Raw genomic sequence first — 115343 nt, 5'->3', positions numbered from 1 at the left:
CGACCATATGATAAATATCATAACCAACGGCAACAATTCCTGCGCCAACCCCCAGTAACCTCCCTCCGATACCAAATATCAACTTTTGAACCATGGGCGCACGTAATAACCGAAATCTGGACGAAGCACTGGCAAACAGATTGAACTGCTTAATCCCGGTTTCCACAATGCCGAGGCTGGCACTTGTCAGGCCTACCACTCCGGCCCAGAACTTGGCATGTGCTTCACTCTGGTCGGCCGTCAGTGTTTTCTTATTTTTTAAATCAGCAGTAGTCCACAGCGCGGCGACCTGTAGCACAGCGGAAAACACTCCGATGGCAAACGGCATTGCATCTCCCACCCGGCTGACGCCACGCCTGACCGCGCCCTGCCACTGGCTGAACTGCTGCGCTTCAACGTCGGCTGAAAGTCGCAACAGCTTGGCCAGTTCGGCGGCGCGCTCTTTTGGCGGCAGCGCCTGCAGCGCGTGAACTTTGTTGATATCGACCATGACCAGGAAGCGTTTAACCTCCACACCCTCCATCGGCAACCCGCTGACTCTCAGCCGTCTTAGCTCCTGGCGTACGTGGTGCCGCAGCTTGTCGCTGTTCGACCTGCCGGCCAGCCCGCTTTCTTTTGCCAGTTGCGCAACCACTTCAGTAACAAAATGCTTGTAGGTACCGGTTTTTTCCAGCGTGACATACGCTTTGTTGGTCAACACGCCCATTGCCACCAGGCAGGCAAACACCTGTTTCGATTCCATCGAGTGAATAACTAATCGGGTCACCACTCCTGAAAGCATACCCACCGCCGTCGAAACCGCACCGAGCGCGCCCTCTCTGTAGTTAGCAAGTCCGATGTTAAAGGCGTCCGCCGCCCCACTCCAGGGGATGGTTACCCAATCGGAAAATCCTTCAACGGATTTCGTTAATTTTTCAGCTAAAACATCCTGATTCAGCACCAGCGTGCGGGCCAAAATATTGTTAGGGTCGGTGGGTAGGCCTGACAATAAATCAGTGAAATGACGAATAACGCCCGTTTTATCCTGCATACCTGTAATGCAATAATTGATGGTCTGCACGTACGCTATGCCACTGCTCAGCTCTGCGGTATCAAAGTTGTGCCTGAAGTATTTCAGCAACCCTTCGCTTTTAATCCATTCGAGATACATTCCGGTACGTAGGCTGACGATACGCTCATTGTATTGCACCAGTGCCTGGCTGAACTTCTGCTGGAAGGCCGCCATTTTATCCGGCTCGTAATACTGTTCATATTCGGCCCATTTTTTAGCTACCGTACTGTTCATATTCCTGTCGGCAAGCGGCGTATACATATTATCCGGCAGGTCGCTGTTGGCACTGTAGCCGAAGGGACCGTGTAGCACCACACGCTCTTCACTCTCGCTTTTCTCGATATAATCACGTTCAAACTGACGCATCATCGCCTCTTTCAGGCCGCTAATTGCCGAAGCCAGTGCCAATTCGCGTTTATAAAGCGGATTGTTGTAGACCTGATCCTGTAAATCATAATCAATCAGTGCAGACAACTCCTGGAGAATCGCCGGGGGATCCTGTAGCAGCAGGATCGCGCCTTTACCTGCATATAGTGAATCGGCCGCCAGTCGGATATTTTCTCCTGCTATTGGGGTGGCATTTTTCCATGGTGATGGGCACCACTTTTTAATCTTACAACTTCCAGCTTTAGCACTGTACTCCGCCACAATGTCGCTTAATCCGGAAATCGGCAGCGCCTGCTCCGCCTTACCGCTGGTCACCCACGCATCCATATCAAAACGCTGCATATACTGGCTGCGATAAGCGGCATCCTCATGCTGTTTACGCACCGCGTCCGTCCACGCCACCTCAGACCAGCTAAACCAGAACAAACCGTTTTTCATCCCAAGCGGCTTCACCGGCAGCGTCACCAGCGACGCTGCCGCCAGTTCTGTGGGTTCGCTGATGCACGGTTTCACCTTGCCGCTGACAATATCCGGCGGCACATCACCATGCTCGGGGAGTGGGTAGTAATAGCCGTCGGCAGTGGCGAAATAACTTTTCCAGTACTGGCCAGATTCAGCCCAGATATACAGGAATCCTTCGCGCAGCAGTCGCGCGGTCCATGCGGTTTCCCCCTGGGCCGCAAGCGGTGGCGTCAGGGTGGAGGGCAGTTGAGGTAACACGTCATCCTGTGACATCACCGCCGGGCGCACGGGCAACAGAGGCAGACCGTGGCGGGTACAAAACTTACAGCCTTTTTTCGTGTTCATTTCAGAAGATGCTCCCTGCATTATTATTCTGATTTCCTGTCATATCGCTAAAAACTGAGGTTTATTCCTCTCGCTGATTTTTCGCGGCCTGAACTTTCGCGCGCAGCCGTTCTACCGCATTCATCTGGCGATCATATAGCGCGTTATATTCATCCAACGGTTGGTTAGCCAGCACGTAACGCCAGATATGTCGGGGATTATTTGCCGCACTGACGTTTATCGGGTCATTCGCGTCCACGACACAGTCCGCTTCCACTTCTTCAGACCAGCGCGGGATTTTACAGGTACGCATAACGACAAAGCGCGTGATACTGCCCAGCAGGTGCAGCGGGAACATTAGTGCTGTGATGAACCACATGATGCGTGACTCTATGCGCATCATATATTGCAGGCCAAACAGGTAATTCTCTCTTTTCTCCGCCACCGGTGGGCACAGCACGATAATGTCCGCTAAGTCTTCCAGACAGTCATCTACTTCCATATAGCTACGCACGAACGCCCAGTTTTTTACCAGCTTGCGGCGTGTGCTGGAGAACCCCAGGCTGAAGGTATCGATAACCGTTTTGCCATCGTCGGCAAGAATATGACCGTCAATGCTCCATTCCGGCATTGAGCCATAACCTGCACGGCCACGGGTAAAGAACACATCATTCCATGGAACCGACAGGATAGTGCCGTCCACCTTAAATACGTGCACCATTTGCGTTTTGCGGTTTAAGCGTACCGGGTAGTGGGTCCAGGTGAAAAAGGATTTGCGTAAAAAACCATATAGCCAGACTGATATTGCTGAAAAGGCTGTAATTATAAATAAGCATGTAAACACCCTTGCCAATGCATCTTCTGTATTACTTGGATTAAAGAAAAGTATATAAAAAAAACCAATCACGGATAAAGAAAACACAGAAAACATTATCACAGTAAAAAACTCAAGCATTCCTCTATCGCTGTAGTATTTATCTACTAATTCCAAATAGGTTGAATTCATCTTAATCACGACCGTATCATCCAGTGCTACTGCACCCGATGATGCCATACCTGAAAAATCCTGACGCAACTGATATTTGATATCTTCTTCATTGAGAGGCCGATTGAGCTTGAATGGATTATAAAGACCGGTGTAATTCATCTGTTATGTTCCTGATTCCAATGCTTTGCCAAATGCGTCAATTTCAATCGCACTGGTTGGCCATATTTCTGGCATATTCAGAAGATGCTCCCTGAGTTGTTACTCCGCACTCCGGTCATTTCCTGTCAGCGGGAGATTACTCCGCTCGCTGATTTTTCGCGGCCTGAACTTTCGCGCGCAGCCGTTCTACCGCATTTATCTGGCGATCATATAGCGCGTTATATTCATCCAACGGTTGGTTAGCCAGCATGTAACGCCAGATATGTCGGGGATTATTTGCCGCACTGACGTTTATCGGGTCATTCGCGTCCACGACACAGTCCGCTTCCACTTCTTCAGACCAGCGCGGGATTTTACAGGTACGCATAACGACAAAGCGCGTGATACTGCCCAGCAGGTGCAGCGGGAACATTAGTGCTGTGATGAACCACATGATGCGTGACTCTATGCGCATCATATATTGCAGGCCAAACAGGTAATTCTCTCTTTTCTCCGCCACCGGTGGGCACAGTACGATAATGTCCGCTAAGTCTTCCAGACAGTCATCTACTTCCATATAGCTACGCACGAACGCCCAGTTTTTTACCAGCTCGCGGCGTGTGCTGGAAAACCCCAGGCTGAAGGTATCGATAACCGTTTTGCCATCGTCGGCAAGAATATGACCGTCAATGCTCCATTCCGGCATTGAGCCATAACCTGCACGGCCACGGGTAAAGAACACATCATTCCATGGAACCGACAGGATAGTGCCGCCCACCTTAAATATGTGCACCATTTGCGTTTTGCGGTTTAAGCGCACCGGGTAGTGGGTCCAGGTGAAAAAGGATTTGCGTAAGAAACCTAAGAACCATCTAGCCATTATTAATGGTAAAATTATTGCAATAATAAGTAAAAATAACTCAATTAAATCATCTGGCCGAGACATTGGATTAGAAAATAGTAAACAAATCACAGAAACTGGAGTCAGGAAAAAGGAAGAGAACATAACAATTGTAAAAAACTCAAACATCCCTCTATTACTGTAATATTTATCTACTAATTCCAAATAGGTTGAATTCATCTTAATTACGACCGTATCATCCAGTGCTACTGCACCCGACGCTCCCAAGCCTGAAAAATCCTGACGCAACTGATATTTGATATCGTCATCACTTAAAGGTCGATTAAGCTTAAAGGGATTATATAGACCAGTATAATTCATCTTCTATATTCCTGATTCTAACGCTTTACCAAATGCCTCAATTTCAATCGAGCTGGTTGGCCATATTTCTGGTATATCACTCTCTCCCATGGGTACATTGCGCCACAAACAGCTCATCAGCCAGCGTTGAATTTCATTTTTAATGTTGAGTGAAAGATATATTGCAGATCCTAGGATCAGTGCAACAGCAATAACAATCAAAATTGGCGAAAGTGCCACACTGAAAATAGCACCATAGGTTAAGATACCGCCACCGGCAGCAGAGAATAAGTAAGCAACTCCGATTTTTATATGACCTTTCTTAATTTCAGAGTAGGAGTTTGCCAGATCAAACACCACACCAATAATTCCAGCGGCTCCCCCCAACCATTTAACACTCCTAATCATAGTCATCATATTTCGCTCAACGCGTCCTCCCATCGCCACCCTGATCTGTGCCCGCCATCTGATTTCCTTGAAGTTCGTCAGCACGCGCTCAATCGAATCAGCCACCGAGCCTGCCGCCATCAGTATATTTCCGGCAAAACGCGAGGTACTTTCCACGGTAAATGCTTTCGGCAGGCCGGCATGATTGAGAGCAAATATCTGAAAGGCCCCTGATATCACGCTTCCGGCCAGCGGGATAGCTTTCATCGTCGATGCGGAAAGGGAGGACGGTGAAGTGGCTTTCAGCCGTGCCAGCCGGCTTCGGAAGGTATTGGGGAAGATTGTGGCTTTCACTTCTTCAACCGAACGCAGCGTCTTTGCCACTGCGGGTGCAGCTTTGATACCTGCGGCTTTGGCCGTCGCCACTGCATCCAGATCCACCAGTGTCGCAAAGCTGCTGGTCTGCATTCCGCTCATTTTCATATTCATTGCTTCAATATGGCGAACTTCAATATCGACATAGTGACGTAGTTGATCGATACTCGCCCGGCCGCTGATGCCAAATATCTCAGCCAACTCGCCCACCACCGCCGTGACAAAATGCTTACGTTCCGCGGTCAGCGTGATGACATGCACCCGCTTATTTGCCACCACCGCAAAGGAGACCAGTGCATCCACAGGTTTGGAATTAATAGCCTTTTCAGTCAGGGAATACACGGCAGCACTCAACGCATTCTGGTATTTCTCTAGCACCAACTGAGCTGCACCGATTTTCTGGTCAAAAATATCCTTAAAGCCATCGGCAGGCCTGTCCCAGGGAAGAGCGTTAATATCAATAGAGGCTTGTGTCGTGGTATTCACCTGCTCTGCATAAGCATCATTGTTAAATACCGCCGCTCGTGCCAGAACATTGCTTTTATCAGTACATACTCCGGCAATTTTTAGCTGAAAGTATTTTGAGACAAGTAGCTTATCCTGAGAACCATTAATACAATCGGTGACTGACTGTACATAACCAATTCCGCTGGCCGGGTCGGTGGTATCAAAGTTATGAAGGAAATAGTCACCCAGAATGCAGCCATCCATGCATTCTATGTACATATGTATCATCGGCACAATAATGTTTTCGTCGTATTGCTTTAACGCGGCATTAAACGCATCCGTGAACGCATTTTCTTTGGCCTTGTCATAATATTTGCCATATTCAGCCTCCCATTTTTTTTCAATTTTCTGGCTGAGCTGCTGAATATTTCTCATGCGCAGCCTCTCCTCCATGGCCGAAGAGCCGTGTATAAAAACACCATTGGCTTTGAACGACCCCACTCCGGCATTAATTTCTTCCACCTGGTTGTTAAAAACGATACTCCTCTCATACTGAGCGCAGATACTCTCTTTTAGTCCCTGAACGGCGGCACTCAGTGCAAGCTCTCGTGTGTAGCGTGGATTTTGGTAGAGATTTTGATTGATACGGTAGTTTGCCAGCCAGGATATATCCTGAGCGACGGCAACCGGATCCTGTAACAGGATGATGGCACCTTTGCCCGTATACAACGTCTCGGCTGCCCGTTGCAGATGGCCGCTTTCTCCCGTCCTGACGGTTTTCCACGGCGCGCGGGACCATTGCGGCAGATCACTGCGCTGCGCTTTACTGCTGTACTCCGCCACAATGTCGCTTAATCCGGAAATCGGCAGCGCCTGCTCCGCCTTACCGCTGGTCACCCACGCATCCATATCAAAACGCTGCATATACTGGCTGCGATAAGCGGCATCCTCATGCTGTTTACGTACCGCGTCCGTCCACGCCACCTCAGACCAGCTAAACCAGAACAAACCGTTTTTCATCCCAAGCGGCTTCACCGGCAGCGTCACCAACGATGCTGCCGCCAGTTCTGTGGGTTCGCTGATACACGGTTTCACCTTGCCGCTGGCAATATCCGGCGGCACATCACCATGCTCGGGGAGTGGGTAGTAATAGCCGTCGGCAGTGGCGAAATAACTTTTCCAGTACTGGCCAGATTCAGCCCATATATACAGGAATCCTTCGCGCAGTAGTCGCGCGGTCCATGCGGTTTCCCCCTGGGCCGCAAGTGGTGGCGTCAGGGTGGAGGGCAGTTGAGGTAACACATCATCCTGTGACATCACCGCCGGGCGCACGGGCAACAGAGGCAGACCGTGGCGAGTACAAAACTTACAGCTTTTTTTCGTGCTCATTTTAGAAGATGCTCCTTGCGTTGTTACTCTGCACTCCGGTCATTTCCTGCCAGCGACTTTCATCCCAGGAATGGGTTTCATTGCGATATAAATCAGGATATTGGCTTGCCTGCTGTAAAAATACGGACATATTTCGCGCAGCCCAGAACCCTTCAGGCTGAGTCAGGCCATGCAGTGCAAACGCAATACGATCTTCATCAGTGGAAAGACCGCACTTCGCTGCCTGCATCATTAACGCTTCCAGTCGACGGCTGATCTGCTGACGCTGCTGCATATCTGCATACGATGGCAACTGCAGCAGCGCCTGGTTTATCAGCCCGCAATGCGCTATTTGATGCAGGCTGATAGCTGCGGTGTCTGTCGGCTTAACGGCCGCCTGATCAGTGAACTCGAGAGTATGCCAGCCACCTTCCAGCCAGAACGTCCAGCATGGGATATCCCTTGCCGAAAGCAGGTTAGATAACTGCCATGGACTTAGCATCCAGTGCAGGTGAAACAACACTCTGGGATCATAAAAGCGCAAAATATGGCCATGGTGCCTGACATCTTTAAAGTAGAGAGCGTTGACCAGTGCGCTTTGAATCTGCTGAGGCGAAAGAGTGCTGGAAACCAGCAAACTGCAGACTTGTGGAGTACGAGATCCGGCATGGACGGAGAGGTCTGCCATAAGCGTTTTCCACTCCTGCGAAGGCATTTCACTCAACGGTACCAGCCAGGGATAAAGATGAGCCTGTGGAGCCAGCATCGGCAATACCAGCTCAATCACCGGCCATAAATCGGGTAATTCAGGGACCTGCTGACGGTCAATCACCGCATATTGATGCGTTCCTAAAGCCCGGTGTGGAGAGATATATTCAATCGTCATAACCGATCCTTAGTTAAGTGGCACTGTGGCATCACCGTTACTTGCCGCATCCGCGGCTGCAGACTCACAAGCGGTGAATTCCGGGAAGGGCATCGCCATTTTTGCCGCTGCGGCATAATCAAACTCGGCGCTCTTAACATTAAACTGTCCACCCGTGCCGAGTTCAATTTTGCTCGGGTCAATCGTTAAAGAAGAACCACCGCACTGCAGCGTGATTTTCCTCTTCGCCGATATAATGATTTCATCGCTGGTACTGCTAATGGTGAGAGCTTTGCTGGCGATGAGATCCAGAGCATTAGTCTGAGCCTGAATTTCCACTTTGCCGGTCGCGGCAACCAGCTTCATGCCCATCTCATGGGCGAAGGCGACAAAGCCTTTTCGCGCGGCCAGTACCATGCGTTTAAGTGCGCTGATTTCAGTGTTTCCACCGGCGGTAATTATCTGATTGTGGTTGGCACTCAATTGGATGTGCTGAGGGGTAGATAACGCTATCCCGGCAGGGGCTCCGGCGACAATCGCAGGCTGCTGCAGCTGATCTACGGTCTGTTGCAAAAACTGCTGCTGTGTACTGTTATCCATCGGATCAATCTGGGCCGTCTCTAACAGCCCAGACAGGGATTGTGCCAGCGACAGCGCATCCGTTAACTGACGCTTGATTTCATCCATATCCAGCTGCTTCGCCATTGCCTTTGGCTGTAACTGCGTGGTCAGCAGCACCCCTTTACCGCCACGGATCGCAACCCACTCATCGCTGCGCAGTTCAGCACCTTCGCCGCGCGCCTGCCGTTCGTCATCAACCAGATGACCGAGGTTGAGCTGACTCTTGCCGCCGTATTCGGTGCTGAGCTTGATGTGCTCCTGGCCGCGCGTGTCGTCGAGGCGAAGCTTGTTATTGGACGGCGTGCGCAGCACGTTGCGCTTGTAATTGCGAATGGTGACGTGGTCGGGGCGGGATGAATCATGCAGCACGCCGGCGATGTACGGACGATCCGGGTTGCCGTGCTCGAAGCCAATTGCCACTTCGGTACCGGCCAGCAACGGCAGGTGCAGACCGTAGGTGTCGCCGGCAAACGGGCGCGACTGGCGCACCCATAAACTTTCGAAGCCGCTTTCCCAGCCCGCGCGGTCAAACAGCATGCTGACGCGATAGCGTCCGTCGCGGTCGATGTGGCCGTAGATGTCGTTGCTGGTGGTGCTGGTGATGCGCGCCGGTAAGGTGCCTGCCATCACCGGGCGCGGCGCCGGTTCCGGGCGATAGCTGTAGCGCCCTTCCGCCGGGATGCCGTGAAAGAGGGTTTCCATGCTGCTGTCACGCGCCGCGCGGCACAGCAGCGAGGTGATGACCACGCCGCGGTGAAAAACGTCTGCCGCGTTGCTGCCGCTGACGCGCACCACCACGCCGGGCATCAGCGTCGCGCAACTGGATTTGCCGCTGAGCTGCGTCTGGCGGTTGAGGTAGCGCTCGTGGCGCAGCCGGGCGTAGAACGCCCCGCTCTCGGTTGTTGGTGTTGCGCTATAAACCTCTCCCACCTGCAGATAGTTATCCGCCCAGTGATAGGCTTCGCCGTAGGTGGTGTCGTCGCCGCCGGTGACGTCGGCCTGCGCGTTCATGTCGGCGGTGGCGTCGCGGTAGTTGTAGTCGCGGGTGCTGACAGTTTTCTCCACCACGCGGTAGCGGCTTTCCATGTCCCATACCGACTCCACGCCATTATCGTGCAGGCCGGACGGCGGCACGGCGGCCAGCGTCAGACTGGTCTGGTAACCCTGCGGGCCGTCGTAAAATTCCACCACGTCGATGTTGAGGCGCGTGTCGGTGGTGAAGCGGAACCAGATGCCGACTTCCGCCAGCAGACGCGAGACGAAACGCAGGTCGTCCTCATCGAACTGCATCACCTGCTCGCGCTTCGGGTAGTTGCGGCTGAGATTAAACACAAAGTCCTGGCCGCGCATGCCGTGGCGGTCGCGCAAGATGGATTCGACAATCTGCGGCACCGATGCATCCTGCCAGATGGCGTTCTGTCGGGTGCGCGCCAGCAGCGCCAGGCGCGGCTGCAACCGGATGGCGTAGCGCGCTTCGTCGGCCGACACGCCGAGCATATCGAAACCGGTTACCACGCCCTGCACCACGCGCAGCGGTTCGGCTTTGTGCTGCAGGCCAGTAAGGCTCTGCGGCGACGGCTGCAGGGTCAGCGACGCGGTTTTCAGCAGCATCGCTTCGCGGCTGATGTTTTTATCGCTGCTGGTGAAGATGATTTTCCAGCTGAACGGGGCGCTCAGCGCTTCTGTACCTTCAAAACTGAGTACGTCGAGAGGGGATGTATTGTCCGTGACCTTCAGCAAATTATGGTTGTGGCTGAAGAAGGGAATGGCCGTTTCGCTCATGGTTAAATCCTTTTAAATACCGTGTACAGGAACCGTTGCTCAATCAGAACGTAAAGCTCACTTCGCCTGCTTCGTTAGTATCCCGCGTCAGGCTGTTGCTTAAGGTGCCGCGGGCGCGCTGCTGCAGCAGATTCAGCAGCCAGTGATCCGGCTGGATTTTGGCCTGCGCGGCGGCTTCCAGCGCCTGCGCGCAGAACGGGTTGAAGCGACGCAGAAGAGCGGCTGGCTGACTGTCCATAGTAAAATGCTCCTGATTAGGGGCACGCTACCGCCCTTCGCCGTAAACCAAGGCGCATAAGGCAGCAGGAAGGATGTAAGTGATTTGTGGCTGCACCCGCGCCGAGCCACAAACCAGTTTCTGAACATGAGGGCGGCCCGATGGCCCGCCCATGCAGCGTCAGTGCGGATTACGCTGTCGCTCGCTCATTCCACGAATCCGAGTGAATGATGTTGCCGTCTTTGTAGGTCCAGGTGATTTTTTCGTAGCGCAACTCAATCTGCTCCAGATGGTTGTGCTTCTCTTTCGACGGGTCCTTAACGTCGTGCATCAGCGGATTGACCTTCACCACCTTCACGTTTTCCAGTTTGGTGTTGAAGTACTCCACTTCCTGACCCGCGTCGCTGATGCGGTACCATTTGAACTCGGCTTCTTTCAGCGTCTGGCCGGTGGTGACCGCCTTGTAGAGGTATGGGCTGGACGAGTCGATTTCCTTGGTAAACAGGAACGGCGTGTGAATGCGCGTGCCGGTCAGCTTGCCGGTGTTGTTGTCGGTCGGGATATACAGGTTGTGTTCCTGCGCCACGATTTCGATGCTGCCTTCACGGTCCTGCACGTCCACCGAGCCCTTGATGTCCGCACCGCCGTCGTCCTTCAGCCACAGATAAACCGGAATTGCCATGTGTTACTCCTTTTTTTCATAATTGCCGTCACCGTCCTGTGATGACGGAGGGATTGCGTCTGCTGCCTGACAGGCGTCGGCCTGCGGCACCAGACTGATTTCTACCCGCCGGTTGGCTGCGCGGCCTTCCGGAGTGTCGTTACTCTCAATCGGGCGGCTCTGACCGAAGCCCTGCACCGCAAGGCAGCTCTCGTCTACGTCGCCGGTGTCGCGCATCCAGTCGCGCACGGATTCCGCGCGCCGCTGCGACAACTGCTGATTCTTCTGCGCGTTGCCGGTGCTGTCGGTGTGGCCGCTGACCACAATCAGCCAACCCGGCTTCGCCTTGATGCCGACCAGCGCGTTCACCAGCACTTTGGTTGAGCCGGTTTTCAACTCGGATTTGCCGGAGTCGAACAGCGACAGGCTGTCGAGGCGAACCCGCGTGGGCTGTGGTTTGGGCTTCTCTACCGCAACGGGTTTGGGTTCAGGAGTCCAGGTGCTGATAGCGTGCAACACCGGCAGATGTAGATGCCCGCCCTGATACAGCCCGAGGCCAAGGCGCAGTGGCGCGCCCTGACGCGCGTAGCCGTCGAGCAGGCCCGCGTCTTCGCGCAGTACGCTGACCGCCGCCAGCTTCGGTGCGTAGTCGGTCATGGCGATGCGGTTGTAATAAGCGAGATCAAAGGCGATACGGCGGATCAGCGACTGATTGTTCCAGGCCACCGCGCACAGTGCGATAACGGCGGCAGCAACAAAGGCGTTGAGTGCCACGCGCAGCGCCCGCACGCGCGGCGTCAGGCCTCGGCCCTGCGGCAGTTGCGGGAGAATGAATTCTGGAAGAACTGGCGCGGCGTGCGCACCCGCGCTGTTGATGGCGGTGTGCTTTAACAGCCAGGCGTGCCAAAGCGAATCGTTATCGCCCGATGTGCCGGATTGCAGATGCAGCATCAGTGCGCCGGGCACAACCGGTGCAACATCGCTGTGCGCTTGCGTCAGCACGCGCAGTACGTTTTCACGCGTCCAGTCATCCAGCGTGTTGAGCAGAATTTGCTGCTGCATTGCCACACTGCCGCCCGATTCCAGCCATTCGGTCGTGCCACGCGGCGGGGTGTCATCCAGCCAGATTTGCGGTGGGTTGTTCGCCAGCTGCACCAGCCACAGCGGCTCGGCGCACTGCGTCATGTCGCCGGCCACGCCGAGGTTAAGCAGCAGCGGTAGCGCCTGGCGGGTTTCACGGCGCAGCAACGCAATCTGCCAGCGCAGCGCGAACAGCTGATTTTCCAGCGCTGTCGCGTCCTGCTGTTGCTGCGGGCTGATGCTGAAGCAAATGGACATCTGGCGGCCCCAGTCGGGACGCAGTTGCAACAGCTGGCGCACGCTGTGCTGGAGGTCGCTGCTTTCGGCAACGCGGATAAAGCAGCCGTGCGGCAGGATGCGCACCGGTTTGTCAGCGGAAAGAGCGCTCTCGCTGCAGCACAGCACCACCGGCTGGCGGTACGCGGCGTCGGGTAAATCCGTCCACCCATCCTGCGCAGCCTGATGGCGGCGGCGCGACTTTTTCAGCAACACGATGCCGCTCGCCAGCATGATTGCCAGCAACAGCAGCACAGCAGTGCTGCGCGATATCGGCAGAAACAGCAGGCACAGCACAGCGGCAAGTCCGCAGATCCAGAGCGCCAGCAAACGCAGAAGCCACGGCGTCATTCTTTGACTCCGGGCAGCAGCGTGGTGATGAGATGGTCAAGCCAGTGATTCAGCCCCCACCACAGCGCCACCAGCAGCAGCGCGGTCAAGCCGAGGCGCATCGACCAGTTGCTGAGCCAGCCGCCGCGCAGGCCGCCGTTTGCCACAGAAAGCAAAGGCACATCCGCCGCGCGTGTGAAAGCAGGCACGCGTTTAGTCAGCGCGTTCACCAGTTGCTGACGCGCAGGGGTATCCGTAGATACATAGCCGCCGAGAAAGCCCAGCATCATCACTCGGTGAAAACAGGTCAGCACCATTTCGTCGGCTTCTGGCTGCGTCAGCACCCGCTGCATGCGGTCGCACAGCGTTTCGCCCGCGTCCATGGTCTGTAAAAAGTGGCCCTGCAGTGGCATGTGATACCACTGCACACAGGCGTCGTCCTGCACGCCGCGCCCTTTCACCGCCTCGTCCAGCAGCGCACACTGCGCCAGCAGGATGTCGTGACAGCTTTCGCGGCTGACGCCCGCTTCACGCAGCGTGAGCTGTACGCGTTCGGCGTCATTGACACAGCGCTGCCACAGCGCCAGCCCTTCGCCGTCGGCAAACTGCGGGCTGTGGCGCAGGCTGATCACCTGCAGCCAGGTGTTCTGCAGCAGCGCATCAATATCGATAGTTTTTGCTTTAACACTCATGATTTCAGCACCGCGAACAGTTCAAGTTCCGGATCACCCAGCGTGCCGGGGACATAAAACATGCAGTTGCCGCTTTCGAGCATGGCGCGCGCCGCCGGGTGCGACAGATCCAGCGAGAAATACTGGTTCTCCAGGCGCAGCGGGATCGCCGCCGGCACGTGGCTCAGCGGCTTGAGTGGAATACCGAGCTGCGAGCTGTTGACCAGCGCAATCACGTCATCCGGGCTGCCGACTTTGCACTGACGCGGGAATTGCTCCTGCAACTGCGCCACCGGCAGCGGCGAGCGCACCGAGAGGTAAAAATCGGCTTCCTCGCGCAGACGCGGGTCGTTGAGACGTGCCTGCCACTGACGCAGACGGCTGTCGTGCGTCATGTCGATTGCCACCATGCGCGACGGCAGGCTGGCTTCCAGCAGGGTGCCGAGCAGGCTGAACAGCGGCGGGAAAACGTCGTTGAGGTTTTCGTGGCGATAGGCCGGGATAGCGCTGACCTGATGTTCGAGCGAGAAGGTCAACAGACTGCCGGCGAGGCGCGCCAGTTCGGGATAGAGCCGTTCAGGCGGGCTTTGCGGATGGCGCTGAAAATCGGCCAGCAGCGGCTCGGCGCTGTTGAGCGCGTTGAGCAGCCAGAACAGCGAGACGTCGGCGACGGCAAAATCGGCCATGCGCTGGTTGCTTTCGCGGCGCATGGACATTAATCGCACCAGACGTGCACGTAATTGTGTGACCAGCATTTCCAGCGCGGTCATCAGCCACGAGCTGGCCTGCATCGTCAGCAACGGCGGCAGGAATTGGTTGTCCAGCGTCCAGCCGCCCTGCGCGTCCTGCTGCAAACGGGCCACCGGACAGGTCAGCCAGTCGCTGTTGTCCTGATGCGCGTAGCGCAGCGTCAGTTCCGGCTGCAGTACCGCAATCTGGCGAGTATCATCCCCGAACAGGTTGCGGATATCGCGCCAGCGCTGGCGAAAACGCACTGGGCGCTCGGCGATGTCCTCTTCCTGCAGGCAGTTGCCTCCGCTGGCGTACAACTGCGGCAGAGCCAGAACAACCGTCACTTCCTTCTGCTCCGCCTCCAGCGTGAGCGTCGGCGGCAGCGGATCGGCGTTGTGAGTATCAACCAGCGTGCCGTCGCGAAAGCGCAGGTGCAGATGGCGCGGCTTGAGCCGGCCAAGCTTCAGCGCCTCTGGCTCAAACTCCGCCTGAAACACGCCCCACGGCTGATTCAGCCCCATACGCGCGATGCACTCGCTGTGCCATGCCTGCCAGGCGGACTGCTGCTGGAAGTGCTGAGGCGAAATCATGGTGCCCCGGCCCCAGAGTGGTTGTTCTGTTTTCATCCTTGAGTTCCGCCTTACGCTTTAGCTTTCGGCATCTGAGAAACCAGCGACAGGTTCACGTCCATGCCTTCCACCTGGAAGTGCGGGATGCGCGAAAGCAGGAAGATGTACGGCAGATGCGCGTTGATGCGGCTGTTGGCGGTGGCATCCGACATTGTCTGATTGTTCTGCCAGACGTTGAGAGCGCTCAACGCCGATAGCGGGTTGAGGTTGATTTTTTCAAACAGCGACGCATAAACGCCACCCACAGCCGGGCGATCCAGCAAGGTGGTTTCACCATTGGCATGGGTTTCATTCTGAACTGACATAAGTATTTCTCTCTATCTATAGTTCGTTACGGGGATGATCAGGCTTGTTCGGTGGCTAACGCAGACAGTTCGCCGCGCAGTACGTCGCTAAGTGCCGGATCTTTCAGGATGGCTTTCAGCCCTTTGCGGAAGGTGACGTTGTTCAGCAGGTTAGATTTGAGGTTGCGCAGCAGGTTGTGCATAGCCAGCATGGCGGGCAGCTGTGGGATTTGGCGAGCAACCTGCTCCGGCTCGAAGTCTTTCCTGTCACAGAAGATAAGCTGCAGGCTATCTTCGCTGCCGTTGGCGGCCGGGGTGTTCGGCACGGAGAATTTCACTTCAGGCGCGCTATTGAAGTTATTTTTGTTAACGTTGATTTTTTTGCGCTCAGACAGCGGACGATCTTCGGCGCTGTTGCTGAAATCGCCGGTGACTACAAGTTGGAGAGGAAGCTCGGTTTTCTTGGCTGCACCGCCGGTGTGCAGATCGAAACGCAAATTTAAAGGTGCTTTAGGGATTTCGTTTTGATAAGAGTTACTCATACTTACTCCTTGTAAAGATGGTGCGAACAGCACGCGTAGGCACACTTTTCCTCTGTGTTACCGCGCAAATATATAGCAGGTCACACCACTAAAGCAACGAAGCGATTTATATCTTTCTAGTTGTTTTATATACTAATTTTCCTATAGTTTGAGTTAAGTTATTGAGATGAATTGCAAAAGAGGTTGGGATTAGTCCTAAAATTAGAATTGATTTTTTGAGCCATTCATTACAAGAGATACATTTGCGCATATCAATAATTCAATCTGGCTAACTGTTAACGACATCTGACTTTATGAAGCTCAAATGCGCCAACCGGCGATCTGCATGGACGCTGTGAGAAACACGCTATGTCGAGAAACATTATCTTAGTGATGATGTAACCAGTGTTGCCCGCAACCTATGCAGGACAGAGGCTGCGGTACTTAGCGGAATGCATTTGCTGGGGTTTGGCAGAAAGGCAAGTGGCTTATGGACCGATGAAGAAACGCAGATGCTACGTTTTAACTTTGCGCGTGGAGATGGCGGGGCAGCGGCACCGAGGAGAAGATAATGCCCTGCTGAAGCAGCGTGATGACTTGTACCGGACGGCGCAGAAAGCCCATCCTGAGCGGTGGTCAGGGAGAACGAGAAACTGGCAGCCGAAAGGCCCGGTAACACTGAATCCGGAGCGGACAAAACAGGCCGTTTAAATTAACCAGGGGTGCCAACTACCTTGACATTTACCGCCGGAAAAAATGACGATCCCGGCGCGAGGCCGGGATTAGCTTTATTTCACGATAACTATTTTTTAAATTGTTCAAAAACAAACTGATAGGCTTCTTCTTTAGAAGACGATGTAGCAATCGTATAAGGAGAGTCTCTTTCTACATAACACACGTCCCATTGTTCGTCTCTTTGCACGACACAGGTACAATCGCTACTCCTTAATCCATCTAATGAGTAGCTATTCTCATTAACCTCTAATAGAGATAATTGAGTAATCAGTTCATCACGAGTCATTTATCTCCCTTTTTCATATAGTCATTATCCAAGTACCATTGAACTGATTTCGGCAATTCATACTGAACTCCAGTCCCTTTTTGCCCGAATCATGGCGAAATCTTAGATTTAGGAACATCAGGAATAGGCTTAATGATCTCATATTAAAAATAAGGTCTTGTAGTTTCATAGGATGGCACACCAACAGTCGATACAAAACTTCCTCCAGAATAGCCGTGTCTATCAACGATTTCTCCAGTAGGCAATGTTACTTTCTCAACCGGTCCATACGCCCCATGGTTCGGCGGCCAGATTCTCAGCGTTTCCTGAACTTTTACTATACTGCCCAAAATTAGACGACTCCCGCATCTGCTGACTTTCCGCAATATTGGCCTTGATACGTGTCCAAGATCATTAAGCCACATCACTGAGTCGGATACAGGCCTAACAGGGGCCAGCCGAACCCACTTCCCCAGCTCACCATCAAGGGCCGCTGGCTGGAGGCGCTGGGCTTTACGACCGGGCAGAAGATCGAAGTGATCACCGGCCAGGACAGTTGATCATCCGCCTGGCGAATGAAGTTTAACTGGCTGAGTTATAAAGTAAAATCCCGGCTCATTGGCCGGGATTAATTAATACTCAGAGTGGTAAATAACAATATAGTTATCTCCAAGTTCTTCTTGAAGAAGATAAGTCAACTTATAACCATCATCAATAAATCGTTTTTCTTCCTCTTTACTTTTAAAACCAGATGACGCCGGATCATCCATATTAAGTATGGCATCGTATCGTTCAGCCCATTCTCTGAGACTGTATTTCAACTCCGATGATATCGGTAGTTCTTCAGGAGATATATCTCCAAAATCTTCCAGAGTTGTCCCCCACAATGGATGACAATGGTAGTCAGCCATCAATTTTATTTTTTTCACTTTACTGAACCTCGTAAGTTAGCACCCACAATATACCCGTTATTCCCTACAGTAATAGCAATATTGTATTTATTACCATTTATCATCGCTTCATATATTGGCCGACCAGTTCCAGACCCTTGGTAACCAACTATTTTACCATCTGTGACAGCTTTCATTACTACATCAGGAATTCGTGCTTCTGATACACCTATTTGTGCAAATTGACTTCCATGTTCTTAGACAATATGTTGTAGCCCTGAACTAGAATTACCCTTCTCAAGGAAAATGATCTTTCCACTATTATCCTTTGCAGCACCCACCACATTTTCTGGTGTAAATTTAATACCCTGAGTTGCCATCTCTTTAAATAAGGATTTAGTTGCAAAACTATTTTTTGCTATCAGGAAAAGATCTTTACCCAACATTCCCAGCGATGCCACTGCTGCCTGATTCTCAGGATCTGATGCAAACGCTGCAAATTTCGTCCAGCCAGGACTGTTTACATCAATGTTCCCCAGATCTTGTCCGTTCCACTGCTGAACGTAAGCTTGGCTTCCTCGCTGGACATCACATCCACACCGGGAAGATTCCCCAGCCAGCCCGGACGAGCCGCCATATCCGAACCACCCTGAGCGATATCCTTATCAACAACCTGTGCTTCAAGTGGATTATCTTTTAGTTTCTGATCGGTATCGCCGCTTTGCTTGTCGCTGACCTGTTTCCACTTATCGATAACAGCTTGGCAGTCACCACCGGATTTCCGGCAATTGGAAAGCTCTTTATCAAAACTCAGTGCCTAACTGGCACTCAGCGAGTTATTCTCAACCTCATTCTTCGCCGTATTCGCCCCACTGCCAACACCAGACAGGCTACCGCTTGCCAGTCCACCTGCTGTTGAACCGGCTATCACCACCAGATTATCAATTATCTGTTTTTGTTCTTCCGTCAGGGCTTCCGTCTTTATACCCGGGTAGAAAATTCGGGTAAAGATCACTGCGGTTGCACCGCCTGCAGCACCCGACACTGCATCACCTCCCTGCGCTCTGGCAAGAAATGCCCCTAAGGCACTGTGCAGTATCGTGCGTAATGCGACATTATCATTGTCTCCGCCGCTGATTTGCTTGACCAGATTGGCCAGATACGGTGCCGCTGCGCCCGCAGCCGCGCCCTCAACATTTCCCCCTAACAACCCAGATAAGGCGCTGGTAAAGGAAATCCCTGCCGTCCAGTATTTTCCACCAATTCCGTAATCCTGCTCAATCTGTTTAAATTCCGGCGTGGCACTAATTTGTTCGGGCGTTAACCCTGCGGTGGACAGTCGGGTGCTGATTTCCGCTTCTTTGTCTGCCATGGCAGCGGTTGCAGCCGCTGCCATCCGGTGTTGTGGGGGGCGGTCTGGGGTTCCATCGCAACCCGTCAAGGGTTGCGATGATAAGGCAATACAACGCATTCCCAAGTCGAACGCTATGAGCGCGCCCGCTTTCAGGCGGTGTCGCTGCAAGGTGCCTGGCTTACCGAAGCCGGGTTTACCGACAGGATGCTGTTAAAAATACGTGTCATGCCCGGCTGCATGGTTATCACCGCCCAGAACACCCGCGAACTGTGGCACTGTCTCGAAAGGCTGAGCATTGAACCCTTTGACCCGGACGCGGCGGCCAACTGGATCAAGCATTACCCCGGCGGCCTGACGTTTGCTGAGTAATAACCCCCTTATCCTCCCCCTCGGTGCGGGGGCCGGGATGCAACTAAGTCCATAACTCCCGCCCATCAGATGTTAACCACACCACTCCAGCAGGGGCCTTAACTAAAAACCACATGCCATAATCATCTAAATCATCATCCTCATCATCAGATGGATATTGCGGCCAAGCCGTTTGTAATATTTCTAATTGCTCCTCAATCGTACCAGACCAAAATGTACCATTTGCAGCTAGTTTGATTTTATTTTCATTTAATAAGCGTGCCAAAACATCAAAAAAAACATTCTTTTTAAATAAATAATCATCTGAGAACTCAGAACAAGCGATGCAAATATGCTGCCATATAGCCCCCATGGATAGACCATAGGAGCTATTTACAACCGATGAATATATCTTATCAATATTTTCCATTACTTAAATTTAACCTCCACCCGTTTTCCACCGTTTATTGATGGAGTCATTAAATCTATAGTCCATTTGGCACCGGTTTGTTGTACTGATGTTGAAAAATCTCTCAATGTCAAAGTACTACCGGAAGAGGAACCTTCTGTTATTTTTACCGAATATACAGTTCCCTTACCTGCTATAACCTTAGCAGATGGCATATTTTCTGATCCTGTTAGCTGTTTGAAATAAGTCATAACATTCGCGTCAGTAGCCCCTTTGAATACAGGGGACGCGGCGGCCAACTGGATCAAGCATTACCCCGGCGACCTGACGTTTGCCGAGTAATAACACCCTTATCCTCACCACCGGCCCGCACCGGGGATTTTTGTTTTCGCGCGGAGGTGTCGGAGTGTAGCCCTGACCGGGTGGTTTTGGGGGCACGGCCCACTGGCGGTGGCCGCAAAACATTTCCTGTCCGGTCAGGCTGTGTAGATATACAAGGAAAAAAATCCCGCCAAGTGTGGGCGGGGTTTCTAATTAACCTTTGCAGCGACTGAATGCTTACCGTAACCCTGCACCGATTTCGGCAGGGGAACTATCGACAGAAAGAATGACATCTTCAATACCATCATCTTTCGTCCTTCCCCATGCTTCCAGTTTTTCATGGCGTGTTGGTGAAATAGTGATAACGTCATTCACACAATGGATGCCACATTTTTTCATATCTTTGAACAAAGCTTTTTTGGTCTTATAGCCATATTTTTCCATCAACATAGCTATCCAGGCCGAATACTGTTCTTCACCTTTTTCAGGGTCAAAAAAAGAACCATATTCCGCCATAGTTAATGTTCTGCTATTTGATAATGCTACTAATATAGTTTCGCCAATACACCCATTCTCTACACTTGGCTGTAAAAGATGGGAAGGGAAAAGAGGATCACATCCGACCATCCCTAATCCTGATTGAGTTTCAATAAGTAGAAATTTATCAGTACAGTAACAGCTAACCCAGTAGTCCTGATTTTTATTAAATTTCATTATTTCACCTGTGTTACCTTAACTGTTACGCCTTTGTTCTTACCATACTCAATGGCCCTGTTAATCGCTGTCCATTTGTAGTCCCCCCTGAATTTAGTCTTACTGCTTGATAGTGTTCTCTGGTTAAAATACAACCAAAGGAGGCTCATCATGAAGAAATCGCGTTTCACTGAAACTCAGATCCTGCTAGTTCTAAAAGAAGTTGAAGGGGGTCGGCATGTTAAGGATGTGTGCCGCGAAAACGGCGTGTCGGAAGCCAGCTATTACAACTGGAAATCTAAATACGGCGGTATGGAGTCTTCTGATATCAAACGAATGAAAGAGCTGGAAGAGGAAAACCGCCGATTAAAGCAGATGTATGCCTCCTTGAGCTTAGATCATGAAATCCTTAAGGATATTGTTTCAAAAAAACTTTAGCGGTACCCGAAAAGCGTGAGTGGGTGCGTTACGTCATGACGGAACATCAGACCAGCGAACGACGCGGGTGCCGGATTATCGGTATAAGTCGAAGCCTGTTGCATTATTCTCCGAATACGGCACGGGATCTGCCCGTGGTCGAGGCACTGCAAAAATTGGCGCATCAGTATCCGGCTTATGGTTTTGGCCTCATGTTCAATAAGTTACGCCAAGCAGGATTACTGTGGAATGCAAAACGGGTTTACCGGGTCTACCGATTATTAAAACTGAACCTTCGGCGTAAAGGAAAAAAACGCTTACCTAACAGGCATCCACAGCCGTTGGTTATTCCGCATAAAATGAACCACTGTTGGGCAGTTGATTTTATGAGTGATGCCTTGGTCGACGGGCGGCGATTCAGGTTATTTAACGTCGTCGATGATTGTAATCGGGAAGCGCTGGCAATCGAGGTTGATTTGAATATACCGGCTCATCGCGTTGTACGCATCCTGGAGCGGTTAAGTGCTGAAAGAGGCTATCCGACATTTATACGCAGCGATAACGGGCCAGAACTTACAGCCACTGCTTTAGCCGAATGGGCAGAGTTGCACGGCGTGATACTCGATTTTATTCAGCCAGGCAGGCCAATGCAAAACGGATTTATTGAGCTATTTAACAAAACGTTACGAACAGAAATACTCGATATGTATCTGTTCAGAACACTGTCAGAAGTCCGTGTGCTAACAGAAGACTGGCGCGCAGAATATAACGAAGAACGTCCGCATAGCTCACTGGGTGATATGCCACCCGTTATCTATGCGAGGCAAAAACTGGCCGGAGATCCTCATTGGCGGTGGTACTAAAAACGGGAGGGACTACACCAAAGGGAATCTATCATATGGATTTCCCTGCTCTCTTGCGTACTTGAAAAAATAATCTGCTAATTATTCAAGTTTCACTACTATCACCTCCAACTTACTTTATTGGCTTAATGAAGCCTTCCTTCACCAATTCATCAATACTCATCGGCAATTGATACTGAGTCCCCATGCCCGGTTTTCCAAACCAAGGAGCTGCGCTTCCAGAGGTTACATCTGGGATCGGCCTTAAAACCTCATACTGCCGATATGGTGATTTCAAACTTGAGTCAGGCAAGGCGCGTTGATCATCCGGCTGGCTGAGGGGTGATCGGCGGGTAAAAAGATCCCGGCTCAGGAGACTGGCCGGGATCGTTGTTTACTACGGATCGGATGGGGGAGATTTGCGAGCTTTACGTTCGTCTATTTTAGCGAAGAGCCATGAACCCAGCCCTCCCGCAGTGCCCGCGATAGTACTTACAACGATGACATCTATAATTACTTCTCGCGTTAAATTCACCTTACCATCAAAAATCAAATCAATACCAACACTAGCTATAAAGAAAAAAATAAAACAACAAACAACAAGATAAACAATACTTAAAAATAAAAGCCTCAAGTTTATTTTCTGTTTTTTATTTTTCAGCATCATTAGAGTCCTTCTTATTTATTTTATCTTTAACTTTATTACCAATAAATTCACCGCCAACAGAACCAATAACATCACTAACAAAGCCAGAGCCAGGGCCTAAAACTGGTTTCAATACAGGCGGTGCAACCACACCAACCACACTACCAAATCCCCAACCAGCTCCTGTACCAGTTAAAGCACCTTTGTCAGGTCCATCAGTAAAGAGCGCTCCACCTGCCGCGATCCCTGCGTTCTGCCATATATTCCAGCCTGGTGCCAGTGCTCCTGTAATGCCGGCCGAGACACTTCCCCAGTAATCCCAGCCTTTATTTTCGTTGCCTGGTTTACTCAGATCGAACCACTGATAAGTACCGTTGGCGATTTCCGCTATTACTGCACCGCCCACCACTTTACCTACCGATGCCGCTGGCCCTAAATAAGCGGCTCCCGCTATCAACACACCATCTTTATATCCATTCACGATAACTTTGGTGATATTGGCACCCTCCGGTAATTCCCCCGTCACCAGCTTATCAGAGGCATACTTAATTTGCTCTGGTGTTGCCGGATTCAGCACTTTGCCGTTTTCATCAGTAAGATTGGTATTATTTACCAGCGATCCCTGGGCCTGGACATTATTCTGGAAGCCGGTACCGAAGCCTTCCAGACCACTCAGCGAGTTATTCTCAACAACAATCCCAACTCTGTGGATGAAATTTTATCCTATCTTCACTCTAAAATCCTTTTAGTTTAAATAGCCTGGCAATAACAAAAACAGCACCAGTGAAAGTACCAATCACACAACCAATTTTAATGATTTTAAGTATATCGGCTTTTGTCAAATCGAAAGATCCTGTTAGCATCCAAACTAAAACGTCTATAGAAAAGGCGATACACAGGAAACTAACCACAATCCCCAGCATACAGGCGATAAATAGAATCAGCAGGTTTAATATTTTCTTATTGAAGGGTTTCATTTCAATTTATCCTCAATGATTGGTTCGAGTTTTTTCCCACCATACTCAGAAGAGAAAGATGCTCCTATGTCGCCAAAACTGCCAGGAATGTTACTGGGTGTTACTTCTTTTGATATACCAAAATCGCCTTTAATTTCAGTATATTTTTGCAAAGTCGGATTAAACTTCGGATCCCGACCACCTTTCCACCAGTTTGCCCCGGCATTAACTCCCCATGAGAGTCCTTTACCAATGCCATAGCCGATACCAGAACCAGCACCATTGATGAGCGCACCAGACAGTGGATCTTTGTCATCAATCCAGTTACCCAGCGCACCACCTGCCGCATTCCAGCCAACGGTACCCGCCAGGCCATTACCCATGCTGATAACATTTACCCAACCCGCTATCACTGCATTCGCCGGATCTATCGTGCCATCCGCCAGATAACTGATACCTGCATTCGCCCCAGCACCCAGTTCCCACATAGCCTGAGCACCACCCGGTAACAGGGTAACGCTACCTGTCGCTAATGCGGCTGCATAAGCTTTATTTTCAGCCTGCCCCCGCTTACAGGCTTCACCAGAAGGATTATCACTACAGGAGAGAACATCAGCACCATGCTCCCTGGCTTTTTCCGTCTGGAGCCATTCACTGCCACCCAGCAGATTATTCTCAACAGCCACCTTCCCGGCCGCCGCGGCCTGTACACCGGCCATCGATGAGTCGTTTAATACTCCTCCGGCCAAGCCCGCTGCCAGCGTACTTAACGCACTGATATTGGCTTTTTGCTCATTCGTCAGGTCCGCTGCCTTGATGCCCGGGTAAAGCTCAGCGCTGATCACCCTCGCCGCCGCTTCACCTCCGGCACCGCCTTACGCCCCTGCAGGCTGGATATGGGTCTGTGGATAGACGCTGTTGATGGCATCCGGGAAGTCCTTCAGACCGTCCACGCAGGCAATCAGGATATCCTGAAGCCCCCGGTTCTTCAGCTCTGTCAGCACACTGAGCCAGAACTTCACCCCTTCCTTTTCGGCCAGCCACATACCCAGCAGCTCTCTCTGGCCTTCGGTGTTAATACCCAGAGCGAGGAACATGGCTTTGTTAATCACGTTGCCGCTGTGACGAACCTTTAAAAAAATATAATCAATAAAAACAATTTGATATAGCTCATCTGGAGGTCGATTTCGCCACTTAATGACCTGCTATTTAACCGCATCGGTGACTTTAGATATCAGCGTAGGTGACACGTTAGCGTCGTATATCTCTTTGAACGTGGCGACGATTCCCCGCGTGGTCATGCCTTTGGCGTACAGGGATAAAATCTGGCTATCCATCTTCGTGATGCGCGTCTGGTTTTTCTTTATGAGCTGAGGCTTGAAGGTGTTTTCGCGGTCACGAGGTGTGCTCAGTTCAATCTCGCCATCGTCGCACAGTAGTGTTTTGGATGAATAACCGTTGCGGGTGTTGGAGCCTGTTTTCGGTGCATTTTTCTCATGGCCCAGATGGTCAGTTACGCTGTTTCGACGGTAAGCTTCGTCAGCATACGAGTAAACTGATTAAGATCGGCTTCGGTTTTAAGGTCTTTAGCCAGTTCGGCCGCAAGTGCCTTGAGTTTCTTTTCGTCCATAAATTGCATGTCTCCATTGTTGGAGTGAAGCTATCAAAAACAGGCAATTACACAATTTTAATTACAGTCTCAAAATCCCAACCGCGAGAGGTTGGGATTCATTTTAGTCTTTAAGACTATGATAAAAATCGAGAACACTTTTTAAATCAGTATTCCATTCCGATATTTTCATACCATCTTCATTATGTGTTGTTCGCGGTTGAGTAAAACTATTTATAGTTTGAGGAGTGAACCCAGGACACTCATCTAAAAATAAAATGCTATTTTGAACGAACACATTATTACCCGAAAAATATAACACCCAAGTTAATATAAAATTCGTATTCTCAGGCTCATACATTGAAACAGCTAAAGTAGCATGCTTTTTATTTGCCAGTCCTTCTTCAAGAGAACTTAACCAGTTATCTTTGTAATCACTTATATTCCAGTAAGATAGAGGTATATTCATCGTTTCTGAAAAATCATCAATGATTATTGATGCAGGCAAAACGCATTCGCCCTCGATATCTACCTGTGTATTTTCAGGAAAAATCCCAAACATATATCAGTCCTTAATCCTGTTTAGATCACCATCATATGTGCCTATACGCTTACCTTTGCGGTCAAACATTTTCCAACCATTGGTAACATTATGACTGTCAACATCAGGCGTGATATACGTTTTACCGTCAAAGAATGCAGGTTGCCCATGAGAATTGAATGGAACTTTAGGCACCGGGATTTTTTGGTCAAAACCTAGTTTTCCGGCCGCTTCTTGAAGTTCTTTCCCTTTAAGAGCTAAATAAGTCAAGTCATCTTTATTCGGCCCGTCCGGGATCGGCGTCGTCGTGGTATTTCCGCCTATATCCGGCGCACCATCGCTACTACCCGTATTGCTTGCGCCCTGCCCGCCACTCTGATCCGGCGTAACCAGTGATGTTCCCTTATTCTGGTCTGGGGCCGGATTTTCCAGCTTGCCACCGGTCGGATCTTTATCCGCTATCGGTAACTCCGTATGTCCCGGCCCACGGCTGCCGTCACGCACCGCGCACTGCTCGCGGGTGCCTTCACAGCTTCCCCCCATCTCCTCGTCGTCGTCTTTACCGCTTACCTGACGAACGCCCTGACCTACCGCGCCGGCGACGGCTGCCGCTTCACCACCTACAACCACAGGGGCCGCCGGTGGTGGGGCCATGAAGTTATTCTCAACAGCCACCTTCCCGGCCGCCGCGGCCTGTATACCGGCCATCGATGAGTCGTTTAATACTCCTCCGGCCAAGCCCGCTGCCAGCGTACTTAACGCACTGATATTGGCTTTTTGCTCATTCGTCAGGTCCGCTGCCTTGATGCCCGGGTAAAGCTCAGCGCTGATCACCCTCGCCGCCGCTTCACCTCCGGCACCGCCAACCGCCCCTGCAGAAAGGGAGCCACCTTGCAGATAGGCAATCAGGGCACCGGCCAGCGCATGACCTGCCAGGTTAGCGGGAACATTCACCTCTCCCTCTTTCGTCGTCGCGATTTTCACCGCTTCCGACAGATAAGGGGCCAGTCCTCCGGCCAACGCCGCACCACCATTCCCTCCGGCTAATCCTGCCAGCGCTCCGCTGATCGCCGTGGCCGCCGTCCAGTAAGTACTACCATTACCATATTTTTGGTCAACTGCAAGATTAGCAGCATCCATCAGCTTTTTCTGTATGTCTGGCGAAGCAGACTGATAATCTTTGTCCGCCAATAGGTTATTGGCAGCTTCCTCTTTGGCCTTCAAGATGAGTTGATCGCTTATCATCACGATCGTCTGCCCGGTGACCTGTTACGTAAGTTGACTTACTATTGCTGCCATCAGGATTTTTGGCATTATCCCGAGAGGCACTGAGGGGCCCCCGACACGCTACCGCCCTGCCGTGGCTTTCGCCTGCAACCCACGCATCATAGCAGCAGCGTCAGCCGCTGCCATCCAGTGTTGGGTTGCGATGATAAGGCAATACAACGCATTCCCAAGCCGAACGCTATGAGCACGCCCGCTTTCAGGCGGTGTCGCTGCAAGGTGCCTGGCTTACCGAAGCCGGGTCTACCGACGGGATGCCGTTAAAAATACGTGTCATGCCCGGCTGCATGGTTATCACCGCCCAGAACACCCGCGAACTGTGGCACTGTCTCGACGGGCTGAGCATTGAACCCTTTGACCCGGACGCCGCCGCCAACTAGATCAGGCATTACCCCGGCGGCCTGACGTTTGCTGAGGAATAACACCCTTATCCTCCCCCCCGGCCCGCACCGGGGATTTTTGTTTCCGCGCGGAGGTGTCGGGGCATGGCCCTGACCGGGTGGTTTTGTCATACCGTCGGCATGACGGTACTGACAAAACATTTCCTGTCCGGTCAATGAAGCTTTTTCTGGCAACCTCACTGCTCACGCTGAAGGGTCGCTGGCTGGAAGATCTCGGCTTCAACACCGGCTATCCCGTTATCGTCACCCTCGAGCACGGGCGGCTGGTGATTGAGGCGGAGCTTAGGATCTGACCGGTAAAAACGACGATCCCAGCTCAGGGGCCGGGATCGTTTTTAACTTTAAATAGGCTCACTTGTTTCTAAAACTGCTTCTTCATATCCTTCAAGATTACTACTTAACCAGTTTTCGTCCTGACGCTTCACATGAAACTTAACCACTGCACCAAATTCATCATGAGAAATAATCACATTTAATTTCTTAACCTGATTATATTTCTTCCAGCAAGACAATATCTTCTCACAAAACAAAAAAGAGTAATCGAGATACCGTTCGGATACATAATCATCAATGTGAAAAGAGTTTACGAAACATTCAACTCCTGTCCTATCAGGAAAATTATCTAATCCTTGGTAATTTTTATAGAGAGAGCGTAAAAAAATACAGCCGTCATCCTCTACAAAACCGCCATTAATCCATGACTGCAAATCATCAGGAAGAGATAACTCCCTCCAATCTGCAAACCTCATTTCCTTTTCCATTAATTGATTGCACTTCATTTCTTCTCTCCTAAATACTGAGTCATCCCTTTATTGATTTCCTTCCTAAATGATGGATCATTCAATAGACTATTTACCGACTTAGGCGCATCGGGGAACGAATCCGTCTTGGGATCATAAAGATATTTATTATCCTTATTATCTTGATAATGTAGTTGCCCCGGTGCCGGATTTTCTACATCTATTCGTTCCTTACCGGCACCTTTCCATATAGTTTTACTGGAGGTCTGAACTCCATTAGCCCCCAACATATGCCCCTCAGTCAAATACGCCAAATCATCCTGACTCGGCCCATCCGGGATCGGCGTCGTGGTGGTATTTCCGGCCGTAGACGGTGCGCCATCGGTTTTTCCGGTATGGCTGGCTCCGTTCTTGTCCGACTGATCCGGCGTCGTCAGCGTGGTGGCCGTGTTCTCTGTCGGGGCCGGATTTTCCAGCTTGCCGCCGGTCGGATCTTTATCCGCTATCGGTAACTCAGTATGTTCCGGCCCACGGGTGCCGTCACGCATCGCGCACTGCTCGCGGGTGCCTTCACAGCTTCCCCCCATCTCCTCGTCGTCGTCTTTACCGCTTACCTGACGAACGCCCTGACCTACCGCGCCGGCGACGGCTGCCGCTTCACCACCTACAACCACAGGGGCCGCCGGTGGTGGGACCATGAAGTTATTCTCAACAACAACATTTCTAAATAATGATAATCTTATCTATTCAAGAATACATATATAACTGATGCAATATATAAAGCGCGGAGCAACCATAATAAAATACCAGCCAGCCCACCGATTTTTCCTTTTAAGAGTATGCTAAAAAATCCTTTTTGCCCCTCAACTACCCCGTTGAAACAACCAGCATATTTATAAAAATATAACGCGGTAAACCAAGTTATCACAATCAATGGAAAGTAAACGACTCCTTCACCATCACGGATAAACTTTAGGGCATATGACAGCGGGAATCCAATAAGTAATGCTACTCGCCCCCAAGACAAACTAAAGGAACTTTTTCTAAGGAAAAATATGCCACTAAAATACTCGTTCATACCTACCGGGGAGTTTAGGGGTATCTTGGTACTTCTAGCATAATGATAGAATGACATAAAAAAGATTGCCATTGATAGCGTGATCGTGATGATGTCGGGGTTCATTTTGCTTTATCTTGGCCGAAGTTATGATGATAGAATTCAGTTCCAGAAGAACCATTGATGTCCATTTTTTCGCCGGCAACATTGGTTGACACGCCACTCCATCCCCACGCAGGTCCCACTCCGAAACTAAAACCAAAACCATCTTTTCCATAAGAGACTTCGCTAGAAATAACCCCAAGTCCTGAGCCTATGGAGCTATTTTTTTCGGAATCAATAGTCCCAGGGAAATATGGTCCAAACTGAATCCCTATCTGCCCAGAGATGCGTCCACCGACAGCTAATGTTTCCCCACGATTAGCTGAAATCTGGTATGGGTCTATACTCGTATCAAAGTAATAACCAGCCCCTGCACCTCCGGCCACTTCACCTTTTACATATGGCTTAACTTTATACTCTGTTCCCCAAGAAGGCCCTTCGCCAGTAGCAATTCTATTCAACCCTTCCTGAGTTTGCTCCTGTGTCAGATTATTGTCTACCGCATACTGATTCCAGGAGGCAACTGCCTGTCCGTAATTCATCATTCCATTTGGCAGGATCAGCGCATTATTCTCCACAGCCACCTTCCCGGCCGCCGCGGCCTGTACACCGGCCATCGATGAGTCGTTTAATACTCCTCCGGCCAAGCCCGCTGCCAGCGTACTTAACGCACTGATATTGGCTTTTTGCTCATTCGTCAGGTCCGCTGCCTTGATGCCTGGGTAAAGCTCAGCGCTGATCACCCTCGCCGCTGCTTCACCTCCTGCACCGCCAACCGCCCCTGCAGAAAGGGAGCCACCTTGCAGATAGGCAATCAGGGCGCCGGCCAGCGCATGACCTGCCAGGTTAGCGGGAACATTCACCTCTCCCTCTTTCGTCGTCGCGATTTTCACCGCTTCCGACAAATAAGGGGCCAGTCCTCCGGCCAACGCAGCGCCACCATTCCCTCCGGCTAATCCGGCCAGCGCTCCGCTGATCGCCGTCGCCGCCGTCCAGTAGGTACTACCAATACCATATTTTTGGTCAACTGCAAGATTAGCTGCATCCATCAGCTTTTTCTGTATGTCTGGCGAAGCAGATTGATAATTTTTGTCCGCCAATAGGTTATTGGCAGCATCCTCTTTGGCATTCAATATCAGCTGATTGCTGATATTGCTTACCGTCTGCGCTGCAACCTGTTGCGCCAGTTGTACTACCGCCTGGTCTTTCTCTATTTTGTCCTTATCAAAGATTTTATCGATATGGCCGTTGGCATCGTCGGTATTGCGACTGAGCGTGCTGATATCCTGTGTCTGCTGACTGGCGTTACGAACTGTAATACTGCCTGCACCAATTGCTGAACGCGTCGTCCCCGAGGCATTGCCGGAGTTGTTGACAAACGTCGGCAAGGCCATCCCACTGTTTTGCATCACTGGGGTTTTGCCGTCCATTTTATTGCTGCCATCAGCATTTTTCGCATTATCCCGAGAGGCACTGACGGAGATCCCTGCGCTGCTGGCACTATAGTCCGCTTTGTTTTGAATATCGCTCCAGCCTAGGCTAGCCGTCGACAGCGCATTTTTCTCGGCCTCCGCCGTGGACGCGATAACAGCCCCGTTAAGTTGGGTATGATTACCAACATAAACGTCAAAACCCTGTGCACCGGCAAAGAGTCCGCTCTGGTCACCCACGCTGGCGTACTCGCTGTTTATTTTTGACTTGCTCATGCTCAGCGAAGCCGAGCCGGTCATGGTGCCAAAGGTGAAACTCAGCCCCCCGCTGATACTTTGCTGCTGGCTGGTATAGTTATCGGTGTCCTGCAGACTGGTGATCGTTAAGTCTCGTCCCACATTGGCGGTGATTTTATCGCCCATTGCCTGTGCGCCGGACAACACAGTATCGCGACCGCTGCTTAGGGTCAGGGTATCTTTGCCATTGATACGGGTGTTGACGTAATCGGTGGTATCACCATCTGCCGAACCTTTGGAGAGATAGCCGCTGGCCTGAAAACCGATACCGGTTTCTTTGCCTACCGAGATATGCACGCCACCGCTCCAGCCACTGGCGCTGTTGCTACTGGTTTCCTGACTGGTATCAGTCGCCGCCTGCAGAAGCAGATCATTTTTCGCGGCCAGGGTCACTTTATTACCGGTTACCCCGCTGCCGATGATATTCAGATCACCGCTTTGTCCCCGCGCCCCGGTCGCCACGATATTAACGTTACTGCCACCGCTGAGCGTGCTGCTACTGGCCTGACGTTGCGCCAGTTCAGAAGTCGAGGTGTTTTTACTGGCCCCGACATTCAGTTGGATCTGTACGCTGCCGCCGTAATCACCGTTTTGCAGCGCCTTGGCCTGATCGGCAATGCCGCCGGATTGTTTGGCTGCCCAGGCATCCTGGACCGCTGCCATACCGTACAAGGCACCCAGGCGGGCATCCCCGGAATCACTCGCCTTTTTGACGCTGCTGCCAATGGACAACAACGCATCCGTGATCGGACTGGACAACGACAGCGTCAGACCGCTTTGCTTCTGTTCATAAATCTGCTTGCGGGTCAGCATATCGTTGCCCGTATCGATAGTGACCGCACCGCCAACCACGTTCAGATCGTTTTTGGCAATGACATCCGACCCGCTGATATGCGCTTTCTCACCGGCAATCAGATTGACATTACCGCCGGTGCTGCCAATGGCGCTGCTGCTCTGGCTTTCGGTGGTGCCGTTCTGATTGATCTGCTGCCGGGTCGATTTGCTGCCAAAGGTTACGCCCAGGCTACCGCCACTAAACATGCCGCTGGTTTTCTTCTCATCGAGACGATAGCTAGACTGCTGTTCAGTAGCGGCGGTGATATTCAGGTCTTTCCCCGCCTGCAAGGTCACGTCCCCGCTGCCGACGACCGACGAGCCACTGACACCGATATTCTGCCCGGCAACCAGCGAGACATTACTGCCACTCAGCTGTGAGCCCTGTTCTTGGGTGCTGAAGTCCTCTTTGACGGTATGGGTGGTGGTTTTCGAGAACAGATGACGCGATGTTTTACTCTCTTCGTCATAGCTGTAGTCACTGGCAGTGGCCGAGTTAACGTTAATATCCCGTCCGGCATTTAGCGCCAGGTCGCCGCTGGCAGTGACGCCCGCTGCCTGGGCATTGATATCCTGACCGGCTTGAATATGCGTTGCCGCACCGCTGGTGATCTCGGTGCCCTGCTGGCGCACTGACTCGCTGATATGTTCACTGTGGCTGTCATGGTTTTCGCTGTAACTACTGGTTTGCTGCGCGGCGAGATTGACATCACGGCCAGCGCTGAGGCTGGCGTTGAGATCGGCGGCCAACTGCGCCGCCTGTGAGTTGATATCGCGCCCGGCACTCAGCGCCAGGTTGCCGCCGCTGCTTAGGGTGCTGCGGGTGGCATTATTGCTGTCGTTCTGGCTATTGGCAGTGGTCTGATGGCTGCTTTTATCCATCGCAGCAAGCGTGATATCACGCCCGGCGGACAGGCTGGCGTCACCGGTGGCAGTCACTGCGCTGGCTGCCACTGTCAGATCCTGTCCGGCACTAGCGCGCAAGTTGCCGCCGGCACTGACGCTGCTGGCCTGGCTGTCACTGGTGTGCGTATTGCCGCTGGCAGTGGTTTTGGCAGTGCTTAAGGCATTGCCCTGGATATTGATATCATTGAGCGCCACCAGTTGCAGGTCACTGCCTGCGGTCAATTTGGCCCCGGTGTTATTGATATTGTTACCGGCAGACAGGGACAGTCCCTTACCGGCAGAAATAGTGGCCATATCGCCAGTGAGAGTCTGGCTAAAGTTCAGTTGGGTGCCGCTGTTTTTGCTGCTCACCGGCGCGGCGGTCCACTGCTGTGCCTGGGTGATATTGTTGATATTGCCGTTAAGCGAGGTCAGCGCCACTGTCTGGCCACTAATCGAGGCGCCAATATTGTTGATATCGCCCAGTGAGCTCAGTTGCAGACTGCCGCTGGACGCAATCAACCCGGCATTGAGGTTATCCAGGGTGCTGCTGCTTTTTGCTACCAGTTGAGTCTGTGCCTGCAAGGTACTGCCGGCATTGACGATATGGCCAGCATCGAGATTCACCGTACTGCCGGAAATCACGCTGCCAGTCAGCGCCTGGGTATCGTTGGCGGCCAGGTAGAGTTTGGGAGCCAATACGGTCTGGCCATTGACGGTGGTTTTTTCCCACCAGACAATACTTTTGCTCAGGGCTGCCACCTGCTCGGGCGACAGGCTGACGCCCAGTTGCAGGCCCAGTCCCTGCTGCTGGTCGGCAGCGTTATTAATCAGATACTGCATCTGTTGCAAGTCGGACCCGGTGCCACCCACATAGCGCTGCCCAGTCTGGCTAAGCACCGCATTGCTGACATAACGGGTATCAAAGGCGGCATCGCCGAGGAATTTATAGTCGTAATTCGGCGTCAGGTTCAGGCGCTGCAAGAAGTAGCTCGATCCAATAAACTGGCTTTCGTCGGTATAGACCGGGGCTGTTTCAATTCGCGGATTGCCCGGTGTGCCCGGTTGCACTACCGGGTTCACCACCGTGCCTTGCGCCGGTACGCTGCCAGCAACCAGGGTCGGAGCGACGCTATGTTGGGCGTTCAGTTGACTGACCGTGGAGAGCGATGACGGAGAGCGCGCCAGGTAATCATTTAAGGCGCTAAACAGCGACGGATCGGTTTTGCCGATACCGCCCAGCTGTGGGTTGGTGGTGATCAGATAACGACTGGCCGGATCCTGACTGGCTACAAACAGGCCGTTATTGCTGGTAGGTAACGGGTAATCCGTCAGCGAGGCCCCCTGATTGCCAATTTGCATCAGGGCGTTATTGATGGCATCCGTCCATTGGCCCGAACCCACCACCAGATTTTGACCGGCGGCCAGTTGCTGGCGTTGAGCGCCTCCCACCTGTTGCAGCCCTGCGGTACCGCTTAACGTTGGTGCGCTAAGGGCATGAGACAAATTGCCCGCATTGGCGGTGGTGGTGGTATTGCTGATATTATTACTAAAACTGGCGTTAACGGCGCCGCCTGCCTGGATCACCGAGCGATATTCGCCGCCAATAGTTGAGGTAGTTTCGTACTCAGGTGCACCGGATAAATAAAAGGTAAATGTTGCATCATTGGTAAAATCATCATAACCATTACTACTGCCCTTACGTACCAAGTAATGCTTGCTGCCTAATTTAGTATCAAATACATAGGTCAGATATTCACTTTGTACTGAGTTGGTATAAGACTGATTATTAAGCGACCCGCCGGATAACGTCATATTTTGGCCGGACAACATATTTCCTGCGATATTGTCCAGGGTGCCAGCGTTGACATTCAGGTTATTATTCGCGGCGATCCGCCCGGCACCACCCTTAGCAGTTACGACCACCGTTGATGTGCCGACCAGCAGCCTTTTTTCTTTGCCGCTATTGATTGGCTCCATAAAGGTATTGAAAACATCAGTACCGTTATTTTTACCGTTGCTCCCCTCATGATGCCAGGTGGTGGTGGTCTCCAGTTCGGCGGGATCGAAATCTGCCTTTACAAGCTGTATCGAATTGGCGGACCCAGACGCCTGACTATCCCCGGCCTGATACGAACTCGAAGTACTCAACCCATCACGCTGATTAAGCAAATGACCAGTATTAATGGTGATATCACCGTTGGTGGTTTCAATATTCCCTGACGTGTTAATTACTTCATTATTGGCATTTCCCGCCACGTCTTTTTGCAGCCACAGGCTGTTGCCTGCCAGAATATCGCCGTGATTATTGTAAATACTGTCAGCCAGCAGTTGCAGGGTGTTGCCGGCATACAGCAGGGCGCTATTGGTCAGTGGCCCGACAGCGGACATCAGCAGATTACCGGCGCTGCCGACAAAACCGCTGTTGATCAGCTGACCGTGGCTGTTCAGACGGATATCGCCTCCCGACTGCACGCTGCCGTTGCCATTCAGGGTCAGGGTATTGGCTTCCACCGCCACCGTGCCGCCTCCGCCGCGCAGCTGGCCGTTATTGACAAAATTACCCGTCGCGTTCAGTTGAATGGCGTTGCCCTGCAGGGTGCCCAGCACATTGAGGTCGCCCTGGGTGCTCAGCGCCAGGGTTTGCCCGGCGGCCAGCGTGCCGGTCTGCGTTAGTCCGCTCCCCAGTTGCAAGGTCATATTGCCCAGCGCCAGCAAACTGCCGGACTGGTTGAGCGCCGGGGTCACCAGCGTCAGATCGCCGGCGCTGTACAGGTTACCGCCCGCCTGGTTGTCGGCGTACTGTACATTCAGTCCCAGCGCCTGACTGCCCAGGACGGTACCATTATTATGCAGGACGCTGCCGTTCAGTTGCAGACGGTCCCCCTGCAACTGGCCGCCATTGCTGATTTGGTCGACGTAAAGAGCACTATCTCCCAGTCCGCTGAGAGTCCCGCTGTTACTCAGTGTATTGCCGCTTAAGGTCAGTCCCTGCGCCTGTAGCACACCACTGTTGCTCAGTGTGGGAGCCGACAGAGTCAGCCGATCCCCGGTCAACAAACGGCCCTGATTGTCCAGACTATTGCCCAATGTCAGCAGGCTAACACCATCGCCCTGCAACAACCCCTGGTTTACCAGCGTCTGCGCGCCGATATCCAATGTTCCCTGGCTGCGCAGCGTACCGCCGCCAGCGTTACCCACACCGTCTTGTATCCGTGCCTGCAGACTTTGCTGCCCTTGCAACACCCCGTTATTCCACAGCGTGCGGGCGGTCAGCAGCAGGTGATTGGCTTGCAACGTACCGCTGTTACTGAGGCTATCGGCGTTGAGATTAGCGGTGCCGCCACTGAGCAATGACCCGCCCTGCAACAGCTGCAACTGCCCGCCGAGCGTAGTGGTCAGCCCGCTGACGCCGCTGATGGCACCGCGACTGCTCAGGCTGCCGCCCTGCAGGGTCAGATTATCCGCCGACCAGTTGCCTTGATTAGTCAGGCTGGCGGCTTGCAATACCGCCAGACCACGAGAGACCAGACTGCCCTGCGCGCCGGTATTCAGTGCACCACTCAGTGCCAGCGAGGCGCGGGAAGCCGTCTGTATTGCCCCATTGAGATCCAGCTGGTTGGCATGTAAATCCGCACTGTCCGCCTGCCAGGTGCCGTTGTTGGTCACCTGCCCGGCAGTCACCGACAGCGCGTTCTGGGTCAGCAGTTTGCCGGAGGTGGCGTTGGTCAGGTCCTGCTGCAGCTGCAGCGTTAACCCTTGCAGGCCAATCAGATTACCGCTGTTATCGACGCCCCCCGCGTTCAGGGTCAGAGTGTTGCCCTGGATCTGCCCTTGATTGCTCAATCGGGTGGTGGTTAGCGTAGCGTCTTGATTACTGAGTAGTTGCCCGCTGTTTTCCAGCGTGGCGGCGTTCAGCGTGGCATTGGCCGAAGTCAGCAGGCTGCCGGTATTCGTCAGATCGCCCTGCATACGAGCATTTAGCCCACCGCTGCCCAGCAACGTACCGCTGTTATTAAGTCTATTGCCGCTCAGGTTCAGTTGTGCACCCTGCAAACGCCCCTGGTTTTGGGTGTCACCGGCCTGCACCGCCAGTAACCCGCCGGCCAGCACCTGCCCGGAGGCAGCGTTGCCCAGTGAATCCGTCGTCAGGTTGGCGTCACCATTGCCTTGCAGCAGACCATAGTTGCTGATGCTGCCCGCATTCACCCCGAGGGTTTGTGCCGCCAGTGTGCCGTTATTGACCAGGGTGGGCGCAGTCAGCGTTACGCCACGACTGGCGGAGATCACCCCCGCCTGCTGGTTGTTCAGGCCGCCGCTGGCCTGGATATCGAGATCACCCGCGGTGATATTGCCCTGATTGACCTGGGTCTGCCCGGCCAGGCTCATCAGGTTTTGCGCCGCCAGACTGCCCTGCTGTTGCAGCGTCTGCGCCTGAATATGCAGGCCGTTATCGGCGGTGAGACTGCCTCGGTTAGTCAGCGTCGTGGCGGTCACCGTGATATCCCTGGCCCCCAGCGTCGCGGCGTTGTTAAGGGTATCCCCCTGCAGCGTCAGCGTCCCCGGCGTCAGCAGCTTGCCGTTTAAATCGGCCTGCTGGCGGGCATCGATCCCCAGCGCAGTTTTGCCCTGGGTCTGTGAATTCTGCGCGGTGGTCAGTTGCTGCGTGGTCAGCGCCAGATTGCCGTCTGAGGAGAGAAAACCGCCCAGGCTGGCCACATTGGCATTAAGCCGGATATCGCCCTGGCTGGTCTGTTGTGATCCGCTGCGGCTGGTCAGCGTGGTGGCCGTCAGATCAGCGCCCTGCGTTCCGCTCAGGGTGCCGCCCAGATCTGCCCGCGCCGTATTGAGGGTCAGCCGGCCGTCCGCCAGCAGCGAACTGCTGTCGCCGGCAGTCAGGCCGTCGCGCAGCGTCAGGGTCAGATTGCCCTGGGTGCCGGTCAGCCCCTGATTGTTAAGCTGATTGAGTATCAGCGTTTGGTCGCTGCCCGACTGCGCCGTACCGTTATTATTCAAGGTTTCGCCGGTCAGTTGCTGGCTGCCCAGCGACTGCAGCAGCCCCTGATTGCTCAGGGTACCGAAGCTGAACTGGCCGTTGCGGTTAGCCGCCAGCGTGCCGTCGTTGCTAAAATCGCCGGAAGTGAAGCTCAGATCCCGTCCGGCAATCAGACTGCCGGACCACTGGCCAGCGGTGGCGGTCGTCTGCACATCGTTTTGGGCCGAGGTTTTGCCGCCCACCGCCGCATTCAATTGGTCAGCCGTAATCGCCAGATTATTCCCGGCATGGGTGGCCCCGTCGAGCTGCTGTTGCGTTGCACTCAGATGCATATCCCCGAGGGAGGAAAGCTCGCCGCTGTCGGTTAGTTGCAGCGCCCCCCCGCTGGCTTCCAGCGTCTGACCATCCAGCGCTCCTGCCAACTGAGCCTCATGGCGGGCGACCAGTGATAAATCCTGGTCACTGTGAAGACTGCCCTGGCTGCCGACATTCAGGTCATTGGAGGTCAGAGCGATATTGCCTGCTGTGGAAAGCTGGCCGTTTAGCGTCTGTTGCCCGGCATTCAGTCGGATATTACCCAGGCTGGACAGGCGCGAAGCCTGGCCGGTGGTGACGCCATCGCTGTCGAGCGACAGACCGTTTTTCCCGGTCAGTACGCCGTTAAAGGTCAGTTGACCGCCGCCGAGCGTCAGTTGGTCACCGGCAAACAGTGCCCCCTGCTCTGCGACGGTGGCGGTGCCGTCAACCTGTAACCCCAGCGACTGCTGTGAGCCAATCAGCCCCTGGCTATCGAGAGTGTTGGTGTGGATCTGCTGTGCGCCGCCGGACTGTAAGCGGCCGCTATTGGCCAGGTCCGTGGTCGTCAACATCTGGCTGCCCTGAGCCTGCACCAGTCCGCTGTTGGTCAGAGTCTGTGCCGTGAGTTGCGTATCCCCCGCTGCCGCCAGGGTACCGTTATTGGTCAGTCTCGCCGCATTGACGCCGAGATTACCGCCAGCCGTCAGGCTGCCGTTCCACTCTCCCCCGTCCCCCGCGCTGGCCTGGATATTGCCAACCGCATAGACCTGGGCGCTGGCGACGGAACTGAGATCACCGCTGCCCAGTTGCAGGTTTTGCCCGGCGCGCAGATTACCGCCGAGCATCGCGCTATCGCGGGCCTGAATATCCGCATCGTTCCCCGCCTGGATCTGCGACCCGGCCAGGGTGGTCAGTTGCCCGAAGTGACCGCCAAGCCGCTGATCAGTGGACAGCAGGCCGCCAAGCTGCGCGTTGTCCGCATTAAGTAGCAGTTCACCGCTGCCGGCAATACTAGACCCTGCCTCGGTAGTAAGAGTACCAAAGGTCAACTGGCTGTTCTGTCGGCCGGTGAAGGTCCCGGCCAATGCCCCCTGATCGGCAGCCACGGTCAGCGCTCCACCGGCATCAACGCTGCCCGTGCGACTCTGCGTAAAATCACGGGTAGCCACCAGTTGCAAAGCGCCTTGTGCGTTGATCGCCCCCTGATTATGCAGGCTGCCTGTCGTAAGCTGCTGCGCGCCGTTTGCCTGAATATACCCGCTGTTATCCAGCGTGCTGGCCTGCAGACTTTGACTGCCCAGCGCCTGCAGGGTACCACTGTTGCTCAGATGCTGGGTGCTCAGGTGGGCATTGCCGCCCGCGGCCAGCGTGCCCTGGTTAGCAAAATCACCGGTGTTCAGTTGCAGGTCTTTTCCCGCCGTCAGCGAGCCTTGCCACTGGCCGCCGCTGGCAGTGGCATTGATATTACCGGCTGCCGAGACCCGTGCCGGGCGGTCAGACGTCAGTTGTGTGGCATTCAGTTGTAGCTGGCCACCGCTGGTCAGCTGGCTGCCCTGCACCGCCAGCTCGCCCTGGCTGTTAAGCGCCATATCGCCGCCCGACTGCTGCGCGCCCTGCAAGGCGATAGCCTGGGCATTGGCGGTCAGTTGCCCCTGAGCGGTCGTATTGGCCAGCGTCAACTTGCCGCTGGCATCCAGTTGGATATCGCCGGTGGCGGCACTGAGATTGCCGAGATTGACCCCAACGCCCTTATCGCTGGAGACCAGATGGATACGGTTGGCATACATGCCGCCCAGCGCCCCGGTATCAATAGCGACCACCGGCTGTGCTGCACCGGCGATTGGCGTGGCATGTCCCTGGGCATCCAGATGATTGGCTCCCAGCGTGACCTGCAGATCCCTGGCGTAAATCCCGGCGTTGATTTGTGCCGCACGGGACACCAGCGAAAAATAGTCGCTCTGGCGGGCATCCAGCCCCTGACCTTCAACGGTGATCGCGCCCTGGGTGACTTCCAGCGATTGCAGCGATCCATCGGCCGCCAGCACCGGCTTGCCGGTGGTTAGCGTGGCGTTGGGCGTATTGAGAAAGCCGCAGCCGTTACAGGTGATACCAAAAGGGTTGGCAACCATCACATTGGCAGCAGGACCAGCGACTTCCAGATAGCCATTAAGCTGTGAGGGGTTGGCAGCCACCACTTCGTTGATAATGCCGCGGGCTTCCTTGCCCGCCTGCAGATTTGGGTTGTTCTGGATCAGACCGCCCAACTGGGTGGGGGTCAGTTTGCCGCTGGCATTATTGAGGATCAGCCCCTGGCTGCCGACGTTAAAATCGTTGTACTGATTATGGGAGATCCCCGCCTGATTGGGCGTGGCAATATTAATCACCGGCACGCCGTTGGCCGCCTGATCCAGCGAGGTATTGCCATTGGCTACCGTCACTCCGGCGGCCAGCGCCGGCATCACCGGTTGCCACACCAGCCAGGTCATCAGACCATAACTCAACCAACGTTTCCAACGCGCTACCGGCAGGGGTTTATTTACCTTCATCCTTGAATGTCCTGTGTTATTTTACAATGTTATCGCCAGGCGGTAATACACCGTCACGCGGTCCGGAGTAAGTGTCGCTGGATAGCTCAACGGCCAGCCGACGGTAAACTGCGAGGCGATGTGGCCGTTGCTGCTGGCCAGACCGATGGCAGCGCCCCACAGGGTACCGGCGGCGTTGCTGTCGTCGTTATCATGTTGCAGATAACCACCGTCCAGCGCCGCCACGCTGCTGATCTGTCCCAGTCCTGGCAAGCTGCCGACCTGCGTATCCAGTTCGTTACGCCAGTAGCCGCCGCGGTCGCCGGAAAGATATTGTTCCTTGAAGCCACGCACCGAACTTTCGCCACCCAGAGTCAGGCGCTCGCTGCCATACAAACGATCGTCGCTCCACTGGCCGTAGAGGCTGCTGAGCCAGGTAACGCGTTGTATCAGTGGCAGGTAATAGCTGCCGGACAGCGTCCATTTGGAGAATTCCGCGCGCGGGGTATCTGCTGATTTTCCGGCATCGTCTTCGCCGCCCAGCCAGGGCACACCGCGACTGAAGGCCGGATTTAAGGTGGCGTAACCGCCAGCGATTTTCTGACTGTGATTGATGCCGGCGGTCCAACTGCTCAGACTGCGTGAGCTGCTCTGCAGGGCGACATCGTTAAGGTAGTTACGGTCAAGACGATGGTTCACACCCAACGACGCGGCGGTTTTCATCTGCCCGTTACGGAACAGCACCCGGGATAGGGTCATGCGGTGCGACTGGCTGTCGCCGCTGGAGCGCCAGTCATAACCCTGTGACTGCAACGTGCTGAGGTAATTGCTGTAACTGTAGCTGTAGTCCAAGTTCCAGTAGCCGTACGGCACACTGACCCCGGCCTGCACACTTTGCGCATCGTGGTCACTGGCAAAATCACTGCTGCGCGCCCCACTGACAAACCACTGGTCGGCCAGCCCCAGCAGGTTGTTGCCGGTGAGTGAGCCGTTGACTTGTCCAACGCCGGTGCGCTTTTGCCCGCTGTTATCAAAACCCAGGCTGGCATTGAGGGGAAACTGCGGTTTGGCCGTCAGGTTAACAATGGAATAGCCGGGCTGGCTGCCAGGCTGGATTTCTACCTGCACCGGGATGGCACGCAGCCGGTTGATTTGTTCCATGCCCTGCTCAATATCGCGCAGGTTAAGGATATTACCGGTCAGCCCCGGAAAGGCCATCGTCAGCGTACGGCGAGGCTGGTTGTCCATATGAATGGCTTCCAGTTTGCCTTCCATCACTCGCAGCGTCAGCGTGCCCTGCGACAGGTCCTGCTCGGTAAGAAAAGCACGGCTGGTGATATAGCCCTCGGCGATATACCAGTCCGAGACCTGTTTGACCAGGGCATTGATTTGCGCAATGCCGTCACACTGATGGACATAAGGCTGGATAAGCCGCTGCTGCACGCGGGCAGGCATATGATCCGCCCCGGTCAGGGTGATGGTATCCAGGGGGAAACAGGTGGTGGAGGTCGGGGCCGGGGTCGCGGGTGACGTCTGGGTCGGAGTCAGGCTGCGCTCAAGTTCCTGGCGCTGCTGCTGGTTCTGTTGTAGCAACTGACGCTGTTGCAGTTCGATGCTATCGCGTTCGGCCGGGCTTAGCGGCGCAGCCTCGAGGCGACTGGACTGAAAAATACATAAGCCAGCCAACAGTATCACCCCGTTCCGCAACCTTGACGACAATGGCCGCAGCCCTGTCGTCGTCGATATTAGTCGTGAAAATCCTTTAATCACACTCATCTTTTTTCTGCGCTAAACGCGCCCCTTCCCTGGTGATGAAATTAATTTATTGATAAATATATAAAATAATCTAAAAGTCAGTTGTTCACTGCTTAGCCACTGACAGCCTATCGGCTGAACAGTCAAAAACTTTAGGCTGCACATTAAAATTTTTATAATTAAATCCGTGATGGTAGTCACGTAGGGAAATTATTAATTAAATTAATGAAGCACAGAGATCACGGGCAAGGAGAGGAAAACCGCAGCTTCTACCAGGCGTTGGGGGCGGGAGGTAGCAGCGGTGATTACGCAGGAAGGTGCATTTATCGAAGATAACCGTGGTGCCTATTCTATGAAAACCGAGAGGAAGGCGGTTATGTGTATTGCCTGAGCGAAGGTGAGAAAAAATTGACAGAAAGAATAAAACACTCTAAAACCTGCACGGAAAATTAGGATTATTCACCCTAAGAACTTAGCTTATGCCTACGAGCTCAAAGCTAAAACCTGAGGATGTAAACTCCTATTTTGGTAAAGTTACTTACTATTTTACTGTCAGTAAAGGCAAAACCGGTTTTAAGACAAAAGGGATTGGATGATGAAATGGGGATGTATTAAGTGTGGGACGGAAATTCCACAAGACAGGGAATTTTGCGATGTGTGCGAGGAACGGCAATTTAAAAAAATAAGGGGTTTTTTAGTCCTTCCATTTGCTAGTTTATTCTTGATGGGGTTTATTTTCCTGGTTGAAATAACAGGATTTTTTAAAATCATCACTCTAAATTACAATAACTTAACTGAAAATGGCAAGCTCTATTTTTTAATTTCAATGTTTATTGATTCGGTAATGTTTTTATTTATCACCTATATAATATCTCTTTTTATCAAAAAGAAAAAAACACTGCCAAAAGCCTATATAGGCTTAATCATAGCTACCATCGCAACTATGTCATTCAAATTGTATTTATATTTTATTCTACTGTCACCGTCATCTATTGGTTACAACGAACTTGTACCAATATTTAGGAATATACTATCTGCATTTATTTGGCTCCCTTATTTTCTTGTCTCAGAAAGGGTTAAGAGAACCTTTGTTAATTAAATTTTACAAACGTGAGGCCTGGCATTATTGATGATACCCATTCAGGCTCACCGTGAGGACTGGAGATGTCTGCCAGAATGGGGCCACTCCAGTCAGCTACGTTGACGACCCATCACAGCCCACGCTCAGCAAAGGCATTCCGTGGGTGGCACCGGGGGATTTAAATGGAAATACTCAGCTAAAAAATCAACGCAGAGCTTTAACCGAGTCGATGTGGATGGTTTGATGGTGTAAACCGCCCAGATATTTGCACTTTGGGCATATTCCGGCAGCAAATGGATTAACAGTCCCCGATCGATATATTTCTGCACGTCCCAGCGCGAACGACAAATAATACCTTGCCCCGCCAGTGCCCAGTTTAATACCGCTACACCGCTGTTGGAGGATAACGAACCTTTTACTCGCACCTTGCGGGCTTCTTCACCTCTCGTCAGGTGCCAGACGCCGAACGGACTGTTCCTTTCCTGGATAACCAGGCACTTATGCCGGGCCAAATCCTCTATTTCTACAGGTATACCCTGTTCTGCTAGATAACCGGGAGCAGCGCACAGAATGCGGGCGTTATCCGCCAATTTTCTGGCGATATAAAGCTCTTTGATATCATTTCCAATGCGGATTTCGATATCGATTCCTTCGCCAATCAAATCCATGACACGATCGGATAACGTCAGTTTACAGGTTATTTGCGGATATCGGCGCGAAAATTCCGCCAGCGCCGGAGCCATATGCTGTTCGCCGAAACCAAATGAACACCCGATATTCAGATGGCCCTGGATATGCTTATCGGTATCAGAAAGGCTCGAAATAAATTCACTCATGGTATCCAGCACGCCCATCGCCCCGTCACGGGCCTTTTCGCCATCGGGCGTCAAGCTGATCTGCCGGGTGTTGCGTAAAAACAGCCGTACCCCGAGCCCCTTTTCCAGCAAATTAATTCGTTTGCTTACATAGGCAGCAGAAAGCCCCAGTTCAACTGCAGCGGCAGCAAAACTTTGCTTTCTTACGACGGTCAAAAAAACGTTTAAATCATCAACCAATGGCCATGTATGGGGTGATTTATTGTTTAGAGGCATAAATTTTCCGCGGCTAATCAAAAATATCTGGGTATTACTTAAACCAGCATGCCACGGCACCCAGATCATGGCAAACGACTCCCGCCGTGCCGCCGTCGTTTATGCCAGGAAATTAAGCAGCTCATCCAGTGTGCGCCGGGGGATCTCTTCCTGTGGACTATGACCGCATGGTAGCGCATTCCCCCACACATCCAGCGCCTTCTCTCGCCAGGTTTGCTCCACGTCATACAGTTGGCCGACTGTGCCCTTCGCGCCCCATAAGGCCAGCACCGGGGCAATAATGCGTTTCTCGCCATCCGCTTCATCGTCAGCGAGATCAATAGTCGCGGCCGCACGATATTCCTCACAAATGGCATGCAGGGTTTGCGGATTGGCGTAACAACGCAAATATTCGTTAAAGATCTCGGGGTCGGTGGCCCCCGGCGTTTTCAACTGTCCGTTGATATGCTTTTCTAAAAAGAAGGCCGGATCGGCGGAAATCAGTTTTTCAGGTAACGGCGCAGGTTGAATCAAAAAGAACCACCAAAAATAACGGGTGGCAAAGGTCTTATCCGTGCGGGCATACATGGTCGCGGTGGGGGCGATATCGATAAACACCACTCGGGTCACCGCCTGCTGATAGTCCAGCGCCAGGCGATGCGCTACCCGTCCCCCGCGATCGTGGCCCACAACCGCAAAACGGTTGTATCCCAACCCGGCCATCAACAGCATCATATCCCGGGCCATTTCGCGTTTTGAATAAGGACGGTGATCCGCATCGCTTTCCGGTTTGCTGCTATCGCCATAACCCCGTAAGTCGGGCGCGATAACGGTAAAGTGCTCTGCCAATTCCGGAGCCACTTTCCGCCAGGTGACATGAGTTTGCGGATGTCCATGCAGTAATAACAGCGGTTCGCCTTTCCCCCCAATGGCAGTACGCAGTCGAATACCGTTGCCGACATCAATATCACTGAGGGTAAAGCCGGCAATAAAGGGGGACGGCCCAATTATTTCAGTCCCTGCTGTCATAATAACTCCTCTTAATCACACGGAAAGCGGGTATGGAGTGGCACATGATGCCTCGCTCAGCCCTTACACCCTAACTGCATTGCTTATTACGGATATCGCTCGCCAGTTCATTTCTACCCCGATTATATTGCTTAGGCTATCTGTCTTAATCGTCGTGAGAAGTTAAAGCTTAAGCCAGGGATTTGCCGTGAAATGACGCTGTTCGAAATGCCGTATATCCTCTTTAAATTTAAGGGAGTAACCAATCGCGTCCAGACCTGCCACCAGCATCTGTTTTTTGAGATCGTCGATCTCAAAGGGCATTATGTCATCGCCTGCCATAATGCGCTGGCCCACCAGATCCACGGTTATCCGGTGATCGCCACTATCGGTCGCCGCCTGCTCAATGCGCTGTAGGTACTTTTTGTCCAGCGTAATGGTTAGCACGCCGTTACGTTGGCAATTGTCGTTGAAAATACCGGCAAAACTGCTGCCAATCAGTGCGCGGATCCCAAGTTTCATTAATCCCCATACCGCATGCTCCCGGCTTGAGCCGCAACCGAAATTCGGTCCGGTCACCAAAAACGCGGTCGGGCGCCAGGCAGCCTTGTTGAGGATAAACTCAGGATTTTCCGACCCGTCGGCCAGGAAACGCTGATCAAAAAAGGTGCCCTTATCCAGCCCCTGGCGGTCGATGCCTTTGAGAAACTGTTTAGGCATAATGACATCGGTATCGATATTAGCGGCCAGCATCGGCGCGACAATACCCTCAACACATGTAAAAGGTTCCATTTTGTTATGCCTCTTGAACGAAACGTCGGACATCGACGATATGACCGGCGATAGCGGCGGCGGCGACCATCGCCGGGCTCATAAGATGGGTTCTCGACCCTGCGCCCTGCCGTCCGGCAAAGTTACGATTAGTGCTGGACGCGCAGCGATCTCCCGCTTTCAGCACATCCTCATTCATGGCCAGACACATTGAGCAGCCCGACTGACGCCATTCGAAACCCGCATCGATAAAAATTTGCGCCAGCCCTTCGTGTTCGGCTTTATCTCGTACCTGGGTCGACCCCGGCACAATCATGGCGCGAACCCCGGGCGAGACTTTACGTCCCTGCACCACCAGGGCGGCGGCGCGTAAATCTTCTATGCGCCCGTTGGTACATGAGCCGATAAAGGCGTGGGAAATGGGAATGTCCTCAAAGGACATGCCAGGCTTGAGGCCCATATAGTCCAGCGCAAATTCTATATCACGGCGTTTTTGTTCCTCGGCAATACTGTCCGGATCCGGTACGCTACCGCTGATGCCACCTGCCTGGTCCGGGCTTATTCCCCAGGTGATGCGCGGCTCAACGGCAGTGCAATCGAGGGAAATTTCTTTATCAAATACCGCCATATCGTCGCTTTTAAGCTTTTGCCATTGCGCCACGGCCTGAAGCCAAAGGGCATTTTTGGGTGCGCGGGGCGCAGATTCGATATAGGCGAACACCTTCTCGTCCGGCGCGCTAAAAGCACCGCGCGCGCCGGCTTCCACGGCCATATTGCACATTGTCATACGTCCTTCGACGCTGAGGGCGCTGTAGACATCACCGGTAAATTCGATGGCATAACCGGTGGCGCCGTCCGCTCCCAGTCTTTCAATCAACAGCATGATAATGTCTTTGGCGGTCATGGCTTGCATCGGTACACCGATAATGCTGACCCGCATGGTTTTCAGCTTTTTATAGACCAGGGTTTGTGTTGCCATCAGATGTTCAATTTCCGACGTGCCGATACCGAAACCGAGCGCACCAAACGCGCCGTAGGTACTGGTATGGCTGTCCCCGGCGGCAATCACCATCCCCGGTAGCACCCAGCCCTGTTCCGGAGCCACCACATGCTCAATGCCCTGGCGTTTATCCATAACATCAAACAGCTCTATGTCGAAATACTTGCTGTTTTCGCGGAAATAATTGACCTGCAATTCACCGCCGGCATCCGTCATTGCCGGCGTTCGTAGCGGACGCGTAGGATTGACATGATCGACATTGAGCAATAATGTCGCCGGATTCCATACCCCGCGCCCTGCTTCACGCAATCCGCTGAACGCCTGGGGGCTGGTGTACTCATTCAAAATAGAACGATCGATATAAAGCAGTACATTGCCTTTGTCATCCAGCGTTCGAACAGTATGAGAATCAACTAGTTTCTCATATAGTGTTTTATGCTCGCTCATGGTTACTCCCGTTATAGCACCTGGTCTGCTTATGCTGGCAAAATGATCGTACCGTTATATTATCACCCTCTTCAAGGCTGTTAGTTAATTTAAAAAACACAATGTGTGTTTCAATAAATCACGATATGTGTTTTATTGATTTTGTGATGTCGTAATATATTTTAGTTAAGTTAATTAGATCGATATCACAGAATAAAAATATCAATTATTCAATAGGCTGTGCTGCGTGAGGTATTCAATAGTCTACAGGTCCTTTAATATCTGCACTGCTGTCATCTTTGAGCTGCATATACGGAGGGATTGGCATACTATACCTTCCTTATTTTATTGAATAGTTTACTACGATTATATATATCCCTGCAGTGATGATTAACACTGAGATAACATCGATTTAAAAATAAGCATCATAAATCGACTCTGCATTCACATCACCACTAATAAACAGCGCTAATTTATTTGCAAAGGTGTAATTAATATAAATCTCAGGATTACCAAGAATCCGAGCTACGGCAAGCATAATAATTAAAAAAATATCGTTTTTGCAGCCCTACGGGCAAGTGATTGAGTTCATACGGGAAGCCAGGCCTCTCGGAATGTGACATCCCCGCTCCGGGCAGAGGCTCCTACCTAAGTACGTCGTATTTTATCGCCCCGTAGCGGCTATCAGAAAATCAATAAGGGCCTTCACTCTTTTCGTTTTACCCGCGTTTTTTGGGTAATAGAGATACACTGGTGGATAGGTTTTCCAGTAGCTCTCCATCACGGGTATAAATTGCTCCCGATCGGGCTGTAACCGCCAGATGGGTTCAAACAAGCGCCCAATTCCCAACCCGTTACGGATCCCGTCTGCCATAACGTCAATATCGTTGCTGATCAACTGCCCGGGCATCTCAACGGTCAACTGCTCTCCGCGATCGTTCAGGATCAACGGAAGGATGCGGTTGTTAGTGATAAAACGGTAACCAATCAGTCGGTGATGACTGAGATCTGCCGGCACCTCAGGCATCCCATGCCCGGCGAGATACGCTGAAGATGCATATAACCCTTCACGAAACTGTTTCATTAACGGCCGTGCCACCACCCCGCCTTCCAGAATATCGCCAAAACGAATCCCCAGGTCAAAACGCTCTTCGATAATATTCACGGTACCGTCGTAGATCGAAATTTCCAGCTGTATACCCGGATATTGCTGACAGAACGCTGCCATTGCAGGTTTAAGAATTAACAAGTAGGCAAAACGCGAGAGCGTAATTCGCACCACACCAGAGGGTTCCTGATTCTGATCGCGAATGCTTTCCAGCGATTTTTCCAGCGACTCAACTGCAGCGGCGGTCTGTTCCAGCAACAGCTGTCCGGTTTCCGTCAGCTCAATACGACGGGTCGTGCGCACAAAAAGCGGATGGCCAATATGTTCTTCCAGCAGCTTAAGCGCATTGCTGACGGATGGCGGCGTGATTTCAAGTCTCCTCGCAGCGGCCGAAATATTGCCTTCACGCACAATACTCTGAAAGATACGTAACTGATTATAAAGAGCGTTATTCATAGTTTCTTCCTGAAGAAATACTGGCCTGATTATTAAGTACAGCCTAAATATGCTTAAGTCAATGGCCCTCTAATCTTCCTGAAATGCAGCTTTTATACTTTAGTCTCTTTCTACAACGATCTGAGTTCAGGAGACTATGATGCGAATTTTATGTCTGGATATCCCCGCCACTGGTGCATCGTTGGAAAAATATGCACCACACCTTACTGCTGAAGCGCTGCACGCCTGGGGATTGTATAAATCCGGCGTCATCCGTGACATCTACTTCCGTCAGGACAGACCCGGTGTCGCTATTTTTCTTGAATGTAACTCTGTTGATGAAGCGATGAGCGCAATGGCCGAATTCCCGCTGGCAAAAGCGGGCTTATTAAGCTTCGAGATCATTCCGCTTAGCTCCTTTGTTAACTGGGAAAATCTTTTCGCCGCTGAATTTAAAAATAAAAAGTGAGTTCTGATATGAAACCTGCTGATAAACCCGTGCTGTGTGTCGTCTCCAGCCATCCAATTAAAGGCGCATCCGGTGTACCGACCGGTTTTTTCATGGCAGAGCTGACGCATCCGCTCAAAGTGCTGGAAGCCGCCGGACTGAAAACGACGATCGCCAGCATTCGCGGGGGACAGCCGCCGGTGGATGGGTTCGACCTCAGCGATCCTGTCAATGCATGGTTCTGGAACGAAACCGATTTTCAGCAGCGTCTGGCATCAACGCCACCGTTATCTGAGCTGAACGGTGCCGATTACAGCGCCGTTTTCTTTGCAGGCGGGCATGGCACCATGTGGGATTTCCGTGACAACCCGGATGCCCAGCGCATCATCCGCGAAGTGTATGAAAGTAATGGGATTGTCTCAGCCGTTTGCCACGGGCCTGCGGCACTGGTTGACACAAAACTCAGTAGCGGCGAATACCTGGTGAAAGGGAAAAACGTGGCTGCCTTTACCAATAAGGAAGAAGAAGAAGTTCACACCACAGATGTGGTTCCCTTTCTGCTGGAAACCGCACTTCGCGAGCATGGCGCACTTCATCATGAAGCCCCAAACTGGTCTGAGAACGTGATTACCGACGGACGCCTTATTACGGGGCAAAACCCCGCTTCAGCGTACGGTGTGGGCGTGGCGCTGGTGAATGCGCTTAGCCAGACAGCTTAAGTAATTCATCTTTTATTTCCCCCTTTGCTCACCCTCTTTGGCCGGTTTAAGTAAGCAGCATTCCGGCCTTTTTAAGGAGCTGAATATGAAAACACTTCCTCCAATAGCGCTGGGCACATGGTCCTGGGGCACAGGCTTTGCCGGTGGCGACACTGTCTTCGGCAACCATCTTTCTGATACTCAGATGGCAGAGGTATTCACCACAGCCATGAGTAAGGGCCTTAATCTCTGGGATACCGCAGCGGTATATGGGATGGGCAATTCTGAAGCAGCGCTGGGATCTTTAGTCCGTCAGTTTTCCCGCGAGGACATGATTTTATCGACCAAATTCACACCGCAGATTGCCAACGAACAGTCAGCACAGCCTGTCAGCGACATGCTTGAGGCAAGTCTCGTGCGCCTTGGTGTGGAAGAGATTGATATCTACTGGATCCATAATCCCCTCGACGTCGATAAATGGACGCCTGGACTGATCCCACTCTTACAAAACGGCAAGGTAAAACGCGTCGGTGTCTCCAACCACAATCTGGCGCAAATCAGACGCGCCAATCAGATCCTTAACGCCTCCGGTTATGGCATCAGTGCGGTACAGAATCACTATAGCCTGCTCTATCGTGTCTCAGAAGAGGCAGGGATCCTTGATTATTGCCGAGAAAATAACATCACCTTCTTTGCGTATATGGTCCTGGAGCAAGGCGCGCTGAGTGGTCGTTATGATTCAAATAACCCTATGCCTGCCGGGAGTGGCCGGGCCGAAAGTTATAACGCAGTGCTGCCGCAGATTGAAAAATTGACCTTCGCCATGAAAAGAATGGGGGCAGAGAAGAATGCCAGCGTTGCACAAATAGCCATCGCATGGGCTATCGCGAAAGGAACCCTTCCACTCATTGGTGCGACTAAAGTCCATCATGTTCTGGATGCAGCCGGCGCTTCAGAAATCCAGTTATGCAATGAGGAAATCATCTTGCTGGAACAACTTGCCACAGAGACTGGCGTGGATACACGAGGCTCCTGGGAAAAACCGATGGTGTAAACAGCGTCCAGACAGTCTGTCATGAGCGACACTCATGTACGGACTGTTCTGGGCGCTCCTAATCTGAATCACTTGTACCGCTGTTTATCAATGGTGAGAATATGAAAATCATTTGCCTCGAAGAACATTATCTCGACAGCGATTTAGGGCAAGCCTTCATACCTGTCGCGCTTGAGCAGGCGCCTTTCCTTGGCGACTGGGGGAAAACAGTCACTGATGGTCATAATGCGGACCGAAGCCGCCCACAGATAGAACAAAACGCACTGATTAACCAGAAAGGCGCCGATACGGGAAGCAGGCGCCTCAGCGATATGGATGAAGCGGGAATTACCATGCAGATTCTCTCTGTGGGTGGATTCCCCCAGTTGGCACCCGAGAATGAAGCGGTAAAATTAAACACGGCGGCAAACAATCGCCTTGCCGGGGCAGTAACAAATCACCCGGATCGCTTCGCGGCATTTGCCACACTTCCCTGGGCACAGCCCGAAGAGGCCGAAAAAGAGCTTGCCCGCGCGGTTGAAGAATTGGGGCTTAAGGGCGCACTTCTGAATGGCAGACCCTCATCGAGCTTTCTTGATCACCCTGACTATGACTCCCTTCTTTCTCGATTTAATAAACTGGGTGTACCACTCTATCTTCATCCCGGATTACCGTTTAAAAGCGTTCAACAAGCTTACTTCACCGGTTTCAGCGCAGAGGTAACCGCCAGACTATCTATGTTTGGCTGGGGTTGGCATCACGAAGCCGGTATCCAGTTGTTAAGGCTGATGCTGTCGGGCGCATTTGATAAATATCCCCACCTGCAGGTAATAAGTGGCCACTGGGGGGAGATGATCCCATTCTGGCTACAGCGTCTTGATGACAGCCTTCCTCTGGCCGCAACGGGTCTAACCCGCACGCTGACCAGGACTTTCCAGGAGCACGTTTATGTTACCCCGTCAGGCATGCTGACACTGCCACACTTCCGTTTTATATACGAGTTGATGGGCGCTGGAAGGATCTTGTTTTCTGTCGATTATCCCTATCAGACGCTGGACGGTGTAAAAGCATTTATCGCAAGTCTGCCCGTCGACAAGGCAGAAAAAGAGGCTATCGCGTTTCGCAATGCTGAACGTTTACTCGGCATCACGGAATAGTTTTCAGTGTTTATGACGACTAAGCACGATGAGATTCAGGAGCTCATTATTAGTTTTCACCTAAAAGTGATTGAGTCTTTACTGCTCTAAAAAAATAATGCTGTAACTCTATACTGGGTTAAATGCTCATCAACAATGTGTAACTTATTGAAATGAAAAATATCCTTATTATTTCCGGACATCCAGAACTTATCCATTCCGTCGCCAACGCCACCATACTTGACGAGGTGGCGACCGCCCTACCCGACGCTGAAATTCGTCGTCTGGACTGGCTCTATCCGGACGGCAAATTCAACATCGGTGCGGAGCAGGAAAGCCTGCTCAAGGCCGATGTGATTGTCTGGCAGTTCCCTTTTTCCTGGTATGGGCTACCGGGGTTAATGAAACAATGGCTGGACGAGATTTTTGTTCACGGCTTTGCGCATGGCTCAACGGCGAAACTGGGCGGTAAAAAACTGATCCTCTCCTTCACAACTGGGGCTCCACAGGAGCTCTATACCGCCGGCGGTTTCTTTGACCACGCCATTGAGGAGTACCTCATTCCGTTCGAGACGACGGCAAGGCTGTGCAATCTTGACATGTTGACACCGGTTTATACCTGCGGTATCAGCTACGCCGACAGGGATGCCGGGAAAATCACCCAGCAAAAAACGCTTGCCCGGGAGCACGCTTCAAGGCTTGTCGATCTGCTCAACGCCATTCGTGAATAATCCAGAGGGAGAATAACGATGCAGTATACCCGGCTCGGCAAAAGTAACTTATTTGTCTCTCGCATCTGCATGGGATGCATCGTGTTTGGCGATTCGTTGACAGGCCAGCATCACTGGACGCTGGACGAAACGGAAAGCCGGGACATCATTCGCTACGGTCTTGAGCAGAGCATCAATTTTTACGATACCGCTATCGCCTACCAAAACGGTTCGAGTGAACGGTACTATGGCTGAGCAGGATTCTAAGTCAGAAGTTGTCACAACAGAAGTACCGGAACTAAAAACCCGCCGTTATACCGTGGGTTACATTCGGGACTGGCAGACGCATGAACCGTCACCCGCCATCACCCTGAAGGGCAACTGGCTGGAAGATGCAGGATTTGAGACCGGAACTGCGCTGAAGGTGCGTGTGGTGCCCGGCTGCCTGGTGCTCACCACCCAGGAGCCGCAACCGGAAGAGCCGGAGATTATGCATGCGCTGAAGAAGGCCTGTAAGCTCTCCGGTCGCAGGCAGCAACAGATTGTGGAGTTTATTACGCTGATTGCCACACCGAAGAAGCGCCCACTCCCGCCGGGTACCGTGGTGTGGGAAGATCATTTTCCGCCAAGAAGATAACGCGCTGGTTATAAAGTAAAAATCCCGCCGGGTTAAGGGCGGGATTTTCATTATTTAATAAGAGAACTATTCTTTATCTTTATATCCGGCCTTATACGTATTTCAGCCGTATTTATTGATTTTTCCGTAATAGCTTCGACATAAATATAATCACCTAAATTATCATTTCTTATACTAATTGAGGTAACACCATCGATAGAACCATGTGAGATTTCTTTATCATGTAACCTCATTACGTATTGAACCCAACCTTCAATAACGCTAAACGAAAAATCAGCACTAAGGCCACATTGATTTTTTGCAGTATATAAAAAACTGACGTTATCTCGCTCAAACGAGACAGGCTCACTTTCAAAAAAAGAAAGTAACTCAATTTCATCAGGCTTATTTTCTATGAACATTATTTAGTTACTCCATTTTTCGGTATGGTTATAATGAACCGATGAGTGCCATCTTTCATAGTTTCGAAAGTGCTTTCAAACATCGTAGCCTTTCCTGAAGGACCAATGAAGAAAGATTCTCTGACCTCAAAACTACCATATTGATCTGTATATTTTTTTCACAATGTTATTTTGATTTTTTGTCGCCTGAGTAAAATGCTCAGCAAGAACTGCATGACCATTAATATCATCAGCCACACCTAATCGTTTCATTTCCAGTGCAAGTTGATTTGTACGATCTAGCGTATGACTATTACCTGTTGCCTTACCAAAAAGATAATCAAATTTTTTCGCATCAACTACAGAATTGGCTATCGTCTGCGCTGCGGTAATTCCCGGAACTTTCTTACCCGGCAATATTATCCCCGCCAGCATCCCACCGGTAGCTTCCAGTGCTGCCTGATTTGCAGTAGATGCCAGGACTACCGTATCTTTCACCGCCGACCAGGTTTCACTCTTCATCAGCGCAGCAACGCTGTCTGCCACCACCTGATTCTTCCCGGACAGATCGCTCATTGCCTTACTACAGTAGCTGTCGCCTGCGGCACACGTTGCCAGCACCATCACCGCATCCGCAGCGTAATCCGCACCACCTAATGCCGAGTCACCAGACTCCGCAAGGGCATTGATAATGCCGTTTGCAATGGAAGACGTTGTTCCTTCGCCCAGCTTATCCCTGACCTGATTCTTCAGCGATTCAGCTACCTGTTTCACCGTTTCGCGGGCCTGATCTCCGCTCAGATAGTTATTCTCAACCGCATTCTTACCCGCTTGCGCCCCCGTCACTGCACCGGATGCGCTATCGCTGACCATGCCGCCCGCTATCCCTGAAGCCAGCGTCGTCAGCGCGCTTACATTCTCCTTCTCCGCTGACGTGAGTTTATCACTGTCTGCCGTGCCGTAAAATGCCAGCGCGATTGCGGGCGCTGCCAACTCTCCTGTCATGGCGCCAGTCGCGCCACTCGCTGCATTTCCTCCGCTCAGCTCCGCAATAACGCCACCCAGGATCGCGTGGGCCATTAGATTGTTCAGCTTCTGCGCTTCTGTCAGCGTGCTGTAATCCGCATTGCCGGTGGTCATTTCTTTTACTTTCGCCGCCAGATAGGGCGCGGCACCCTGAGCCAGCGCGGCTTTAATATCTCCCCCTGCCAGCGCCTGCAATGCATTAACCACGGCATTGACGCCGACACGCACGCTACCGCCCATGTTGGCACCCTGCTGACTGAGCGCAGAATCATAGGCCAACTGCCAGGCTTTGTTGATGACCGCTGTCGGACTGACATCGGTATCAGGATTGAGCGCCTTCGCTTTCGCCAGCTCCGCTATGGCTTTGCCCTCATAGCCGGCTTTTAGCTGAGGGTCTAATATGCTGGCTGTTGCTGCACGCGTCGCCTTGGTTGCTTCATACGTATTATATATGTCGGCTGGCGATATCGCTGACAGCCTGAGCCTGCTGAAGTCGCTTCTGCTCTTTTTCCTTGTCAAATATCGGATTGACTGCACCGTCATTGGCATGTTCTGTATCACGACTCAGGCCGGTCAAACTCTGGCTCTGAACATCCTTATTACGGATGATAAGCCCACCCTCACTGATCGCCGATTTGGTTGTCCCCTCTGCATGACCACTGCTTCCTGCACCACTAATTGGCAGCGCCCCCACATTACTCAGCAGGTTGGCGCCGATCGGCCCGCCGCTGTTAAAGCCCGCGCTCTGGTGCTCGGATTTGTAGTCAGCCTCATTATGGATATCTGTCCAGCCCAGCGTACCGGTATCAAGAAGATTTTTATCCTTATCCGCGCTACTGGAGATAACTGCGCCATCCAGCTGGGTGTGATTGCCGACTGTAATGTTATAGCCGCCCTGTCCGGCAAACAGTCCGGTCTGTTCTTTCACCGAATCAAAGTTACTATGGATGTTATCCCTTGAGACGTTGGCGTTCACTGATCCCGTCATGGAGCCAAACGTGAAACTCCCCCCCGCACTGGCGCTTTGCTGTTTTGAATCATAGCGATCGCTGTCCTGCTCACTTTGCAGGGTCAGGTTACGCCCCACGTCGGCCGTAATCGATTCGCCACTGACCTGCGCGCCTTTCAGCGTAGTATCACGCCCGCTGGTAATGTTGACGGCATTCCCGGCATCCAGCGTGGTTTCATTGTGTGAAAGGCTGTTTCCGGTCTGGTTCCCTTTGCTGCTGTTCACACTGGCAGATACGCTTATACCGTATCCTCCTGACCCCACACCGATGCCGATGCCGATGCCGATGCCGATGCCGATGCCGACGGTACCGCCTTTAACTGGCTGCCGACAATGTAGATATTGCGGGTTGATTTAGCACGGCGGTGCAGACCCCTGTTTGGTTAGCGCATAGATATGTTGTAACTATTTGCGTAATAATCCACTCTGGAACCACCTGAATTACTGTCTGAAAACATCACTTATAGAGGTATACCGCCCTTACAGTTGCACCGCAGTCTGACGTGAGGGCTATGCTACCGCTCACTGGTTCGCCCCTGTGGGATTTACCATCGAAATCAACATCCGATCCCTCTTTCATTTCCCCTTCTCTTCCATTGTGGGATATATTGAGACACTATCGTAAAATTATCTTTTTGTAACAGGTAACATCGCAATGGCACTGATCCCAAAAAACTACACGCGTCTGGAAAGCGGCTATCGTGAGAAAGCGCTAAAAATCTATCCGTGGGTATGTGGGCACTGCTCGCGGGAGTTTGTTTATTCAAACCTCCGCGAATTAACGGTTCACCATATCGATCACGACCATACCAATAACCCGGAAGATGGCAGTAACTGGGAGTTATTGTGCCTGTTTTGCCATGACCATGAGCACTCCAAGTACACTGAAGCAGACCTGTATGGCACGAACGTGGTGGCGGGTGAGGATGCGCAAAAAGATGTTGATGCTGCGACCTATAATCCCTTTGCTGATTTAAAGTCGATGCTTAATAAGAAGAAATAGTATCCATTACAGCCCTGCGCAGCGAACGACGTCGAAAAGCTATTACATCGTTCGCTGTCCGCGTCAGGTTTGTTAATTTAAACTTGAATTGACAGTCCTGATGCTTAGCAGAGGGTATAGAAAAGAATATTTTACATCCTTGCCTGTTAACCTGAGTGGTAATTATGTCTGGGAAGCTTTGCATTCTCCACGTCCCCTAACACTCGGGTTCATCTAAACATGCAAAAGAAAAAGATGATTGCGGGAAATTCTATGGAGATATCCCTTCCATCTGCCATCTCTGAGCTGTAGATCATTTTGGTTTAAAAAATCCGCCACCTTCATAAAAAAACTACAGAAACCGGCATATTGCAATAGGAATTATCCATTTTGTGCTACGCTGATGAGCGAGATATCGCTTATGAAAGGTACTGCAGATGCCGGACATGAATATTTTTTGTAAACAATGTGGTTCAGACCGCTTTAATGTCACTACAAGCACCCCAGTCGCCGAGACGGTTCATTCGATATTTTGTTCGGTCTGCGGTCAGGCTATTCAAGTGAACGAGGTTGTAACGTTTAGGGATGTGTTGTATCTCAGCCACACACCGGAAGATGAATCTGCGAAATTTTTACTAAAACAACCCAAATGAAGCGGGTAAATTTACCATAAAAATCTGAGGCGATTTTGCGAACTTTTTTATATAAAAGCTTTTTTTCAGACCGAAGCGCCGCCGAAAGGTATTCCAGGTATCATGCGTAAAGCTGACCGCCTATTCCAGGTCGTCAATTTAATCCGCGTGCATCAGCCAATCACCGCAAAAAATCTAGCTATGCGGTTAGGCGTCTCCATACGCACCATCTATCGATATATTGATGACCTGTCTCTTGGCGGGATCCCAATTTATGGAGAACCTGGCGTTGGGTATGCCATGCACAAGAATTTTGAACTGCCGCCGCTGGCACTTAACCACAATGAGCTAGAGGTTCTGGCACTCTCTTTGGATATGTTGTCAACCTCCGTAGGCGGTAAAGTACAAGTGGCTGCACAAGCATTGTTAGCCAAAATTGAAGCTGCATCCCCCCTAAGTTCTCGTACTACTTCCGAGAAAAAAATATTCTCCATGACAGCCACACCCCAAGCCGAACAAACTGCCAGCTGGGAGGTAATTAACGCCGCAATACAACTCAATGCAGCGGTATGTATCACCTACTTGAGCCTTAAAGGAAAAACGTCAATTCGAAAAATATTCCCTCTAGGCCTGTTTTATTGGGGTGGCAAGTGGACTGTAGGTGCCTGGTGTTGCATACGCGAAACATATAGAGATTTCCGCGTAGACCGTATCCTCGATATTCAGGCGATACCTAACTCAACATGTCAAATTACCAGGGCGACTCTCGCAGACTATAAGCGACATCAAGCCCTCACGTGGGAAACAATGTTTTTGGAACCTACTGACAAGACGGTGTCAGTAAGCACAGTGCATAGTGGGGTCTCCTCAACCACGCAAGGGAGTTAAGAAATGTCATCTCACGTTTTGGAATTAGCCATCTTCAAAATCAAACCTGAATTCAAGGGAGATATTAGCCGTCTGAGGATAGGCCTTCGCCAGGCACTTAAAGATTTCCCAGGATTAATCGAATTCCAGGCTTACGAACCTTTAGGTGATGGTTGCTATGCTGACGTTGCGAAATGGGAGAACTATGAATGCGCTCTTGCAGCAGCAAATGCTTTTGAAGCGGGCGATCAAAGATTTCTCCCTTACCTGCAAGCAATAGAAACCTTAACCTTTATGGGACATTTTTCCGCTCAGAAGGCCTGATAACATCATTGAGGGATGATTTAAAGTTAAGCTCATTCCCGACAACTTTTTGCTTCAGAGGACATCCATGAAAATCATCGGGACTTTCACAACCAGAGACTTCAAGCCAGCAGTTGTTACACCTGCAGCGAACATCCTGACCGGATTGGCCACCGCTGTTGCCACTATGGAAAAACACTATTGCGGGCAAATTGAAGGGCGATCGGCAACGCTGTTTAGTTCAGCCTTTGATCACTCGGTCGTAAAAGGCGCCTATTGCGCATTAGAGTCTTTTGAAGGCTCGTTGAACGGCAAGCGTGGTAAGTTCAATTTCATCCACTCTGCTGCTACAGACGGCAAAAACAGGACGAATGAATTCTTTTCAATTGTAGATGGAAGCGGAACCGATGAGCTTCGCAGCATTTCGGGATGTGGTGGCATCAGCATCGACCCGGATGGCACGCATCATATTTGGTTCGAGGCAGACGGGTTATCATAAAACTGTCCCTGACGCACAATTCGAGTCCACTCTAAACTGGAAATCCGGCATGATGTTCACTCCCCTGATCGGGATAACAAAGAATCGCTAACACACCTGAAAAATTATCGACATCGCATAATAATTCCAATGAATTATATATGCCTGTTCCTTTGTAAACTGTCCGAGCGATGTTGAAAGCTCAGGCCCAGGAACAGGCATTGAGTTTCGTTTTTTCCTCTAATTTTTTATCCCGAGTTCCGGTTAATTATAGGAATAACGAAATTTTATTTTGTGGAGTGATTAAATCCAGACATCATTTACCGCGGTACGATCTCCGCCTTCATTACCGGTATTTAACACACCACGAGGTTCGATCAGCATTAATTTAGTTTCATGGTCGGCAAAGGTTTTATGTTCAACTCCTCGAGGGACCACATACATTTCTCTCGCCTTATCACGTTGAGTGGTCTCAGACCATCAAGATACACCACTTGATACCGTTCCATTAATTCCGGTGAAATAACTAGAAATTGGCCTTGAAGATCTATTATTTAGGAGTAATTTAATAATCATTTTGGTTTTCTTCCGCGGTAGATCAATCAGATGACACCTCTTATATCCAGTCCCGCAACAGGTTTAGTAAGACAAATAAATATTTCGGCACCCGGTCCGAACGGGATCCTCAACGGCACCATGACAATCGCAACTGATCCGTCAGCACCGGTAGTGCTTATTATCCCTGGCTCAGGTCCCACCGATCGAGATGGAAACAGTCCCCTTGGAATAAAAGCAGCGACATATCGACTGCTGGCCGAGGAACTGGCAATACATGGCGTGACAACGGTCCGTATCGATAAAAGAGGCATGTTTGCCAGTGCGGGGGCTTGCCCGGATGCGAATGCCGTTACCGTTGAAGACTATGTTGTCGATATTCATTCATGGGTCAATGCTATTAGGGAGAAGACGGGCAGCAAATGTGTCTGGCTACTGGGGCACAGTGAAGGCGGTCTGGTTGCCTTAAAAACCGCGCAACAGGCAAATGATATCTGCGGACTGATCCTGGTTGCTACGCCAGGGCGTCCTTTAGGTGAAGTGCTGAAAGAACAACTGCGTGCCAATCCGGCGAATGAGCCTCTGCTTACTCAGTCCGACGAGGCCATCGACACCATGGTCGCGGGTAAGCGCTTTGATGTAAAAGGAATGCACCCTGCCCTTGCGCCACTCTTTCGCGAAGCGGTTCAGGGCTTCTTTATCAGTTTGTTCAAAATCGATCCCACTCAGTTAGCAGCCCGCGTTAAAATTCCCGTTCTTATCATCCAGGGAGAACGCGATCTTCAAGTGGGGGTTACGGATGCACAAATGCTTAAAGCCGCCTCTGCCGCTGCAAAACTGGTGCTGCTGCCAGATGCCAACCACGTTTTAAAATCGGTAATTTCCGCCGATCGCGGTGCAAACTTCGCCGCCTACGCGGATGCGCATCTGCCGCTGGTTTCTGGTGTGACAGAGGCAATAGCTGACTTTGTTGGGCAGACAGATACTCAGTGATGATGATACCGGCTTCTGGTATAAGAATTAACCCGATGTCCTCAGCCTAGTGCCATTGACCCTGAGCATGAGCGGCAAACACCTGTCATGAACAAAATCCCCTTGCCGCTAAATACCCTTCCTGGCGTATTGACTTATTTTGCTAAAAGTATATTTTTCAGACATGAAAAAAATTCTGATTATCGTCCCCGATGGGGGCATGCTGTTCGAATCTGCCGGTATTGCCGATATCCTGATGCAGGCTAACCGGCTGGATGCGCATGATTTAGCGCATCCTCGTTACCAGGTTGCCATTGCAACATCGCAACCGCATCAGGTGATCCACGGTCAGTCCGGATTAAACCTGCTTGCCGATCACTGTCTGCATAAGCTGGATCCCCGTGAACCTCTGGACACCATCTTGATTACCGGCCGCGGCCAAAATGAGCAGGAAGGTACAGCGGTTGTCGACTGGCTGCGTCTTGCCGCGCCACATGCGCGGCGTATCGCCTCCATTTGCGGCGGTGCCATGCTGTTGGCGCAGACCGGGCTGCTTAATGGCAGACGGGCAACCACGCACTGGAGACTACTGGAAACCCTGCAATCGGCCTTCCCGGAGGTGAAAGTCGAAGGTGGACCACTCTATATTCAGGATGGTCCCATCTGGACCTCCGGCGGCGTCAGCTCCGGTTTCGATCTGACGCTGGCGTTGGTCGAGGAGGATTACGGTTTCAGCCTTGCCCGTGATGTCGCCCAGGATATGGTGATGTATCTTCACCGCCCAGGCGGTCAATTACAGTTTAGCCGTTACAATCTTCGTCAGACCGGTGGACCGGGTCCAATAAGGGATCTGCAGGGTTGGATCCTGGAAAATATCACTGCCGACCTCGGCGTTGAGCAGTTGGCAGAAAAAGTCGCGATGAGTCCGCGCAATTTTACCCGCGTCTTTACCCGTGAAACCGGTGCTTCGCCGGCGCGCTATGTTGCCGAAGCGCGTCTGGCTGCCGCACGGGAGCGCCTGGAGCAAACCAACGAGACGCTGGACAGGATTGCCACGAAAACCGGGTTTGGCAGTAGCATCAATCTACGCCGCATTTTTGAAAAACAGCTACAACTGACGCCGGGGGAATATCGCCAACGCTTTCACTGTCGCAGAATGGCGTAAAGTGATCCTTTTTTGTCGTTTACGCCAAAACCCTCGGGCTCTAAAGTAACCCCAGAGACAACATAAGGGGTTTATCATGGTCAAAGTCGGTATTAATGGTTTCGGTAGGATCGGACGCAACGTACTACGTGCAGCACTGGGTAATCCGCATATCCAGATTGCAGCAATCAACGATCTGACAGACAGCAAAACGCTGGCTCATCTGTTGAAGTACGACTCGCTACTCGGCACACTGCCGGTTCCCGTAGAAGCAGCGGCGGGACAACTGAGCGTTGATGGACAGGCCATTGTGGTGTTCAGCGAACGCGATCCGGCAAACATTCCCTGGCGTGATGCCGGCGTCGATATTGTTATCGAGGCGACAGGTTTCTTCACCGAACGCGAAAAGGCAGTGGTGCATATTACCAGCGGCGGCGCGAAACGCGTGATTATCTCCGCGCCTGGCAAAAATGACGATTTGACGGTGGTGATGGGCGTTAATCAGCAGCTCTATGACCCGAAAAAACACTATGTGGTCAGTAACGGTAGCTGTACTACTAACGGTCTGGCTCCTGCCGCGCAGGTACTGCATCAACATTTTGGTATCAAGCATGGCCTGATGAACACCACCCACGCCTACACCAACAGCCAGGCATTACACGATCAGCCGGAAAAAGATCTGCGTGGTGCTCGCGCTGCGGCACTTTCGATTGTGCCTTACTCCAGCGGTGCCGCCAAAGCGTTAGGAAAAGTCATTCCCGAACTTGATGGCCGACTGACTGGCTACTCACTGCGCGTGCCGGTTCCGGTGGTGTCGATAGTCGATCTCACTGTTACCCTTGAGCATGAGGTTACTGTCGAGGAAGTGAATAATGCGTTCCGCCAGGCGGCCGCTTCCGGCCCGTTGCAGGGTATTCTCGGCTATAGCGATGAACCGCTGGTATCGAGCGATTACCAAGGCGATCCGCGCTCATCAATTATTGACGGGCTGTCGACGCTGGTTATTGGCGGCAATATGGTCAAAATCCTCGCCTGGTATGACAACGAATGGGGATTCTCAAATCGTTTGGTCGATCTGGCACTGCTGATGGCCGAGCGCGAACAGTAATCTTCTTAGTGAGCGAACACCCGCAAAGCAGGTGCTCGCTCACTCTCACATCTTCCCCGCGTTACATCTGGTTCCCCAACGCCACAGAGTCTGGTGTGGTTGCTTAATCTACGGCTATCTGGTTCTCTTGAACCCTACTGGCCGGCATTGCACTTTTTTCCACTTGGAATCTACCCACCAGTCCTGCAAGCAATTGCGACTGATGGGTAAGGTTTTTAGCGGTAGCAGCTCCGTTCTCCACCAGAGCGGCATTTTGCTGTGTCACCAGGTCGAGTTGCCCCACAGCATCTGTGATTTGGCTGATAGCAGAGACCTGCTCCTTCGCCGTGGAACTGATCTCTGTAATGAAGTCGGAGACTTTGCGAACTTGCGAAACGATGCCGTCCATCGATGCTCCGGCGTTTTCAACCAGGCGCGAACCGTTTTCGACTTTCTCAATGCTGGAACTGATCAGTTTTTTGATCTCCCTGGCGGCTTCAGCACTACGTTGGGCCAGTGAGCGAACTTCTCCCGCTACAACCGCAAAACCTCGGCCCTGCTCCCCGGCGCGGGCGGCTTCAACCGCAGCGTTCAGGGCCAGGATGTTAGTCTGGAAGGCAATACCATCAATAATTGCGATGATTTCCGTTATCTTCTGGGCGCTGGCCGTGATGTCTTGCATGGTTGAGATCACCTGATTCATCACTTCGCCACCTTGTTGCACCGCCTGACTGGTGGACGATGCCAGCCAGGTCGCTTGTTCGGCTGTTTCAGAGTTCTTTTCTACTGCAGAGCGAATCTCCAGCATTGAGGCAGTGGTCTGTTGCAAGCTGGAGGCCTGCTCTTCCGTGCGCTTGCTCAGGTCAGTGTTACCTGTAGACATTAGCGTCGAATCGGTGAAGATCGCGTCGGAACTGGTACGCACCAGGGCGACAATGCTCTGCAAACTATCCTTCATGTCGGCCAACGCCTTGAGCATCTGCCTGGCTTCGTCGCGGCCATGCACACGGATGTCGCAGGTCAGGTCGCCCTCGGCGATCTTCTGTGCGGCCTCGCAGGCATTGATCAAGGGTGAGGAGACGGCGGAGTGTAGACGACGGCGTGCACCGATATACAGTGCCACGCACAAAAACAGCGCCCCAACGAGTACGCCCATGCTGGCTCTGGAATTTGATGCTTCGATCGCATCAAAGGCCGCCAAATTATTATCAGCAAAGTCATTGGAAACCGTCACAGTCTTGTCCACCGCGGCACGGTGAGCCTCATAGAGCTTGTGTACACCAGGCAGTGCCGCGCGTGCAGCCGCGGTATTACCGGCTGCCAATGGTTGCAGGACATCACGACGGGCAGCAACCAGAAATTTCAGCGCTGCGTCGTGTTGTTCTCCCAGAAGATACTTCTCAATGCCGAATGTCGGCGTCTTGCGCCAGTAGTCCACACGAGCCGAGTAGTCCTGGGCCAGCTTGTCGAAGGTTCTTGTCGCTTCGTCTGGCGTTAGCGTGCCTTCAATCCCTTGCGATAAGGTCAGACGAGCCTCAATCAGGTACAAAGGAGGCGGTAGAATATCGGCCGTGATGTCCTTGGCAGTGAAAATCATACTGGCCTGCGTGAGCATCCTTTGCCCCGACCACCAGTTGACAGCACCTTGCGTTAACACGGATCCGAGGCCGACAAGCAACAAGAAAAACAGGATAAATTTGATCGATTTCATGTGAACTTCCTCTGAATAGCCGTCCTGGCAGAGAGTTTTTCTGTGCCCGAATTCGTTGCCAGCGAGACGCTCGGGATCACGAAGCCGGCATCGGCAATATAGGTTGCCTTATTATCCTGAAAGACCTTCGGAATACGGCTTATAACTTATTGTGATAATAGTTATTATTCTGACATTTATTGCGCTGGTCGGCTGACATGACAATCAGCCATTTAACACTGCTTTTATGTAAACTGATTTGCCGATCTGCACAATACTATGCTCTGTTCTTCGCAAGCATCAGAGACCTCATTCATACTAAAAATAATTTTGGGATTTTAGCTGATTTTTAAGTAGTGCTTAAAATGCCAGGTAACGAGTAAAACGGCATAATCATTGACAGGCGATGATGCTCACAAAAAAGCACCTGCAATAGACAGGCTTAAGAAACACCGGGTACGTCTATGATAAGGATGATTGAATATTATATCGGCAGTATGCTGTAAAACTTGATAACCGAATACAAGTGGGTGTTTGTTACTTCTTATTCGTATTGATGGTGATTGCGCGACAAATGCGTGCTTACCCTTACAGTTGGGTTCTCACGTCATCATCTCGCGCAAGACCTCAGCCAGATTGCTCTGGCCCCTCGAGACCCTAGCCCGGTATCGTTCGCTCATAAGTGAAAAGTTTAGAAAGCATCATTTTCACTGCTTTGCCGGTAATCCCAGGACCTGTCGCAGTTCTGCCGCATCGGTATTGGCCCTGAAGCCTGGACCACCACGTTGAAAGCGAGTAGCGTCAGCGAGCTTACCCACCACCACAGGCTCACAACCGGCATCAATCACCAGTTGCGCCACTACCTGAACGGCCTGCGGATCATCACCGGCAATCGGCACGCCGAGTTTACGACTACTTCTGGCAGCGGAAGCCTCTACTGCCGTGGCATCAACCGCGCTAAATGCTCGCACTACGTTGGCACCCGACAGATATTTTGCGGTGGTTACCGCATCACCGTGGATACGAGCTTCTCGTGACAAGTCATCAGATGAGGAAGCCGAGGAATTACAGGCATCCAGTACAATTTTTCCACGGATCATATCAGCCAGTTCCTGTCCCAGTTGCGGCAGTGCCGCATAGGGCACAGCAAACAGCAATATCTCGCCGAATGCTGCGGCTTCGCGCACCGTACCGGCAGAAGCATGGGGGCCGAGTTTAGCGACCATACTTTTCAGTTCTTCCGGATGCCGCGAGGAAAACATCACGTCGTGCCCGGCTTGCACCCAGACACTGCCGACAGTACCTCCTAACCAGCCCGCGCCAATAACGCCAATACGTTTCGGGCTGCCGGTCTGCTTCAGCGCTTCGGCCCTGGAAGCGAAAGAGATCATTCCATTGAGCAAGCTGACTGTAAACATGGCACCTGCTGCACCTATAAACGAGCGTCGTGAGAATTTCATCTTAAGTTTCCTGTTGAGAAGATCGGGAAAGACTCTGTCTGCCAAGCCACAGGCTAAGCAACAGCCACAATGCACAAAGCGGCACGGCAACCAGTGACATGCCAGTCATACTCAGGCCCAGCGCGGCCAAACCGGTATAACTCCAGCCAGCCACCTGGTCACCGGTGCGGTAGACCACAGTGTCGATAAAATTTTTGGCCTTATATCTGTCCTCACGAGGCAACCAGGTGAACAACACTTCCCGGGCCGGTCGTGCAAGACCGAAATTACTCACCCGTCGCGCCACCTGAAACACCACAAATACGGTGAATGTCGGCCAGGCAGCCAAACCGGCAAACCCTGCCAGGCTGATAAAAGGCAAAGAGCATAAGATTGCCGCCACTCCCAGCCAGGCGATCAGTCGACCGGTTAAAAACAGTTGTAGTGCCAGCGTCAGGCTGTTGACCCAAAAATCGATGTGCGCAAAGAAAGCTATTCGCGAGGCGCTATCGGCAAAATTGTTCTCGGCAATCGCTGCCTGCTGAAAGTAGAGGAAGGTCGAGGTCATACTATAAAGCAGCATAAATCCGGCAATACCCAGTAATCGCGGTGAGCGGAAGGTATGGGTCATACCACTGAAAATTCCGCCACCCAATGCCTGATTATTTTGTTCGCGCTGAAGTGGGCTATGAAAAGTATCGCTTTGTCGTGCCAGACCGCGAGATGCCATAACGGCCACTTCCAGCAATATCACGGCAATTAGTAATAATCCCTGCTGGCCAATAAGACCCACCAGGCTCACGGTAAGCGCAGACCCGACAATTCCGCCCAGGGTGGCACCTGCTGCCAGAAAACCAAATAACCGCTTCCCCTGCTCCTGTTGAAAAATATCCACTACGAATGACCAAAACACCGAGACAACAAACAGGTTGAATACCGATACCCAGATAAAAAACGCCCTGCCCACCCACACCAGTTGTTGCGCGCCACTGAAATACATCATCGCCATGAACATCAACAAGTTGATGATAAAAAAACGGTAGATCACCACGATAAATCGTTGTCGTGACCAGCGGCGCACGGCAGCGGAAAAGAGGGGATTTATCGCCAACATAACAAGCAAGGTACCGGTAAATAGCCACGGTAAGTGCCGCACTCCCCCCGCCACGCCCAGCTCATCACGAACCGGGCGCATAACGTAATAGGCCAGAAAAAGTGAAAAGATATACAGTCCGGCCCAGGCCAGTGCCTGACATTCTCCCTGACGTAAATTAAATAATCGCATCAACAGGTTCCCTGGAACCTGCGTTTCCATCGAGCTTATTGGCATAAAGTTTTCTTCTGACCGCTATCGGCCAGCAAAATGATGACCGTCGCTAAATTCATTATGAATTTCAGAATCTAACTCTATAAAGCGCTGCGATTAAGCCCCTTAATCAGGATAGCTTTATGAGCCTTATTCATTAATCTGAGAACACTACAGATAATGGCTCCAAAGGCTCCGGTGGTATCCAGCTGTAGCCCTCCACTTACTGCACCGACTGTGACGGCAAATTGAATCGCACTAACCTGCCCCAGCAGCACTAATCCCATCGCCAGCCCGGCCATTAATAATGGGTACTGTCGCTAACGCCAATCGCAAACTGCGATGGATAAGTTCCCTCGCGAAAGAGGTACCAGCAATATTGGCTACCCCGAATACAAATAAGAGGCTGGAAATTCCCTGTAAGGATTAGAAAAGGAGCTTGCTGTAATAAGCGGTTTACCGATACTACAAGAAATTTTATTTATGAAATTTCATCATAAGTTAATGCAATATTGATGCATTAATATTATTAACCGCGACAGGTATTATTGGGTTTCAACTTAGCCTTAAGGTATCTGCCATGGACAAATTATCCCCAAGTAATCAAACGTCAGCAGTTAAATCAGGCTCGCCGGCCTTAGCGCATTATGAAGAAAAAATCTTGGCTGCCAATCTCTGGCAACGATCAGAATTGTCTGCGCGCGACAGGAGCGTTATTACCCTTGCCGTGGTGATCTCCCGTAATCATCTCGCAGAACAACTCAGCCAATTTACTCTCGCCCTGAATAACGGCGTAAAGCCTGAGGAGATCTCAGAAATCATTGCCCATTTAGCTTTTTACTCCGGTTGGGGCAATGCCAAAGCCGCCGCAGTAATGGCAGCGGAACTATTTGCCACTAAAGGTATTAATGGCTCAGCATTACCCGCTGGTAACATTATTCCCTTACCCCTTGACCAACAGGCAGAGGAACAGCGGGCGCAATATGTCAGTAGTCAGTTCGCGGCGGTCTCTCCCGGGGTAGTAAAATTTACCACCGAGGCGGTTTTTAACGATCTCTGGTTACGACCGGATCTGGCCCCGCGTGACCGGAGTCTGGTTACCGTCAGTGCATTAGTGGCAAATGGTCAGGTCGCGCAAATTCCTTTCCATCTGAACAAGGCAATGGATAACGGACTAACACAGCAGCAGGCAGGGGAAGCATTAACCCAGTTAGCCTTCTATGCCGGTTGGCCAAATGTCTTCTCGGCATTACCGATATTCAAACAGGTATTTGCATCACGGTAGTTATAATTGTGGTGAGGATGATCGAACTCCCCGCAGGTACTCAGTCGCCAGATTTGGGAAGATAAGAGAGATAACCTGCTACCCCGCCCTTGCCACCATCCTTGGGATGATTAATGCCATCTATAACTTTGACAGGAGAGAAATCAAAGGGCGATACCTCGGCTATGCAGGCCACGTTGACGCCATATTCCTGAGGATTGGAGCGACGTTGATGGAAGGTATAAATGCCACATACGGAGCAGAAGTAATGGGCGGCTTCACCGCTATTAAAGCGGTATTCGCTAAGCTTGTCTTTACCCCGGGTGATATCAATATTCGCGGCAAATGCCACCACCGCGCCGCGCATCCGGCAAAAGGAGCAGTTGCAGCGCAAAACGGTATTAAAGCCATCGATAAGATCAACGTTAAATGCGACAGCACCACAATGGCACTGAGCCGATAATTTATTTGCCATAACAATCTCCAGAAAAGTGTTGGGTCGCGAGTGGGGTAAGCCCTGTTTTGCCGGTCAGAAATAACCGTCCTGTCTTTGGACGGCTTAGCTATAACACCATTCAAAGCCTTCGTCTTTGCGGCTTATATAACCTGCCGAGCTTTGGGCAAAGTGAGAGCTGAACCACAGGGCCTGATGGTCAGCGGCCCAGCCCAAAGCTAAACGCCGCTGGGCTTCGGCTTGCTCGGCGTTGGCACAAAAACGCGAGGCTAAATGTGGCTGCTTTACCTGGATTTCATTGTGCATCAGGTCGCCGCTAAAAAAGGCATATTTCCCGGCGCTGTGCAGAATGATGGAGGCATGATGCTCAGTGTGACCGGGTGTTGGTTTATAGCGTAACACCCCGGCAAATTCGGGCTCGCGGCTGACATCGATGGTGTCTAACAGCCCGGCTTCAATGATCGGTGTCAGGCTGTCGGCCATAATGTTTTGCCGTGCCGGATCTTGTTGCCAACTGGCCAAATCGCGATGCGAACAGTGATAACGGGCATTTTTAAACAGCGGCTGCCATTTCCCATCCTGCCAATGAGTGTTCCAGCCAACGTGATCACCATGCAAATGGGTCATTAACACCAGATCCACGCGGTCCGGGTCAACACCCGCCTCGCGCAAGCGCTGCTCATAAGGGGTATTCAATTGATGAAAAAGCGGCGCGCCCGGACGGTTGCGACCATTACCGGTTGCAGTATCAATCACGATCAGTTTTTCTGGCGTACGCACAAGCCAACTGTGCATGGAAAGGACGATATTTTCAGGCACATCAGCACTCAACGACTGGTCGGGGAACAGCGTGGCAGTAAGGTAAGATGCCTCTATTTCAAGGACCTTAAACACCTCACAATCTCCAATCTGATAACTAATCATCTTTTCCATTTTCACCTTAAAAACAGTAGATTAAAATAAAAACCACTACCAGCGACACTTTGTTGCTCTGACTAATACCGAGATCTTTTTAAGCCGAATGTGAGGGTTAGTCAACTTTAGTTTAAAGTTAGATGTTGGCGTTCCGGCCCCCTGTAACAGGTAACAGCCTTGCGGATATAGAATTGCCATTATTTTATCTTTTGATTTTTCGCAATTTTCGGGTGGTACTGAGGGGATCAGAAAATATTACCCTGGATTTACAAATATTATCTCCGCACCTCCCCTTGCGTTCCAGGAATAAAATAAAGACAATGTCAGTGCATAAATAACGCACTTTTAAATTCGACACAATAAAATATAAGGGAATATTAATATGGAGCAAATACAAAGTCTGATTGTCGCCCTTGGGCAATGCATCCCTGAATTAAACACTGACTCTATGCAGGCAAGCCTTCCGGAAAATAGTCAACAACTCACCGTGTTGACGTGGATGTACAACCATCTCAGTGAACAAGGTTTAATAAGCTATGAGGAATGGAACGAATATAGTGGTTATATCCCTAAATTAAAGCCGTTATCTAACTTGGCAATATCTGAGGATCCAGCCGATTTTATTTTCTCACTTATTGAAGATATCGATTGCTCGGTAGACAGCATTGACCCCTTTGAGATGCCCCATCTCATGCCATGGCTTGAACATATCAATTTTTATCTACGGCCCTATAGAATAAGGTTGGTTAATCTACTACCTTTTGAAAACGCCTATATATTCTGCGTACGCGACGATGAAGCATCATTGCAAAAATTAGATTCATGTCTGCAATCATTCGACATGGCCCTGAATTTCCGGGATGCCATGGATCAACAACAAGTTTCAGCCCATATCGAATCCCTGATTGCCGAATAATATCCTATTTTACATAGTGAATCTCAAGGGCTTTGAATTTATGGGGTATAACTGCCTGTTTTTGTCATGCTCAAGCGGTAACACAAACAGGTTCGTAAAGGAACGGGCTGGCAGAAAACAACGCCAATGGCGGAATAAAATTCGGATCCAGCCGCCATCCGGCGTGGTTATCGCGGATAAGACGCGCAACCGCACAGGTTCGCCATGAATCGTTACTTTCGTGCTCAAAACGAATAGCCACATTGAAGCGGGCAACAGCCATGGATTCTTGTTCATCGCCAAAAGCATCCTCCACACTGCTCCACTCTTCGCGGTAGCGTAACGGCCGGTCAGAAGTGGCCGCATCCTGCTGGACATTGCAATACCGGCCTGCATAACGGTAAAGCAATCACCACCGTGACCCGGTCAAGAGCAGCAAGCATGCCTCCAGCCTTTATCGTGGTGCTACCGACTCGAGGCAAGCAACAAGAAAATCAAATTGATGATTTTTAAGCATGATATGTTCAGCACGGAGATCGCGACCGGTATTTTTGGCGATATCTTCAGCCAACCCGCGAAAACCATCTTCCAGCATATACTCGGTCATATTGATTGCCCCGGTTCCATTAATAAAATGAAATAACGCAACAGGAAGTAATTTTAAACCCAGCGTTCCCTGCTGTTCTGCAACCCGGCTATTTTTGATCTTGTTCAGCAAACTGATAGCATCTTGAATGGTGAAAACACGTCTGGATTGCATCTCGGCGTCAATCGTTTCAGTAAACCATCTGATCATCGACTGATTACAACCGATATCCTCTGCGGCTATCTTTGCCCGATCTGCTTGCTCACTGGCAGCCACTTCAACTGATTTTTCGTTGCTAATCCTCAGCAAGATCTCAGTAACCGGGATCCCCTTTTTACTTAACGCGTCAATAACCACCGGCGGCAAGGTCTTCTCGCTATGGCTGTCGCTAGATTCATCCAGCATAGTAAGGAAATCAATTATGCCATTGATACCATAGAAGTAATCATCCAAATATGCTTTCGCCATATTATGGATCCTTTCTATATCATTCCGGGATAAAAACAGCGTTCCTTTACTATCAACGTTAGCATGGCGATGCAAAAATCTTTCAAAACCAGATACTTTGCTTTTTATAAGATCGCTGATGGTCGCCGGTAAAGACAAGCATTCATCCTTTGCTGTTCGGAGTAGAATGTCTTTGATAAAATCGATAGCACCACTCAGATCCTTAACATTTGTCGCTTTTACGTTGTGATATAACGTAATTAAATAATTTCTATCGAGCAAAATTTTTCTTACTTTACTCGTCCTTACCGGTGGTGCACCAATTCTGGTCGCTGAACCATAGCGCTCCATAAATGAATCGGCGAAATTTTCCGATTCTAACTCGCCGTACTTCTGCAAAAATGAGTCAATTTCAGGGAGAAACTCGCGCAACTTGCCAACAAGCTCTTCCGGCAGCGATCTTTTATCGCGGCTTTGCATCTCACTTATTATGCGCAAAATATCGTTTTCAACGCTTCTCAATCTATCATCACGCCCAATCTGCTGCTCCTTATTATCTACGGCGGTATTATCAGGCTGGACGGTAACTTTGGATTTACCAAATTGTTTTAGCCCTCTTTCTCCCATAGAAGCACCAACATCCCCAATAACCCCTTCTTTAATGTATCCTCCCTGAGTAAGGTCATTCAGCACTTCATCATGTTTAAGAATTTTGGTTATCATGATAGGAATGCTAACGCCGATGCTGGCATTGATGACCATGTCGGTTAAAATACTTTTTGGCATGCCACTTCGAATGGCGTTTCTTTCTTCTTCGCTGTCGCTGAGAATATATTTTGTCACATCATTTAATAATGTCAGCCCGGCGGAATTCGTCATTCCCAGCGCATTGGACATCAATACCCCACCAGGCATATAAGGGCCAAGGGCTACGCCAGTAAGGAAAAAAGCACGGTCAATCATGTAGTTGTTAACAAATTCACGATTAGTCGCCAGCCGACTATTCATATCATCATGCATCCTCCTGAAGGATAATTCAGTGATAACACTTCCCAGGTTATTATCTGTTGTCAGCATTTTGGCTTTATCTGCGACGGAAATCAGTTCAAGCGGAATTTTATAGCTGCTTTTACGCCCGACCCCAATAGCATCGGAAGCGGCGTTTAGCTGACTATTGTCGATGATGCGCTGGAATAATCTGTCCCGTTGCCCCGGCTCCCGATAACTATACTGGCCATTATTGTTCATTTTACTGACCAGGAATTTCTGGGCCTGATCATCAGGCCGCGCGCCCTCGAGGGTATAGCTGAATTGATGCCACTCCCCAAGTTGATCCCAGACAATATAATCATCACCATCACGGAGTGCAGCCACGTCAGATAACTGGACGCCACGTATAGCCACAACCTGCGCATCGGCTTTACCCGCAACAAAATCGCTGAGCAGTTTTTTTATGTTCATGGTGGGGGGCGGATTACTGTCCATGATTTCTTTCGCTCTGGTTTTTAACAACAAACCGTTCACACAGCTCATTCTTTCTCGCGAATGATCTTTGGTTTTTTCAAACTCATTATTAAATTTTTTTAATATCCGGTCGGGTAAAGCCATCTGGCTTTTTAACGGCAAAGAGTCGCGGCCACTGAGTTTTGCACTGACATTGGGAATGATGGCCTTGCGGAAGGCTTCTGAGGTATGAGTTTCATGCTCGACGATATTCTCTCCGCGTCCTGTCGCATGCGGCTGCCAGCGCTCATAACCATCCCAGGCAACGAGAAAGGTTTTGTATCCGTCGGGAACATTCCCCATATACAAGTCAATCAGCTTAACCAGTTTGGTTACAGGACCGCTTGCCGCCGTCGGCATACGCAGTGGAACCAGACTATCCGGAGAGGTTAGCGTCCCTTTCTCACTGTCGGGAAAACTGTTAAGGATCTGCTGAATATGATCACGAACAAAATTCAGCGGATCAAATTTTATCAGGTCATTAATGTGCTTTTTAAATATTACCGGTAATTCTTCAGCTATCGCTTTTGCTGTTTCTTTTCTTACTTCCAAAGCGCTGACGTCAAACGGGATGTTTGCCGGTTTCAACAAAGCGGCGGCAACGCGCCTTTTGCGCAACAGTTTATCCGGATTATCCAGAATACGTTGTACCTCTTCGCGGAAAATATCGTTATCAAGATCGACTCGGTAGCGCTCTCCCTGTTGTAACTTCGTGCCGAGGCGCTTAAGCATGTTCTGCCAGGCAGTATCGACCACATCATCCGTTAAATTAATCCCGCGGGTAATACCGTCTTTTCCTGTATAGCGGAACATGGTTCCCGCTCTGGCCATCCGGGTCTGCCGATCACCGGCTATATCCCCTGCAAACGGCTCCTCTCTGATAGCCGGATTCACCGCTGCCGATAGCCCTGCCCCGGTAGCGGCGGCGAACAGTACCGGCAGCGCCTGCTTCAGCCATTTCTGCCACTCGACACCCTGACTATTCAGCGGCTCGGTCGTTTTCTCATATATACCCGCGTACGATGGGCTAAGGCGCACGACCTGCGGGCCACTTTCGCCGTTTTCGTCGGTTGCGATGCTGCTTTGTATCAACGGGCGCATCATGTCGCCACTCTCTTTCAGGTTTGGCAGTCCCTCTCCAGACAGCAGCAGAAACAACACCGGCAATAGTGCCCCGGCGGCGGCCCCCGTAGCCAGTTGACCTGCAGAGATGTCTCTTTCTACCACAAACCAACCCTGGGCTTTTTCCCTGGCGGTCAGTACCACCTCTCTGGTGAACAGTTCTTTCAGTTGGTTTGCTGACCAGCGCACAACATCCGCCAGGTTGTCGGAAGTGGCATTTCTTACCAGCGCGGCAAGCTCGGCTCTTGCACTGACCAGACTTGGCTTCTCACTGGTTGCCAGCCGCGCCAGAACTTCGGCGGCAAAATGTTGCAATGACCGCACATCCGTTAGCTTAAGTTCGATCGGCAGAGCATCGAGGATTTTACTGATGCTTTCCAGCGACGTGCGCATCACTGCAGCCAGCGGCACCCCTTCCGCGACCATGCTTTCCCGCACCGCCTGATGAAACTGCTCCTGCACCCTGTGGAGCTGCCTCTGCTCTTCATCCGACAGTCCCTTCAGCGCATCCGCCAGCTTTAGGGTATCCAGTGCAACCTGCGCAGAAGTCAGGTCACCCTCCAGGCATTCTCTGGCATTATCTGACAACCCGCTCGCCAGGAGCGTCGCGCGCATAGCGTCCAGCTCTGCCTGTAACAGCTCGCTGCGCACCACTTCGACACCCGCCTTCTTTTGCAGCGCCACCAACGTATCCTGCAAAACCGCCACCTTTTTTTGCCGCGCTTGCTGCGTTTCCAGCGACACCACTGAGTGGCTGTTACGCAAGATGTCATCCTGCTGTTTCAACTGGTCACGCAGTTCATCGCGCAATGCCTGACGCTCATGGAGGTTCTCGACACGAATTTCTTGCCAGGCTTCGCACAGTGCCGGGATATAAGGCAGGATTTTGGCCATCTCACGCAGGGTAACGCTATCGCCCGCGTACATTTTTAACGCCTCGCTCAGTGGCTCCAGCAGTTTTCTCGCCTGAACACTGTCCTCCTGTTGAATGGCGCTGTTGATTTCCAACATCACGCGAGGTTCCAGCACTGCATGGATTAGCACTTTATCCACCGCCGTCAGTTTGGCCTGATCCGCCTGGGCATAGGCTTTTAGCCATTCTGCCGTATTGCCTTTGATCGGCACATGGTTACCGCCCAAGCTTTTGATCGCCACAGCCACGGCGGCGAGCATAGTTTCAATGGTGGCGTTTTCGTAATCCCTGGGGTGAGTCTTTATATCTTCACGGAAAAAAGTGATGACATCGCGATAAAACCTGACCGGATCATGGATCGACTGCCCTGCGGAATAGGGACTCTTCCAAAAAGCGTGACCTTTTTTAACCGCCAACGCGGTGACACTGGCAGCATCCGCCACTACCCCGTAAGTCTTCCGCAACACCTGGGCACCGACTTTCTTAACGGTTTTGCTGACATCCACCAGCTTCAGGGCCTCCCGCGCCTTGCTGGTATTGCCGGTCGCCGTCAACAGAGATAACAGGTCAGCAAGCATGGTGCCGTCTTTCAAATAGTTACCGAGCGTTCCCAGATTATCATTGAGATTAATATTGACGCGGTCGTAGAGTTTGAAGGTTTGCAACAGCTGTATGAACGTCGCGAGCCGCTCCGTCACGCTGCCACTATCAAACAGGCGGACCAGCGTCTTGGCATGTTGCAGCAAATTAGCCTGCATACACTCCGCCTCCTCGCCGTCAAAATTCAGGGTAGCCATAAGCCAGTTTTTGTCGGCACCGGCTAGCGTGCTACGTACTGATTCATTGAGCAGCACCGCCTTCAGCCACAGTAAACAGGCGGCCTTATTCTCCTTCCCCGGCCAGGCAGCTACCCCTGCCACCTGCAATTTTCCTTCCTGCGCGGCCAGGGCGATTTTTTCAGCAATTCTCAACGGCAAAGCGACCTGCTGCGGTAACACTTTCTCTGCCAGTTGATCGGCCAGGTCTCGGTCGCTGATCTCATGGCAGTTCCACAGCTGTAACAGTCTTGCCATCTCCGTCAGCGAAGCCAGTGCATTGCAGGCAGATGGTAGCCCTGGGATACCTTCTAGTTTTACCGATAACGCTTTCAGGGTATCGGCCGACAATCCCTGGTGTAATACATCCGCCACGTCGCAGAGAATATCGGCCGTTCGCAAGGCAAGGGATCCGGGATTGACAAGCTGCAAGAGGTTGCGCGCACTATTTAGCGCCGTTGTCAGCGCCTTAAGGCGGTCGGTGAAACTGCCGTCGTCGGAGTAAAGCGCCGCACGGGTATTTCTGATTAAGGTGATAATCGGTGTAAATGTCTCGGCGGTGCTTTTATCAATGCCGGTGAGCTTGAGGACTGTTTCAAGAAGAATATCGAGGGCCAACTGGCGGCCCCCCTGCTTTAAGACATCCTGCAATGCCTGGGTAACAGGTTCCACCATGTTCCGTTCTGCCGCGTTCTCCACCTCAACAATAGTGACAGTTGCTGATGTCACCATACCGGCGACAAACTGCTTTAACTTGTTCGCCTGTTCTTGCGTGAGGTGTTCAGTTTCGTGCGGCAAAGATAACCCGGAGGCCTGCAGCAACGCGTTACTAAATGCTTTATTCAGCAACGCATCATTTAGCAGTCGTTTAAAAGACGCGTCCTGCCACCACTCGTTGCCCTGCGCCATTTTGTGGTGCAGTTGCTGCAGGATCTGGGAATTAAGGGGTTCAGATGATGTGCTATGCGCACCGGCACGGTAATTGGCCAATACGCTGTTCACAGCATTAAGAGCAAGGTATTGAGTAAAAGTTGAGCTGGAAGGGGATCGCATGGTTACAACCTGTAATATTCACACACTAGTTAACGCTAATGGTTACAGGCATGGGCTGCTGCTGCTTTGGCTTTTTGGCAGAGTTCTTACGGATTTGGCATAACGGATCCCGATTTCACCTTGTATTGACTAAGCTGGCACGCAGGTGTTATTCGTCAAAAATATATTCAATGCCATTCTCTGTCAGGTCAAATGCATAGATCTTTCTCAGCCAGCAAGTCGGTGAAGAGAGTACCCCATCGGCATTGCAAAACTCAGCATGTGTACAATTTTTTATTACTCACTTTTCATCACCATTTTCTGCAGTAACTGCACCAGGATTTGCTGCTCCTCTGCCGAAAGGCGGTTGAGAAATTTACTGTCCACCTCGTTTGCCGCTGGGCGGCCACGATTTAGTGCCTCTTCACCTGCGCCAGTCAGGGAAATAAACCTTCGCCGCCGATCGTGGATCCCCGGTTTTCTCACCAACAGTCCGCGTTTTTCCATACGCATCAACATCTCGGCCAGCGTGGCTTTCGTGCTGATCGCCACATCGATTAAGTCTGCCTGTTCAATATCAGGCCGATCGGCCACGGCACAAAGCACGGAGTATTGCTGCTTGGTAAGTTCGGGCAGTGTTTTCTGCCACTGGGCTGTATGTTCCTGAAACAGTCGACGCATCAGGTGAAAAGGTAAACTTGCAAGATGGGTGCGCATAAAATGGCCTTGGTTAATGGTGATGGCATAAGGCATGGCTGGCCAACGGCAAGGATACTGTAAAACGCTACCAGGTTAAAATTTTACTCCTGCGCATACAAACTATTTTGTTCGCTCACGAACAAATAATGATCTCGTCACTTGTTTGTCCGCTACGAAGAGATTAGGCTCCTGATACAGTTCGTGTACGAACAAAATGATTAACAGGAGGATAAAACATGGCTTTTGATGATCTACGCAGTTTCCTCAAGACGCTGGAAGAGCAAGGACAACTGCTTAACATTAGTGAAGAAGTGCAGGCAGAGCCTGATATTGCCGCCGCGGCCAATGCAACTGGCCGTATTGGCGAAGGCGCACCGGCAATTTCCTTTACCAATGTTAAAGGGTTTACTGACGCCCATATTGTTATGAATACCATAGGTTCCTGGCAGAACCATGCCATATCCATGGGACTGCCGGCCAACACCTCGGTTAAACAGCAGATAGATGAATTTATCCGCCGCTGGGATAACTTCCCCGTGGCTCCAGAACGGCGAGAACACCCTGCCTGGGCAGAAAATGTGTTGGATAATGATGATATTAATCTGTTCGAGATCCTGCCGCTGTTTCGGTTAAATGATGGCGACGGTGGCTTCTATCTGGATAAAGCCTGTGTGGTATCGCGGGATCCCACCGACCCACAGCACTTCGGCAAGCAGAACGTCGGTATTTATCGCATGGAGGTGAAAGGTAAACGCAAGCTGGGGTTACAGCCGGTGCCCATGCATGACATTGCGCTACACCTGCACAAAGCCGAGGAACGAGGTGAAGATCTACCGATTGCCATTACCCTGGGTAACGATCCTATTATTACGCTAATGGGTGCCACACCGCTCAAATATGACCAGTCCGAATATGAGATGGCCGGTGCACTGCGCGAAAGCCCCTATCCTATTGCTACCGCGCCCTTGACCGGTTTTGATGTGCCCTGGGGTTCCGAAGTGATCCTTGAAGGGGTGATTGAGGGACGCAAGCGCGAAATCGAGGGGCCTTTCGGTGAATTTACCGGTCACTACTCCGGCGGTCGCAATATGGCGGTAGTGCGTATCGACAAAGTATCCTACCGTACAAAACCCATTTTTGAATCCCTCTATCTCGGGATGCCCTGGACCGAAATTGATTATCTGATTGGGCCAGCCACTTGTGTGCCGCTTTATCAGCAACTCAAGGCCGAATTTCCGGAGGTGCAAGCAGTGAATGCCATGTATACCCATGGTCTGCTGGCTATTATCTCCACCAAAAAACGCTATGGCGGTTTTGCCCGTGCTGTCGGTCTGCGCGCCATGACCACTCCTCACGGATTAGGCTATGTCAAAATGGTCATTATGGTGGATGAAGATGTCGATCCCTTCAACCTGCCGCAGGTGATGTGGGCCTTGTCTTCCAAGGTCAATCCGGCGGGTGATCTGGTACAACTGCCGAATATGTCGGTGCTGGAACTGGACCCGGGTTCAAGCCCGGCGGGTATTACCGACAAGTTGATTATTGACGCCACGACGCCGGTCGCCCCTGACAAGCGCGGCCATTATAGCCAACCGGTAAAAGACCTGCCCGAAACGGCGCTATGGGTAGCAAAACTGACGGCATTATTGGCTAACCGTAATTAGGAGAAACAGATGATTTGCCCACGTTGTGCAGATGAACATATTGAAGTCATGGCCAAGTCCCCGGTGAAAGATGTCTGGACTGTCTACCAGTGTCAGCACTGCCTCTATACCTGGCGTGATAGCGAACCCTTGCGTCGCACCAGCCGCGAGCACTATCCAGAAGCCTTCCGGATGACGCAAAAGGACATTGATGAAGCTCCGGAAGTGCCTGCCATTCCGCCACTTCTTGCTCAGGATTAAGAAGTAGTTAAATGAGGCTACCAGGGACGGTGGCCTTGCAGATAGGGTGAATTAACACTTTTGCGGAGATAAGGGTTGTAGTCATCGGCCAAGGGCAACAATGGCGACTTTTCAGTGGAGAGTATAAGCTGATTAAGATCAGAATACTTACCCAGTCCTGAGCGCTCTCACTGCACATGACTATCCTGTAAGGATTTCACCAATGAGAATACCTGACTACCCAAATCCTGATATTCACCAATGGGCCGCTGTCGATGATTACTTTGGCCGCCTACTTGCCCCGCAAGATACCGCTTTTGAACAAATTCTCCAGTGCAACAAAAAAGCACAGTTGCCAGTACACGACGTATCAGCGGTACAAGGCAAGTTCCTGGCGCTATTAGTACAATTAACTAAAGCCAGCAGGGTATTGGAAATTGGCACATTAGGTGGCTATAGCACGGCCTGGATGGCGAAGGCACTGCCGGCAGAGGGTATTATCACAACATTGGAAATAAACCCTGACCACGCGAAAGTTGCCCGGGAGAACTGGCGTAATGCGCAGCTTGATAAGCAGATCGATCTACATATTGGCAGCGCTCTGGATATATTGCCGACATTAAATGGCCCATTTGATTTGGTGTTTATTGATGCAGATAAACCCAATAACCCACGCTATCTGGAATGGGCCATAAAGTTATCACGGCCCGGTACGCTGATAATTGGGGATAATGTCGTCCGAGGCGGTGGAGTGATCGACAGCGATAGTTCAGATTTAAGTGTTAAAGGAGTACGTGAGTTTATGAGTTTGATGGCGGCAGACCCGCGTTTAGAAAGTACAGCCCTTCAGACTGTCGGAGAGAAAGGATGGGACGGGTTTTCAATATCGATAGTGAAAAATCAATAAGTATTTTAACGGTAGCCAGCGGTCCACTAGAGGCAGGAGCTAACACTGCGGGCGCGTAAGGATATGGCGACATCGCAGGTATTAGCCTTGAAATATCCCCTCGACTCCAGGTTAATTTTTCTTCGTCATCAATTGCAAAACATTGCCTTTAAGCTCGATAACACGTGCCTTATCTGGATCAAGATCATCGCGGTCGCCCCTCCTGACTTTGCCAGCCCCTGCCCCCCCAAAAACACGCAATCCCATTACATCCAGTTAAAACTTATCTCATTTTGCGCAACTTTATAGCAACTATTGTTGTTTTACATCCTTTCACTCTCTATCCAATAATCGCGGTTATTACCTCTGCGCAAAAATAAGGGAACAGGATGGGATACCGTTTGAGTTTGCTGGAAAAAAGTCCACTGGATGAATACGAAGATGCCGCCGGGGCGCTAAAACGAACGCTGGAGCTGGCGAAAAAAGCCGAGCGCTGGGGCTATCACCGTTTTTGGCTGGCAGAGCATCACAATACCGACAAACTGGCGATCTCTTCCCCGGAAATCGTTATCGCCTGGATACTGGCGCACACTCATCGACTGCGTGTCGGTTCCGGTGGCGTGATGCTGCAACACTACAGCCCGTTTAAAGTGGCGGAAAATTTTAATCAACTGGCCTCGCTGGCACCCGGTCGTGTCGATCTGGGCATTGGCAAAGCCCCCGGTGGCTTGCCTCTGGCTACACATGCGCTGCAATACGCCATCGATCCGGCGTGCAAGGGCGATTTTGCCGATCAGTTGCGCCAACTGGATACCTGGCTGTCGGTGCCGGTAACGGGAGAAGGGGAAGATTCGCTGTCGGCCACGCCACAACCGCCGCAGCCCGCCTCCCGATTTCTGTTAGGGGCCAGCGAGCAAAGCGCTCGCCTGGCGGCCAGTCTTGGCTGGGACTTTGTCTTTGCCGCGCATCTTAATGCCGATAAGCGCGATATTTCCCGTGCGCTGTCTGCCTATAGCCACGACAGCAATGGTAAACGAGCGCTGCTTGCCGTGCCGGTGATCGTTGCCGAAACTCCAGCCAAAGCGGCCAGTCTGGTGGATAACAGCCAGCGTTATCGCGTCACCGACAGCAACGGCCAAAGCGTTAATGTCGCCAGTCTGCAACAGGCCGAGCTCTATATCCGCCAGTCAACTGCCGCTTCTCATCAGATAGAACAGCGGCAATCTGACGTGCTGCACGGCACCGGCGAACAGGTCCATCAGCAGTTGGAGGCGTTGCAGGCAGAATTTGGCATCGAAGAGTTTGTGATTGATACGCCGCTGACCGAGCCTCGGGCGCGTCTGCGTTCACTGGAACTGTTAGCCACCTCCAGCGTTGCCCTGGCGTGAGGAAAATACTATGAGCCAACGTATCCGTCTTGCCAATGAATCTGACGCGGCGGCACTGCACAGTTTATTGCAACAGGCCTATGCGCCGCTGGTTGCGCAGGATATCCATTTTACCATTACCCGCGCCAGCGTTGCCGAGGTGCGGGAGGTGATCCGCAGTGAAAGCACCTATGTGCTGGAAAATGAGAGTGGTTTAACCGCCACGCTGACCACCCGTTTCCCGTGGACAGTGGCAAAAAATCATCTTGCCCCCTGGCCGTTTGTGCACTGGTTCGCAGTCGCGGAACAGGCGAAAGGTCAGGGATTGGGTCGCGAGATTATCCACTATGTTGAAGAGACTTTTTTGCGTGACACGCTTAAAGCGCCAGCGGTTTATCTGGCGACGGCTATCCGCCATCCGTGGCTGACCGACCTCTACCTGCGACGCGGCTATCAACCTTTTCACACCGCCATCAATCCGCTGGGCGTTGAGCTGGTGTATCTACGCAAGATCCTCGACCGGCAAGCCTTTGCTGACCAGGAACATAAGCCAATTATCCGCCCACTTGCCGAATTACGCGCCGGTTTAACCGCATAGCCTTACCAAACCAAATAAGGAACACAAAATGAGTCAGAAAAGGCAGTTACGTCTGGGGGCGATTATTCAGGGTGCCTCGGGCAATATGTCAGCATGGCGCCATCCGGACGCAGTAGCAGATGCCAGTATCAATATCCGCTTCTGCCAGCAATTGGCGCAAAAAGCCGAGCTGGGAAAATTTGATTTCTTGTTTGTTGCCGATGGACTGTTTATCACCGAAAAATCCATACCCCATTTTCTTAACCGCTTTGAGCCGATCACCCTACTCTCCGCACTATCGCTGGTGACGCAAAAAATTGGTTTGGTGGCCACGTTGTCCACCTCTTACAGCGAGCCTTTTACCGTAGCCCGCCAGTTTGCCAGTCTCGATCACCTTAGCGGCGGCCGTGGCGGCTGGAATGTGGTGACATCGCCACTGGAAGGTTCGGCCAAGAATTTCTCCCGAGATAAACACCCAGAGCACGACGAGCGTTACCGCATCGCCAGTGAATATGTCAGCGTGGTCAAAGGATTATGGGACTCCTGGGAAGAAGATGCCTTTGTGCGCAATAAGGCCAGCGGCCAGTTTTTTGACGCTGAGAAACTGCATACCCTCAATCATCATGGCAAATATTTTTCAGTGCAGGGTCCGCTTAACGTCGGCCGTTCACCGCAGGGCCGCCCAATCGTCTTTCAGGCCGGAGCCTCGGAACAGGGCAAAGCCTTTGCCGCCGAAGCCGCTGATGCCATTTATACCCGCCAGGAAACCCCCGAACTGGCCCGCGAGTTCTATCAGGATGTCAAACGTCAGCTGCTGGCAAACGGTCGTGATGCCGAGGATATCCGCGTTTTCCAGGGGATCAGTGTGATTATTGGCGACAGCCTTAGCGACGCCGAACGGCAGTATCAGCAAACGGCAGAACTGGTGACACTGCCAAGTGCGCTGGACTATCTGGGCCGCTACTTTGAGCATTACGATTTTAGCCAGCACGACCCGGATGCCCCCTTCCCGGAGATTGGCGATCTCGGCCAGAACAGCTTTCGCAGCACTACTGACGAAATTAAACATAATGCCAAAGCGCGCGGTCTGACGCTGCGTCAGGCGGCACTGGAAGCGGCAACGCCAAGACCAACTTTTCTGGGTACAGCCAGCGATGTTGCCGATGGTCTGGAATATTGGTTTACCTCAGGAGCGACGGATGGCTTTATCGTGCGCGGCGGCACGCCAACGGCGTTTGATGACTTTGTCGACCAGGTGATCCCGCTGCTACAAGACCGGGGGTTATACCGCAGAGAATATGAAGGTCAAACGCTAAGGGAAAACCTTGGGCTACGCGAGCCGGAAAACCAGTTTGCCGCCAGGCAGAGACAGCCGGAGAAAGTGACCGCCTGAGTTGCCAAGGCAAAACTGACCATCAGTAACAGGTGCCTGGCGCACCTGTTCTGTTTTTGGCGAGCAATCAGAAATAATGTTTTTCGAGGATCGCTGCACCATCATCAATGGATTTATTAATCAACTTGACGCAGCGCTTGCTGTCCCCAGCCGCCAGAGCCAGCAGTAACTGGTCATAGTTATGTTGCCCCTGGGCCATTGGCGCAGACTGCGGGTAAAGGTAGTTAAAACAGGGACCAATTTGCACCCATAGCTGCTCAATCAACGCGGTCAACGTTGGCATGGCGGCAACATCATACAGCGCAAAACGAAACGCACGATTGGCCTGCAACGCCTGCTCGACATTATTTTCGCCTTTTGCCGCCATAAACTGCGCATTGAGCGCCTGCAATTGCGCTAATCCCTGCGGGGTGATCAGCTCACAGGCTTGCGATACGGCCAAACCTTCGAGATTTTTGCGGATCAGGGTAATTTCCTGATAACGCGCCAGCGGTATTTTCGGCACCATAAAAGCCTGTGCCGGCGTGGCATCCAGCGCCCCGGCCGATACCAGTCTCAGCAACGCTTCCCGAACCGGCGTAACGCTGGTTCCGAGTTGCTCGGCAATATCTTTGGTCACCAGACGCGCCCCCGGTTTTAATCCACCGACAATCAACGCCCCTTTCAGTTTGGCTTCGACCTGCATGGTTAAACTCACTCGCTGCGCTTTTTCCATCTCAAACATATGGCATTTTCCTTTAGCAAAATTATGGCTTTTCTTTTGCGGTTTAATCTGTAGCTTGCCAAAAATACATTATATAGGATATATCATGTATTGTGGAATTGAACATTGATTGAACGCATGTTGTTACGCATTGACTTCACTTTAATTCCGTCAAGCTTGCTGGCGGCTTCACTTTGGGAATGACCGTAGATGAGAATACCTGCATTTAAGCTGGCTTCACTGGCGCTGTTGATAAGCATCATGTCCCCGGCGGCACTGGCTTCCGAACTGGTGATCGCGCAAACCACCTCCGCCACCGCGATGGATCCCGGTTTTCTCAAGGAACCCGCCACGCTGGTGGATAACCTGTTTGATACCCTGGTATTGCGCGACAGCAATATGCAGCTGCAACCGGGACTGGCAACCCGTTGGCAAGCGTTGGATGATTCCACCTGGGAATTTACCCTGCGCCAGGGGGTCACCTTTAGCGACGGCGAACCGGTCAACGCGGCGGCGGTGAAATTCTCTATCGAGCGTATTCTCGATCCCGCCAATCATGCACCAACTATTTCCTATATCCGTACCATCAAATCGGTGGAAGTCAGCGGAGAGTATCAGGTTAAAATCCACACCAGCGGCGCCGATCCGCTGCTGCCTACGCGCATGAGTCGCTACCCAACCTATATTGTGCCGCCGGCTTACGTCACTAAAGTCGGGGCGGCGGAATTTGCCCGCAAACCTGTCGGTTCAGGTGCCTATACCTTGCAAACCTTTATACCCGATGAAAAAGTGGTGATGCAGGCCAATAGCCATTACTGGCGTGGCAAGCCCGCAATCGATACCGTCACCTGGCGGCCAATACCGGAAGCCACCGCACGCATCACCGCCTTACTGACTGGCGAAGTGCAACTGGTTGATGGTGTACCGGCAGATTTGGTGCCAGCGCTAAAAAATAAGCCAGGCATTCATCTTGAGCAGGTTAAAAACGGCGGGCTGACCATTTATCTCGGTTTGCGCAACGATCAAAAACCGTTAGATGATGTTCGCGTGCGTCAGGCACTGTCATTAGCCCTTAATCGCAATGCCTATACCCGAGATCTGTTGCATGGCTTCGGCACGCCTACCGGCACCATGGCCGGTCCGAAAGATTTTGGCTACCAGCCAATCCCGGCCGCAATCCAGGATATCGCCAAAGCCAAAGCGCTGCTGGCCGCTGCCGGCTATGCCCAAGGTTTTACCCTGCGTTTCCAGGCTCCCCGCCGCTATATCGCCAGCGCTGACGTGGCGCAGGCCATTGTCCAGGATCTGGCAGCTATTGGGGTAAAAGCCCAGCTTGAAGTCCCGGAATGGTCGGTCTATACCCAGCAGGTCGCGGCGCAGAAACAGGCACCGATATATATGCTGGCGTGGGGCTCAACCCAGACGCTGGATGCCGACGCCGCACTTTACCCCATCCTGCACTCCGGCGAACCTTATTCAACGGTCAATTCCCCTGAACTGGATGCCCTGCTTAACAGCAGCCGGGTCACGGTAGATCCAGCGAAACGGGAGAAAATTTTGCAGCAGGTGCAGGATCTGGTGGTACAGCAGCAACCGTTGATCCCGTTGTATAAGGAGGACGCACTCTATGCCAGCGCCGACAACCTCACCTTTACCGGCCGTGCAGATTCCCGTATTCCGCTGTTTGATCTGAGGCTGAAATGATTGCGCCGTTATCGGCGCTGCGAAGAAAACCCCGTCGTCGCTTTTATGGCGACGGCATTCTCGGCGGACTGTTACTGCTGATGGTGATTATTCCGGCGCTTCTGGCCCCTTGGTTGCCGTTGCCGGATCCGCTGCATAACGATCTGGCGGCGGCATTTTTACCGCCTGGCGGCAGGCACTGGCTGGGCACCGACCAATTAGGCCGTGATCTGCTATCCCGTATTTTGTCGGGGACAAGGCTATCGCTGATGGTGGTGCTGCTGGCAGCGGTGATTGCCGCCGCCATCGGCTCGCTACTCGGCATGATCGCCGGGTATCTCGGCGGCTGGCTGGATGCGCTGATTATGCGTTTAATGGATATCCAACTGGCTGTGCCCTTTATTTTGCTGATTTTACTGGTTATGGCGTTATTTGGCGCCACGCTCAGCAATATCATTTTGATCATGGGCGTGACCAGTTGGGCAATCTACGCCCGCGTGGCGCGCGCCAAAACCCTGGAGATCCGCGAGCTGGAATATATCGAAGCGGTGAAAGCCATGGGATTTTCCACGCCGCGTATTTTGCTGCGTCACGTTTTACCGAACCTGATGACCCCCCTTCTGGTGCTGCTGACACTGGATATTCCGCGGCTAATGGTGCTCGAAGCCTCGATAGGTTTTCTCGGTATGGGTATTCAGCCCCCGACACCGACCCTTGGTAATCTGATTGGCGAGGGGCGTTCCTATATGCTGCTGGCACAGTGGCTGGTGCTCTATCCCGGGCTGGCGATCGCCGCGCTGATGGTTGGCTGCAACCTGCTCGGAGATAGCCTGCTGCGAAAAACCCATACGAGGCTCGACTGATATGCTGAGTTATCTGTTACAGCGGTTGGGGCAATCGGTACTGGTGATGTTTGGCGTCTCACTGCTGATATTTTACAGCTTGCATCTGACCGGCGATCCGGCAGCAATCATGATGCCGCCTGGTTCCAGCCAGCAAGAAATCGCCAACTTTCGCCACAGCATGGGTTTTGACCGCTCGCTGATCTGGCAATACGGGCATTACCTGAACCGGGTGCTGCACGGCGATCTCGGCGAGTCGCTGCGCTACAGCCAGCCGGTAATCGGGCTGATTGCACAACGGGTTCCCGCCACGCTGTTACTCGCCATCACCGCTCTCGGCTGGAGCACGCTGGCCGGTTTATTGCTTGGAATTATCAGCGCCCTTTATCAAAACAGCCTCTGGGATCTGCTGGCACGACTGCTGGCATTCAGCGGTCAGGCGGTGCCGGTGTTCTGGCTCGGTTTACTGCTGATTATTATTTTTAGCCTCGATTTTCGCTGGCTACCATCCAGCGGCTATGGCAGTGCCAGTCAACTGGTGATGCCCGCCATCAGCCTCGGTGCCTATTATATGAGCGCCATCGCCCGCCTGATCCGTGCCAGCCTTATCGAAGTTTTGCAACAGGATTATATCCGCACCGCGCGCGCCAAAGGGCTAAGCCGCTGGCGGATCCTGGTACGCCATGGTTTACGTAATGCGCTGATCCCGGTCATCACCGTGCAGGGCATGTACTTTGCGTCGCTGCTCGGTGGCGCGCTGGTGACTGAAATTATTTTTGCCTGGCCGGGAATTGGCCGTCTTGCCGTACAGGCGATCCAAAATCGCGATTTTCCGTTGGTACAAGCCATAGTGCTGCTCGCCGCGCTGGTGTTTGTCGCTATCAACCTGATTATCGACCTGCTGTATGTCGTGCTTAACCCGAGGATACGTCTGTGACTGTATTGGTTCCCGACGAGTTGCAACCCACTCTCGACCTGCTGTCGGCAATCACCCCGTTTGTCAGCGTGGCCGGGCAGATTGACCAGCAACGTGCACTGGCCCGCTGGCTTGAAGAGTGGATCCGCCACCACCTTGCCGGGGTGTCGGTATTGCCCGTAGACCAGCAATACCACCAGGACGCGCCACCACTAGTGCATATGCGTATCGACCGCCAGGCCGCCAAAACGCTAGTGCTCTATAACATGTACGACGTGATGCCTGCCGAGGAGAATGGCTGGCAGTTGCCACCATTTACCGGTGGCGTTGGCGTATGGCCAGATGTCGGTGCGGTGTATATCGCCCGCGGTGCCGAGAACAATAAAGGCCCGCTGGCGGGGATGCTGATGGCGGTTAAATCGCTGTGTGCCAGCGATCAGCTTAATGTCAATCTGGAGATTATTCTTGAAGGCGAAGAAGAGACCGGCAGCGGACAGTTACGCCGCTATCTGGCGCAGGTGCCCTCACCGATCGCGCCCGCCGAGGCGGTATTCTTCCCTTCGCTCTGTGAATACGGCGGCGGCGAGCCGCGGGTTTATCTCGGTTTTAGCGGGCTAAGCGGCGGTCGACTGCAGGTCAACGGCGGCCACTGGGGCGGACCTGCTGCGGCCATTCATGCCAGTAATGCCAACTGGATAGCCAACCCGGTCTGGCGACTGGTGGATGCGCTGTATGCTATTGCCCCGGCAAAAGAAAGCGGCGTGATTGCCCGACAACCGATTGATCAAGCAGCCAATAGTCTGCTGACCACCCTGGCAGCGCAGTTCAGTATTGAACAGGAACTGTGCTTTCGCCGCAGTGAACAATTGGCGGTAAGCGGCGATACCCTCAGTTGCCTGCAACAACTGATCAATGGTGCAGTCGTCAATATTTCGGCTATTCGCAGCGATCCACTGGAGGCACTAGGGGTGATCCCCCACAGCGCCAGCGCCGAGTTTGCTCTGCGGGTACCGCCGGGCATCGATGGTGAAGCTATTCTGGCGGATATCCGCCAGACGCTGGCCCAGCCACAATTTGCGGGCGTCAATCTGCTGCTGGACGACAGCTATCCCGGTCACCGCTTCTCACGGCAAAGCGCTGGCGTCGAGGCGCTGCTCGCCAGCTATCGGCAACAGCAGGCCAGGCCGCAGATCTGGCCGTGGGCCCCCGGCTGCGCCCCAGCCTATGCCTTTGCTGCCATCGCACCGGCCTTTCTGATTGGCGGCCTGGGTCATGGTGGCAATGCCCACGGCATCAATGAATTTGTCACCCTGCACGGGTTGATGCGCTTTCAACACTCCATTGTCGACTGGATCCGCTTGTTCAGCGACGAAACGGCGCTGGCCGCAGCAAACTGATTGCCGTCTGGTCACACATCAACCCCGGCAAGGTTTTTAAAATAATCAGCAGGATATTTACTATGAAACAAACCGATGATTTTGAACGCGTTCCACTGGGCTTTTTCCCAACGCCGCTAGAGCCTTTACCGTCATTAAGTGCGTCGCTGGGTATCAGTCTGAATATCAAGCGCGATGACTACACCGGCTTCGGCGGCGGTGGCAATAAAGTGCGCAAGCTGGAATATCTGATGGCCGATGCCTGCCGCCAGCAGGTCAAGGTAGTGATCACCACCGGTGGCCACCAGTCCAATCATGCGCGGATGGTGGCCGCCGCAGCGCGGAAGTTTGGTATGAAACCGGTGCTGGTGCTTAGAGGCCATCAGCCAGAGGTTTATCAGGGTAATCTGTTGCTCGACAAACTTTTTGGCGCTGAGTTGGAGTTTCTCGACCCTGATGGCTATTTCACCCAGATTGAAGGGGCGATGGATGCCCACGCCGCCGCTGCGCAGGCCCGTGGCGAAAAAGCGCTGATTATCCCGTTGGGCGGCGCGACGCCATTGGGCGCACTGGGCTATGTGCGCGCCATTGAAGAAATGGATGCCCAGCTTAAACAACGCCATCAACCACCGCCGGAGGTGATAGTGGCACCGACCGGTTCTGGCGGTACCCTCGCCGGGCTGTATGTCGGCGCGCGACGTTACTGGCCTGACTGCAAGATTGTCGGCATCAGCGTCAGCGCCAAAAGTGAATGGTTCCAGACGCGCATTGCCGCCATGGCCCAGGACTGCGCAAATCTCCTTGCGTGGCCGCAAAGCTGGCAACCCGAGGATATCTGGATCGAAGACCAGTATGTCGGCAGCTCTTACGGTGTACCGTCCGCCGGAGGCATCGACGCCATTTACCGCGTTGCCAGGAGGAAGGTCTGCTATTGGATCCGGTGTATACCGGGAAGGCCATGCACGGCTTAATCAGCCTGGTACAGCAAGGCAAAATCAAGGTCGCATCGCGAGTGATTTTCGTACACTGCGGTGGCTCACCAGCGCTGTATCCCTTCGCACAAACGCTGCTGGAGCACTGAGATGAGAGAAGGTTTCCGTTATCTCAGCGAACAGGATGTGTTATCCCTCGGAGGTGACGACGCACAGGCTGCACTGGATGACGTCTGCGAGGTGATCCGTCTGATGCGTCAGCAGCAGAGCGAGATGCCGGCGGAAACGCATGTCACCCTTGGTGCGGCAGACGGAAAAGCCTATGCGCTGCCCGCGCGCGTCGGCGGACGCTTTAATGCCGCCGGGGTTAAATGGACGGCTCATCGCCCACAGACGCAAGACGGCTTGCCACAGGCGATGGCGCTGACGCTGATCAACCGGGCAGATAATGGCCTGCCCCTTGGGCTGGTGGAAAGCCGGACGTTGACGTCCACGCGTACGGCGGCAGTTACGGCGCTGGCTCTGCGCTACGCCGCACCGCGCAGAGTGCGACAGGTGCTGCTACTGGGGGCCGGTGTGCAGGCGATGGCCCATCTCGAGATGCTGCGGCAGTTGTTTCCCGATCTGCAACAAGTGAACTGGTGGTATCGCAATCCCGGCGCTTTGCCGGTTACGACCACCGATTTTCCCTGGCCGCTTGTAAAGATTGATCGGCTGGCAGATGCCCTCGACGGACAGAGTGAGGCGTTGATTACCTGTACCAGCGCCAGCGAGCCTTTGCTGGACCTCGAGGCGATGCGTCCCGGCAGACTGGTTATTCAGGTGGGTTATCACGAAGTCAGCTTTGCAGCGATCAACCGCGCCAGTCGGGTGACGGTGGATTTGTGGGGAGATTTCTGCGAGAGCAGCGCCAAAAGCCTGTTTCAGATGTATCGCGCCGGGCAGTTTTCCGCGCAGCAAGTAGATGCAGATGTCGGTAACCTGCTGATCGACGGCTGGCGGCCTGACCGCGAGGACAGTGTCTATTTTTCCTCTTTTGGTCTTAACGTATTTGATATCGCCCTGGCGTCTCGCATGTTGCAACTGGCGACCGAGCGGGGAGTTGGCACGCTTTTGCCGCTATTTCCCGCCGAACATTATGTTTCACCCGCGAAAAAGTGAGTAAATCACCCTATGTCACTGCCTGACACTGTGCCAATTATCCGCGCTGCCGATCTGTTGCAGCGCCGCAAAAACGGCGAACAATTTGCCCTGATTGATGTGCGCGAACTTGCCCAATGGCAGGAGGAAACCCTGCCCGGTGCAGTTCATCTTAATGTTTATGATTATTTTATTCCCGATAGTAATGAAGCCGGTATTAACAGCATGGCTAATGCTTTCTATCGCGCCTGGCAACGGCTGGGGATAAGTGACAGCGTCATGCCAGTGTTTTTTGAGCAACAGGTTGGTATGCGCTCGCCGCGCGGTGCCTGGTTTGCGCAATTTGCCGGGTTAACACCGAGTTTAATTCTCGATGGCGGCCTGGATGCCTGGAAACTGGCCGGTGGAGAGCTGGCACCCGGCAGCGGTGACCACGCCGAGATCAGCGCCAGTCAGCCTGACAGCACATTACCCGCACAAAGGATCCAGCGCAGCCTAAGCGCCACGCGCGCTGAAGTGCTTACCGCTGAGACTTCGGGGGCGCAGATCATCGATGCCCGTCGGCCAAGCGAATTCAGCGGTGAATTTGCCCATCCCTGTTGCCATCGCGCCGGGCGTATCCCCGGCGCGGTGCTGCTTTTTTGGGAAGATGTGGTGGTCAACGGGGCATTTCTTGCCGGTGATGAAATTCGCCGTCGCGCCGAACAGGCCGGAATAATGGCCGATCGACGGCTGATTATTTATTGCCATCGCGGTGCCCGCGCCGCCACGGTATATGCCGCTCTGCAACTGGCGGGATATGATCAGTTGGCGATTTATGTCGGCTCCTGGCACGAATGGGCCGAGCAGCAGACATTGCCACTATTAACCGGCGGCTAGCTGGCGCTACGCAGTTGCAACGCCTGAGTAATATCCGGCGCGGCGGCCAATAATTGCTGCGTATAAGGGTGCTGCGGTGTCACCAGCACGCTGCCGGTGATGCCGCTTTCCACCACCTTGCCGTGATAAAGGACCACCACGCGATCGCAGACTTGTTTTACCGCTGCCAGATCGTGACTGATAAACAGTACGGTCAAGCCCAGCTGTTTGCGCAGTTGATCCAATAAGGCCAGTATTTGTCCACGCACCGACAAATCCAGTGCCGAAACAGCTTCATCAGCCACCAGCAACTCCGGTTCGAGGGCCAGCGCGCGGGCAATAGCCACCCGTTGACGCTGTCCGCCGGAAAATGCGCCTGGAAGACGCCGGGCGTGATGCGCTTCCAGCCCGACCTGGGTCAGTAACTCTTCGACCCTTGCCTGAATTTGTCCCGGCTGGCGCAGTTTATATACCCGCAGCGGCTCGGCAATCTGCTCACCCACGGTGATTTTTGGATTGAGGCTGGCATAAGGATCCTGAAAGATGATTTGCGCCCGACGCAGCATTTTTTTCTTTGTTGCTTGACTGGCCTGCGTCAGAGAGATGCCATCAAATTCGATATCACCGCTGTCGGGGTCAATCAGGCCAATAATCGCGCGCCCGAGGGTGGTTTTTCCAGAACCGGACTCACCGATTAAACCGAGGATTTCACCAGGGTAAATATCCAGCGTGGTCGGGAACAGCACCCTTTGCCGCTGGGCAGGAAAAAAAGGCAAACTACGTCCTTGCGCATAGCTTTTAGTCAATTCGCGCAGGCGGATCAGCGGCGTATTACGGCGGCTGGCGGTCACTTCGCTGCGTACTGTGGGCTGCGAGGCGGCAATCAATTTACGGGTGTAGGCTTGCTGCGGTGTGGTCAGCAGCGACTGAACTTCCCCCTGCTCAATCAGGCTTCCCTGATGCATGACATAAGCGCGGTCGGCGTAGCGCGCCACCACGCTTAAATCATGGGTGATCAGCAAAATGCCCATATCCATCTCTTGCTGCAACTCCTGCAACAGAGAGAGGATTTGCGCCTGAATGGTGACATCCAGCGCAGTAGTCGGTTCATCGGCAATCAGTAACAACGGCTTACAGCTGATGGCGCTGGCTATCATTACTCGCTGACGCATACCGCCGGAAAGCTGATGAATAAACTGTTTCGCTCGTTGCTCTGGGTTAATGATGCCGACACGATCCAGTAAGGCAATGGCTGCGCGCTGTGCCTGTTTCCAGCTTAGTTGCCGGTGGCGGACCAGGACTTCGGCTATTTGCTCGCCGACTTTTAGCACCGGATTCATGCTGGTCATCGGCTCCTGGAAAATCATCGCCAACTTTTGCCCGCGCACAGAAGTATCAAAGGGCATTGCCGGGGCGGCAATCTGTTGGTTATCCAGCCAGATAGCCCCCTGGGTCATATTCACCCCCGGCGGCAATAGCCCCATCAGCGACAGCGAGCTCAGGGTTTTGCCGGAACCTGATTCCCCCACCAGTGCCACGATTTCCCGGCGTTTAACCTGAAAGGAGATGCGATTTACCAGCGGCATCCCTGAAGCGGTATGGATTGACAGATCCTGGATATCGAGAAGCGCGGTAGATAGGTTCACGGCAAAGCCCTGGTTAACAATCAAGCATCGAGAATATATCCTATATTCTTCAATAACAAGCCCAACAGCGGGCTGAGCTAGCTGAATTTCTTATATTTTATATCGATTTTACTGCAGAAAACTCTTTCTCACAGGGTAAAAACAGGCGTTACATCGCCATGCCATTATGCGCTTTGGTCTAAATACATAACCAGCAGATTGCCGTAAGTCATTTATTTTCACAGGTAAGCAATTATTGTGATTTTACATCGCAGCAACCAGCCATTAATAATAATTCCCAATATGTCACCAGCATACAACACCCTTCTTATTGATTTATTTGCTCTTACCTTAATGGGAAAATTATGAAAGTTGCCGTCACTGCTCTCTCAGCGTTAGCCTTGTTAGTCCTGTCGTCAGGACAATCGTTGTACGCCGCCGAACAACCACAATCCGGGGGCAGCCTCACCTGGGGGGTAGAAACCGAGCCCAATACGCTTAACCCACAGTTAAACGGGCAGTCAAAAGCGGAGCTTATCCTGCGTGTTGCCTATGAATCCCTGTTGGCCCGCAAGGCGGATGGGGCTTATATCCCCTGGCTGGCCAGCGGTTACTCCCTGTCGGCAGATGGCAAAACCTACACCTTTACCCTGCGCAATGATGTGAAGTTCTCCAATGGCGAACCCTTTAATGCCCACGCGGTGGCAGAGAACTTTCGTCACGCTCAGGATCCCGCTTATTGTGCCGGTTCCAGCATCTGCGCACTGGCCGGCCGGATTGACAGTATCGATACCCCCGATGAGCATACCCTGCGCATTAAACTGAAACAGGTGTATAGCCCGTTTCTCTCTTTTGCCGCGGGTCTCAAGCTGATTTCGCCCTCTTCCTGGAGTTCGCCGCAGCTTAAAGCCGGCGGGACAGATATCGCCGGCACCGGCCCCTTTATCCTCAAACGCTATGAGAAAGGCCAGCAGATTGAATATATCCGCAACCCGGATTATCACTGGGCATCCGCCAACGCCGGGCATCAGGGCCCTGCCTATCTCGAGAGCCTGACCTATCGCTTCCTGCCAGAGTCCTCGGTGCGCAGCGGCGCACTGCTTTCCGGCCAGGTGGATGTGATCGAAGGCATTTCCGGCAATGACGCTGGCGAATTCAAAAACAATGCTGATTTTACCTATCAGCACGCCCTTAATCCCGGCACCCCCTACTCGCTATTCCTCAACGTAAAATATGGCCCGACGCAGGAGCTGAAAGTCCGTCAGGCGCTGTTGCAGGGGCTGGATATCTCACCAATCCTGCAATCTATTTATCGAGGCGAACGGACCCGCGTCTGGGGGATCACCTCACCGGTTGATCCGCTGTATGACCCGAGCCTGAGTGGCAAATATGGCAATAATCCGACGCTGGCCAATCAGTTACTGGATGAGGCGGGCTGGAAAAACAAAGGTGCCGACGGTATCCGCAGCAAAGACGGTCAGCCGCTAAGCATCGAAATTATTCAGGCGCAGGCCACGGTGCGCGATCAGCGCGATGTACTGTTGCAGGCGCTACAGGCCCAGGCCCGGCAGCGCCTGGGGATAGAGTTGAAGATCCGTTATGTCGATTCAGGCACCTATAGTGAAGTGAGAAACAACGGCAAGTTTGGCTCGATCGCCAACTCCAATACCGATACCGACGGCATTGATATCGAAAACCATTACCTGCCCATCAACGCCGGAGGTGCCATTAACTACAGTCGCACCGATGCGCCGGAAATCCTGCCATTGCTGCAAGGGGCGGCGCAGACGCAGGATAATGCCGAACGTAAAACCTTCTACAGCCAGTTGCAGAACTTTGCAGTATGGCAGCAGGCGCTGGCGATCCCGTTGTATGAGCCGGAAGACCAGATTGCCGCGGCGAGTTATGTGCGCGGCGTCGGTTTTAGACCCTTTAAACAGATGCCTGAGAATGCCTATGACGTCTGGTTGAGCAAACATTAATTCAGCCACCATCTACTTACCGCGAGGGACAATATCATGTCGGTTGACACATTGGCTGCGCCACGGCGGCCCAAAACGAAATCGTTATGGCGATGGCAGGTCACCCGAAGGCTGTTAAGCGGTGTGCTGGTCCTTTGGGCAGCGGTCACGCTGTCTTTTATCAGCGTCTATCTGGCACCGGGGGATATTGTCAGTTTACTGATGGGGGAACAGGTACATACCGCGGCCATTGAAGCGGCTATTCGTGCCGAATGGGGGCTGGATCAACCGTTATATTTACAGTATCTGCACTATTTATGGCGGCTGTTGCACGGTGATTTTGGGCGTTCTTATCTGCTTAATAGCGACGTCAGCACGCTGGTTTTGTCACAACTGTGGCCGACGCTGAAACTGACCGGACTGGCGCTGGCAATCAGCCTGATTTTTGCCGTAGTGATGGCAGTCAGCACCGCCCATCGCCGCTGGGGTCAGCGCATCGCCGGTTCCGTTGAACTGGTGCTGGCTTCAACGCCGTCGTTCTGGCTGGGGATTGTGCTGCTGTTTGTCTTCAGCTTTACCCTGCGCTGGTTTCCGGTGGCCGGGGATCGCAGTTTTTCTTCGCTGGTGCTTCCGGCGTTGTCTCTCGGCATCTCTCAAGGTGCAGTGGTGGCGCAAGTGCTGCGCCGGGGTCTGGAAGATGCCCTCGATCAGCCTTTTGTACTGACCCTACGCGCCTGGGGTCTGGGCAATACCACTATCCGTTTGCGTCATGCGCTGCGCCATGCCGCCCTGCCGGCCATTACCCTGACCGGCTGGCTGATCGGTGGCCTGCTTAGCGGCGCGGTGATCACCGAGCAGGTATTTGGCCGTCCCGGCCTGGGTAAAATCACCGTTGATGCGGTGCTGGGCAAAGATCTGCCGGTGGTGCTGGCGGTCGCCATTTTCTCCGCGCTGGTGTATGTGGTACTGAGTACGCTGGTTGATATTCTCTATCTGTTTATCGACCCGCGTCTGCGCGATAACTCTGCGGAGGAAAACGCATGAGTTATCTCCTTGCCGCCGTTGGCTGGCAACGCCGCTTTTCCCTGGGATACTCGCTGGCAGTGGTTTTTCTGTTGCTGTTGATGCTGGCGGTGATTTTCCCCACTTGGCTGACCCCCTATGATCCGCTCAGTGCTGACCCGATTAATGCGCAGTTAGCGCCCTGTGCGGCCCACTGGCTGGGCACCGATCAGCTGGGTCGTGATGTGTTGACGCGAATTATTTATGGTAGCCGTTACTCCTTGTTGATCAGTCTGGCCGCAATGACCGTGGCGGTCAGCCTTGGTAGTTTGCTCGGCTTGCTTGCCGGTCTGTTTAAAGGTCCGCTGGATGAGTTAATCGGCCGCGCCGTCGATGTGGTCTCGGCCTTCCCCGATCTGCTGCTGGCCCTGATGCTGATTGCCTTTACCGGCCCTGGCACCATCAATCTGATTTTTGCCCTTGGCGTGGCTTCTGTGCCGCGTTTTACCCGCGTGGTCAGAGCACAAACTTTTGTAGTGATGTCCTCGGGTTATGTCGAACAGGCACGCACTTTCGGCCTTAAACGCCACATTTTGGTGTGGCGCCACGTGCTTCCTCATGCCATTGCCCAGGTTCCGATACTGGCCACCCTTGGACTGGGTACGGCGATTATTGGTACCGCCGGGTTAAGTTTTCTCGGTATGGGACCGCAGCCGCCGACCGCGGAATGGGGGCTGATGCTGGCCGAAGGCCGCAATTATCTGCGTAACGCCTGGTGGATTGGCGTCTGGCCGGGTATTGCCATCACGCTGACGGTGGTGGCGGTCAATACCCTTGGCCGTTACTGGCAGGCGACCTTTGAAGGAAAACAGCCATGAGCAACGCACTTTTTATTGATATTCGTAACCTGTCGATCCATTTCCCTGCTGCGGATGGCGAAAAAACTGCGGTCAGCGGCCTTAATCTGCAGCTCAGACGTGGTGAATCTATTGCATTGGTCGGCGAATCTGGCTCGGGCAAAACGGTAACGGCGCGCTGCCTGCTGGGGTTGCAGGATGCAAAAGCGCGTATCACCGCCGACCGTTTTATGATTGACGGCGAGGATATGCTCGCCGCCAACCAGGGCCGCTGGCGCAAAATTCGCGGTAGTCAGATTGGCTATGTATTGCAGGATGCGCTGGTCTCCCTCGATCCCTTGCGGCAGGTCGGGCAACAGCTGCATGATGCGCTAACCGCCAATTTCGCGGCGCAGGCAGCTTTGCCTGATCGACAGAGCGTAAAAAATCGCACCCTGGCGCTGCTTAAATCCGTTGGCATTGCCGATGCGGAAAAGCGGCTGACTGCCTACCCGCATCAGCTCTCCGGCGGGCTACGCCAGCGGGTGCTGATCGCTACGGCCCTGGCGGCCAATCCGACGCTGCTGATCGCCGATGAACCGACGACGGCGCTGGATATGACAGTGCAAAAACAGATCCTCGATTTGCTGCAACAGCGGCGGGATCGGGGTGAAAGCCTGCTGCTGATCAGTCATGATTTGGCGGTAGTCGGCCAACTGGCGGATCGTATTCTGGTGATGCATCAGGGCAAAGTGGTGGAAGAAGGCACGGCAGAAAAACTGCTGCACGCCCCGGAACATCCTTATAGCCAGCAACTGCTGGCAGCGGTACCCAGCCCGGCGACTCGCGGGTTGAAGCTGTCCGGCCAACGCGGCACACCGCTACCGGCAAAAAATATCTCGCGGTCTGTACCTGTGCTGGAAGCCAGTAATCTGTGTAAAGACTATGCCGATAAAAGGGTAGTCAACCACGTCAGTTTTACACTCTGCGCCGGTGAAACTCTGGGGGTTGTCGGTGAATCTGGTTCAGGCAAAACCACAGTGGCGCGCATGGTGCTCGGACTGACCGAACCCCATTCCGGCACTATTACCATTCAGGGGCAGCGCTGGAGCCAGCAACCGGAATCCCGACGTCGGCTGCAGCGCCGGGGGATTCAGTTAATTGCCCAGGATCCCCTTAGCTCCTTTGACCCGCGTTACAACGTCGAGAAAATCATCGGCGAAAGTCTGGACAGCGTGGGCATTTTTGGCGATGAGCGCAAAAAACGCATCCGTCAGTTACTTGAGGAAGTGCAGTTGGGTGCGGCTTTTCTGCAGCGCTATCCCCGTGACTTATCCGGCGGGCAGCGCCAGCGCATAGCCATTGCTCGCGCTTTTGCCCCTAACCCGGCGTTGCTGGTTGCCGATGAGCCAGTTAGCGCCCTCGATGTTTCCATTCAGGCGCAGGTGCTGGATTTACTGGCGGAAATGCAGGCGGAACACCGCACGGCGCTGCTGTTTATCTCCCACGATTTAGGGGTCGTGCATCATCTGGCGGATCGGGTAGTAGTGATGAAAGATGGCAGTGTGGTAGAGCACGGCGAGGTGGATGATGTTTTCCATCGCCCGGCCCATGCCTGGACCCGGCAGTTGATCCAGGCGTTGCCGTTAATGGCTGTTCAGCAACAGCATCTAGCGCGGCGGTAAGGTCGTGCGCCTGCCTGTCATCGCCCACTAACCGGCACCGTTGCCAACATAAAATGCGCTATTTATTTGCCAATTCAAATGTAAATCAAGTTGTTAGACCTTGGTGCTTGATCTCTGGTGCAGATAGTGCTTTTTATGTATTTAAATAATTTTAAGAATTACGGTTTCTACAACTCTCCTCAAGATCACTGTTGATTATGCTGTTTGCACTGTCCCCCGGGACCACGGTGAGCTCAAGGTGTGCGGGCAAACCGAATATGGCAAACCACAGCAGGTCATCAGATGAAGCGGATCGACAAAATTTATGCATGGATGTTTGAGCGTAGCGGCCAGATGGCGTGGGGATCGGTTTGCCAGAGAGGCGGATTCACAACCCAGGAGATCGCCGAAGAGTTAGCCATTTTACGCAATAACGTCAGCTTCGAGTTAAACAACCTGCTGCGCGCCGAGCGGATCATCAAGGTTAAAGGACGACCGGTCGGCTATTTGCCAAAAGCCAGTGTCGAACACTGGCTCGGCGTTAGCCTGTCACGGGTGGAGTACGATAGTCTCGAGGTGCTTACTGCACTGGCCCCGCAAAACCTACAACCCATTGCGGCAAGCCCGACGCCCGCTGCAACCGGCGCGGTCAATAATCCCTTTCACAGCCTGATTGGCGCCGATGGCAGCCTGAAAAATCAGGTCGAGCAAGCCAAGGCGGCGGTACTCTATCCCCCTTCCGGGTTACATACGCTGATCACCGGACAGACCGGGGTCGGTAAAAGTATGTTCGCCTCGGTGATGTTTAATTACGCTCGCTTTGCCGGTCGTTTTGCCGAACAGACACCCTTTATTATTTTTAACTGCGCAGATTACGCCATGAACCCGCAGTTACTGATGGCGCATATCTTTGGCTATGTAAAAGGGGCCTTTACCGGCGCGGATAGCGATAAAAGCGGGCTATTGCAAAAAGCCAATGGCGGGATGTTGTTCCTTGATGAGATCCATCGCTTGCCGCCGGAAGGGCAAGAGATGATATTTTATTTTATGGATACCGGTACTTACAGCCGCCTGGGGGAGACCGAGCGCAAGCAGACCGCTAACGTACTCTTGACCGGTGCCACTACCGAAGATCCAGAATCGTCGCTGCTTAAAACCTTTGTGCGCCGTATCCCGATTATTATCAACCTTCCCTCCTTTGAAGAGCGCACCACCCAGGAAAAAATCGAGCTACTGAAGTTCTTATTGAATAAAGAAGCCCACCGCATTCAAAAGCCGATTAAGATTGATGCCGAAGCAATGAAAGCGCTGATGGGCAATACGGCTTTTGGCAATATCGGGCAGATGAAATCCAATGTGCAGCTGGTCTGCGCCAACGGCTTTTTGCATTGTCTGCATCAGGATATTATTGATATTACTTTTCGTGATTTACCGGGCGAGATTAAAGATGGATTTTTCCATCTCAGCGGCCGCCGCGATGTGATGCAGCAAATTACCGACCGCCTGGAACCTTTTCTGCTGGTGCGTCCGGAAGATATCTCTCCTGCGCTGCAAGAGGCCGATCAGTACGAACCCTCTTTTAACCTCTACAGCATTATTGAAGGCAAAGTGGCCTTTATGCAGGAACGCGGCCTTTCCCAGCAAGAGATCATCCGCTTTATCACCCTGGATATTAATATTCATCTCAACAGCTTTTACCTGAAATTTCAAAACAGCAACAAGTTACAGGAAAACATTCTCAAACTGGTCAATGAGGACATTCTGCGCTTTGCCCAGCAAATGAAAGAACTCACCGAGCGGGAGCTGAATCAACGGCTGACCGAGCGTTTTTTACTGGCGTTCAGTTTGCATTTGACCGCCTTTCTGGAACGGATCAAAAACCACCATCCGCTTTCCTATGCCAATATCGATGACGCCCTCGAGGGCCGCGCCCGTGAACATAGCGTGGCGCTGGCGCTTAAGCAGCAGATTGAAGAGAAATTTGCCATTAACGTGCCGGATATGGAAGTGATCTATCTGACCCTGCTGATTGGCTCCCTGCTGAAAACCCAGCAAGAGGAACGGGTGGCGGTGCTGGTGGCGATGCACGGTAGCAGCACCGCCAGCTCGATGGCCAATGTGGCGCATAAACTGCTGGGCGAAGGCAATATCGACAGTATTGATATGCCGCTGGATCTCAGTCCGAAACTGGTTCTCGACCAGATGCGTCAACGTATTAAAGAACTGGATCGCGGCAAAGGGGTACTGCTGCTGGTGGATATGGGGTCGCTGCTGGGGTTTGGCGATATCATTATGCAGGAGACCGGTATTCCGGTACGCACCTTGACCATGGTATCCACACCGACGGTGATTGAGGCGGTAAGAAAGTCGGCGGTGATGGGCATGGAGCTGGACGATATTTACTTTTCGCTGTGTGATTTTAAAGGCTATGGCAGCTACCAGAAAACCACCCAACAGCAAGACACCTCGCAACTATGCCAAAAGATAAAAGCGATTCTCAGCGTTTGCTCCACCGGACAGGGCACCGCCGAAAAACTGAAAGTCTTTGTCGATGGCATGCTGCAGAGTATGGGACGCAGCGATGTCAATGTGATTGCCATGCCACTGGGCGAAGTGGATAACCAACGCGAAAGCCTGCTTAAACGCTATGATTTTATTATGTCGCTGGGGATTGCCGACCCTAAAATCGACGTGCCCTTTCTGCCACTGGAAGCGCTGTTCTCCAGCGATGGTGAAGCGCAGTTTACTTTACTGGTACAGGGCAATCATTTGTATCAGCCGCTGGTACGTCCCCATGCCATGGTGCGCAAGATCAGCGAAGAGAGTATGAACGAGTTTCTGACCTACCTGAACCCGAAAAAAGTGGTCGATCTGGTGCTGGAATTTATCAGTGAGCTGGAAAGTGTTGAGGGACATCCCTTTGATAACGGCATGAAGGTCAGTCTCTGTGTGCATATTGGCACCGCCCTTGAGCGTATGGTGCAACATAACGGTCTGACCTATAGCGGGACATTAAGCGACGCCGATCAACTTAAGCTGGGTGTTTATCAGCGTATTGCCCACTCTTTCCAGAAAAAGCTGGCAATTACCCTGGATGACGATGAACTGAGCTGCATTTTGGAAATGGTCAAGGAATTATCAATGCGCTCTATTGAACCTCAGGATGAATTATTGTGATATTAATCTCATAATTAATTATCCGTTGTCGATTATTTTATTTTAACGTGATCGCCATCACTTAATACCTCACTTCCGCACGAACAAATAATCAACAAATAGCTTCAGCCACCCGGAGTGTATTAATGATAATAAATTAATACACTCCGTCTTGCGCATTTCAATCCATCCGCAGCAGTGTATCAATACATAATACACTGAATATTTCTAAAAAATAATTTTCGGCCACCATCCCGCATTTCACAAGCCCTCCAGCCTTACACCATTTTTAATACAGTAAATTGGCACAGCCCTTGCTCTGTTATTAGCAATAGCAATACCTGTTGATCAGTGGCGAAAAAATCATCCCAACATTAATCAGGTCTACAACCAAAAATATTAGAAAAGGAATCTACGGCGATGAATACAGCAATCATCATTGCGACTCACGGTGCAGCGGCACAACCTCTTTTAGATACCACCCAGATGATTGTCGGCCATCAGGAGAATGTCTGTGCCATCTCTTTTTTTCCCGGCGAGAACGTCGATAGCCTGGTAACAAAATTTGAACAGGCCGTCCAGCAAATGGATCTGCGCGATGGCCTGATGTTTTTGGTCGATATCTATGCGGGCAGTCCATTCAATGCCGCAAGTTTGCTGGCGATAAAAAAAGAAAACTGGGACGTGGTCACGGGGGTCAATGTTCCGATGCTGGTTAATGTGTTTTTGGAGCGGGAGGGTACGGAGGATTTCGATCAGCTGATTGAAATTTCGAAAGATATGGCAAGAGAAGGCGTTAAGTCACTCAAGCAAAGTTTAAAAAATAATAATGCCGAAGAGGAACTTTAATGAACATTTTATTAGCTCGCATTGACGACCGTTTTATTCATGGCCAGGTCGTCACGCGTTGGGTTAAAGAGTACCCCGCTGAGCGCCTGATTGTGGTCTCGGATGCCGTAGCCGCAGATGAGTTACGTAAATCACTGCTGATTTCCGTTGCCCCTTCAAGCATGACCGCCAATGTGGTGTCGGTAGAAAAAATGATCAAGGCCTACCACAGCCCACGCTACGAAGGCGTCAGTGCCTTTTTACTGTTTGAAAAACCGCGTGATGTACTGCGACTGATTGAAGGCGGGGTCAAGATTGACAGCGTCAACGTCGGCGGCATGCGCTTTGAAAACGATCGCGAGCAGGTGACCAAGTCCGTCAGCGTCACGGCAGATGATATCGCGGCGTTCAAGGCATTACAGGCATTGGGTATCCGGCAGGAATTGCGCCAGTTACCTTCAGATTCTGCGGTCGATTTTATGACTAAGCTGAAATAACCGAGGACATTATGACTACGTTGCAAATTGTATTATTACTGCTGATTGCCGCCATTACCGGCATGGGCAGTGTGCTTGATGAAGGCCAGACTCACCGTCCGCTGGTGGCCTGTAGCCTGGTAGGTTGGGTGCTGGGTGATATTACCACCGGTGTCATTCTCGGCGGTACTCTGGAAATGATGGCGCTGGGCTGGATGAACGTCGGTCTGGCCATGGCCCCTGATACCGCTATTGCCTCGGTGATCTCGACCATTCTGGTGATTAATACCCATCAGGGCGTAGGGGAAGGTATTGCCATTGCCGTGGCGTTAGCCGCCGCCGGACAGGCACTGACCATTTTTGTGCGCACGACTACGGTGTTTTTGATCCACCGCGCCGACGCTTACGCGGAAGCGGGCAATATGCGGGGCATTGAGATAATGCATATTACCGCCCTGTGCTTCCAGGCGCTGCGCGTGATGATCCCGACCTTTGTCGTCGTGATGATGAGCGTCGATTCCGTGCAGGTAATGTTAAACGGTATTCCTTCCGTGGTAACCCATGGCCTGCAAATCGGCGGTGGCATTATTGTGGTGGTGGGGTATGCGATGGTTATCAATATGATGAGCGTTAAATATCTGATGCCGTTCTTCTTTGCCGGTTTCCTGATGGCGGCATTTACCAGCTTTAACCTGGTAGGTCTCGGCGGTATGGGGTTAGTGGGTGCCTTGTTGTATATGCAACTTAATCCGAAATACCAACCGAAAGCCGCCGTTGCCGCCCCTGCTGGTGCTCACAGCCAGGTTGCAGTAAATGACGAAGATGACTTGGACGCATAATGAAGGATAATCTGATGACTACGCAATCCGTTAGCTCGAATGAAAAAAAGCTTACCAAAGGCGATATTTTTAATATGTTCATTCGCTCAAATTTCCTGTTGGGTTCATTTAACTTCGAACGTGTACAGGCAATGGGCTACTGTTTCATTATGATCCCGGCCATTAAACGTTTATATGGCCCAGGCGCAGAACGTAATGAAGCGCTGAAACGCCACCTGGAATGGTTTAATACCCAACCTTTTTGCAGCGCGCCTATTTTAGGGGTTACCGGGGCGATGGAAGAAGAAAAAGCCAATGGTGCCAATATTGATGGCAGCAGTATCAGCGGCGTAAAAGTCGGCTTGATGGGACCTTTTGCCGGCGTCGGCGACCCGATTTTCTGGGGTACTATTCGCCCGGTACTGGCGGCGTTAGGGGCCTCACTGGCACTTAATGGCAGTATCCTCGGTCCGCTGTTTTTCTTTCTGGCATTTAACGCCATCCGCTTGCCGGTAAAATATTTTGGTCTGAAATATGGCTACGAGAAAGGACGTGAAATATTGGCCGATCTCGGCGGCAATCGTATTCAGAAACTGACTGAATCCGCCTCAATCCTTGGGCTATTTATTATGGGGGCGCTGGTCTGTAAATGGACCACTATTAATGTACCTATTGTGGTTTCGCGTATTACCGGTGCCGATGGCCAGGTGGTCGTGACTACCGTACAGGGTATATTAAATCAGCTATTACCGGGCATGTTACCGCTGCTGCTGACGCTGTTTGTCGCCAAACTGCTGCGTAAAAAAGTCAATGCGCTGCTGATGATTATGGTGATATTTGTTATCGGTATCTTTGGTTATTGGGCCGGTTTCCTGGCGTAAATAATCCTAAGGGGGGAAAACAGGTGACTGTTTTCCCCTTTTCTGTTTGAACAGGCTTAACGGGTTGCCTTCATCTGCAAGATAACAGACGCCCCCCTGACCTTAATCTCCCCTCCCCGCATAACCATCGCACCACTATCCTCTTGGCCTGATACTGGCCAATAAACAGCTTGCATTGCCTACCACAGTTGACCCTCCTACCGCTCTGGCAAGCAATAGGCCCCGACGTGGTGGGTAATGAAATCAGCGCTATCTCTGCCACAACACTGGATTGCTATCAATCACCCTGTTGTAACAATTTAAGGGTAATAAAGACCCTTTAAAAAAATAAAAATTTAATGCTGCCAAAGATATTGAATGCGATATTAGCGGAAATCGGCCAACGGATGGCGACATTGGTGTTTAAAACATACCAGAAATGAGAGGGACTACTCGCGAGTGCAGCAAACCCTATTTTTCGCCGACCTCATCTTCCCTCATCACCTAAGATACCGCCGAGGAAGATAAACATCAGGTACGGTAGCCAGGATAATGACAAAAACAGGAGTCATACGCAGAATGCCGAGCCGACACGCCATAGCAACACCAAGCGGAAAACATCTTATTTTCCTCTGTAGAGTCATTGCAGTCACCGGACTGGTGGTCAGTCTGGGCTGGTTAATGGTATTTGTCGTGCTGCATGAGTGGGATCTCGTCCTGTCATTACTTATTTTAGGCATCGCTGTAGTGCCCTGCTGGCGACTTGCTGCTGGTGGCTACTTTTCTGCAGGACTCATGCTTTCACAAGTATTTTGTGTGATCTTTGTGATTATTTTTTGTCTCTTCTACGATGTGCCAGAAGCAATGGTGCAGAGGACCACACACCTCTATTTGCTGGTGATCGCTCTTGTTGGATACATGAACTTCCAGAGTAATAGATCCACGATGCAGATTATTATTATTGTTTTCAGCCTTATAGCATTTATCATTTTTTGTAATAACGCAGTGACACTTTCTTTTGTCAATGAAATGCCACGCCGCTTTCGGTCTTTTAGTATCTGGGTGAATCCGGTTCTGGCAACCACCATCTTATGCGGCGCTATTGCCGCCATGCACGCTGATTTGTCCCGTATGACGGCGAAAGCAAGGTCAATACAGCGTGCATTGTACAACGATGAATTTGTGCTTGTATTCCAGCCTTTGGTTGATCGCACGGGTGGCATTATTGGTGCTGAAGCCCTTCTGCGCTGGCAGCATCCCAGCAAGGGTATGCTGCCCCCCTCTGAATTCATCTCGGAAGCTCAGGATGCCGGCCTGATGCCGGCAATTGGTGAATGGGTGATAGCAAGCGCCTTCCGAGAGCTTGCACTCTGGCAGGAAAATGTCCTGACTCGCCATCTTTCCCTGTCTATCAATATTACCGTTGACCACCTTATGCAGCATAATTTCATTGATGAACTGATTAAAAATGCAAAAAATGCCGGCATCCCTGCTTCCCTGGTCAAGTTAGAGCTGACTGAAAGCGTCTTCGCCTCTGATCCTGATACCATCGTTGCCCGAATGAAAGATCTGGCGCAAGCCGGATTCAAATTTTCTCTGGATGATTTCGGTACCGGGTTCTCTTCTCTCAGTTATCTTCGGCGTCTGCCGCTAGAACAGATTAAAATTGATCGCAGTTTTGTGTCAGCAGCAAGTGAAAGCAAAAAAGGGGCGGTAATAGCCAGGATAATTGCTCAGATGGGCGCGGAGCTAAGCCTGGAGGTGCTTGCCGAAGGCATTGAAACAGCAGAGCAATGGTCAATTATGCAACGTTTTGGCTGCACGCTATTTCAGGGATTCCTTTTTTCTCGTCCACTCAGTGCAGCAAACCTTCAGCGCTTTATCTGTGAAAATAAGGCAGCAAGTGAATAGCTCAAACGCGGCAAAAGTATTATTTGCGACTCTCGGCGCTAACACTATTTTTTGCCCCATTGCTTGCTAACTGCCCTGCAAATAGCAGCCCTGTATGCTGGTGACTCTACCTCACCGGCACACTGGCATTTCAGACACAGAGATTGTCCATTTCAACAAAGCCCTGAGCTATTGGCTGTTTTAGTTTGGAGATAGCAAACTCTTTCGCGGTCCGCCGCGCGCGATCTTCACTGCCAACAGGAAACGCCACCATGCAAAACTTGCACTATAAAAGCCTGCTCGAGATTGGCCGACTGATCCAGTCACAAGAGATCTCCTCCGTCGACGTCACCCAATATCTGCTCAATCGCATCGCCGCCCTTGAACCCCGGTTGCACAGTTTTTTCTTTGTGATGGGCGAAAACGCACTGATTGCAGCGGCACAGGCCGATGCCGAGATCGCCGAGGGCGTGATACGCGGTCCACTGCACGGTGTGCCCATTGCGCTGAAGGATTTAATCTGGACCAAAGATGCCCCCACCACTCACGGTATGGCCATCCACCAGGGCCGTTTGCCCGCCGAAGATTCAACGATAGTTGAACGTTTTAAACAGGCCGGGGCGGTGATCCTTGGCAAACTGGCGCAAACGGAAAGTGCTTTTGCCGACCATCATCCGCAACTGACCCGACCGGATAATCCCTGGGGCGCAGATCTGTGGACCGGCGTCTCCTCCAGCGGCTCGGGGGTGGCCACCGCCGCGGGGCTTTGCTACGGCGCGATCGGCACCGATACCGGCGGCTCTATTCGTTTTCCGAGCAATGCCAACGGCGTAACCGGGATCAAACCAACCTGGGGGCGAGTTACCCGTCACGGTGCCTGTGAACTTGCTGCCTCACTGGATCATATCGGCCCGATGGCCCGCTCGGTAGCCGATGCCGCCGCCATATTGCAGGCCATTGCCGGTCGCGATGCCAAAGACCCGACTTCCAGCAGTGAGCCGGTGCCGGATTGCCTGGCATTAATGACCCGCGGCATCCATAAGCTGCGGATTGGTGTCGATGCCGGCTGGGCACTGGACAAAGTGGATGAAGAGACTCGTGCAGCACTGCAACGGGCGATCGTCACCCTCGCCGACCTGGGGGCAGAAATTGTAGAGATCACCATGCCCGACACCGATGAAGCCGCCGCCGACTGGAGCGCACTTTGCGCTGTTGAAACCGCACTGGCCCACGAAGAGACCTATCCGGCACAGAAAGCACACTACGGCCCGGGACTGGCAGGATTGCTGGATTTGGGCCATCAGGTGTCGGCACTGGACTATCAACGTTTATGGCTAAAACGCGCCGCCCTGCGCGGTAATATCAGCGCACTGTTTACCGAGGTGGATCTGATTTTGTCACCGGCCACCGCCTACTGTGGCTTGACCTGGGAAACCATGAGTCGCTTTGGCACTGACAAAGCTCTTTTTGATGGCGTGCTGCGCTATACCAGTGCATTCGATATGAGTGGTCACCCGACCATTACCCTGCCTTGCGGCCAAAGCCGTTCCGGTGCGCCTATTGGTTTTCAACTGGTTGCCGCGCATTTTGATGAAGTGCGCGCCATTCAGGGCGGCTGGGCCTGGCAACAGGCCACCGACTGGCATAAGCAACACCCTGATTTATAAGCTCCCTGCCGCCAACTGATGGATAACACTGGCGGCAGAAGCCCGCAGCACCCTGCCGCTAATGGCCTGAAAATTGCATTTAAAATCATGCAGCAGCAATGTCTGAGTGATGATAAGGGGCGTTGGCATGAAAGAAAATTTCACCACGGATAGCTTGGATAACCGTCACCGTTTTGATGCCTGGCGCGAGGCGGTCTGCTCGCGGCTAATCAAAGCGCAGGCGCGGCAAACCTATAACGATGACTTCTCCGGAAGCTTTAGCTACGGCTCGCTGGGCGATGTGCATATCGCCACTCATAGCTCGCAAACCTCTCTGTTGTGGCAACGGACCACGGATTGCATTCGTCACCATCCCAACCACGATTATTATCTTGGGTTGGTTGGCTCGGGAACCGGCACCTTATCGCAAAACGGCCACTGTTCAACGGTGACCGGCGGCGATGTGGTGATCTACGATGCCGCCAATCCCTTTGATTTTGCGATGGAAAAGATGGCCATTAATATTATCCATCTGCCACGAGGAATAATGGAAAAACAAGCCCCCGCCATCTCTGCGCTGGCGGGAAAATGTTTTGATCTAACCCGCCCCGGCATCACCTCGCTTAAGCAAATGGTGGCGGAAGCCTATCTCTATAATACTGAGCAGGAAAAACCCTTTCTCACCGAGCAGTTTGCCAATACGCTGTTTAGCATTATTGCCGTCAGTATCAATTTGCAAAAGAGTAATGACGAACTGAAGCCCGATCTCTACCGGCGGATCCTCGACTATCTGCGTCAGCATCTTGACGATCCTCAACTGTCGATTGCCACCCTGGCCAATGCCCATCACGTTTCCCCGCGCACGCTAAGTCGGTTATTTGCCGCCCATAACACCACACCAATGAATGTGGTGTGGCAAGAGCGTCTGCTGGCCTGCCGCAAGGTGCTGGTTAGCGGTCAGGCGAGAAATATTACTCAGGTGGCCCTCGACCATGGTTTTAGCGATATGTCGCACTTTAGCCTCGCCTTTCGCAAAGCCTTTGGCTGCTCGCCAAGCAGCCTGTTGAAAGCCGAACGACGGATGATGTAACGCTCAAGTCTTACGTCCCGGATAGCTTCTGCCAGCGATAACACGTTCGGCGGTATGATCCAGGCTGCAGCGTGCATCCATCGCCGCACGGCGCAAAAGACGATAAGCGCTATTTTCATCCATCCCCTGCTCGCGCATCAGGATGCCTTTTGCCTGCGTCAGTCTGGTTTTGGGTTCCTCGGGTAATGGCTGGCACGCTTTGCGCAGTGCCGCACACTGCCGTACCCAGCCAAGGGTACCGATAATCTGCACAATAAGGGCGAAAGGATTGATAACCTTATCGAGAATGGCGGCGGGTTTTAGGGTCATCAACAGCGGAAATAATGCACTGTGCTGATAATCCGCCAGGGCAATCACCGGCACACCGCGATCGTGCAGGCTGGTCACCAGCCGTAGCAACTGGTGATGGCTATGGGGTTCAATTGCCAGCAACAGCAAATCCACCTCAGTGGGTGCGGTGACCGGTAGCGGCCAACAGTAACAGGTCTGACAGCCCAGCTCGGTCAGCGACGCCGCCAGGGCGCTGGCACTCCGGCGGTCGGGATGGATAATAGACACCTTGAGTCCATGCAAGGTCGCCAGTAAAGATGTCTCGGCCATATTCTGCCCCCGGTTAAGTCGGTTAACGAAACCCTACTGTAAGGCAACGGCTGCTGGCGGTGCTTTGTTGTGATTGCCTGAGACTGTGTCAAAGTGGACAGTCTCAGACCACGGGCCTCAAGCATGAAATCCCAGATACTGCTCGGCAATAGCGGCGCTGCTGGTGGTAAGGGGATCGATCACCTGGGTGATCTGCCCCTTTTCTATCACATGGATACGATCAGCCAGGCTATAGAGAAACTCAATGTCCTGCTCGACCAGAATGATCGAGATATCCATCTCGTGGCGCAGTTTTTGCAGCGTCTCGATAATCTCCTCGCAGATATTGGGTTGAATGCCCTCGGTAGGTTCATCCAGCAACACCAACTGCGGTTCGCCGCACAAACAGCGCGCCAGCGCCAGCAACTGCTGCTCGCCACCGGAAAGCGCGCCGCCAGGCTGGGCCAACAGCCGTTTAAGCCGTGGGAAAATCTCCAGCATATGTTCGATAATCGGCTGTGAACGGGAAAAATGTTTGACGCAGCCCATGCGCAAATTCTCCTCAACGGTGAGCAGCGGGAATATCTGTCTTCCCTGCGGCACATAGCCAATACCGGCGCTGGCCCGTTGATAGGCCTGATAACGGCTGATATCAATACCGTTGAGGGAGATCTGCCCTTGCCAGGCGGGCAGCTCGCCCATAATGGCGCGTAACAAGGTGGTTTTACCCATACCATTGCGACCGAGCACGCCGGTAAAGGATTTGGCACCGACAAACATTTCCGCCAGATTGAGTACCGGAATTTTGTTATAGCCAGAGACTAACTGGTTAATTTGCAGCATGTTTAATCTCCATATTGCCAAGATAGGCATCTTTCACCGACTGCTGCGCGGTGACCTCGGCAAAGGTCCCCTCCGCCAGCACCGCGCCCTGATTAAACACCGTCACCTGTTGCGCAATCATGCTGATAAACTCCATATCATGTTCCACCACTACCACGGTGCTTTGCTGATTGATGGCCTTAATCAGTTCTGCGGTTTTTCTCACTTCGTGATGGGTCATCCCGGCGGCAGGCTCATCCAGCAAGACCAACTGCGGACGTGAAATCAGGATCATGCCCAGCTCAACCCATTGCCGCTGACCATGGGCCAGCTCGGAGAGAATGGCATTCTTGACCGCTGTCAGACCGATATCCTGCAATACCTCGTCAATGGCCGCGGCGATCGCCCGCTTCTCCAGACGGATGGCCGCCGCCTGCCACAGATTGTCCCAGACGCTTAACCCCTCAAATACGCTGGGCACCTGAGTTTTGATACCGATCCCCAGGCGGGCGATCTCCCACGGACGCATGCCGGAAATCACCTTGCCGCGATAGAGACACTGGCCACGGGTGGGCGAAACCTGGCCACTGAGCATTTTGAAAAACGTGCTCTTCCCGGCCCCATTGGGACCGATCAGACAACGCAGCTCCCCCTCAAACAGGCTAAAATCCACTTCTTTTACCGCGTGAACGCCACCAAAACTGACACCAATCTTTTGGGTCTGTAATAGCAAAGAGCCATTCATGATTTCACCTTATCGATAGCAGCAGGGTTAATAACCTGGGGGGATTTGCCTTTGCGGGTAAACAACCGTTGCAGGGTGGGCAAAATGCCACCGGGGATCAGCAACACAAAAATGGCCAGAATAATCCCCAGCACCAGATTGGTATCGACGCTTTGCTGGGCACCAAGACGGGTGACTAGCCATTGCAGCGCAATGCAGCTGAGCACCGGGCCAATCAGGGTGCCGCGACCGCCGACAATTACCCAGATAATAATCTGCGCCGACTGGCTGAGACTAAAGACGCCAGGACTGACAAATGCCCCCCAGTTGGCATACAGGCAGCCCGCCAGTCCGGCAATGGCCGCACCGATGGCAAAGGTCGCCAATTTATGCGCCGGGACGTTATAGCCCAACAGCCCGGCACGCTGTTCATTCTCACGGATCGCCACCACCGTTTTACCAAAACGACTTAACAGGGTGAATTTCAGCAGCAGATAACAGAGCACCAGGCCAGCGACGGTGACCATAAATAGCGCCTGCGGCGAGAGAATATCGTCAACGGCAAAGGGCATATTGAGCGTGGGAACCGAGGGGATACCGTTAAAACCGCCCAGCAAAGCCTGACCGAGGTGATATTCACTGCCGGAGGTGGAGTTGATCCAGTTAAACAGCACCAGGCTGACGGCCAAAGTAATGGCTCCGAGATAGACATCGCTTACCCCGCCATAAAAAATTACATAGCCCAGCAACAGCGCGAACAGTGTCGGGATCGCTATGGCGGCGACCACTGCCCAGGTGGAATCCCCCCAGTTAATTACGCCAATGGCGTAGCTATAGGCCCCTAAACCGAAGAATGCCGCCTGACCAAAGCAGAGAATACCGCCGTAGCCCCAGATAAACGCCAGGCTTAGCGCCAGGATACCCATCACCAGAAATACCGTCAGCGACAACAGGGTATAAAGCTCCAGACTGGCAGAGAGATAGCCGGCAACCAACAGCACCACAATAGCCAGCAGCACAGGCTGATATTGATTGGAAAAGCGCGTCATTACAGCGATCTCCTGAAGAATCGGCCAGTGATCCCTTGCGGCAGTAAACGCAGCAGCACAATGGCGGTCAGTAACAGGGCAACAGCACCAAAAACCGGGGTAGAAGCATAGGTCACCAACTGCGAGATGACGCCAAACAGGGTGGAAGCCGATAACGTACCGGCGATAATGGCGCTGCCGCCGCCAATCACGGTAATAAAAGCCTTGGCGATAAAGCTCACGCCAACCGTGGGGATGACACCGGTGATCGGCGCCAGCAACGCCCCGCCCAATCCCGACAGTGCGGCGCCCAGACCAAATGTCAGACTGTAGATTTGACCGGGGTTAGTACCGAGCGCCGCCGCCATGCGGGCATTCTGCATGGTGGCTCGCGCGCACAGCCCCAGAGTGGTAAAGCGCAACAGCAGCCACAGCGCGACGAGCAAACAGAGAGAAAAAGCAATCATAAACAGCGAGTAGCCACTGGTACTAAAACGGCCGACGGCTACGCTGGACAGTGGCGAACTGATGCCGAGAGTGGTATTGCCGAAGATCATCGTTGCCGCACCAATCAGCGCCAGGCTCAGCCCCCAGGTCGCCAGCATGGTATCGATCATTCGCCCGTACAGATGGCGAATAATCACCCTTTCAATCACGATACCAAACAGACCGACCACCAGCGGCGCGACCACCAGCATGGCTATCCAGATGGGGATCCCCAGATGATTGGTGGCCAGAATGGCACTATAGCCACCGAGCATCATAAATTCACCGTGAGCCATATTGACGATTTTCATCATGCCAAACACCACCGCCAGGCCGAGACTCATAACAATCAGCACGGCGATAGCGTTCAGCACCTCAATGGCATAGATAATCAACAAATCCATAGTGACTCCCATTAAAGTGCAATTTGGTACTGTTTGTTATCACGCGGATTTTTTTGCAGGTTACACACCATGGCGGTATCTGCCGGGGCCTGTTGCGAATAGGTCTCGAGAATATTCATGCCATGGTTGTGAACTTCGGCGATATGTACATCAAGAATGCAGTGATGGGTCAAGGGATCCATGGTGACTTTACCGCTGGGCGACGTCACCGAAATACCGCTTTCCAAGGCGCTGGTCACTTTTATGCGGTCAATATCTCCGGCTTTTCTTACCCCTTCGGCCCACAGCAACATTCCCTGATAGGCCCCCATTGCCAGATCGTGAATATAAGGCGCATTGCTGCCGTACTTCTGTCTAAATTTGCTCACAAATGCGGTATTGTCTGCCGTC

The 115343-nt window shown here is 52.3% G+C and carries 97 protein-coding genes and 9 pseudogenes (2 of these 106 only partly in view); 47 read left to right on the top strand and 59 right to left on the bottom strand.

Features of this window, described 5'->3' with window-relative positions; genetic code table 11:
* From GW590_RS07065 to tssB, 13 genes are all read right to left on the bottom strand, one after another.
* Positions 1-2245: the 5' portion of a T6SS effector BTH_I2691 family protein gene (locus tag GW590_RS07065; RefSeq protein WP_169402308.1), read on the bottom strand. 347 nt of this gene lie to the left of the window's left edge; the window shows 2245 of its 2592 coding nt (coding positions 1-2245); its start codon is at positions 2243-2245; its stop codon lies beyond the left edge, outside the window.
* Between the two features lie 61 nt (positions 2246-2306).
* Positions 2307-3371 (bottom strand): DUF6708 domain-containing protein, encoded by a 1065-nt coding sequence (locus tag GW590_RS07060; protein WP_169402307.1) that lies wholly within the window; start codon positions 3369-3371, stop codon positions 2307-2309.
* Positions 3372-3507: 136 nt separating this feature from the next.
* A complete protein-coding gene (locus GW590_RS07055; protein ID WP_169402306.1) occupies positions 3508-4572 on the bottom strand; it encodes a DUF6708 domain-containing protein in 1065 nt (354 codons plus the stop codon).
* A 3-nt stretch (positions 4573-4575) separates the two neighbouring features.
* Entirely contained in the window at positions 4576-7149 is a 2574-nt protein-coding gene (locus tag GW590_RS07050; protein WP_169402305.1) for a T6SS effector BTH_I2691 family protein, read from the bottom strand.
* A 1-nt stretch (position 7150) separates the two neighbouring features.
* Entirely contained in the window at positions 7151-8014 is an 864-nt protein-coding gene (locus tag GW590_RS07045; RefSeq protein ID WP_169402304.1) for a DUF4123 domain-containing protein, read from the bottom strand.
* A gap of 9 nt (positions 8015-8023) precedes the next feature.
* The gene (locus GW590_RS07040) at positions 8024-10396 is read right to left on the bottom strand and encodes a type VI secretion system Vgr family protein (RefSeq protein ID WP_169402303.1); all 2373 of its coding nucleotides are present in this window, start codon (positions 10394-10396) and stop codon (positions 8024-8026) included.
* Between the two features lie 43 nt (positions 10397-10439).
* The gene (locus GW590_RS07035) at positions 10440-10634 is read right to left on the bottom strand and encodes a hypothetical protein (protein ID WP_169402132.1); all 195 of its coding nucleotides are present in this window, start codon (positions 10632-10634) and stop codon (positions 10440-10442) included.
* Between the two features lie 169 nt (positions 10635-10803).
* On the bottom strand, positions 10804-11295 hold the full coding sequence (gene hcp, locus GW590_RS07030) for a type VI secretion system effector Hcp (RefSeq protein WP_169402302.1): 492 nt from the start codon (positions 11293-11295) through the stop codon (positions 10804-10806).
* A gap of 3 nt (positions 11296-11298) precedes the next feature.
* Entirely contained in the window at positions 11299-12981 is a 1683-nt protein-coding gene (locus tag GW590_RS07025; protein WP_169402301.1) for an OmpA family protein, read from the bottom strand.
* Positions 12978-13652 (bottom strand): type VI secretion system protein TssL, short form, encoded by a 675-nt coding sequence (gene tssL, locus GW590_RS07020; protein ID WP_169402300.1) that lies wholly within the window; start codon positions 13650-13652, stop codon positions 12978-12980. The genes GW590_RS07025 and tssL overlap by 4 nt, the downstream gene beginning before the upstream one ends.
* Positions 13649-14989, bottom strand: a complete 1341-nt coding sequence (tssK, locus tag GW590_RS07015; protein ID WP_169402299.1) for a type VI secretion system baseplate subunit TssK — start codon at positions 14987-14989, stop codon at positions 13649-13651. Before tssK (GW590_RS07015) ends, tssL begins: the two co-directional genes overlap by 4 nt.
* Before the next feature lie 14 nt (positions 14990-15003).
* Entirely contained in the window at positions 15004-15297 is a 294-nt protein-coding gene (locus GW590_RS07010) for a hypothetical protein (protein ID WP_211186676.1), read from the bottom strand.
* A 38-nt stretch (positions 15298-15335) separates the two neighbouring features.
* Positions 15336-15818: a type VI secretion system contractile sheath small subunit gene (gene tssB / locus GW590_RS07005; protein ID WP_169402298.1), complete on the bottom strand. Its 483-nt coding sequence runs from the start codon at positions 15816-15818 to the stop codon at positions 15336-15338.
* A 507-nt stretch (positions 15819-16325) separates the two neighbouring features.
* On the opposite strand from tssB, the pseudogene GW590_RS24320 reads away from it, so the two are divergent.
* A pseudogene (locus tag GW590_RS24320) lies at positions 16326-16508 on the top strand (IS3 family transposase); the annotation flags it as partial.
* A gap of 91 nt (positions 16509-16599) precedes the next feature.
* On the opposite strand, the gene GW590_RS07000 reads toward GW590_RS24320, so the two are convergent.
* On the bottom strand, positions 16600-16818 hold the full coding sequence (locus GW590_RS07000; protein WP_169402297.1) for a hypothetical protein: 219 nt from the start codon (positions 16816-16818) through the stop codon (positions 16600-16602).
* A gap of 410 nt (positions 16819-17228) precedes the next feature.
* Between GW590_RS07000 and GW590_RS06995 the strand changes: the two are divergent.
* A pseudogene (locus GW590_RS06995) lies at positions 17229-17383 on the top strand (SymE family type I addiction module toxin); the annotation flags it as partial.
* A 46-nt stretch (positions 17384-17429) separates the two neighbouring features.
* On the opposite strand, the gene GW590_RS06990 reads toward GW590_RS06995, so the two are convergent.
* From GW590_RS06990 to GW590_RS24310, 4 genes and pseudogenes are all read right to left on the bottom strand, one after another.
* A complete protein-coding gene (locus tag GW590_RS06990) occupies positions 17430-17726 on the bottom strand; it encodes a hypothetical protein (RefSeq protein ID WP_169402296.1) in 297 nt (98 codons plus the stop codon).
* Positions 17727-17944: 218 nt separating this feature from the next.
* Positions 17945-18133, bottom strand: a complete 189-nt coding sequence (locus GW590_RS24315) for a hypothetical protein (protein WP_235955878.1) — start codon at positions 18131-18133, stop codon at positions 17945-17947.
* A gap of 27 nt (positions 18134-18160) precedes the next feature.
* A pseudogene (locus tag GW590_RS24530) lies at positions 18161-18217 on the bottom strand (hemagglutinin); the annotation flags it as partial.
* Positions 18218-18504: 287 nt separating this feature from the next.
* A complete protein-coding gene (locus GW590_RS24310; protein WP_235955877.1) occupies positions 18505-19059 on the bottom strand; it encodes a VENN motif pre-toxin domain-containing protein in 555 nt (184 codons plus the stop codon).
* 138 nt (positions 19060-19197) lie between these two features.
* On the opposite strand from GW590_RS24310, the gene GW590_RS06980 reads away from it, so the two are divergent.
* Entirely contained in the window at positions 19198-19410 is a 213-nt protein-coding gene (locus tag GW590_RS06980) for a SymE family type I addiction module toxin (RefSeq protein ID WP_235955893.1), read from the top strand.
* 43 nt (positions 19411-19453) lie between these two features.
* On the opposite strand, the gene GW590_RS06975 is transcribed toward GW590_RS06980, so the two are convergent.
* The 3 genes from GW590_RS06975 to GW590_RS06965 all read right to left on the bottom strand — a co-directional run bounded on the left by GW590_RS06975 (position 19454) and on the right by GW590_RS06965 (position 20833).
* Positions 19454-19819: a DUF596 domain-containing protein gene (locus tag GW590_RS06975; RefSeq protein WP_169402295.1), complete on the bottom strand. Its 366-nt coding sequence runs from the start codon at positions 19817-19819 to the stop codon at positions 19454-19456.
* Positions 19819-20049 (bottom strand): hypothetical protein, encoded by a 231-nt coding sequence (locus GW590_RS06970; protein ID WP_169402294.1) that lies wholly within the window; start codon positions 20047-20049, stop codon positions 19819-19821. Before GW590_RS06970 ends, GW590_RS06975 begins: the two co-directional genes overlap by 1 nt.
* Before the next feature lie 307 nt (positions 20050-20356).
* On the bottom strand, positions 20357-20833 hold the full coding sequence (locus GW590_RS06965; protein WP_169402293.1) for a contact-dependent growth inhibition system immunity protein: 477 nt from the start codon (positions 20831-20833) through the stop codon (positions 20357-20359).
* A gap of 150 nt (positions 20834-20983) precedes the next feature.
* On the opposite strand from GW590_RS06965, the gene GW590_RS06960 reads away from it, so the two are divergent.
* Positions 20984-22092, top strand: a protein-coding gene (locus GW590_RS06960; RefSeq protein ID WP_169402292.1) for an IS3 family transposase whose coding sequence is annotated in 2 segments (ribosomal slippage) — positions 20984-21236 and positions 21236-22092 — 1110 coding nt in all. Because the reading frame shifts where the segments join, the coding sequence is not laid out codon by codon here.
* A 112-nt stretch (positions 22093-22204) separates the two neighbouring features.
* Here GW590_RS06960 and GW590_RS24610 read toward each other — a convergent pair.
* The 8 genes and pseudogenes from GW590_RS24610 to GW590_RS06920 all read right to left on the bottom strand — a co-directional run bounded on the left by GW590_RS24610 (position 22205) and on the right by GW590_RS06920 (position 27068).
* Complete coding sequence (locus GW590_RS24610) at positions 22205-22444, bottom strand: TNT domain-containing protein (RefSeq protein WP_408014917.1); 240 nt, start codon at positions 22442-22444, stop codon at positions 22205-22207.
* 24 nt (positions 22445-22468) lie between these two features.
* Positions 22469-22738 (bottom strand): hypothetical protein, encoded by a 270-nt coding sequence (locus GW590_RS06950; protein WP_169402291.1) that lies wholly within the window; start codon positions 22736-22738, stop codon positions 22469-22471.
* Positions 22722-23294, bottom strand: coding sequence for an adhesin (locus GW590_RS06945; protein WP_328803052.1), 573 nt, complete (start codon positions 23292-23294; stop codon positions 22722-22724). The genes GW590_RS06950 and GW590_RS06945 overlap by 17 nt, the downstream gene beginning before the upstream one ends.
* A 157-nt stretch (positions 23295-23451) precedes the next feature.
* Positions 23452-23694: a hypothetical protein gene (locus GW590_RS06940; RefSeq protein WP_169402290.1), complete on the bottom strand. Its 243-nt coding sequence runs from the start codon at positions 23692-23694 to the stop codon at positions 23452-23454.
* Positions 23691-24548, bottom strand: a pseudogene (locus tag GW590_RS06935) (VENN motif pre-toxin domain-containing protein); the annotation flags it as partial. The gene GW590_RS06940 and the pseudogene GW590_RS06935, both read right to left, overlap by 4 nt.
* Positions 24549-24563: 15 nt before the next feature.
* Positions 24564-25303: pseudogene (locus GW590_RS06930) on the bottom strand (IS256 family transposase); the annotation flags it as partial.
* 103 nt (positions 25304-25406) lie between these two features.
* On the bottom strand, positions 25407-25844 hold the full coding sequence (locus tag GW590_RS06925; RefSeq protein WP_169402289.1) for a hypothetical protein: 438 nt from the start codon (positions 25842-25844) through the stop codon (positions 25407-25409).
* Positions 25845-25847: 3 nt separating this feature from the next.
* Positions 25848-27068 (bottom strand): VENN motif pre-toxin domain-containing protein, encoded by a 1221-nt coding sequence (locus GW590_RS06920; protein ID WP_169402288.1) that lies wholly within the window; start codon positions 27066-27068, stop codon positions 25848-25850.
* A gap of 245 nt (positions 27069-27313) precedes the next feature.
* Here GW590_RS06920 and GW590_RS24305 point away from each other — a divergent pair, with 245 nt between their 5' ends.
* Both GW590_RS24305 and GW590_RS24525 read left to right on the top strand, forming a co-directional pair.
* Complete coding sequence (locus GW590_RS24305) at positions 27314-27487, top strand: SymE family type I addiction module toxin (protein ID WP_328803050.1); 174 nt, start codon at positions 27314-27316, stop codon at positions 27485-27487.
* Positions 27488-27582: 95 nt separating this feature from the next.
* Complete coding sequence (locus tag GW590_RS24525) at positions 27583-27801, top strand: SymE family type I addiction module toxin (RefSeq protein WP_328803049.1); 219 nt, start codon at positions 27583-27585, stop codon at positions 27799-27801.
* Between the two features lie 48 nt (positions 27802-27849).
* On the opposite strand, the gene GW590_RS06905 is transcribed toward GW590_RS24525, so the two are convergent.
* From GW590_RS06905 to GW590_RS06885, 5 genes are read right to left on the bottom strand one after another with little or no spacing between them, the layout of a single operon-like run.
* Positions 27850-28287: a hypothetical protein gene (locus tag GW590_RS06905; RefSeq protein WP_169402286.1), complete on the bottom strand. Its 438-nt coding sequence runs from the start codon at positions 28285-28287 to the stop codon at positions 27850-27852.
* Complete coding sequence (locus GW590_RS06900) at positions 28284-28946, bottom strand: hypothetical protein (protein ID WP_169402285.1); 663 nt, start codon at positions 28944-28946, stop codon at positions 28284-28286. Before GW590_RS06900 ends, GW590_RS06905 begins: the two co-directional genes overlap by 4 nt.
* Positions 28947-28987: 41 nt before the next feature.
* On the bottom strand, positions 28988-29431 hold the full coding sequence (locus GW590_RS06895; RefSeq protein WP_169402284.1) for a hypothetical protein: 444 nt from the start codon (positions 29429-29431) through the stop codon (positions 28988-28990).
* Positions 29428-40692, bottom strand: a complete 11265-nt coding sequence (locus tag GW590_RS06890) for a hemagglutinin repeat-containing protein (protein ID WP_169402283.1) — start codon at positions 40690-40692, stop codon at positions 29428-29430. Before GW590_RS06890 ends, GW590_RS06895 begins: the two co-directional genes overlap by 4 nt.
* A gap of 21 nt (positions 40693-40713) precedes the next feature.
* On the bottom strand, positions 40714-42390 hold the full coding sequence (locus tag GW590_RS06885) for a ShlB/FhaC/HecB family hemolysin secretion/activation protein (RefSeq protein WP_235955881.1): 1677 nt from the start codon (positions 42388-42390) through the stop codon (positions 40714-40716).
* A 628-nt stretch (positions 42391-43018) separates the two neighbouring features.
* Between GW590_RS06885 and GW590_RS06880 the strand changes: the two genes are divergently transcribed.
* The gene (locus GW590_RS06880; protein WP_235955876.1) at positions 43019-43525 is read left to right on the top strand and encodes a DUF2569 domain-containing protein; all 507 of its coding nucleotides are present in this window, start codon (positions 43019-43021) and stop codon (positions 43523-43525) included.
* Positions 43526-43650: 125 nt separating this feature from the next.
* On the opposite strand, the gene GW590_RS06875 is transcribed toward GW590_RS06880, so the two are convergent.
* The 5 genes from GW590_RS06875 to GW590_RS06855 form a co-directional block, all read right to left on the bottom strand.
* Entirely contained in the window at positions 43651-44598 is a 948-nt protein-coding gene (locus GW590_RS06875; protein WP_169402517.1) for a LysR substrate-binding domain-containing protein, read from the bottom strand.
* Positions 44599-44697: 99 nt separating this feature from the next.
* Entirely contained in the window at positions 44698-45606 is a 909-nt protein-coding gene (locus GW590_RS06870) for an alpha/beta fold hydrolase (RefSeq protein WP_169402281.1), read from the bottom strand.
* A 162-nt stretch (positions 45607-45768) separates the two neighbouring features.
* Positions 45769-46377, bottom strand: coding sequence for a 3-isopropylmalate dehydratase small subunit (leuD, locus tag GW590_RS06865; RefSeq protein ID WP_169402280.1), 609 nt, complete (start codon positions 46375-46377; stop codon positions 45769-45771).
* Positions 46378-46381: 4 nt separating this feature from the next.
* A complete protein-coding gene (gene leuC, locus GW590_RS06860) occupies positions 46382-47803 on the bottom strand; it encodes a 3-isopropylmalate dehydratase large subunit (RefSeq protein WP_169402279.1) in 1422 nt (473 codons plus the stop codon).
* Between the two features lie 643 nt (positions 47804-48446).
* Positions 48447-49346: a LysR family transcriptional regulator gene (locus GW590_RS06855; protein ID WP_169402278.1), complete on the bottom strand. Its 900-nt coding sequence runs from the start codon at positions 49344-49346 to the stop codon at positions 48447-48449.
* Positions 49347-49485: 139 nt separating this feature from the next.
* On the opposite strand from GW590_RS06855, the gene GW590_RS06850 reads away from it, so the two are divergent.
* From GW590_RS06850 to symE, 7 genes and pseudogenes are all read left to right on the top strand, one after another.
* Positions 49486-49794 carry a superoxide dismutase gene (locus GW590_RS06850; RefSeq protein ID WP_169402516.1) on the top strand — a complete coding sequence of 103 codons (309 nt, stop codon included), beginning with the start codon at positions 49486-49488 and terminating at the stop codon, positions 49792-49794.
* Positions 49795-49802: 8 nt separating this feature from the next.
* Positions 49803-50492 (top strand): type 1 glutamine amidotransferase domain-containing protein, encoded by a 690-nt coding sequence (locus GW590_RS06845; protein ID WP_169402277.1) that lies wholly within the window; start codon positions 49803-49805, stop codon positions 50490-50492.
* Positions 50493-50577: 85 nt separating this feature from the next.
* Positions 50578-51525: an aldo/keto reductase gene (locus GW590_RS06840; protein ID WP_169402276.1), complete on the top strand. Its 948-nt coding sequence runs from the start codon at positions 50578-50580 to the stop codon at positions 51523-51525.
* 101 nt (positions 51526-51626) lie between these two features.
* Complete coding sequence (locus GW590_RS06835) at positions 51627-52661, top strand: amidohydrolase family protein (RefSeq protein ID WP_169402275.1); 1035 nt, start codon at positions 51627-51629, stop codon at positions 52659-52661.
* Positions 52662-52813: 152 nt separating this feature from the next.
* On the top strand, positions 52814-53371 hold the full coding sequence (locus GW590_RS06830; protein ID WP_169402274.1) for an NAD(P)H-dependent oxidoreductase: 558 nt from the start codon (positions 52814-52816) through the stop codon (positions 53369-53371).
* Positions 53372-53389: 18 nt separating this feature from the next.
* A pseudogene (locus GW590_RS06825) lies at positions 53390-53602 on the top strand (aldo/keto reductase); the annotation flags it as partial.
* On the top strand, positions 53586-53987 hold the full coding sequence (symE, locus tag GW590_RS06820) for an endoribonuclease SymE (RefSeq protein ID WP_328803048.1): 402 nt from the start codon (positions 53586-53588) through the stop codon (positions 53985-53987). The pseudogene GW590_RS06825 and the gene symE, both read left to right, overlap by 17 nt.
* A 50-nt stretch (positions 53988-54037) precedes the next feature.
* Here the strand turns inward: symE and GW590_RS06815 are convergent, their stop codons facing one another.
* The 3 genes from GW590_RS06815 to GW590_RS24685 form a co-directional block, all read right to left on the bottom strand.
* Complete coding sequence (locus GW590_RS06815; RefSeq protein WP_169402273.1) at positions 54038-54388, bottom strand: hypothetical protein; 351 nt, start codon at positions 54386-54388, stop codon at positions 54038-54040.
* Between the two features lie 132 nt (positions 54389-54520).
* The gene (locus GW590_RS24690) at positions 54521-55672 is read right to left on the bottom strand and encodes a VENN motif pre-toxin domain-containing protein (protein ID WP_328803056.1); all 1152 of its coding nucleotides are present in this window, start codon (positions 55670-55672) and stop codon (positions 54521-54523) included.
* A gap of 166 nt (positions 55673-55838) precedes the next feature.
* Positions 55839-56666 (bottom strand): hemagglutinin repeat-containing protein, encoded by an 828-nt coding sequence (locus GW590_RS24685; protein ID WP_328803047.1) that lies wholly within the window; start codon positions 56664-56666, stop codon positions 55839-55841.
* A gap of 391 nt (positions 56667-57057) precedes the next feature.
* On the opposite strand from GW590_RS24685, the gene yajD reads away from it, so the two are divergent.
* From yajD to GW590_RS06785, 4 genes are all read left to right on the top strand, one after another.
* The gene (gene yajD, locus GW590_RS06800; protein WP_169402272.1) at positions 57058-57405 is read left to right on the top strand and encodes an HNH nuclease YajD; all 348 of its coding nucleotides are present in this window, start codon (positions 57058-57060) and stop codon (positions 57403-57405) included.
* A gap of 734 nt (positions 57406-58139) precedes the next feature.
* Positions 58140-58904, top strand: coding sequence for a helix-turn-helix transcriptional regulator (locus tag GW590_RS06795; RefSeq protein WP_169402271.1), 765 nt, complete (start codon positions 58140-58142; stop codon positions 58902-58904).
* Between the two features lie 3 nt (positions 58905-58907).
* Positions 58908-59207, top strand: coding sequence for a hypothetical protein (locus GW590_RS06790; RefSeq protein ID WP_169402270.1), 300 nt, complete (start codon positions 58908-58910; stop codon positions 59205-59207).
* 67 nt (positions 59208-59274) lie between these two features.
* Entirely contained in the window at positions 59275-59685 is a 411-nt protein-coding gene (locus tag GW590_RS06785) for a DUF3224 domain-containing protein (protein ID WP_169402269.1), read from the top strand.
* A gap of 282 nt (positions 59686-59967) precedes the next feature.
* Here the strand turns inward: GW590_RS06785 and GW590_RS06780 are convergent.
* Positions 59968-60120: pseudogene (locus tag GW590_RS06780) on the bottom strand (cupin domain-containing protein); the annotation flags it as partial.
* A gap of 240 nt (positions 60121-60360) precedes the next feature.
* Between GW590_RS06780 and GW590_RS06775 the strand changes: the two are divergent.
* The 3 genes from GW590_RS06775 (at position 60361) to gap (ending at position 63443) form a co-directional block, all read left to right on the top strand.
* Positions 60361-61212, top strand: coding sequence for an alpha/beta hydrolase (locus tag GW590_RS06775; protein WP_235955875.1), 852 nt, complete (start codon positions 60361-60363; stop codon positions 61210-61212).
* 163 nt (positions 61213-61375) lie between these two features.
* The gene (locus tag GW590_RS06770; protein ID WP_169402267.1) at positions 61376-62356 is read left to right on the top strand and encodes a GlxA family transcriptional regulator; all 981 of its coding nucleotides are present in this window, start codon (positions 61376-61378) and stop codon (positions 62354-62356) included.
* 76 nt (positions 62357-62432) lie between these two features.
* On the top strand, positions 62433-63443 hold the full coding sequence (gene gap, locus GW590_RS06765; RefSeq protein ID WP_169402266.1) for a type I glyceraldehyde-3-phosphate dehydrogenase: 1011 nt from the start codon (positions 62433-62435) through the stop codon (positions 63441-63443).
* Positions 63444-63546: 103 nt separating this feature from the next.
* Here gap and GW590_RS06760 read toward each other — a convergent pair whose 3' ends face one another.
* The 3 genes from GW590_RS06760 to GW590_RS06750 form a co-directional block, all read right to left on the bottom strand.
* Positions 63547-65133, bottom strand: coding sequence for a methyl-accepting chemotaxis protein (locus GW590_RS06760; protein ID WP_169402265.1), 1587 nt, complete (start codon positions 65131-65133; stop codon positions 63547-63549).
* A 686-nt stretch (positions 65134-65819) separates the two neighbouring features.
* Complete coding sequence (locus tag GW590_RS06755; RefSeq protein WP_235955874.1) at positions 65820-66572, bottom strand: NADPH-dependent F420 reductase; 753 nt, start codon at positions 66570-66572, stop codon at positions 65820-65822.
* Position 66573: 1 nt separating this feature from the next.
* Positions 66574-67836 carry an NTP/NDP exchange transporter gene (locus GW590_RS06750; RefSeq protein ID WP_211186674.1) on the bottom strand — a complete coding sequence of 421 codons (1263 nt, stop codon included), beginning with the start codon at positions 67834-67836 and terminating at the stop codon, positions 66574-66576.
* A gap of 601 nt (positions 67837-68437) precedes the next feature.
* On the opposite strand from GW590_RS06750, the gene GW590_RS06745 reads away from it, so the two are divergent.
* Complete coding sequence (locus tag GW590_RS06745) at positions 68438-69142, top strand: carboxymuconolactone decarboxylase family protein (RefSeq protein WP_169402263.1); 705 nt, start codon at positions 68438-68440, stop codon at positions 69140-69142.
* A gap of 40 nt (positions 69143-69182) precedes the next feature.
* On the opposite strand, the gene GW590_RS06740 is transcribed toward GW590_RS06745, so the two are convergent.
* Together GW590_RS06740 and GW590_RS06735 are read right to left on the bottom strand one after the other, a co-directional pair.
* Positions 69183-69596 carry a GFA family protein gene (locus GW590_RS06740; RefSeq protein WP_169402262.1) on the bottom strand — a complete coding sequence of 138 codons (414 nt, stop codon included), beginning with the start codon at positions 69594-69596 and terminating at the stop codon, positions 69183-69185.
* Between the two features lie 84 nt (positions 69597-69680).
* Entirely contained in the window at positions 69681-70508 is an 828-nt protein-coding gene (locus tag GW590_RS06735; protein ID WP_169402261.1) for an MBL fold metallo-hydrolase, read from the bottom strand.
* A gap of 364 nt (positions 70509-70872) precedes the next feature.
* Here GW590_RS06735 and GW590_RS06730 point away from each other — a divergent pair, with 364 nt between their 5' ends.
* Positions 70873-71406, top strand: coding sequence for a hypothetical protein (locus GW590_RS06730; protein ID WP_169402260.1), 534 nt, complete (start codon positions 70873-70875; stop codon positions 71404-71406).
* Between the two features lie 70 nt (positions 71407-71476).
* Here GW590_RS06730 and tssK (GW590_RS06725) read toward each other — a convergent pair whose 3' ends face one another.
* The 3 genes from tssK (GW590_RS06725) to GW590_RS06715 form a co-directional block, all read right to left on the bottom strand.
* Positions 71477-71794: a type VI secretion system baseplate subunit TssK gene (gene tssK, locus GW590_RS06725; RefSeq protein ID WP_235955873.1), complete on the bottom strand. Its 318-nt coding sequence runs from the start codon at positions 71792-71794 to the stop codon at positions 71477-71479.
* A 45-nt stretch (positions 71795-71839) separates the two neighbouring features.
* A complete protein-coding gene (locus GW590_RS06720; protein WP_169402259.1) occupies positions 71840-77824 on the bottom strand; it encodes a hypothetical protein in 5985 nt (1994 codons plus the stop codon).
* Positions 77825-78100: 276 nt separating this feature from the next.
* Positions 78101-78520, bottom strand: coding sequence for a MarR family winged helix-turn-helix transcriptional regulator (locus GW590_RS06715; RefSeq protein ID WP_169402258.1), 420 nt, complete (start codon positions 78518-78520; stop codon positions 78101-78103).
* A 218-nt stretch (positions 78521-78738) separates the two neighbouring features.
* On the opposite strand from GW590_RS06715, the gene GW590_RS06710 reads away from it, so the two are divergent.
* From GW590_RS06710 to GW590_RS06685, 6 genes are all read left to right on the top strand, one after another.
* The gene (locus GW590_RS06710; RefSeq protein WP_169402257.1) at positions 78739-80166 is read left to right on the top strand and encodes a non-oxidative hydroxyarylic acid decarboxylases subunit C; all 1428 of its coding nucleotides are present in this window, start codon (positions 78739-78741) and stop codon (positions 80164-80166) included.
* A 9-nt stretch (positions 80167-80175) separates the two neighbouring features.
* Positions 80176-80406, top strand: a complete 231-nt coding sequence (locus GW590_RS06705) for a non-oxidative hydroxyarylic acid decarboxylases subunit D (RefSeq protein WP_169402256.1) — start codon at positions 80176-80178, stop codon at positions 80404-80406.
* 202 nt (positions 80407-80608) lie between these two features.
* Complete coding sequence (locus GW590_RS06700) at positions 80609-81292, top strand: O-methyltransferase (protein WP_169402255.1); 684 nt, start codon at positions 80609-80611, stop codon at positions 81290-81292.
* Between the two features lie 368 nt (positions 81293-81660).
* On the top strand, positions 81661-82659 hold the full coding sequence (locus GW590_RS06695) for an LLM class flavin-dependent oxidoreductase (protein WP_169402254.1): 999 nt from the start codon (positions 81661-81663) through the stop codon (positions 82657-82659).
* Between the two features lie 10 nt (positions 82660-82669).
* Complete coding sequence (locus tag GW590_RS06690) at positions 82670-83236, top strand: GNAT family N-acetyltransferase (protein ID WP_169402253.1); 567 nt, start codon at positions 82670-82672, stop codon at positions 83234-83236.
* 28 nt (positions 83237-83264) lie between these two features.
* Positions 83265-84608 (top strand): LLM class flavin-dependent oxidoreductase, encoded by a 1344-nt coding sequence (locus tag GW590_RS06685; protein ID WP_169402252.1) that lies wholly within the window; start codon positions 83265-83267, stop codon positions 84606-84608.
* Between the two features lie 67 nt (positions 84609-84675).
* Here GW590_RS06685 and GW590_RS06680 read toward each other — a convergent pair whose 3' ends face one another.
* Complete coding sequence (locus GW590_RS06680; RefSeq protein ID WP_169402251.1) at positions 84676-85332, bottom strand: GntR family transcriptional regulator; 657 nt, start codon at positions 85330-85332, stop codon at positions 84676-84678.
* Between the two features lie 189 nt (positions 85333-85521).
* On the opposite strand from GW590_RS06680, the gene GW590_RS06675 reads away from it, so the two are divergent.
* From GW590_RS06675 to GW590_RS06645, 7 genes and pseudogenes are all read left to right on the top strand, one after another.
* Positions 85522-87015 (top strand): ABC transporter substrate-binding protein, encoded by a 1494-nt coding sequence (locus tag GW590_RS06675; protein WP_169402250.1) that lies wholly within the window; start codon positions 85522-85524, stop codon positions 87013-87015.
* Complete coding sequence (locus tag GW590_RS06670) at positions 87012-87857, top strand: ABC transporter permease (RefSeq protein ID WP_169402249.1); 846 nt, start codon at positions 87012-87014, stop codon at positions 87855-87857. Before GW590_RS06675 ends, GW590_RS06670 begins: the two co-directional genes overlap by 4 nt.
* A 1-nt stretch (position 87858) precedes the next feature.
* Positions 87859-88773, top strand: coding sequence for an ABC transporter permease (locus GW590_RS06665; protein WP_169402248.1), 915 nt, complete (start codon positions 87859-87861; stop codon positions 88771-88773).
* A complete protein-coding gene (locus GW590_RS06660) occupies positions 88770-90149 on the top strand; it encodes a M20/M25/M40 family metallo-hydrolase (protein ID WP_169402247.1) in 1380 nt (459 codons plus the stop codon). Before GW590_RS06665 ends, GW590_RS06660 begins: the two co-directional genes overlap by 4 nt.
* A gap of 62 nt (positions 90150-90211) precedes the next feature.
* Positions 90212-91209: pseudogene (locus GW590_RS06655) on the top strand (1-aminocyclopropane-1-carboxylate deaminase/D-cysteine desulfhydrase).
* Position 91210: 1 nt separating this feature from the next.
* Positions 91211-92221, top strand: a complete 1011-nt coding sequence (locus GW590_RS06650) for an ornithine cyclodeaminase (RefSeq protein ID WP_169402246.1) — start codon at positions 91211-91213, stop codon at positions 92219-92221.
* A 12-nt stretch (positions 92222-92233) separates the two neighbouring features.
* A complete protein-coding gene (locus tag GW590_RS06645; RefSeq protein ID WP_169402245.1) occupies positions 92234-93079 on the top strand; it encodes a sulfurtransferase in 846 nt (281 codons plus the stop codon).
* Here GW590_RS06645 and GW590_RS06640 read toward each other — a convergent pair.
* Positions 93076-94704 carry a dipeptide ABC transporter ATP-binding protein gene (locus GW590_RS06640; protein WP_408014913.1) on the bottom strand — a complete coding sequence of 543 codons (1629 nt, stop codon included), beginning with the start codon at positions 94702-94704 and terminating at the stop codon, positions 93076-93078. The two genes, GW590_RS06645 and GW590_RS06640, sit on opposite strands and share 4 nt — an antisense overlap.
* Positions 94705-95048: 344 nt before the next feature.
* Here GW590_RS06640 and GW590_RS06635 point away from each other — a divergent pair, with 344 nt between their 5' ends.
* The 11 genes and pseudogenes from GW590_RS06635 (at position 95049) to GW590_RS06580 (ending at position 110910) form a co-directional block, all read left to right on the top strand.
* Positions 95049-96665 carry an ABC transporter substrate-binding protein gene (locus GW590_RS06635; RefSeq protein ID WP_169402244.1) on the top strand — a complete coding sequence of 539 codons (1617 nt, stop codon included), beginning with the start codon at positions 95049-95051 and terminating at the stop codon, positions 96663-96665.
* 36 nt (positions 96666-96701) lie between these two features.
* Positions 96702-97688: an ABC transporter permease gene (locus tag GW590_RS06630; RefSeq protein ID WP_169402243.1), complete on the top strand. Its 987-nt coding sequence runs from the start codon at positions 96702-96704 to the stop codon at positions 97686-97688.
* Complete coding sequence (locus GW590_RS06625) at positions 97685-98524, top strand: ABC transporter permease (RefSeq protein ID WP_169402242.1); 840 nt, start codon at positions 97685-97687, stop codon at positions 98522-98524. Before GW590_RS06630 ends, GW590_RS06625 begins: the two co-directional genes overlap by 4 nt.
* Positions 98521-100167, top strand: a complete 1647-nt coding sequence (locus GW590_RS06620; protein WP_169402241.1) for a dipeptide ABC transporter ATP-binding protein — start codon at positions 98521-98523, stop codon at positions 100165-100167. Before GW590_RS06625 ends, GW590_RS06620 begins: the two co-directional genes overlap by 4 nt.
* Positions 100168-100449: 282 nt before the next feature.
* Positions 100450-103323, top strand: a complete 2874-nt coding sequence (locus tag GW590_RS06615) for a sigma-54-dependent transcriptional regulator (RefSeq protein WP_169402240.1) — start codon at positions 100450-100452, stop codon at positions 103321-103323.
* A gap of 399 nt (positions 103324-103722) precedes the next feature.
* Positions 103723-104627 (top strand): annotated as a pseudogene (locus tag GW590_RS24510) (mannose/fructose/sorbose PTS transporter subunit IIB).
* Between the two features lie 11 nt (positions 104628-104638).
* The gene (locus GW590_RS06600) at positions 104639-105445 is read left to right on the top strand and encodes a PTS mannose/fructose/sorbose transporter subunit IIC (protein ID WP_169402237.1); all 807 of its coding nucleotides are present in this window, start codon (positions 104639-104641) and stop codon (positions 105443-105445) included.
* Between the two features lie 14 nt (positions 105446-105459).
* Complete coding sequence (locus GW590_RS06595) at positions 105460-106305, top strand: mannose/fructose/sorbose PTS transporter subunit IID (RefSeq protein ID WP_169402236.1); 846 nt, start codon at positions 105460-105462, stop codon at positions 106303-106305.
* A gap of 558 nt (positions 106306-106863) precedes the next feature.
* Positions 106864-108195 carry a putative bifunctional diguanylate cyclase/phosphodiesterase gene (locus tag GW590_RS06590; RefSeq protein WP_169402235.1) on the top strand — a complete coding sequence of 444 codons (1332 nt, stop codon included), beginning with the start codon at positions 106864-106866 and terminating at the stop codon, positions 108193-108195.
* A 251-nt stretch (positions 108196-108446) separates the two neighbouring features.
* Positions 108447-109841: an amidase gene (locus GW590_RS06585; protein WP_169402234.1), complete on the top strand. Its 1395-nt coding sequence runs from the start codon at positions 108447-108449 to the stop codon at positions 109839-109841.
* A 127-nt stretch (positions 109842-109968) separates the two neighbouring features.
* Positions 109969-110910, top strand: a complete 942-nt coding sequence (locus GW590_RS06580) for an AraC family transcriptional regulator (RefSeq protein ID WP_169402233.1) — start codon at positions 109969-109971, stop codon at positions 110908-110910.
* A 3-nt stretch (positions 110911-110913) separates the two neighbouring features.
* Here GW590_RS06580 and GW590_RS06575 read toward each other — a convergent pair whose 3' ends face one another.
* The 6 genes from GW590_RS06575 to GW590_RS06550 form a co-directional block, all read right to left on the bottom strand.
* Positions 110914-111510 (bottom strand): ANTAR domain-containing response regulator, encoded by a 597-nt coding sequence (locus GW590_RS06575; protein ID WP_169402232.1) that lies wholly within the window; start codon positions 111508-111510, stop codon positions 110914-110916.
* Between the two features lie 117 nt (positions 111511-111627).
* Complete coding sequence (locus GW590_RS06570) at positions 111628-112332, bottom strand: ABC transporter ATP-binding protein (protein WP_169402231.1); 705 nt, start codon at positions 112330-112332, stop codon at positions 111628-111630.
* Positions 112319-113056 (bottom strand): ATP-binding cassette domain-containing protein, encoded by a 738-nt coding sequence (locus GW590_RS06565; RefSeq protein WP_211186673.1) that lies wholly within the window; start codon positions 113054-113056, stop codon positions 112319-112321. The genes GW590_RS06570 and GW590_RS06565 overlap by 14 nt, the downstream gene beginning before the upstream one ends.
* Entirely contained in the window at positions 113053-114084 is a 1032-nt protein-coding gene (locus GW590_RS06560) for a branched-chain amino acid ABC transporter permease (RefSeq protein ID WP_169402230.1), read from the bottom strand. Before GW590_RS06560 ends, GW590_RS06565 begins: the two co-directional genes overlap by 4 nt.
* Complete coding sequence (locus GW590_RS06555) at positions 114084-114953, bottom strand: branched-chain amino acid ABC transporter permease (protein ID WP_169402229.1); 870 nt, start codon at positions 114951-114953, stop codon at positions 114084-114086. Before GW590_RS06555 ends, GW590_RS06560 begins: the two co-directional genes overlap by 1 nt.
* A gap of 11 nt (positions 114954-114964) precedes the next feature.
* On the bottom strand, positions 114965-115343 hold the 3' portion of the coding sequence (locus tag GW590_RS06550) for an urea ABC transporter substrate-binding protein (protein WP_169402228.1). It continues 863 nt past the right edge of the window; 379 of the gene's 1242 nt are visible here — the last part of the coding sequence; the start codon falls outside the window, past its right edge; the stop codon is at positions 114965-114967.

This window comes from Rouxiella aceris (assembly GCF_012933545.1).
GTDB lineage: Bacteria > Pseudomonadota > Gammaproteobacteria > Enterobacterales > Enterobacteriaceae > Rouxiella > Rouxiella aceris.
The sequence above is the reverse complement of the archived record's forward strand: the minus strand, read 5'-3'. Positions and strand labels throughout refer to the sequence as shown.

Coding starts and splice junctions, on each gene's coding strand:
- GW590_RS07060 (WP_169402307.1), bottom strand. CDS start 3,371: ATGAATTACACCGGTCTTTATAATCCATTCAAGCTCAATCGGCCTCTC.
- GW590_RS07055 (WP_169402306.1), bottom strand. CDS start 4,572: ATGAATTATACTGGTCTATATAATCCCTTTAAGCTTAATCGACCTTTA.
- GW590_RS07050 (WP_169402305.1), bottom strand. CDS start 7,149: ATGAGCACGAAAAAAAGCTGTAAGTTTTGTACTCGCCACGGTCTGCCT.
- GW590_RS07045 (WP_169402304.1), bottom strand. CDS start 8,014: ATGACGATTGAATATATCTCTCCACACCGGGCTTTAGGAACGCATCAA.
- GW590_RS07040 (WP_169402303.1), bottom strand. CDS start 10,396: ATGAGCGAAACGGCCATTCCCTTCTTCAGCCACAACCATAATTTGCTG.
- GW590_RS07035 (WP_169402132.1), bottom strand. CDS start 10,634: ATGGACAGTCAGCCAGCCGCTCTTCTGCGTCGCTTCAACCCGTTCTGC.
- hcp (WP_169402302.1), bottom strand. CDS start 11,295: ATGGCAATTCCGGTTTATCTGTGGCTGAAGGACGACGGCGGTGCGGAC.
- GW590_RS07025 (WP_169402301.1), bottom strand. CDS start 12,981: ATGACGCCGTGGCTTCTGCGTTTGCTGGCGCTCTGGATCTGCGGACTT.
- tssL (WP_169402300.1), bottom strand. CDS start 13,652: ATGAGTGTTAAAGCAAAAACTATCGATATTGATGCGCTGCTGCAGAAC.
- tssK (WP_169402299.1), bottom strand. CDS start 14,989: ATGAAAACAGAACAACCACTCTGGGGCCGGGGCACCATGATTTCGCCT.
- GW590_RS07010 (WP_211186676.1), bottom strand. CDS start 15,297: ATGTCAGTTCAGAATGAAACCCATGCCAATGGTGAAACCACCTTGCTG.
- tssB (WP_169402298.1), bottom strand. CDS start 15,818: ATGAGTAACTCTTATCAAAACGAAATCCCTAAAGCACCTTTAAATTTG.
- GW590_RS07000 (WP_169402297.1), bottom strand. CDS start 16,818: ATGACTCGTGATGAACTGATTACTCAATTATCTCTATTAGAGGTTAAT.
- GW590_RS24315 (WP_235955878.1), bottom strand. CDS start 18,133: ATGTTGGGTAAAGATCTTTTCCTGATAGCAAAAAATAGTTTTGCAACT.
- GW590_RS24310 (WP_235955877.1), bottom strand. CDS start 19,059: ATGGCAGACAAAGAAGCGGAAATCAGCACCCGACTGTCCACCGCAGGG.
- GW590_RS06975 (WP_169402295.1), bottom strand. CDS start 19,819: ATGGAAAATATTGATAAGATATATTCATCGGTTGTAAATAGCTCCTAT.
- GW590_RS06970 (WP_169402294.1), bottom strand. CDS start 20,049: ATGACTTATTTCAAACAGCTAACAGGATCAGAAAATATGCCATCTGCT.
- GW590_RS06965 (WP_169402293.1), bottom strand. CDS start 20,833: ATGAAATTTAATAAAAATCAGGACTACTGGGTTAGCTGTTACTGTACT.
- GW590_RS06950 (WP_169402291.1), bottom strand. CDS start 22,738: ATGATGCTGAAAAATAAAAAACAGAAAATAAACTTGAGGCTTTTATTT.
- GW590_RS06940 (WP_169402290.1), bottom strand. CDS start 23,694: ATGAAACCCTTCAATAAGAAAATATTAAACCTGCTGATTCTATTTATC.
- GW590_RS06925 (WP_169402289.1), bottom strand. CDS start 25,844: ATGTTTGGGATTTTTCCTGAAAATACACAGGTAGATATCGAGGGCGAA.
- GW590_RS06920 (WP_169402288.1), bottom strand. CDS start 27,068: ATGATAAGCGATCAACTCATCTTGAAGGCCAAAGAGGAAGCTGCCAAT.
- GW590_RS06905 (WP_169402286.1), bottom strand. CDS start 28,287: ATGAAGTGCAATCAATTAATGGAAAAGGAAATGAGGTTTGCAGATTGG.
- GW590_RS06900 (WP_169402285.1), bottom strand. CDS start 28,946: ATGGTCCCACCACCGGCGGCCCCTGTGGTTGTAGGTGGTGAAGCGGCA.
- GW590_RS06895 (WP_169402284.1), bottom strand. CDS start 29,431: ATGAACCCCGACATCATCACGATCACGCTATCAATGGCAATCTTTTTT.
- GW590_RS06890 (WP_169402283.1), bottom strand. CDS start 40,692: ATGAAGGTAAATAAACCCCTGCCGGTAGCGCGTTGGAAACGTTGGTTG.
- GW590_RS06880 (WP_235955876.1), top strand. CDS start 43,019: ATGATGAAATGGGGATGTATTAAGTGTGGGACGGAAATTCCACAAGAC.
- GW590_RS06875 (WP_169402517.1), bottom strand. CDS start 44,598: ATGCCTCTAAACAATAAATCACCCCATACATGGCCATTGGTTGATGAT.
- GW590_RS06870 (WP_169402281.1), bottom strand. CDS start 45,606: ATGACAGCAGGGACTGAAATAATTGGGCCGTCCCCCTTTATTGCCGGC.
- leuD (WP_169402280.1), bottom strand. CDS start 46,377: ATGGAACCTTTTACATGTGTTGAGGGTATTGTCGCGCCGATGCTGGCC.
- leuC (WP_169402279.1), bottom strand. CDS start 47,803: ATGAGCGAGCATAAAACACTATATGAGAAACTAGTTGATTCTCATACT.
- GW590_RS06855 (WP_169402278.1), bottom strand. CDS start 49,346: ATGAATAACGCTCTTTATAATCAGTTACGTATCTTTCAGAGTATTGTG.
- GW590_RS06850 (WP_169402516.1), top strand. CDS start 49,486: ATGCGAATTTTATGTCTGGATATCCCCGCCACTGGTGCATCGTTGGAA.
- GW590_RS06845 (WP_169402277.1), top strand. CDS start 49,803: ATGAAACCTGCTGATAAACCCGTGCTGTGTGTCGTCTCCAGCCATCCA.
- GW590_RS06840 (WP_169402276.1), top strand. CDS start 50,578: ATGAAAACACTTCCTCCAATAGCGCTGGGCACATGGTCCTGGGGCACA.
- GW590_RS06835 (WP_169402275.1), top strand. CDS start 51,627: ATGAAAATCATTTGCCTCGAAGAACATTATCTCGACAGCGATTTAGGG.
- GW590_RS06830 (WP_169402274.1), top strand. CDS start 52,814: ATGAAAAATATCCTTATTATTTCCGGACATCCAGAACTTATCCATTCC.
- GW590_RS06815 (WP_169402273.1), bottom strand. CDS start 54,388: ATGTTCATAGAAAATAAGCCTGATGAAATTGAGTTACTTTCTTTTTTT.
- yajD (WP_169402272.1), top strand. CDS start 57,058: ATGGCACTGATCCCAAAAAACTACACGCGTCTGGAAAGCGGCTATCGT.
- GW590_RS06795 (WP_169402271.1), top strand. CDS start 58,140: ATGCGTAAAGCTGACCGCCTATTCCAGGTCGTCAATTTAATCCGCGTG.
- GW590_RS06790 (WP_169402270.1), top strand. CDS start 58,908: ATGTCATCTCACGTTTTGGAATTAGCCATCTTCAAAATCAAACCTGAA.
- GW590_RS06785 (WP_169402269.1), top strand. CDS start 59,275: ATGAAAATCATCGGGACTTTCACAACCAGAGACTTCAAGCCAGCAGTT.
- GW590_RS06775 (WP_235955875.1), top strand. CDS start 60,361: ATGACAATCGCAACTGATCCGTCAGCACCGGTAGTGCTTATTATCCCT.
- GW590_RS06770 (WP_169402267.1), top strand. CDS start 61,376: ATGAAAAAAATTCTGATTATCGTCCCCGATGGGGGCATGCTGTTCGAA.
- gap (WP_169402266.1), top strand. CDS start 62,433: ATGGTCAAAGTCGGTATTAATGGTTTCGGTAGGATCGGACGCAACGTA.
- GW590_RS06760 (WP_169402265.1), bottom strand. CDS start 65,133: ATGAAATCGATCAAATTTATCCTGTTTTTCTTGTTGCTTGTCGGCCTC.
- GW590_RS06755 (WP_235955874.1), bottom strand. CDS start 66,572: ATGAAATTCTCACGACGCTCGTTTATAGGTGCAGCAGGTGCCATGTTT.
- GW590_RS06750 (WP_211186674.1), bottom strand. CDS start 67,836: ATGCGATTATTTAATTTACGTCAGGGAGAATGTCAGGCACTGGCCTGG.
- GW590_RS06745 (WP_169402263.1), top strand. CDS start 68,438: ATGGACAAATTATCCCCAAGTAATCAAACGTCAGCAGTTAAATCAGGC.
- GW590_RS06740 (WP_169402262.1), bottom strand. CDS start 69,596: ATGGCAAATAAATTATCGGCTCAGTGCCATTGTGGTGCTGTCGCATTT.
- GW590_RS06735 (WP_169402261.1), bottom strand. CDS start 70,508: ATGGAAAAGATGATTAGTTATCAGATTGGAGATTGTGAGGTGTTTAAG.
- GW590_RS06730 (WP_169402260.1), top strand. CDS start 70,873: ATGGAGCAAATACAAAGTCTGATTGTCGCCCTTGGGCAATGCATCCCT.
- GW590_RS06720 (WP_169402259.1), bottom strand. CDS start 77,824: ATGCGATCCCCTTCCAGCTCAACTTTTACTCAATACCTTGCTCTTAAT.
- GW590_RS06715 (WP_169402258.1), bottom strand. CDS start 78,520: ATGCGCACCCATCTTGCAAGTTTACCTTTTCACCTGATGCGTCGACTG.
- GW590_RS06710 (WP_169402257.1), top strand. CDS start 78,739: ATGGCTTTTGATGATCTACGCAGTTTCCTCAAGACGCTGGAAGAGCAA.
- GW590_RS06705 (WP_169402256.1), top strand. CDS start 80,176: ATGATTTGCCCACGTTGTGCAGATGAACATATTGAAGTCATGGCCAAG.
- GW590_RS06700 (WP_169402255.1), top strand. CDS start 80,609: ATGAGAATACCTGACTACCCAAATCCTGATATTCACCAATGGGCCGCT.
- GW590_RS06695 (WP_169402254.1), top strand. CDS start 81,661: ATGGGATACCGTTTGAGTTTGCTGGAAAAAAGTCCACTGGATGAATAC.
- GW590_RS06690 (WP_169402253.1), top strand. CDS start 82,670: ATGAGCCAACGTATCCGTCTTGCCAATGAATCTGACGCGGCGGCACTG.
- GW590_RS06685 (WP_169402252.1), top strand. CDS start 83,265: ATGAGTCAGAAAAGGCAGTTACGTCTGGGGGCGATTATTCAGGGTGCC.
- GW590_RS06680 (WP_169402251.1), bottom strand. CDS start 85,332: ATGTTTGAGATGGAAAAAGCGCAGCGAGTGAGTTTAACCATGCAGGTC.
- GW590_RS06675 (WP_169402250.1), top strand. CDS start 85,522: ATGAGAATACCTGCATTTAAGCTGGCTTCACTGGCGCTGTTGATAAGC.
- GW590_RS06670 (WP_169402249.1), top strand. CDS start 87,012: ATGATTGCGCCGTTATCGGCGCTGCGAAGAAAACCCCGTCGTCGCTTT.
- GW590_RS06665 (WP_169402248.1), top strand. CDS start 87,859: ATGCTGAGTTATCTGTTACAGCGGTTGGGGCAATCGGTACTGGTGATG.
- GW590_RS06650 (WP_169402246.1), top strand. CDS start 91,211: ATGAGAGAAGGTTTCCGTTATCTCAGCGAACAGGATGTGTTATCCCTC.
- GW590_RS06645 (WP_169402245.1), top strand. CDS start 92,234: ATGTCACTGCCTGACACTGTGCCAATTATCCGCGCTGCCGATCTGTTG.
- GW590_RS06635 (WP_169402244.1), top strand. CDS start 95,049: ATGAAAGTTGCCGTCACTGCTCTCTCAGCGTTAGCCTTGTTAGTCCTG.
- GW590_RS06630 (WP_169402243.1), top strand. CDS start 96,702: ATGTCGGTTGACACATTGGCTGCGCCACGGCGGCCCAAAACGAAATCG.
- GW590_RS06625 (WP_169402242.1), top strand. CDS start 97,685: ATGAGTTATCTCCTTGCCGCCGTTGGCTGGCAACGCCGCTTTTCCCTG.
- GW590_RS06620 (WP_169402241.1), top strand. CDS start 98,521: ATGAGCAACGCACTTTTTATTGATATTCGTAACCTGTCGATCCATTTC.
- GW590_RS06615 (WP_169402240.1), top strand. CDS start 100,450: ATGAAGCGGATCGACAAAATTTATGCATGGATGTTTGAGCGTAGCGGC.
- GW590_RS06600 (WP_169402237.1), top strand. CDS start 104,639: ATGACTACGTTGCAAATTGTATTATTACTGCTGATTGCCGCCATTACC.
- GW590_RS06595 (WP_169402236.1), top strand. CDS start 105,460: ATGACTACGCAATCCGTTAGCTCGAATGAAAAAAAGCTTACCAAAGGC.
- GW590_RS06590 (WP_169402235.1), top strand. CDS start 106,864: ATGCCGAGCCGACACGCCATAGCAACACCAAGCGGAAAACATCTTATT.
- GW590_RS06585 (WP_169402234.1), top strand. CDS start 108,447: ATGCAAAACTTGCACTATAAAAGCCTGCTCGAGATTGGCCGACTGATC.
- GW590_RS06580 (WP_169402233.1), top strand. CDS start 109,969: ATGAAAGAAAATTTCACCACGGATAGCTTGGATAACCGTCACCGTTTT.
- GW590_RS06575 (WP_169402232.1), bottom strand. CDS start 111,510: ATGGCCGAGACATCTTTACTGGCGACCTTGCATGGACTCAAGGTGTCT.
- GW590_RS06570 (WP_169402231.1), bottom strand. CDS start 112,332: ATGCTGCAAATTAACCAGTTAGTCTCTGGCTATAACAAAATTCCGGTA.
- GW590_RS06565 (WP_211186673.1), bottom strand. CDS start 113,056: ATGAATGGCTCTTTGCTATTACAGACCCAAAAGATTGGTGTCAGTTTT.
- GW590_RS06560 (WP_169402230.1), bottom strand. CDS start 114,084: ATGACGCGCTTTTCCAATCAATATCAGCCTGTGCTGCTGGCTATTGTG.
- GW590_RS06555 (WP_169402229.1), bottom strand. CDS start 114,953: ATGGATTTGTTGATTATCTATGCCATTGAGGTGCTGAACGCTATCGCC.